Genomic DNA, 115,343 nt, shown 5'->3' with positions numbered 1-115,343 from the left:
CGGACCGGGCGGACCTCCATGCCGGCTGCCCCGTAGAGCTCCAGATGCCGCCGGGCCGAAGGGTCGGTGGCACCGCTGTGCGCCGGACCGGCCTCCTCCTCGACGGCCGCGAGCGAAGGAGTCGGTCGGGGCTGCCGGCGCGTGCGGATGGCGTCCCGGATGAGCCCGCGCACCTGCGCGGCCAGGGTCGTCTTCTGAGCGTCGGTGGGCTGGCCGCCGCCACGGATGTGCACGAGCACCTCGGTCAGTAGGTGGTGCAGCTCCTCGTCGGACAGCTCGTCGCGCACCTCGGCGAGGTCGCCGGAGAGCAGGGGGTCGACATCGGTGCACAGCAGCGCAACCTCGTCGAACAGGGTCCGCAGGTCGGAGATGAGTGTTCCGGACAGGTTTGCCTCCATGGTCAGATCTCCTCTTCGTCGGCGTCGTCGTCTGGCTCGGTGTGGTGATGGTCAGCGAGGTCGGTGTCCTGGCTCCCCGGCAGCAGGTCGGCGATGGCTTCCCAGGACATCCCGTCGGCCTCGATCTGCGCGCGCAGCCGCTCGTAGGCCCTGTCGCGCCACACCCGGCCGGTGCCCTTGGCGCAGCCGAGGTTGGCGTCCAGGTCCCGGGGTGTCAGCTGCATTCCGTTGCCGGCCGCTTCGATGATCAGAAGCAGCGTCCGCCGGTGGTTGTCGACGGGCCAGTTCGCGACGGCCTTGAAGACGTACTCCATGGCCCGCTCGACGGCGGCGTGCCAGGCGTCGTCGTGCTGCCAGGCGCCCGTCTCACGTTCCCGGCGGGCGAAAGCCTCATCGACCTCACGGCCCTCCCCCACCTGCTGCCAGGCCTTGTCGACCAGCCGCCGGCCGATCGTTACGAGCAGGCCGGCCACGTTGGTGATCCGCCCGCCGGCCTGCTGACGCTTGACCACCTCCAGGCAGGCCTCTTGGAGGATTTCGCGGACGACCTCTCGGGGGAGCTGGTCGCGCCGCGCGCGAAGCATGCGAAGGATCTTGTCCATCTCCCCGGTCGCGGTCAGCCGGAGGAACTCGGCCTCGAGCTCTTCTGGTGTCACGGTCGGTCCCTCCGCTCGTCGTCGTCTCCGCGTGCCGTGGTGGGTGTCGGCATCGCCGGGACCCGAGCCGCAGCGCTAGCTGCATCTGGAACATGGGGAGCGCGAACAGCGGCTGGTCACTACGGATCTGCCGTCACCCGCCTCCATCACGTACATATCGGCCGCGAACAGGCGGATCTGAGGGGAGGCGGTCGGCTGGGCAGGTCGGTCAGCTCAGCAGTGCTGACGGCAGGCCTCCGGCCGCGGGGCCTCGAATTCTTCGGCCAGCTGATCAATGCTCTGGGGCATGTTCCCCAGGACCGAGGTCTCGGGCACGGTGCAGTTGCCGGCAGCGGCCACCTACTGGATGCCGAAGCGGTCAGAGATCGATGAAGAGGGCATCGGATTCTTCCGCGACGTCTGGACCATCACGGATGTCCCGTTCGGTGAGGCACGGTCGATGGTCCGCGAGGAGCGCCGTCTCGCGACGGCAGTCGCCGACCTGGCTGAAACGCCGGAGGACTTCGATCGGATCGCACACGTCGTAGAGACCGGCCTGGACGGCGATCGTGAGGATGTCGGACCGGCCGAGCGGGCTGTGCTGGAGCCCGTCGTCTCCGAGGAACCGCCGCTTGATGGCCTTGAACTTGGAATCGCGGGACTGGTCTACGCCCTTGCCGCGGTCGGCATGGTCCCGGCCGCCAGCTGCCGGGGTCACTGCGATGAGAGGGCCTGGTCGGACCACCCGGTGGTCCTGTTCGCTGCCACGCGGTACCGAGCCCAAGCCCTCGCCGGCCTCATCGAACCCACTGGCTGCCGCTTCGATATAGATCCAGCGCGCCCGGACTTGCTGCTTGTCGCTGGCCGGTCGATCGGGGACACCATGTCCTTGGCCGAGGCCATACTCGCTGCGCGGCAGACATTCATCCAGTCACGGCCCGCCCGATCGCGAGGTCGGACGGCGCCGGCGGTCCAGGATCCGCTGTTCTGAAGCCGTCAGGCGCCGGACTGGTTCGCGGCCGAGCGCAGCAACCCGCGGATCAGCGACTCGAGCGCCTCGACGCTGGAGTCGTCGCTGACCGCGTAAGCCATGCAGTCGCCGTCGTACTGGTTCTCGGGCGCATACAGCCCGACCGTCCACCCGTCGTGCTCGTCGCGGGCCCACGCGAGGCTGTCGGCGGCATCGGTCACCAGCAGGCTGAAGCCCCCGTCCAAGCGGATCTCCAGGGCGGCGTTCATGCCACCGGTCTGCGTGAAGGCCGTGGGCCACCCCACGGCTGTGAGCCGGTCAATCACGTCCTGGTACTGCGCCTGACCGAGGGCCATCGTTTCCTCGAAGCTCAGCACGCGCAGTCCTTCCTTCGGATTCCAGCGGGCCGACCTTGATTCCCTAGGAGGATACGGATGCCATCGACGTGCCGAAGTGGTGGCAGCACAGTTCACGGCGGCGAGCACCGTGATCCGCCGACCCTGAAGGGCTGAGGAGAGGCGGGGTTAACGCGTGGGTGTTCCGTCGAGGCGATGCGGCATCACCTTTCCCCAAGGGGGCTTGTCCGTCGCCCTGACCCGAAACTTGACCGAGTGGCCGCAAACAAGGCAAGTGATTGTTTCCGTGACACCCCACTCGTCCCAAGGTTGCGACTGCTTGCGTCCGCTTTGCGGACACCGCGGGACCGCATTAGCAGCTGCCATATCAGCAACCTAGCGATCGGGGGAGCAATACCTCGCGAACCTTTCCACACATGGTCCGGTTATCCACAGGTTTCGACGTTGCCCTTGCTTCCGGCGTTCGACTTGACCTCACCGCTAATCAGATCACCGTTGCGAGCGGTCGCGACCGAAGGCGGATCGGGACAGTGCCGAACCCCGTTCGCGGTCTCGTTCGCCCGCCTACAAGCTCCATCGAACGGGTGCAGCCGGTTTCGCCTGTCCACAAGCGACGTACGGCCGTGGGATGCCAGGATCCCGTCGCCGCAACGCTGCGACACCAACGAAAGAATCAGCCACTGGCCACATCGTCTAACGCGTCGCCCATCGCAACTCGAACGAATCCAAGCCAGTCAACGGCTGGCCACTCGACAAGTCTTCCCTTAGAAAGCATCTAGCCTTTGCGAGAGACGGCACGCATGCTACCAATAGAGGTAGTCCGGGCCCCGCTTCGCGGGGCCCATCGCCGTTTCTAGGGTGACCTGTTGGTCATTGTTGGGTGACATTGAGAATGCGCGGTGGAATGAAGGTGTACGCCGGGTCAGCGGCGGCCGCTCGGGCGTACCTGGAGGCCGACCGCAGCCGGGCCGATGACTACTACCTGACCGAGGGCACCGGCCTGGCCCGCCGCTTCGTGGCTTGCGACGGACGGTTGGCCGAGCGGACACCGCTCACGGGGGAGACCTACGAAACCTGGGTGGCCGGTCGCGACCCGGACACCGGCGACCCACGGGGGCGGCTGCGGACCGACGCCCAGGCGGTGCGGTTCGTCGAGGTGGTGGTCAACGGCCCGAAGTCCTGGTCGCTGGCCGCCGCGATGCACGACGACGTCGCGGACGCCTACGACGCCGCGCAGGACCGCGCCGCCGCCCAGATCATCGGCTGGCTCGCCGACCACGCCACCACCCGGGTCGGCCCGCGCGGCGGCCAGGTCCAGGTGCCGGTGGAGATCCTGGAGGCGGTGACGGTGCGGCACTACACCTCCCGCGCCGGAGACCCGCACCGGCATCTGCACCTGCAGATCGGCGCCCGGGTGTTCGCCGCCGAACAATGGCGCGGGCTGCACACCGTCGGCGTCCGCGACTTCCTCGCCGCCATCAACGGGATCGGGCACGCCGCGGTCGCCTGCGATCCGCAGTTCCGGGCCGCGCTCGCCGCGCACGGCTACACCCTGGATGCGACTGGAGAAATACAGGAGCTCGCCGAGTATGCGGGCCCGTTCAGCGCACGGGCGGCGCAGATCGGGCGCAACCTGGACCGCTACGAACGCGACTGGATGGCGGCGCACCCGGGAGAACAGCCCGGTCCGGCGCTGCGGCGAGCCTGGGATGCCCGCGCCTGGGCCGAGGGGCGACCGGACAAGGTCATCCCCCGCTCCGGCGCCGACCTCGTGGCGAGGTGGCGAGCCGAGCTGGCGTCACTGGGCTATCGCGATCGGACCCATCCCGTCTCGCTGGTGCCGACCCCGGTCGGCGGGCTCGATCGCGAAGCTGCCGCCGGCACCGTGCTGACCCGACTGGCCGCCGGCCGCTCGGCCTGGAACGCCGCCGACGTCCGCGGCGACGTCGAGCGGCTGATCGCCGCCGAGGGCATCATCGCCGACCCCGCGGTGCGCCTCGAGTTGGCCGAGGACCTCACCGCCCGCGCCCTCGACCGCTGCGTTCCCCTGGTGGATCGGGAGGGGGTGCCGGAACACGTCCGGTCATGGACCTCGCGGCCGGTGCTCGACGTGGAGGCCGACCTGCGCACCCGGTTCGCCGCCCGCGCCGGACGGCAACCGCTGGGTAAACCGCCGCTGTCGGCGCTGCCGGCCGGCGCTGTCCGGGGCCTGGACCCCGGCCAGGCCGCCGCGGTCGCCGTCCTGGCAGGCAACCGGAGGCTGGTCGTGGTGGAGGGCGCGGCCGGGGCGGGCAAGACCACCACGCTGGCCACCACGCGCGCCGTGCTCGAAGGGCAGGGACAGCGCCTGGTGGTGGTCACCCCGACGCTGAAGGCCGCCCAAGCGGCCCGCGCGGAAGTCGGCACGACCACCGGATCGGCGGCGTCCCTCGTCTTCGCCCACGGCTGGCGCTGGAACGAGCACGGCGAGTGGACCCGACTCGCTCCCGGCGAGGTCGACCCGGTCACCGGCCGCATCCACACCCGGCCCGCGGAGGACACCCGGCTGCGGCCTGACGATCTGCTGATCGTCGACGAGGCCGGCATGCTCGACCAGGACACCGCCCGCGCGCTGCTCACCGTCGCCGACGAGGCCGGGGCGCGACTGGCACTGCTGGGGGACCGCCACCAGCTCGCCGCGGTCGGCCGCGGCGGAGTGCTGGACCTGGCCGCCGCACACGTCGACCCGGCCGCCTGCCTGACCCTGGAGTCGGTGCACCGCTTCACCCGCACCGACAGCACCGGCCAGTCGGTTCCGGACGGTGAATACGCCGAGCTGACGTTGGCGATGCGGCGGGGTGACACCCCCGGAGCGGTGTTCGACGCCCTCCTCGCCCACGGCCGGATCCACCTGCACCCCGACCACGCAGCGCTGCGCGACGCCCTGGCCGCGATCGCCGCCCACGACCCCCAGGCGGCCGACGTCGCGGTGGTCGCGGACACCCGCGAGCAGGTCACCGAGCTCAACGCCGCCATCCGCAACCGGCTGGTGGCTGACGGCCGCATCGACGACACCCTGGTCGTGACCACGCGGGCGGGTCAGCGGATCAGCGCCGGCGACCGGATCGCCACCCGGCGCAACGACCGAAGCCTGGAGGTGGCCAATCGGGACACGTGGACCGTCACCGCGGTCGGCCGACGCGGTGGGCTGCTGGTCACCGCCGGCACGGCCACCGGGAACGTCCCCCGCGGCGATGTCACCCCGGCCGGCACACGGGTCCGGGTGCTGCCCGCCGACTACGTAACCGAGCACGTGGAACTGGCCTACGCCAGCACCGCGCACGGCGTGCAGGGGAACACCGTTTCCGCCGCGCACGTGGTGATCGGTGACCAGACTGGCGCGGCATCGGCCTACGTCGGCATGACCCGCGGACGGCTGTCCAACACCGCGCACCTCGTCGCTGCCAACGTGGCCGAGGCTCGGGTGCAGTGGATCGCCGTCTTCGGCCGCGGGCGGGCCGACCTCGGCCCCGGCCACGCCGCCGAGCTGGCCGCGCGAGAGGCTGCCCGAGACCGCCAGGACTACTCGCGCGATCGGGCGGCAGCCGCTCCTCCGCGGCCGGTCGCGCCGGTACCGAGCGTCCCCCGGCCCGAGGCGGAGCGGCGGGGACCATCCCTCGTCCGTAGGGGCGCCGCGCCGGGCATCGGTCGATGAGCAGGGCCGTCTCCACCGGCCGGCCGCAGGCCCGGACACCGGCAACAGGAGGAGAACTGGAGAATTTCGGGAGCCATCGATGGTCGGCTGTCACCAATAGCGCCGAAATGGCGCCTTCTCTCGTGACGGAGCACAGCCCACCCGAGTCCACCGGAGCCAGCCATGTCTGACGATCCCGCCCGTCGCGAGCCCGAACTGCTCACCATCACCGAAGCCGCCGAACTCCTCCGCGCCCCGGTGGCCACCCTCCGGTACTGGCGCCACCTGGGCACCGGTCCGCGCAGCTTCCGCCTCGGCCGCCGCGTTCTCTACCGCTCCGACGACCTGCGCAGCTGGATCGACGCCCAGCACGACGACCAGGTCTCCCCCACAGCGGGTGCCCGGCGGTGACCGCTCCGATCCCCGGCGCACACCGCCGTCCACAGATCGTGCTGCAGCCGTCGAGAGAGACGGGGATCGACGGCAAGCTCACCCTCGAGACGAGCGCAGGGCTCGGCCGGGGCTCGAGGAGAGACGGGTGATCGAAGATGGCGTCGATCGCGCGAAGGCCTGATGGAACGTACCGGCCGCGGTACCGCGACGAGCACGGCAAGGAGCACGCCCGCCACTTCAAGCGCAAGGTCGACGCCCAGCGGTGGCTCGACGAGGTCACCGCGGCTGTGCAGACGGGCACCTACGTCGACCCCAAGCGGGCCAGGACGACGGTTGGCGAGCTGGCCGACGTCTGGCTCGCCGGGAAGATCAACCTCAAGCCCACCAGCCGGGCCCGCTACGCCGACGTCCTCAAGACCCACGTTCTGCCGCGCTGGGGCAATGTCGCGCTGATCCGGGTGACTCACGGCGATGTGCAGGCCTGGCTGTCCGAGCTCTCCGACCGGGGCCTAGCCGGGGCCTCGGTCCGCAAGGCGCAGGGCGTCCTGTCCGGCATCCTCGGCCTCGCGGTGCGCGACCGGCGCCTGGCGGTCAACCCCGCGCTCGGCGTCGCCCTGCCCCCGATGCAGGAGAAGCGCCGCCGGTACCTGACCGCCGAGCAGCTCGAGGCGCTCGCCGACGCCGCCGGGCCCGGCCGGGTCGCCGTCCTGGTGCTCGGCTACTGCGGGCTGCGCTGGTCGGAACTGGCGGCGCTGCGGGTGCGGCACTTCGACCTGCTGCGCCGGCGGGTGCTCGTCGAGGAGGCTGTCACCGAGGTCGACGGCTCCCGCCTGGTGTGGGGCACTCCCAAGACCCACGGCCGCCGCTCGGTGCCGCTGCCGCGGTTCCTCGTCGATGAACTCGCTCGGACGGTCGTGACCCGCCCTGCCGACGAGCTGGCCTTCCCCTCGCCGCAGGGCGCGGTGCTGCGCAACCGGAACGCCCGGTCCGCCTGGTTCGACGCCGCGGCACGGGCCATCGGTGAGCCCGGGCTCACGCCGCACGAACTCCGGCACACCGCAGCATCTCTGGCGATCAAGGCGGGGGCCAACGTCAAGGCGGTGCAGCGGATGCTCGGGCACGCCTCGGCGGCCATGACCCTGGACCGCTACACCGACCTGTTCGACGACGACCTGGACGACGTGGCTGACCGGCTGGACGCCCTACGCGCCGCATCCCGCGGACAAGTTGCGGACTTTTTGCGGACTGAGACCCCGTCGGAGGGCCCGACAGAGCCCCCGACGGAGGCGAATCCGCACGTCAGAGGAGTGGAGACGAGGGGAATCGAACCCCTAACCCCCGCCTTGCAAAGGCGGTGCTCTGCCAATTGAGCTACGTCCCCGGGGGCCGGCGCGCGGGGCGCGGGCCGGGAGGGGTCAGCGGACGGTCGGGTTGCTGACCCCCTGCGGCCCGCGGGTGGCCTCGTGCCACAGGTCGGCCTCGGCCTTCTCGGCCGAGCGCTTGCGCACGAGCGTGACCGCGCCGAGGGCGGCGGCCGCGAGGGCCAGCTTCTTGATCACGCCAGGTGCCTCCTCGAGGGGGTCACCGCCTCCGGCCGGAGGCGGCGGGCACCGCCCTCACCGGAGGACGACGCCGGTGACGCCGGGACACGGGTGGGCCTGGGAGGACTTGAACCTCCGGCCTCATCCTTATCAGGGATGCGCTCTAACCGCCTGAGCTACAGGCCCGTGGACCTCGACAAGCGTACCTGCCCGCTCCCGGGCCCTGACGAGGGGGGCCGGGAGCGGGCGTGCCTCAGTCGCGCTCGGAGAGCGTGACCTCCAGGCCGCCGACCAGGTCCGAGCACATGTTGTAGATGAACGCCGCCACGGTGCACAGCGCCGTCATGAGCACGATGTTGATCGCCCCGACCACGGCCGCACCGCCGAACACGATGCCCGGGGTGATGACCTCGCCGTCCCCGCCGGCGCCGGAGGCGGTGCCGAGCTGGCCGAACAGGTCGTTGAGGGTGTCGAAGACGCCCAGGCCCGAGAGCACGCCGTAGAGGATCCCGACCGCGACCATCCAGATGAAGAACAGCGCGATCGAGAGCACCAGGGAGATCTTCAGCGCCGACCAGGTGTCGATGTGCCGCAGCTGCAGGCGGGCCCGGCGGGGCCCGCGGGCGGGCCGGCCGCGACCGGCCGGGCGGGCCGCGGGGGCGGTGGCCTCGGCCGTGCCCGTCGCGGGCGCGCCGGCCGGCGCACCCGCGGAGGGGGGCCCGGCGGCGGCCGGCGTGGCCGTCCCGGCCGCGGAGGCGCCCTTGGCCAGCGGGACGGAGCCGGCCGGCGGCCCGACCGGGGCGGTGCCGTCGGCGACGGCGGGCTCGGCCGCCCGCTGCGCACCCGTGGCCGGAGTGGCCCGCTGGGTGCCGGTGGCCGGGGAGGAGGACGTCGCCGCGGGCGCCCCGTCGGTGGGGGCGACCGAGCCGGTCGCGCCCTTCCCGGCCCCGGGGGGCCCTCCCGTGACCGGGGCGGTCTCCCCGGCCCGGGACCCGGTGCGCACCGAACCCTGCGTCCGGTCGCTCATGCCAGTCTCCCGTTCCCCAGCGGCGTGGGCCGCTCCCTCGCACCCCGCGACCCCGGCGCGCTGCCGGGGACGCCGGGGCGCCGGTCACTTCGGTGCTCGGACGACGGGAGGCGCACCGCCCGGCCCACCGGGCCCGGTGGCTGCGCCTCCCGTGTCATCGGTCTCAGCCTAGGCGGCGGGCTCGTCGTTGTCCGTCGTCCGGGCGATCGCCACGATCGTCACGTCCTCCGGCAAGTTCATGAGCTTGACACCCATGGTGGCCCGGTCCTTGTTGTGGCGCACCCCGTTGACCGGGGTCCGGATCACGCCGCCGCCGGAGGTGATGGCGTACAGCTCGTCGCCGAGCCGCACCGACAGCGCCCCGACCAGCGAGCCCTTCCGGGCCTTGGGGTCGGCGGTGAGGACGCCCTTGCCGCCGCGCCCCTGCGGCGGGTAGTTCTCGATGCCGGTGCGCTTGGCGAAGCCGCGCTCGGTGGCGACGAGGACGTCGACGCCCTCCTCGACCACCATCATCGACAGCAGCGAGTCGTCGGGGACCAGCGAGATGCCGCGCACCCCCTCGGTGGCCCGGCCCATCGGGCGCAGGGTGGCGTCGTCGGCCTTGAACCGGATGCTCATGGCCTTGCGGGTCACCAGCAGCAGGTCCTGCTCGGGACCGATGAGCGCGGCACCGACCAGCTCGTCGCCGTCGCGCAGGTTGATGGCGATGACCCCGCCGCTGCGGGGGGAGTCGAAGTCGCCGAGGCGGGTCTTCTTGACCTGCCCGTTCGCCGTGGCCAGCACCAGGTACGGGGCGACCCCGTAGTCCTTGATCTGCATGACCTGGGCGATCTTCTCGTCCGGCTGGAAGGCCAGGATGTTGGCCACGTGCGCGCCGCGGGCGGTGCGGTTGGCCTCGGGGAGCTCGTAGGCCTTCGCCCGGTAGACCCGGCCCTTGTTGGTGAAGAACAGGATCCAGTCGTGGGTGGACCCCACGAAGAAGTGGTCGACGATGTCGTCCTGCTTGAGCTGGGCCCCCATCACGCCCTTGCCGCCGCGTCGCTGCGACCGGTAGAGGTCGCTCTTGGTGCGCTTGGCGTACCCGGTGCGGGTGATGGTGACGACGACCTCCTCCTCGGCGATGAGGTCCTCCATCGACACGTCACCGTCGTTGGCGACGAACTTGGTGCGCCGGTCGTCGCCGTACTTGTCCACGATCTCGGCGAGCTCGTCGCGGATGATCTGCCGCTGCCGCTCCGGCGAGGCGAGGATCGCCTGCAGGTCGGCGATGCGGGCCTCGATCTCGGCCAGCTCGTCCATGATCCGCTGGCGCTCGAGGGCGGCCAGCCGGCGCAGCTGCAGGTCCAGGATGGCGGTGGCCTGGACCTCGTCGACGTCGAGCAGCTCCATGAGGCCGGTGCGGGCCGCGTCGGCGGACTCGCTGTTGCGGATCAGCGTGATGACGTCGTCGAGGTGGTCGAGCGCCTTGGCGTAGCCGCGCAGGATGTGCGCGCGCTCCTCGGCCTTTCGCAGCCGGTAGCGGGTGCGCCGCTGGATGACGTCGACCTGGTGGGCGACGTAGTTGCGGATCAGCTCGTCGAGCCGGAGCGTCCGCGGGACGCCGTCGACGATCGAGAGCATGTTGCAGCCGAAGGTGGTCTGCAGCTGGGTGTGCTTGTAGAGGTTGTTGAGCACGACCTTGGCGACGGCGTCCCGGCGCAGCGTGATGACCAGCCGCCGGCCCACCCGGTCGGAGGACTCGTCGGCGATCTCGCTGATCCCCTGGAGCCGGCCGTCCTTGACCGCCTCGGCGATCGCCTCGGCCAGGTTGTCCGGGTTGACCTGGTAGGGCAGCTCGGTCACGACCAGCTGCACCCGGCCCCGGGTGTCCTCCTCGACGGTGACCACCGCGCGCATGCGGACCGAGCCGCGACCGGTGCGGTAGGCGTCCTCGATGCCGTCGCGTCCGACGATCAGCCCGTGGGTCGGGAAGTCCGGCCCCGGGATGCGCTGCATGCAGGCGGTGAGCGCCTCCTCGGGCTCGGCGTCCGGGTGCTCGAGCATCCAGAAGATCGCGTCGGCGACCTCGCGGAGGTTGTGCGGGGGCATGTTGGTGGCCATGCCGACCGCGATGCCGGCCGAGCCGTTGATCAGCAGGTTGGGGATCCGCGAGGGCAGCACCAGGGGCTCCTGGTTGCGGCCGTCGTAGTTGGGCTGGAAGTCGACGGTCTCCTCGTCGATGCCGGCCATCATCTCCATGGCCAGCGGGGTCAGCCGGGCCTCGGTGTTGTGGCTGACGAACCCGTTCGTGATGAACGAGTGGTCGGCGGTCTCCACCTTCAGCGAGTAGACCGGCGCCTCGCCGGCGTCCTCGACGGAAGCCACCTCGGCGTAGGCGAACCGCCCGTCGACGAGCGGCGCCACGACCTCGAGCGCCTCGGGGTTCGTGACGTGCGCCTCGATCAGCGGGCGGTCACGCTCCCAGCGCTCGATCCGATCGACGTTGTGCCGCCGCAGCCAGTCGCGCTCGGTCCACCGTGCCGCACCCGTGGCCCGCAGGAAATCGGCGACGAAGGGCACGTGGTCGGCCGACATCGCGGTGCTCTCGGCGGGCACCTGCGCCAGCTCGGCCTGCAGCTTGGCCTGCTTGCGACCCCAGAAGCCGACGTTCGCGGCGAAGAGCCGGGCGTCCCGACGGTTGCTGATGACGACCTTGATCTCGCCGTTGCCGTACCGGCACAGCCGGGAGACCACCCCGAACTCCAGCAGCAGCTGCTGGACGTCACCCGCCAAGCGCTCGCTGCGGGTCGAGTAGCTGATCTGGATGGTGTTGCGGGGCAGCAGGGACGACGACCCGTCGCCCTCGAAGAGCGCCTGCAGGAAGAGGCGGCGCACCCCGGCGGGCGAGCGCCAGATCACGGCGGGCACCCGCTTGGCCGCACTGCGCTGCCCGACCATCTCGGCGAGCTCGGTGTCCCGCAGCCGGTCGAGGTCCTGGACGTCGAGCTCGTGCAGGGTGCTGCCCGAGGCGATGGTGCGCCGCGAGACGTAGCGCGGGCCGCCGACGCAGGCGTCGTAGGCCTGCACCACCGCGGCGAAGAACCCACCGTCGGCGTTGTTGAAGCCGGCGCGGTCCCCGGAGACGAAGCCCTCGCTGACGAAGGCGCCGGCCAGCAGCGCGAAGTCCGCGTCGACGCCGCCCGGCACGTCGAGCTCCGGCCGCGGGGACCGCTGCAGGACGACCCGGTCACCCGGGCGGATCTCGTCGATCAGCTTCCAGAGCAGGGTGGGCACCCCGAGGACGCTGACCAGGCAGAGCAGCGGGTGGTTACCGGTGCCGGTGACCGCGTAGCCACCCGTGGTGGTCACCCGCTTCACCGGATGGGTGCCGGAGTGGAACACCGTGCTGGCGAGCACCGGGTCACCGTTGCGGTCGAGCACCTTGGTGCCGAGCTCGCGTTCGCTGTTCGGGGCCATGCCCCCCGCGAGCTCGTCGAGGGTGACGCTGCCGTCGACCGTGCGCACGATCGCGTCACCGGTGAGGCAGTACCGCATGGCCGCGGCCGGGTCGTTGCCCGGTGAGCCGAAGTTCCCCTGGCCGTCGATGAGCGGGTAGCGCATCGACCACGGCTGGGCCAGCCGCACGAGGGCGTCGTAGATGGCCGAGTCGCCGTGCGGGTGGTAGTTGCCCATGACCTCGCCGACGACGCGGGCGCACTTGACGTACGCGCGGTCGGGGCGGAAGCCCTGGTCGTACATCGCGTAGAGCACGCGGCGGTGCACCGGCTTGAGGCCGTCGCGGACCTCGGGCAGCGCCCGGCCGACGATCACCGACATCGCGTAGTCGATGTAGCTGCGCTGCATCTCCTGCTGGAGGTCGACCGGTTCGATCCGGTCGCGCGCGGGGGTCTCCGTCACAGTTCAGGTCTCTCCGGTTCGTGCTGAGGACGCGGACGTCAGGTGGCCCCCGTGCAGGGGCCCGCCGCGAGCGTGCGAGCGGTGGGGGGCACGGGGGTCCTTCGTCAGACGTCGAGGAAGCGGACGTCCTTGGCGTTGCGGGTGATGAAGCTGCGGCGGGCCTCGACGTCCTCACCCATGAGGACGCTGAACAGCTCGTCGGCGGTGGCGGCGTCCTCGAGGGTCACCTGCAGCAGGATGCGGGTCTCGGGGTTCATGGTGGTCTCCCACAGCTCGGTGGCGTTCATCTCGCCGAGCCCCTTGAACCGCTGGATCATCTCGTCGCGGACCTTGCGGCCCTCCTCCCGGCCGGCCCGGAGCAGCGCGTCGCGCTCCCGGTCGGAGTAGGCGTACTGGTCGCCCCACTTGCCGCCCCACTTGATCTTGTACAGCGGGGGCTGCGCCAGGTAGACGTGGCCGGCCTCGACCAGCGGGCGCATGAAGCGGAACAGCAGGGTCAGCAGCAGGGTGCGGATGTGCTGGCCGTCGACGTCGGCGTCGGCCATCAGCACGATCTTGTGGTAGCGCAGCTTCGACAGGTCGAACTCGTCGTGGATGCCCGTGCCGAACGCGGTGATCATCGACTGGACCTCGGTGTTCTTCAGCACCCGGTCGATGCGCGCCTTCTCGACATTGATGATCTTGCCGCGGATCGGCAGGATCGCCTGGAACATCGAGTCGCGGCCGGACTTCGCCGAACCGCCGGCCGAGTCGCCCTCGACGATGTAGACCTCGGAGTTGCGCGGGTCGGTCGACCGGCAGTCGGCCAGCTTGCCCGGCAGCGAGTTGTTCGACAGCAGGTTCTTGCGGGCCAGCTTGCGCGCGTCCTGCGCGGCGCGGCGGGCGCGGGCGGCCGAGGCGGCCTTGGTGATGATCGTCTTGGCCTCGGTCGGGTTGGCCTCGAACCAGTGCGAGATCTGCTCGTTGCAGACCCGCTGCACGAAGCCCTTCACCTCGGTGTTGCCGAGCTTGGTCTTCGTCTGGCCCTCGAACTGGGGGTCGCCGATCTTCACCGAGACGATCGCGGCGAGGCCCTCGCGGATGTCCTCGCCCTGCAGCTTCTCGTCCTTGCCCTTGAGGAGCTTCTTCTCCTCGGCGTACCGGTTGACGATGGAGGTCAGCGCGGTGCGGAAGCCCTCCTCGTGGGTGCCGCCCTCGTGGGTGTTGATCGTGTTGGCGAACGAGTACACCGACTCCGAGTACGCGTCGGACCACTGCATGGCCACGTCCACGCTCATCCGCATGTCGTTCTTCCCGAGGCCCTCGGCGCCGAAGCTGACGATGGAGCGGTGGATCGCCGTCTTCTTGGCGTTGATGTGCCGGACGTAGTCCTCGAGGCCGCCGTCGTAGCGGTAGGTGATCTCGGTGGCCTCGAAGGCGTCGGCCTCCGTGCCCGGCTCCGGGGCGGCCTCGGCGAGGGTGACCTCCTCGGCCACGCCGGTCTCGGCCTTGCTCTGCCCGGGCCGCTCGTCGCGCAGCACGATGGTCAGCCCCTTGTTGAGGAACGCCATCTCCTGCAGCCGGCGGCTGATGGTGTCGAACGAGTAGTGCGTGGTCTCGAAGATGTCCCCGTCGGCCCAGAAGGTGATCTGGGTGCCGCGCTTCTTCGTCGGCCCCACCTTCTCCAGCGGGCCGGGCTTGGCCATGTCGTAGGCCTGGTGCCACTCGGTGCCGTCGCGCCAGATGCGGACGTCGAGCCGCGTCGACAGGGCGTTGACGACGGTGACGCCGACGCCGTGCAGCCCGCCGGAGACCGCGTAGCTCTTGCCGTCGAACTTCCCGCCCGCGTGCAGGATGGTCATGACCACCTCGACGGTGGGGCGCTTCTCCACCGGGTGCACGTCCACCGGGATGCCGCGGCCGTTGTCCTCCACCCGGACCCCGCCGTCGGCCAGCAGGGTCACCCGGACGGTGTCGCAGTGCCCGGCCAGCGCCTCGTCGACGGAGTTGTCGACGACCTCCCACACCATGTGGTGCAGGCCGCGCTCACCGGTGGAGCCGATGTACATGCCGGGGCGCTTGCGCACCGCCTCGAGGCCCTCGAGGACGGTGATGGAGCTGCCGGAGTAGGCGTTGTCAGCCGGGACGTCGGTCTTCGGTCGAGCGACCACGTGGGGCCCTTCTGTCGCGCACCCGGGGTCGTCGCCCCGACGTGGACAGGGGCGCAGAACGGCTCTCAGCCGGATGCTGGCGGTTTCTGCTCCCGAGTCTACCGGGCGCTACGACAAGAACGTCGCCGTCCGTGCCCTGACGTCGTGTCTGCGCCGCTCGCGGCTCGCCCGCCACCACCGGTGCTGCCCCCGGCGCCGACACGCCGTCCCGGGGCCGCTCAGCCGGTCGCCGGTCCGGCGAGCAACTGGGCGGCGGCGAGCTCGCGGTAGAGGGGGCTTTCCTGGAGCAGCTCCTCGTGGGTGCCGCGGGCGACCACCCGGCCGCCGTCGAGCACCACGATCTGGTCGCTGTCCAGCACGGTGGACAGCCGGTGGGCGACCACGAGCAGCGCGCGGTCGGCGGCCGCCGCGGCCAGCGTGCGGCGCAGCAGCTGCTCGTTGCGCGCGTCGAGGCTGGCGGTGGGCTCGTCGAGGAGCAGCAGCGCCGGCCGGGCCAGCAGCGAGCGCGCGATGGCCAGCCGCTGGCGCTCGCCGCCGGAGAGCAGCACCCCGTCGTCGCCCACCGGCACGTCCAGCCCGCGCGGCGAGCGCTGCACCACGTCGGTGAGGCCGACGTCGGCCAGGACCGCCCACAGCTCGGGGTCGGTGGCCTCCGGGGCGGCCAGCAGCAGGTTGTCCCGCAGCGACCCGGCCAGCACCGGGGCCTCCTGCTCGACGTAGCCCAGCCGAGCGCGCAGCGCCGCCCGCGGCAGGTCCCGCACGTCGGTCCCGGCCCAGCGCAGCGACCCGCCGCTGAGCGGGTAGAAGCCCTCGACCAGCGCCAGCAGCGTCGACTTGCCGGCCCCCGAGGGCCCGACCAGCGCCACGCGGGACCCGGCGGGCACGGTGAGCGACACCCCGCGCAGCACCGCCGTGCCGTCGGGGTAGTCGAAGTCGACGTCCACCAGCTCCAGCAGGGGGACGCCGGGCGGCGGGGCCGCCGGCACACCCGGGACCGGGCCGGTCGCGGACCGCTCCGGCCGGTCGTCCTCCTCGGGGCGCAGGGCCAGCACCTCCTGGATCCGGGCCAGCGCACCCAGCCCGGTCTGCAACTGGGTCCACGCGCCGATCGCCTGGCCCAGGGGCATGACCAGCAGGAACAGGTAGAGGATGAACGCCACCAGGTCGGACACGGCGATCGAGCCGGTCGCCACCCGGTAGCCACCGAGGCCGAGCACGGCCAGGAAGGCGCCCTGGACGGCGATCGACCCGGCCGGCGCGACCAGCGCCTCCAGCCGGGCCACCCGCACCCCGGCGGCGTACGCCCGGGCCGCGCTGTCGCCGACGACCCCGACCTCGCGCGCGGTGGCGCCGCTGGCCCGGATGGTGCGCACCGCCGACAGCGCCCGCTCCACGGCGGCGCTCATGGTGCCGACCGCCTCCTGTGCCTGCCGGGACAGCCGGCGCACCCGGCGCGACACCGACACCACCACGGTCAGCCCCACGAGCACGGCGCCCACGGTGACCAGCAGCAGCCACACGTCGACCAGCGCCATGGCCACCAGCGCGCCCACGCCGACCACCACCGAGCCGGCGATCTCCACCACGCCCGAGGTGACCGTCGCCCGCAGGAGCGTGGTGTCGGCCCCGACCCGCGACATGAGGTCGCCGGTGCGGCGACGGTCGTACTCGGCGACGGGCAGCCGCAGCAGCCGGTCGGCGACGGTGCGGCGGGTGGTGAGGACGACGCCCTCGGCGGTGCGCTGCAGCAGGTACTGCTGCAGCGCACCGAGGGCGGCCGCGGCGACGAGGACAGCGACCAGCAGCAGCACCACCGGCAGCAGCGGCCGGCCGGCGCCGACGGCCTCGATGACCCGGGCCACCAGCGCCGGCTGCGCCAGGGCGGCGGCCGCCGCGACCAGCGAGAGCCCCGCCGCCAGCAGCAGCGGGGTCCGGTGCGGCCGCAGCAGCGGCAGCAGCTCCCGGACCCCCGCGGCCGGTTCGGCCACGACCGGCGGGGCGGGCTCCGGCGGAGCGGTCACGCCGCCGCGGACAGGGCGCCGACGAGGGCGCCGAGCAGGCGGGCGTGGTGCTCGATCAGCTCGGGCCGGTGCCCGTCGGGGCGGATGGCGGCGACCATCCCCCCGCCCCAGCCGCCCTCGCCGGTGCCGGCCGCCGTCCAGAACTCGTCGCCGTCGTCGCTGCCCAGCAGCAGCCCGCGCAGCGCCGGGTCCTGCACCAGCCGCTGCGCGACCGGGCCGTCCTCGGCGGCCAGCAGCACCCACCGCGCGTCGAACTCGGCGTCGCCGCTGGGCACGTGCACCAGCCCGCCGGTGCGGTGCTTCCAGAACCGGGCCGGGGACAGCCGCAGCGGCAGCACGGTGCCCAGCACCGGGGCGGCGGTCACCGCGTACTCCGGGACGGCGTAGCGCCCCGAGGCGTAGAGGACGTCGAAGGCCACCAGCTCCAGGGACCCGTAGCGGCCGCGCATGACCCCGGCCGGCCGGTGGTCCTTGGTGGCGCGGACCGGGGCCGTGCGCACCAGCTCGGCCAGCCGGGCGTCCTCGGGGGCGCTGCCGTCCGACACCGTCCAGCCGTGCTGCACCGCCCAGCCCTGGGCGCCGACCGGGTCCCCCTGGTAGGCGAACACCCGCTCCACCTCGCCGGGCGTGCGCGGCCGGCGGGGGCCGAACAACCCCGGGCGGGTCGCCGGCCGCTCGCCGGTCTCCGGCGGCGGTGCGGGCGCGGCGGGCGGCAGGTCCCAGCCCGGGGGCTGCCAGGCGGCCGGCTCCTCGCGCGGCGGGCGGTCGGCGTCGGGGCGGTCCGCGTCCGGGCGGTCGGCCTGCGGCCCGTCGGCGCCGTCCTTGCCGAGGTGGACCGGTTCCCGCCAGCCGCTGCCGTCGTCCGGCCGGTCCTCGAAGCCGTCGCGGTCGCGCGGACTGCCCATCCCTGCACCGTCCTCCCCGGAGCGGCCGTTCCCGGCCGGCTCCTATCCGTACGTGTCCCGAGGGCCCCGCCCGCGGACCGACCGCGGGCCCTTCTTCCAGCTGGGGGCCGTCGGTCCGACAACGCGCAGGCGGGTCACGACGTCCCCGCCGACCTGGGCCCGCAGCCGGCCCAGGATCGTCGGGGCCAGCAGCCGCAGCTGGGTGGCCCAGGCGGTGGACTCGGCGACGACCAGCAGCTCCCCCTCCGTGAGGGTCTGCGGCGCGCAGTGCGCGGCGATGTCGGGACCGACGAGGGCCGACCAGCGGCCGAAGACCGTGCCCACCCGGGTGTGCTCCGTCCAGTCCTGGTCGGCCACCAGCTTGTCGACCAGCCGGCCGAGGGGCTGCGGGTCGTCGTCCCCCGGGCGGGCGCCGGTCCAGGCGCGCCGCGGCCCGGCGATCCGCCGCCGGGTGGGACGCGGTCGCGCGGCCGAGGCCGCCCGCGCCGCCTCCAGCGCCGCGCGGGCGATGTCGCTGGGCCGCCCGGCCGGGCCGTCGCCGGTCTGCCCGCTCACCGCGCCCGCTCCTCGAGCACCGCACCGTCCACGGGTCCATCCTCGGCCGCCGCGGGCCCGAGCGGCACCGCCTGGCCCCCGGCGACCTGGACCACGGTGCGCCGCAGCTCGGCGGGCACGTCCTCGAGCACGGCCGCGGTGATGAGGGTCTGCTCGGCCCCGCGGGCCACGGCGGCCAGCGCGGTCCGGCGGTCGGTGTCCAGGGTGGCGAAGACGTCGTCGAGCACGAGCACCGGCTCGTCGCCGTCGGCCCGCAGCAGCGCGAAGCACCCCAGCCTCAGCGCCAGGGCCAGCGACCACGACTCACCGTGGCTGGCGTAGCCCTTGGCCGGCACCGCGCCGAGGGAGATGACCAGGTCGTCGCGGTGCGGGCCGACCAGCGTCATGCCGCGGTCGACCTCGTCGGCGCGCCGCTCGGCGATCCGCGCGGCGAGGGCGGCCGTCAGCGCCGCGGGGTCGGGCAGGGCGGCGCCCTCGGGCAGCGGCGTCCCGTCGCCGGCCGCGGGCACCGTGCTGGCGTAGCCCAGCGCCGCCCGGGCGGCGTCCGCGCCGGCGACCTGCGCGTAGGCCCGGGCCACGTGCGGGGACAGGTCGGCGACCAGCCGCAGCCGGGCGGCGAGCAGCTGGCCGCCGAGGTCGGTGAGGTGCCCGTCCCAGACGTCGAGGGTCTCGATCGCCTTCCCGCGGGCGAGGCGGGCGGTCTTGAGCAGGGCGTTGCGCTGCTTGAGCACCCGGTCGTAGTCGCTGCGCACGCCGGCCAGCCGCGGCGTGCGGCTGACCAGCAGGTCGTCGAGGAAGCGGCGGCGCTCGGCGGGGTCACCGCGTACCAGGACGAGGTCCTCCGGCGCGAACAGCACGCTCTTCACCAGGCCGAGCAGCTCGCGCGGGCGTTGCAGCGGGGCCCGGTTGACCCGGACCCGGTTGGCCCGGCCCGGGTTGATCTCGACCTCCACCAGCAGCTCCCGGTCCTCGCGGCGCAGCGCCGCCCGGACGACGGCCTGCGCCGCGCCGTGGCGGACCAGCGGCGCGTCCCCGGAGACCCGGTGGCTGCCCATCGTGGCCAGGTAGCCGACCGCCTCCACGAGGTTGGTCTTGCCCTCGCCGTTGCGGCCGACGACGACCGTCGGCCCCGGCTGCAGCGCGAGGTCGACCCGGTCCCAGTTGCGGAACGAGACCAGCTGGAGGTGGCGGACGTGCACCTCAGCTTCCCCGCGGCGAGGTGCCGGAACGGCCCCCCTGCCCACCGCGAGCCTGCGCGAGGGTGGAGGCAGGGGGGTCCTTCCTCATGCCGGGCGCTCGGCCTCGTGCTTCCGCACCGCCTGCACCGCGTGGCCGCCGAACTGGTTGCGCAGCGCCGCCACCGCCTTCATGGTCGGCGAGTCCTCCTGCCGGGAGGAGAAGCGGGCGAACAGCGACGCGGCGATGGTCGGCATCGGGACGGCGTTCTCGATGGCCTGCTCGACGGTCCAGCGGCCCTCGCCGGAGTCCTCCGCGTACCCGCTGATCTTGTCCAGACCCGGGTCCTCGTCCAGCGCGCGGACCAGGAGGTCCAGCAGCCAGGAGCGGATGACGGTGCCCTGGGTCCAGGACTTGACGACGCCGGGGACGTCCTCGATCAGGTCCACGGCGGCGAGCAGCTCGTAGCCCTCGCCGTAGGCCTGCATCAGGGCGTACTCGATGCCGTTGTGGACCATCTTGCTGAAGTGCCCGGCCCCCACCGGCCCGGCGTGCACGAAGCCGGCCCCGGGGATCTCCTCGCCGGACTCGTCCTTCGGCGCCGGCGGCTTGAGCGCGTCGAAGACCGGCTGGACCTTGGCGACGTCCTCCTTGGTGCCGCCGACCATGAGCGCGTAGCCGTTCTCCAGCCCCCACACCCCGCCCGAGACCCCGGCGTCGACGTAGCCGATGCCCTTCTCGCGGCACATGACGTCGTGGATCTGGTCGTCGGTGTACTTCGAGTTGCCGCCCTCGACGATCACGTCGCCCGGCTCCAGCAGGCCGGCCAGCTCCTCGACCGTCGACCGCGTCGGCGCGCCGGACGGGACCATCACCCACACCACGCGCGGTGCGGACAGCGCCTCGACCAGCGCCGGCAGGCTGTCGACGTCCCGCTTGCCCGGTGAGCGGTCGTAGCCGATGACCTCGTGGCCGGCGCGGCGCACCCGCTCGGCCATGTTGCCGCCCATCTTGCCCAGCCCGATCAGCCCCAGCTGCACGTCGGTGCCCCTCCCTCGTCGGCGATCTCCCGTGGTCATCGTGCTCGCCCCCGCCGGTGGGCGCGCGCCGGGCGCCGGCCGGTTCCCCGCTGCGGCCCTCCTGCAGGGCCCGGCGCGAGCGTGCGAGCGGTGGGGGCAGGAGGGCCCCTCTCAGCCCGGCAGGCGCACCGGCATGATCAGGTAGCGGTAGCTGCCGGGCCGCTCGGCCGGCCTGGCCGCGGCGGCCTCGTCGTCGGCGGCCGGCTCCTCCACACCGGAGAGCACGGCCGGTTTGAGCGGGCTGGTGAAGTCCATCCGCGCCCGGGCGGTGTGCACCGCGGCCAGCCCGTCGAGCAGGAACGTCGGGTTGAAGCCGATGGTCAGCGGGTCACCCTCGAACTCGACGTCGCAGCGCTCCTCGGCCTGCCCCTCGTCATCGGTGCCGCCGGCGCGGAGGGTGACCTGGCCCGGGGTGAACTCGCAGCGCAGCGGGGTGCCCCGCTCGGCGACGAGGGCCACGCGCTTGGCCGCGTCGGTGAACAGCCCCACCGGCAGGACGGCGTGCGCGTTCGACTCGCTCGGCATGATCGCCCGGTACTTCACGAACTCGGCGTCCAGCAGCCGGGTGGTGGTCTGCCGGTCCTTGCCGGACAGGCCCAGGATGCCCTCGCCGGAGCCCCCCGAGGACAGCGACAGCACGATCTCCGGGCCGCTGGTGAGGGTCCGGGCGGCGTCGGCGAGGGTGCGCGCCGGCACCAGCACGGCCGCCGACAGGCCCGGGGTCTCCGGCCGCCAGGCGAACTCGCGCACCGCGAGGCGGTAGCGATCGGTGGCGGCGAGGGTCACCAGGTCGTCCTCGATCTCCAACCGGACGCCCGTGAGCATGGGCAGGGTGTCGTCCCGCCCCGCGGCCACGGCGACCTGGCCGACCGCCTCGGCGAACACGTCGCTGTCGACCACCCCGGCCGACGAGGGCATCGCCGGCAGCGACGGGTAGTCCTCCACCGGCAGCGTGGGCAGGCTGAACCGGGCGTTGCCGCAGGAGATGGCCAGCCGCGGGCCCTCGGCGGTGATGTCGACCGGGTGCGGCGGCAGGGCCCGGGTGATCTCGGCCAGGAGGCGCCCGGGGACGAGCGCCCGGCCGCCCTCGGAGGCCTGGACGTCGACCTCCGCGCGCGCCGAGACCTCGTAGTCGAACCCCGACACGGACAGCTGGCTGCCGTCGACGTCGAGCAGGATCCCGGCCAGGACCGGCACCGACGGCCGCGGCGGCAGGCTGCGGGCCGTCCAGGCGACGGCATCGCTGAGCACCTCACGTGCCACCCGGAACTTCATGACCTGACCCACCCCTGCTCGTGTCGGACCGCTTCCACTGCGGTGTTCATCGTGCCGTGCGGTGGGGACAGGTGGGTAACCGCTGCCTCTTCCAGGTGCCCGGGAGCCCCTCTCGACCCTGCTTCCCCACCCAGAGTGTGGTTCGAGAAATCCTCGATCTCTCTCCCTCATCCTCGTCATCACCGGTGTGGATCCTGGGGATCGGGGCCGTTCGCGCTGGTCAGCCCCGAAGTCGACATGTTGGTGCGCTGTGGGTGGCCGGCGTCCGCCTGTTGTCGACACGTGGACATCTCGATGGTCGTCCACGTCGGCCCCCCGTCGTCCACCCGCCGTCCCCTGGTCGTTCCCCGGTCCGTCCCCAGGTGTTGTGCACGGCGGTGGGGGCGCGTGCGGGGCGCGGAGACCGGTCGGCGGCGAACGTGCAGGTCAGCCGCGTGCGGCGGCCGATCGGGGCGGTGCAGGGGACGATCGGCCGGTCGGTGACGGCGCGTGAGGTCGCACGTACGGGATTCCCCCAGGGTGTGCACATCCCTGGGGACAACTCCTCGACCTGTCGACCCCCGGGGAGACGGTCGGCGCGGTCTGCGCGGCCGGGACGTGGGCGGACGCCGTGCACACGGTTTCCCACAGGTGTGGAGAAGTCGACTGCGCTGCGTCGACCGCTGTGCCGTGGTCGCCGTGTCCACCGTCGGCCTACCGGCCTCCACCCGCGGCCAGGTGCCGTCCCCGGCCGGCGCTGAGCGGTGCGCTCGCTCCGCTCGTCGGGGACCCTGCGGGCCCCGCTCCTCGCGGGCAGCCACCCGCGGCCAGGTGCCGTCCCCGGCCGGCGCTGAGCGGTGCGCTCGCTCCGCTCGTCGGGGACCCTGCGGGCCCCGCTCCTCGCGGGCAGCCACCCGCGGCCACGTGCCGTCGCTGTGTGGCAGCGACCGGCCACTGGTGCGGGGACCGCGTCGTCCGGGCGGGCCGCGACTGCGGGGAACACAGTCGTCGTCCGCCGGCCCCGGCCGCCGTGCGACCCGGACGACGACCGACGGCTACTGCCGGGCGCGGCTCTTGATGCGTGCGGTGAGCTCGGTGACCTGCGTGTAGGTGGCCCGCCGCTCGCTCATGAGGTTGGTGATCTTCTTGACCGCGTGCATGACCGTGGTGTGGTCCTTGCCGCCGAACGAGGCACCGATGCGCGGCAGCGACAGCTCGGTCAGCTCCCGGCACAGGTACATCGCGATCTGCCGGGCGTTGACCAGCGTCCGGCTGCGGTTGGAGCCCTGCAGCTCCTCCATGGTCACGCTGAAGTACTCGGCCGTGGCGGCCATGATGATCGCCGCGGTGATCTGCGGGCCCTGCTCGTCGCTGATCAGGTCCTTGAGCACGAGCTCGGCCAGCGAGAGGTCGACCTGCTGCTTGTTGAGGCTGGCGAAGGCGGTCACCCGGATCAGCGCGCCCTCGAGCTCGCGGATGTTGGTCTGCACCTTGCTGGCGATGAACTCCAGCACCGCGTCGGCCACCTGCAGCCGCTCGCCGTAGGCCTTCTTCCGCAGGATCGCGATGCGGGTCTCGAGGTCCGGCGCCTGGACGTCGGTGATCAGGCCCCACTCGAAGCGGGTCCGCAGCCGGTCCTCGAGCGTGGTGAGCTTCTTCGGCGCCCGGTCAGAGGTGATCACGATCTGCTTGCTGGCGTTGTGCAGCGTGTTGAACGTGTGGAAGAACTCCTCCTGCGTCCGCTCGGCACGCTCCAGGAACTGGATGTCGTCGATGAGCAGGAAGTCGATGTCCCGGTAGCGGCGGCGGAAGTCCTCGGCCCGGCCGGAGTGCACCAGGTTGATGAACTCGTTGGTGAACTCCTCGGTGCTCACGTACCGCACCCGGACGTTGGGGAACATCCGCGCCGCGTAGTGCCCGATCGCGTGCAGCAGGTGCGTCTTGCCCAGCCCCGAGTCGCCGTAGACGAACAGCGGGTTGTAGGCCCGGGCCGGCGCCTCGGCGACGGCAACGGCCGCGGCGTGCGCGAACCGGTTGCTGTTGCCGATGACGAAGCTGTCGAAGACGTACTTCGGGTTCAGCCCCGGGTCGGCGGCGCCCGCCGGGCCGCGGCGGTCACCGAACAGCGGCACGGCGTCGCCGTCGCGGGCCGCGGCCCCGCGGCGCCCCCGTGCCGGGGCCGGCGCGGGCGCGCCGGCCGGGGGCTCGAGGTCGAAGGGGAGGACGGCGGGGCCGTCGTCCTCGGGCGCCCCGCCCCAGTCGCGCTGCGCCGGCCGGGGACCGCGGCCGCCCCGCCGACCGGCGGGGCTCCAGTCGGTCGCCGCCCAGTGCTCCCCGTCGGCGTCGGCCGGGGGCTCGGGCGCCGGGGCCGGGTCCCGCTCCCAGGCCAGCTGCGCGGCGTCGGTGCGCACCCCGAAGGCGCTGCGCCCGTCGTCGGCGCGGTCCTGCGACTCCCGGTCCTCGGCGGCGCGCTGCGCCTCGACCGCGGCCCACGGCCGGCGGGTGGGCAGCTCGGGCTCCGGCTCGGGAGCCCGCTCGGCCGGGGCGTCCTCCAGCTGCACCGCCACGCGGATGTCGCGGCCCAGCTGCTCGGACAGGGCCTCGGCGAGCACCCGGCGCATCCGGGACTCCAGCACCGTCTGGGTGAACTCGTTGGGCGCGGCCAGGACGGCGGTGTCCTCGAACAACCCGATCGGCCGGGTGAGGTTGAGCATCGCGTTCTGCTGCGGGGACAGGCTCGTCGCCAGCCGCGCGCGGATCGAGTCCCAGACCGTCGCCAGCTCCACCGTGGCATCGGCCATGGCCTCGTCCTCCCTGTCCCGTGTGTCGTCGGCCACCGCCGCGGCGCCGTGCCCTCGCGCCCGCCGCCGACTCCCGCTGCGGGAGTCTGGGCACAGGTCGTCCACATCGCTGTCCACAGGCTGTGAACGACCCGCGCACGACGGCCCGACAGCTCCGCGAGCCGCTCCGCACGGGTGCGTCGTCGCAGGTGGGAGGCGGGTTCGGGCGGGATCGTGGCGATGCGGCGGCGGTCGGTCGAGCCGGCGGTTCGGCCCGTCCCGGACCGGGGGTTCCGGGGCCGGGCGACGGCGACGCTAACAGCCTCGTCCACAGCCCGGCAACGACACGGTGAACTCCGGGGGGGCGGGGTGCCTCCCCGGTACCGGCGCGTCCTGACAGCTCCGGTCGGCCCCACCACCGGGGGCGGTGCACCCCGGGGGTGGGTCGGCTGCCCGGGTCGGCTCGGAGCCCGCCGCCGGGCGGCGCGGTTCGGCTATGCTGGTCGGAGTTCCGCGGACGCGACGCGCCGGTCACCCCGAGACAGCGTCGCCACCCGCGGCCCTCGCGTGCCTGCCCGCCGGCCGGTGCGCGCCGTCGACGTCGTGTCAGTGGGAGTACCTCGTGAGCAAGCGCACGTTCCAGCCGAACAACCGCCGCCGGTCCAAGACCCACGGTTTCCGGCTGCGGATGCGCACCCGCGCGGGCCGGGCGATCATCGCCGGCCGTCGGCGCAAGGGCCGCGAGAAGCTCTCCGCCTGAGGTGCTGCCCGCGCAGGCCCGCCTGCGCCGGCGTCCGGAGTTCACCGCGGTCGTCCGGTCCGGTAGGCGCGCCGGACGGCCGACCATGGTCCTCCACTACCTCCCCGAACGGCCCGTGACGCCGCTGCCCGGCCCCGCCGGCGCAGCCGGTGGCCCACGGGCCGGTTTCGTGGTGGGCAAGGCCGTCGGCAACTCGGTGGTCCGCCACCGCGTCACCCGGCGCCTGCGCGCGGCCGTGCGCGAGGAGCTGCACCGGCTCCCCGGGACGGCCGACCTGGTGGTGCGCGCCCGCCCCGAGGCCGCCGGCGCGGACTCCGCCCGGCTGCGCCGCGACCTCGCCTCCGGCCTCGACCGGCTCCTCGCGCCGCGCGCGGGCACACCTGGACCGGCCCCCCGGTGAGCTCGCCCCGAGGGTCGTCCGGCCGCACCCCGGTGCGGCGGTCCCTGCTGGCCGCCGTCCGCTTCTACCAGCGGGCGGTGAGCCCGGCGCTCCCCCCGCGCTGCCGCTTCGCCCCCACCTGCAGCGCCTACGCCGTCGAGGCCCTCGAGGTCCACGGCGCGGCCCGCGGCACATGGCTGGCGCTGCGCCGGCTGCTGAAGTGCGCGCCCTGGCACCCCGGCGGGTTCGACCCCGTCCCGCCGGCGCGCACCGACCGAGACCACGAGCCGGCGCCCCGCCGGCCCGCCCAGCAGGAGGCTGGCCTTGCTTGACTGGCTGTACACCGCCATCTCCTGGGTGATGGCCCGGTGGCACTCGCTGTGGAACACCGTCTTCGGGGACCCCGCCGCGGGCACCGGCCTCTCCGGCCTGGCCTGGGCGCTGTCGATCGTGTTCCTGGTGGTGACGATCCGGGTCCTGCTGTTCCCGCTGTTCGTCAAGCAGATCAAGTCGCAGCGGGCGATGCAGGAGATCCAGCCGGAGATCCAGAAGCTGCGCAAGCAGTACGGCAGCGACAAGCAGGGTTTCAGCCAGGCGATGATGGCGCTGCAGAAGGAGCGCGGCGTCAACCCGCTGGCCGGCTGCCTGCCGATCCTGCCGCAGATCCCGATCTTCCTGTCGCTGTTCCACGTCCTGCGCCGGCTCGCGCCCGGTGCTCCCGGGCTGTACGGCTGGAGCGACGAGCTCACCGACGAGGCGGCGCGGGCGCCGCTGTTCGGTGCGCCGATCTCGTCCTCGTTCTTCATGACCGGCCCGAAGGCCGAGGCGCTGCTCGCCCTCGACGGCGTGAGCTGGCTCAACATCCGCGTCGTCGGCTTCGTGCTCATCGTGATCATGTGCACGACGACGTACGTGACCCAGAAGCAGACCATGAAGCGGGCCGGCCCCGTCGAGGGCCAGGCGGCGATGGTGCAGAAGCTGCTGCTCTACGGCATGCCCATCAGCCTCTTCGTCACGGGCTTCTTCTTCCCGATCGGCGTCCTGCTCTACTGGTTCACCAACAACCTGTGGACGCTGGGCCAGCAGTTCTTCATCCTGCGCAAGATGCCCCCGCCCGGGTCCCCCGCGGCCAAGGCGAAGGCGGCCGCCGACAAGCCGGCCGTCGACCCCCGCACGCTCGCGCCGAAGCCCGGTGCCAAGCCGGTCCGCCCCAAGCCCGGCCGCCCGGCGACCCCGCCGGTCGACCTCGGCAAGGACGACGCCGGGTCCGGCGCAGCCACCGCCGAGGGGGAGGGCACGACGCCGCCCGCGGGCTCCGGCTCCGGCGGGTCCACGGCGGCCTCCAACGGCCAGCCGCCCGCGCCCCGCACCGGCGGGAACCGGCCGCGCAGCGGCGCCGGCCGGGGCGGTCAGGGCCCCGCCAACCGGGGCAAGCGCAAGCGCCGCTGACCAGCACCCCACCGGCACCGGCGCGCGCGCCGGCCCCACCGACCACCGGGAGAACCCGGCCGCCCCTCACCGATCTGGGAGGACCCCCGTGAGTGCTCCGCAGCACCCCACCGACACCGCCGCCACCGCCGAGGCCACCTCGGGCGCCGTGCTCAGCCCCGTGCCGCAGGACGGCCCGGTCGCGCAGCCGGACCTGCCCGACCCCGACGAGGACGGCGCGGCCGCGCTCGTCGACGACGCGGACGAGGCGGGTGGGGCGGACGAGGCCGACGACCTGCTGGTCCGCGAGGGCGACGTCGCCGGTGACTACCTGGAGCGGCTGCTCGACATCCTCGACGTGGACGGCGACATCGACCTCGACGTCGAGGGCGACCGGGCGAGCGTGGCCATCGTCGGTGGCGACCTGGGGGACCTGGTCGGCTCGGACGGCGCCGTCCTGGAGGCGCTGCAGGAGCTGACCCGGCTCGCGGTCGCCCAGTCCACCGGGGTCCGCAGCCGGCTGATGCTCGACGTCGGCGGCTTCCGGGCCCGGCGCCGGTCCGACCTGACCGCCCTGGCCGGCGAGACCGCCCGGCGGGTCGCCACCAGCGGCCAGCCCGAGCGCCTCGCGCCGATGAACCCGTTCGAGCGCAAGGTCGTCCACGACGTCATCGCACGGGTCGCGGGCGTGCGCAGCGAGTCCGAGGGCGAGGAGCCGAACCGCCGCGTCGTGGTCCTGCGGGAGAAGTGACCCCGCCCGTCGCCCCCGAGGTGCCGCCGGCCCCCGAGCAGGCCCGGGCGGTCTTCGGGGCCGCCCTGACCGGCGTGGAGCGGTACGTGGCGCGGCTGGCCACGGACGGCGTCACCCGCGGGCTGATCGGCCCGCGGGAGGTGCCGCGGCTGTGGGAGCGGCACGTCCTCAACAGCGCCGCGGTGGCCGAGGCGGTGCCGCAGGGGGCGCGCGTGGTCGACGTCGGCAGCGGGGCCGGCCTGCCGGGCGTCCCGCTGGGCCTGGCCCGGCCCGATCTCGCCCTCACCCTGGTGGAGCCGATGGCCCGGCGGGTGGAGTTCCTCGAGGAGGTCGTCGAGGAACTCGGCACCCCCTGGCGGGTGGTCCGCGGCCGCGCCGAGGAGCGGGCGACGCGCGCCGCGGTGGGCCCGGTCGACGTCGTGACCGCCCGGGCGGTCGCCGCGCTCCCACGCCTGGTCGGGTGGTGCCGCGGGCTCATGGCCCCGGGCACCCTGCTGGTCGCGCTGGTCGGGTCCCGCGCCGTCGAGGAGCTGCCGGGGATGCTCCCCGAGCTGGAGGCGGCGGGCATGCGTGGGGTGTCCGCGCGGGCTGTCGGCGCGGAGCTCGGGGAGGCTGCCACTACCGTGGTGGTCATGACCCGTGGACGCCGGTGAGCGCGGTTCCACGTGGAACAGCAGCGTCGCTCGACTCCGTTCCACGTGAAACGGATCGGCAGGGAGGGATCCGGATGACCGACCCGGGCCAGCGGCTGCGCAGCAGCCTCGCGGCCGACAGCGCCGCCGGGGAGCGGGTGGCCGGTCCGACACCGGGCGACTTCGACAGCCCCATCGCCATGGAGGCGCTCCGGGCCACCCGCGTCCTGCACGCCGCCGACCAGGAGCCGTTCCCCGCGCCGAGCCGGGTCCGGGTCATCTCCGTCGCCAACCAGAAGGGCGGCGTCGGGAAGACGACGTCCACGGTGAACCTCGGTGTCGCGCTCTCGCTGTACGGCCTGCGGACCCTGGTCATCGACCTCGACCCCCAGGGCAACGCCAGCACCGCGCTGGGCGTGGAGCACAGCGTCGGGACGCCGTCCATCTACGACGCCCTCGTCGGTGACAGCTCGCTGTCGGAGGTGGTCCACCCGACCTCGGCGAGCCCGCTGCTGCGCTGCGTCCCGGCCACCATCGACCTGGCCGGCGCGGAGATCGAGCTGGTCTCCGTGGTCGCCCGCGAGTACCGGCTGCGACGGGCCATCGAGGCCTACCTGCACGCCCTCCCCGAGCAGGACCGGCCGCACTACGTGCTGGTGGACTGCCCGCCGTCCCTCGGCCTGCTCACCCTCAACGCGCTGGTGGCCGGGGACGAGGTGCTCATCCCCATCCAGTGCGAGTACTACGCGCTCGAGGGGCTGGGCCAGCTGCTCAACAACATCGACCTGGTCCGGCAGCACCTCAACCCGGGCATCGCCGTCCGCACCATCCTGCTGACCATGTACGACGGGCGGACCAAGCTGGCCGACCAGGTCGCCGAGGAGGTCCGCAACCACTTCGGCGCGCTGGTGCTCGACGCCGTCATCCCCCGCAACGTCCGCGTCTCGGAGGCGCCCGGCTACGGGCAGTCGGTGCTCACCTACGACCCGGGGTCGCGGGGTGCCACCAGCTACGTCGAGGCGGCCCGCGAGCTCGCCGAGCGCGGCGTCTCGCTCCCCCCGCTGCCGGCACCGTCGGGCCCGGCCGCGGTGACCGCACCCCCGGCCGCGTCCCTGGCCCTCGGTGACGCTGACGCGGCCACCGTCCCGGTTCCCCCGTCCCGCACCACAGAGGAGCGAGCATGACCAAGCGCGGCGGTCTCGGCCGGGGACTGGCGGCCCTGATCCCGACCAGCGCCCCGCCGGCCGAGCAGCCGGCTCCCGGCACCCCGCCGGAGCCGGCCGGCCCGGGCAGCACGGCGGCGGCCGCCGAGCCGACCGCGGCCCCCGTCCACCTGCTCCCCCCGGCCGCGCAGGCCGCGGCGACGGTGGCCCGGCAGGCCGAGGAGGCGGCCGTCGGCGTCCCCGGTGCCCAGCTGCGCGAGGTGGCCGTCGCCGACGTCGTCCCCAACCCGCGGCAGCCGCGCCAGGTCTTCGACGACGAGGCGCTCGAGGAGCTCACCCACTCGGTCCGCGAGTTCGGCCTGCTGCAGCCCATCGTCGTCCGCGAGCGGACCGACGGCGGCTACGAGCTCATCATGGGCGAGCGGCGGCTGCGCGCCGCCCGGGCGGCCGAGCTGGACAGCGTGCCGGCCATCATCCGGGACACCACCGACGACGCGCTGCTGCGGGACGCGCTGCTGGAGAACATCCACCGCGTCCAGCTCAACCCGCTCGAGGAGGCGGCGGCCTACCAGCAGCTGCTCGAGGAGTTCGGCGCCACCCACGAGGAGCTCGCCCAGCGGATCGGGCGCAGCCGCTCGCAGGTCACCAACACCATCCGCCTGCTCAAGCTGCCGGTGAAGGTGCAGACCCGGGTGGCCGCCGGGGTCATCTCGGCCGGGCACGCCCGGGCGCTGCTCGGGCTGCCGGACGCCGAGGCGCAGGACGCGCTCGCCACCCGGATCGTCGCCGAGGGCATGTCGGTGCGGGCCACCGAGGAGGCCGTCGCGCTGGCCGTCGCCGAGCAGCCGGCCGCCAAGCGCCGGCCGCGGCGGTTCAACGCCCCGGGTGTCGAGGACCTCGCCGGCCGCCTCTCCGACGCCTTCGAGACCAAGGTGCGGATCCAGATCGGCCGGGCCAAGGGGCGCATCGTCGTCGAGTTCGGCTCCGTCGACGACCTCCAGCGGATCATCGGCCAGATGGCCCCCGACATCACCGGGCGGCACCCGGAGGGCTGAGCGGCCCGTCCCCGCGACACGAGGCCCGTTTCCGTCACAGCGGAAACGGGCCTCCTCGCCCGTGCGGCCCCGGCACGGCCGGGGTCGGCGCTCAGCGGGCCGTGGCGGCCCGCCGGGTGAGCAGCCGGGCGAGGACGTCGCCCAGCGAGTGGCCGGCCGCCTCGAGGGCCATCGGGTACATCGAGGTCTCCGTCAGCCCCGGGGAGACGTTGACCTCGAGGAAGTGGACCTCGCCGTCCGGGCTGACGATGGCGTCGGTGCGGGACAGGTCGGCCAGCCCGAGCACCCGGTGCACCTCGACGGCGAGCGCCGCGGCCCGGGCCGCGACGTCGTCGGGCACCCGCGCCGGTGCGTGGTACTCGGTCAGGCCCGGGGTGTACCGCGCGGTGTAGTCGAAGACGCCGGACTCGGGCGTGATCTCCACGGCCGGCAGGGCCTGCGGCCCCTCCCCCAGGTCCACCACGCCGAGGGCGAGCTCCACGCCGTCCACGAAGCGCTCCACGAGCACGGTGTCGCCGTAGGCGAAGCAGCTGACCATCGCGGCGGGGAGGTCCTCGACACGGGCGACCTTCTGCGCGCCGAGCGCGGACCCGCCGGAGGCGGGCTTGACCATGAGCGGCAGCCCGAGCCGGGCCACGATGAGGTCGAGGACCGCGCCGGCGCCGAGCTCGCGGAACGTGCTGTGCGGCAGGGCCACCCAGTCGGGGGTGGTCAGGCCGGCGGAGCGGACGACGCCCTTCGCGGCGGGCTTGTCCCACGCCAGCCGGCAGGCCGCGGCCGGGGAGCCCACGTAGGGGACGCCGGCGAGGTCCAGCACCGCCCGCAGCGACCCGTCCTCCCCCGTCGCCCCGTGCAGCGCGATGAACACCGCGTCGGCGCGGGCGGCGGCCAGCCCGGGCAGCAGGTCGGCGTCGGCGTCGCGCAGCTCGGCGTCCAGGCCGACCCGGTTGAGCTCCTCCCAGACCTGGGTGCCCGAGGAGAGGCTGACCTCCCGCTCGAAGGTGAGGCCCCCGGCGAGGACGACCGCCCGCAGCGGGTCCCCGCGGTCCGGCGGCGCGGCGGCGGGTGCCGCGGCAGGTGTGGTGGTGGGCTCGCTCATCCCCGGTCCCCGTAGCGGTCGCTGTTGGCGGGTCCCACGAACGGGTCCACGCCCGGCACCTGGGTCCCCCCGCGGACGGCCCGGAAGGTGCCGGTGTCGACGGCGTCGAAGGTGGCGTGCAGCTCCAGCTCGGCCTCGACGACCCGGGCCAGCCGGCGCACCCCCTCGCGGATCTGGTCGGGCTCGGGGTAGCAGTAGGACAGCCGCATGTGCTCGCGGCCCGAGCCGTCGGCGTAGAACCCGATGCCCGGGACGTAGGCGACGTGCGCGTTGACCGCCCGCGGCTGCATGAGCTTGGCGTCCAGGCCGTGCGGCAGCTTCAGCCAGACGTAGAACCCGCCGTCCGGGTGGGTCCAGGTGGTGCCCGCCGGCATGAGCGCCTCGAGCGACTCCAGCGTGGCGTCGCGCCGCTCGCGGTAGAGCTCGGTGAACAGCTTGATCTGCTCGCGCCACGGCTGGGTGTCCAGGTAGCGCGCCACGGCGTACTGGGTCAGCGACGGCGGGCAGAGCACCTGGGCCTCGGTGGCCAGGACCAGCTTCTCGCGCACCGCGAGGGGGGCGAGCACCCAGCCGACCCGCAGGCCCGGCGAGAAGGTCTTGGAGAACGAGCCCAGGTAGATGACCCGCTGGTCGTCGCGCGCCCGCAGCGCCCGCATCGGCTCCCGGTCGAAGCCGAGCAGGCCGTAGGGGTTGTCCTCGATGACGAGCAGGTCGTACCGGTCGGCGATCTCCATGACCGCCTGGCGCCGCGGTTCGGAGAGGGTGACGCCGGCCGGGTTGTGGAAGTTGGGCACCGTGTAGAGGAACTTGACGCGGTCCCCGGCGGCGCGGCACTCGAGCAGCGCCTGCTCCAGCGCCTCGGGCACCAGGCCGTCGTCGTCCATGGTCACGTGCCGGACCCGGGCCTGGGCGGCCTCGAAGACGCCCAGCGCGCCGACGTAGGAGGGGCCCTCGGCGAGGATGACGTCACCGGGGTCGCAGAACACCCGGGTCACCAGGTCCAGCCCCTGCTGCGAGCCGACGGTGACGACGACCTCGCTCGGCGAGGCGTCCGTGATGCCCTCCAGCGCCATGACGTCGCAGATGCGCTCGCGCAGCCGCGGGTCACCCTGACCCGAGCCGTACTGCAGCGTCTGCGCGCCCATGCCCGTGACCAGTTCCCCGATCATCGAGCCCACGGCGTCCAGCGGGAGGGCGGTGACCGCGGGCATGCCGCCGGCGAGCGAGACGACCTCGGGGCGGCTCACCACCGAGAACAGCGCCCGGATCTCCGAGGTCTTCATCCCGTGGGTGCGTGCGGCGTACCGGTCGGCCAGCGGGTCGAGCCGCGGGTGGCGCGGCGCCGGGTGGGGGTGCGCACCGGGGCCCGGGGAGGTGCCGGGCGGGAGAGAGGCCACCCGTCGAGTGTAGGGAGGCCCTCCGCCGGGCCGGGCGGGGGACACGGGCGGACGGACCGGTCCGCCCCCACCCGTCACTCGCGCCCCGCCCACCCGTCGCACCGGCCGGGCGGGGCCGCTAGACCCGCGCGGGGAGGACGAAGGTGCCCGTCGGCGGGTCGGCCTCGGCGGGCAGGAACAGCCGCTGCACGGCCGCCAGGACGGCGCTGGCCACCGTGCTGCGCAGCCGGGCGTCGAGCAGCAGCAGCCGGTCGACGGGATGGCTGAGGTACCCGCAGTCCAGCCGCACGGCGGGCATCCGCGAGGCCCGCAGCATCTGCCACGTCTTGGGGTGCGAGCCCAGGTCGACCAGCCCGGTGCGGGCCACGACCTCCCGGCGGAGCAGGTTCGCGAACTGCTCGCCCACCGTGGAGGACGCCCCCGACCCGGTGCCGTAGTAGAAGCTCGCCACCCCGCGGGCGTGCTGGGAGGCGTGCCCGTCGACGTGCAGGGAGAGGAAGAGGTCGGCCCGCGCGTCGTTGGCGAAGGCGGTGCGCTCCTCGCCGGTCGGGTTCTGCGAGCGGCCGCGGGTGAGGTACACCGTGGCGCCCGCGGCCGCCAGCCGCCCCTCGATGCGGGAGGCGAGATCGAGCACCAGGTCGGCCTCGGTGGTCTCGCCGACGGTGTGGCCGGGGTCCGGCCCGCCGTGGCCGGGGTCGACGACGATGCGGCGTCCGATCAGGTGCGGGCCGCTCTCGACGAACACCGCGCTCTGCCGCAGCAGCTGCGGCCGGCCGCCGGTGACCTTGCGGCCCAGCTGGCGCAGCGCCCGGAACGTGGCCGGCCCGCACGTGCCGTCGGAGGTCAGCCCGTAGTCGCGCTGGAAGGCGCGCAGGCCGCGCTCGGTGTCGGCGCCGAACACCCCGTCGACGGGGCCGGCGTCGTAGCCGAGCTCGTGCAGGCGCTCCTGCAGCGACGTGACGTCGTCCCCGCGGGTGGGGCGCTCGGGGTCGTGGTGCAGCAGGCGGTCGCCGAGGGACCACCGGGCCTCCGACAGCGCCCGGTAGGTCTCCTCCCCCACCAGGCCGTCCACGGTGAGCCCGCGGACCTGCTGGAAGTGGCGGACGGCGAGCTCGGTGGCCCGGTCGTACTCGGCCTGCTCGAGGTCCCCGGGGTCACCGGGCCCGGCGCCGTTGGCCGCCGGGAGGAGCTCCAGGGCCCGCAGGGCGGCCCGGACGTCGGCGACGGCGGGGCCGCGGTCCCCCGGGCGCAGCGGGTGCATGCGGCTGTCGGTTCCCATCCCGGTCGATTGTGGTCCCCCCGAGGGGGTGTCGGCGCACCGGGGCGGCCCGGGACGCGCCAGGGCCGCCCCGGCGCCGAGCCGGGGCGGCCCTGGAGGCGGCCCCTACAGGTAGTCCGCGAGGTCGGAGAGGATGGCGCCCTTCGGCTTGGCGCCGATGATGCTCTTGACCGGCTTGCCGCCCTGGAAGACCGTCATCGTCGGGATCGACATGACCTGGTAGTCACGGGCGATCTGCGGGTTCTCGTCGATGTTGAGCTTGGCGACGGTGAGCTTGTCGGCGTGCTCGGCGGCGATCTCCTCGAGCACCGGGGCGACCATCTTGCACGGTCCGCACCACTCGGCCCAGAAGTCGACGAGCACGGGCTTCTCGCTGCCCAGCACGTCGTCGGCGAAGCTGGCGTCGGTGACCGTCTTGGTGTTGCCTGCCATGGTCTTCCTCTCGTGGTCGGGGGTCCGCCGGGCACAACCAGCGGCGGCGGCCGGCTATGCCCGATGGCGTGGGTGCCCGCTCCGGGGAGCCCCGAACCGGGCGCGCGGCGCACCCGGCACCGGGTCGGCGCGCGTTCGGGGCCCGGCTGCCGCCGGGGCTCAGCGCTCGCGCCGGGGGCTCAGCGCTCGCCGAAGGCCTCGGCCAGCCAGCGCTCGGCGTCGATCGCCGCCGCGGCACCGGTCCCGGCCGAGGTGATGGCCTGCCGGTAGATGTGGTCGACGACGTCGCCGCAGGCGAAGACGCCCTCGATGTTGGTGCGCGTCGTCGGGTGCTCGACCTGGATGTAGCCCTCGTCGTCCAGCTTCAGCTGGCCGGCGAAGAGCTCGCTGCGGGGGTCGTGGCCGATGGCGACGAACATGCCGGCGACCGGGAGCGTCTCCGTGGCGCCGGAGTCGACGTCGGTCAGCTCGACGCCGGCGACGGTCTCCTCGCCGAGGACGTCGCTGACGGTCCGGTTCAGTGCCCAGCGGATCTTCTCGTTGTCCTGGGCGCGCTTCTGCATGATCTTCGACGCGCGCAGCTCCGGGCGCCGGTGCACGACCGTGACGCTCTTGGCGAAGCGGGTGAGGAAGGTGGCCTCCTCCATCGCCGAGTCGCCGCCGCCGACCACGACGATGTCCTGGTCGCGGAAGAAGAAGCCGTCGCAGGTGGCGCAGGCCGAGACACCGCGGCCGAGCAGGCGCGCCTCGTTGTCCAGGCCGAGGTACCGGTACTTGGACCCGGTCGCGACGATGACGGCGTGCGCCCGGTGCACCTCGTCGCCGACCTTGACGACCTTGGGGGTCGCGGCCAGGTCGACCTCGGTGACGTCGCGGGCGACCAGCTCGGCGCCGAAGCGCTCGGCCTGGGTGCGCATGTCGTCCATGAGCTGCGGGCCCTGGACCCCCTCGGGGAACCCGGGGAAGTTCTCGACCTCGGTCGTGGTCATGAGCGCCCCGCCGAACTGCGAGCCCTCGAACACGAGCGGGTGCAGGTTGGCGCGGGCGGCGTAGACGGCGGCGGTGTAGCCGGCCGGACCCGAGCCGATGATGATCAGATCGCGGACCCCGTCGTGCTCCGCGGGCGGGATCGCGGGCTCGGCGTGCTCGGCGGTCACCGCGGGGCCGGGAGTGGGCTGGTGGTCACTGGTCACAGGCGGCACAACGAGGATGGTAGGGGCGCCATTCCCCGGCGCCGGGCCGCGCCGGCCCACCCCGCGACCCCGTCCTCGGGGCGGGTGCGGTGGAGTGGTGGGGTGCTGCCGTCAGCCGGCCCGGGTGACCGTCACCTCGGCGAGGTCGCCCTCGAAGCCGCCCTCGGCGGGCACGAGCGAGGTGATCCACACCAGCACGTAGCGGGCGTCCACCGGCTCGGGGAAGGCCAGCTCGGTGGTGCCGTCGACGGCGCCGGCGGCGACGGTGGGGTACGCCTCGAGGTCCGTGGTGTCGGCGGTCCCGGCGCGGACCTCCACGGCGATGCCCGGGGTCGTGGTGGTCACCGAGACCCCGGAGACGGGCTGCGCGTCGCCCAGGTCGTAGCGGACGCCGACGCCCGGCTTGAGGTTGCCGAACGCGGCCGAGCCCCGGTAGGTGACCGTCGACCAGGCGGTGCCCGGGTCGCCGTCGTGGGACAGGCCCACCGCGTCGTCGTTCTCCGGCTCCCCGTCGCCGAACGGGTTGAACACCACCGACCCGGCGATGGCGGCCGGCCCGGCCGCCGGCGGGGCCGCCGGCTCGGGCTCCGCGGCCGGGGCGCTGCTGGCCGGCGGGGAGGTGGCCGCGCCGTCGGCCTCCTCGACCGAGCCGGCCACCGACAGCACGTTGCTGCCGACCCACCAGGCCAGCGCGACGACGACGGCGAGGGCCAGCAGCGGCAGGCCGATGACCAGCGCCCGGCGGCGGTTCTCCGGCAGCGACCCGGTCCCCTCCTCGTCGTCCCAGCGGTCGTCGTCCCAGCGGTCGTCGGCCCACCGCTCGTCGGCCTCGGCGCCGAACCCGTCACCGAGGGGCAGCAGGTCCTCCTCGGCGTCCCGGCGCGGGGGGGCCGGCGGTGCCGGGGGTGCGGGGCGCCGCGAGCCGCGCGCGGCCAGCGTCGGGGCCGGGTCGTCGTCCTCGGGGGGGAGGAGGTGGACGCCGGCGTCCCCCGCCTCGTCGTGGTCGTCGGCCCGACCACCGGCGGCGTCGCGCCGCTCCCGCAGCCGCCGGAGCCACCCGCTGTCGCTCTCGTCGGCACCGCGGGCGGTGTCGGCGACGGGCCGGCGGGGGCGCTCGGCGAGCAGGGCGGCCATCGCCGCGACGCTGGACAGGCTGCCCGGCTCGGTCGACCGGGCCCGGCGGACGAGGGCGGCCAGGTCCGGGGAGAGGCCGGCGGCCCGGCCGGGAGCACCCGCGGTGAGGCAGTGCTCGACCAGTTCGCCCAGCGCGGCGATGTCGCCCTGCATGGTGCCGGTGACGGCCGGGACCGCGCGCAGCCCGACCAGCCCGTTGGGCCGCAGGACCACCGCCTCGGGGGTCAGCCCGCCGACGGCCAGGCCGACCCGGTGCGCCTCCGCGACGCCCTCGGCCAGCCGGCGCAGCACGGTGCGCGCCTCGGCCTCGGGCATCGGCCCGTCGGCCAGCCGGTCGGCCAGGGTGCGCCCCTCGATCCACTCGTTGACGACGTAGGCCGCGCCGCCCGGGCCGTCGTGGCCCTCGGCGGCGTCGTAGACCATCGCCAGCGTCGGGGTGGCCAGCCCGCCGGCGGTGAGCGCGCGGGTGATCCACTCCCGGGCGGCGTGGCCGCCGGGGGTGTGCACGCGGATGGCGACGTCGCGGTTGAGGACCCGGTCGCGGGCGCGCCAGGCGTGGATGACGCCGGTCGCCGTGGTCTCGGGGGGACCCAGCTCGTCGAGGGGGCGGTAGCGGTCCGGGAGGCCGGTGATCGTGGACGTCATCGGCTCAGCCGGCCCCCCTGTTCGCTGCCCAACGGGTCCGGGGTGCCCCGGCCCTGGCGCCGCCCGCCGCTCACCGGCGACCCAGCCGGGCCCTGGCCCGAGCCAGGGGTTCCCGGACCTCGGGCACCCGGGCGAGCACGATCCCGACGAGGGAGGCGACACCGACGACCACGGTACCGACGAGGAGGGTCCCGAGCGAGCCTGCGACCGAGGTCCCGAAGGCGTCCTCGGTCACCTCGACGGCGACCCACCCGAGGAGCGCCGCGACGAGTGACACCGCCGCCACGCGCAGCACCTGACCCGCCGCCTCGCCGGTGCGCAGCGCGCCCAGGCGGCGCCGCAGCGCCAGGTTCCCGAGCACCCACCCGGCGACGTAGGTGAGGCTGGTGACCAGCATCAGGCCCGCGACCACACCGTCGGGGGGGACGACCGCCGGGACGGCGAGCAGCAGCGGGACGCGGACGCCGACCATGCCGACCTGGATGAGCGTGGGCGTCCGCGCGTCCTTCATCGCGTAGAAGACCCGCAGCTGCAGGAGGGTGACCGCCATCGGCAGCAGGCCGAAGGCGCCGATGGCCAGCGCGACGCCGATCGCCCGGGCCTCCTCGACGCTGGTGTTGCCGCGGGCGAAGGCGACCACCGCCAGCGCCGGGCCGACGACGGTCAGCGCCGCGGTGACCGGCAGCAGACCGAGTGCCGAGAGCCGGGTGCCGAGCGAGAGGTCCCGGGCCACGCCCGGCACGTCGGCGCGGGCGGCGGCGCGGCTCATCCGCGGCAGCAGGGCGGTGAGCAGCGCGACGCCGATGATCCCGTAGGGCATGTGGAACAGCAGGCTCGCGATGCCGAACGCGCTGGACCCCAGGCCGCCGTCCCGGTTGGCCTGGTTGGCGATCCGGGTGGCCACCACGACACCGATCTGGCTGACCGCGACGTAGCCGATGACCCACAGCCCGAGCGAGCCCGCCTCCTGCAGGCCGGTCTGCCGCAGGTTCCAGCGGGGGCGCAGCGGGACGCCGACCCGGGGGAGCAGCGGCAGCAGGACCAGCGCCTGCAGGGCGATGCCGAGGGTGGTGCCGATGCCGAGCAGCCAGACCTGGGTGGGCGTGATCGTCGCGGGGGAGAGCTCGCCGGGGCCGCTCGCGGCGATGAACAGCGCGCCGGTCGCGATGACCACGACGTTGTTGAGCACCGGCGCCCAGGCCGGCGGGCCGAAGACCCCGCGGGCGTTGAGCACCGCCTGCGCGAGCGCGCCCACCCCGTAGAAGACGATCTCGACCAGGAGGATGCGGGCCAGCCAGTTGGCCAGCCGCACCTGGTCCGGGTCCCCCGAGATGCCGTAGAGCGAGGTCAGCAGCGGGGCGGCGGCGATCGCCAGCCCGGTGACCACCACCAGGCCGCTGAGGGCGACGGTGGCCAGCCGCTGGGCGTAGCGCACGCCGCCGTCGGCGTCGCGTTCCTGCGCGTGCACCAGCAGCGGGACGACGACCGACGTCAGCACGCCGCCGAGCAGCAGCTCGTAGACGATGTTCGGGAGGGTGTTGGCCGTGTTGTAGGCGTCGTTGACCAGGCCGACGCCCAGGGCCGCGGCCAGGACCATGGTGCGCAGCAGCCCGGTGACCCGGGAGACGAGGGTGGCCACGGCCATGGTGCCGGCCGCCCGGAGGATGCCCGTGCTCGCGCCGGGGGTGCCCTCCCGGGCCTCGGCCTCCTCGTCGCTCTCGTCGACCCGCCGGGGCACCGCCGGCAGCACCGGGATGAGCTGGGTGTCGTCGGGGCCCGGGACGAAGCGGGCCGGCCGGCGCGGCGGCGGGGGCGGCGGCAGGGGGCGGGCCCGCGCGACGGGCGGCGGCACCGGCGGCAGCGGCCGCGGCGCGGGTGCGGCGAGCCCGGCGGCGGTGCCCGGACCGGGGGTCGCCGGCGCCTGGGGGTAGGGCGGCGGGGGCAGCGGGGTCCCGCGACCGGAGCGCACGGACCCCGCGCCGGCCCGCTCCGGCCCCCGGGGTGACCAGGATCCGGCGGCGCGACCCGGCTCGGCGGTGCGCTGGGGCCCGGTGGACGGCGGCACGGGGGGCAGCGGCCGGGCGCGCTGCCGGACGGCGTCGGCGTGCCCGGGGCCGCCCTCCTCCGGCCGGTCCGCGGGCGGGCGCTCGCCGGGCGGCCGGTCCTCGAGCCGCCGGTCGCCGGTCGGGCTCACACCGGGCTCCGGGTGGGCGGCAGCGGGAGGGCGTCGTCCGCCTCCGGCGTCCCCCGCCGCCGGCGCACCAGGAAGCGCACCAGGCGGCGCAGGAAGAGCAGCGCGAGCAGCGCCGCGGCGCCGATCGTGATGGCCAGCGAGATCGAGCCGTAGGCGGTGCTCTTCACCTGCAGCTCGACCGGGTCGCCCAGCGGCACGCCGCCCGGCGTGGTGAGGGTCGCGACGACCCCGAAGCGCCCCGACTGGCGCACCTGCGCCGGTACCTGCAGCGTGGTGCGCTGCTCGGGCGCGAGCACCTGCGGGCCGATGTCCTCCACGGTCAGCGCGGCGTTGCCGCGGGCGCGCACCTCCAGGAGCACGCGGACGGCGAAGGGCAGGTCGTTCTGCACGGTGAGCACCAGCGGGGCCTCGCTGGAGGCCAGGCTGTAGCTGCCCTCGGCCGGCGCCAGCAGCGTGACGTCCTCGCGCAGGGCCTCCAGCGTGGCGCGGGTCCCGGCGGCAAGGGCGCGGAAGCCGTCGGGCTCGTCCCGCCAGGCCGCCGAGGCGGCGCGGGCGATCGCCTCGTCGTAGGGGGCCAGCGCGGTGGCGGGGTCCTCGGCCACGGCGCCGGCGAGGTCCTCGCGGACCGCGACGGCCGCGGCGAGGTCGGCCAGGCCGTCGAGGGGCAGGCCGCCCGGCTGCACCGGCACCACCAGCTCGCCGGCCCCGGCCCGGGGCCCGTCGGCGAGCTGGCCCAGGGTCAGGGACCGCAGCCACGGCTGCACCCCGGGGTCGGCGATCAGCGCGGCGGCGGTGGCCGGGTCGACGTCCAGCGCGCGCGGGGGCGCGACGAGGACGGTCTGCCCGGCGGTGCCGCCCGGCGCGGGGGCGAGGGTCAGCAGCGCCAGCTCGGCGAGGAAGCGCTGCCCGCCCTCGGCGAGCCCCCCGCCGTCCCGGGTCGGCAGCGGGCCCAGCCGCGGGTCGGACACCAGCACCGGGACCTCGCCGTCGGCGCCCGGCACCGTGGTGCGGGCGGCGGCCCCCTCTCCGGTGAGGCCGAGTGCCGCCGTCCCGTCGTCCAGCGCGCCGGCCGGGACGACGACACCGCCGACGCCCCCGGCGCGCAGGGTGGCCAGCGTGTCGGGGGCCAGCGCGGCGCCCACCGCCCAGGCGAGGTCGGTCCGCGGCTCGACGTCGAGGGTCTCGCCCAGCACGTCGGAGCCCACCCCGGCGACCGGCGGCTGCTCCGCGTCCGGGGCGCCGCCCGGCTCCGCCGTCCCGCCGGCCGCGCCCTCGCCGGTGGCACCGTCCCCGGCGGCGCCCGGCAGGCTGCGGGTGAGCACCTGCGACAGGCCGGCGGCGGTGAGGGAGTCGGCGTCGACGTCGCCGTAGGGCAGGGCGAGGACGTCGTGCTCGGCGGCGACGGCACGCAACCGGTCCAGGTACTCCCCGGCCTCCTCCGTCCCCTCGCCGGCGTCCTCCCGGCCGGCCACGTCGTAGGGGCCCGCGGCCATGACGCCGAGCTCCTCGACCAGCGCGGGGTCCACCGCCAGCGTCACCCGGGCGACCGGGGCCGGCTCGGCGCCCACGGCGGCGGTCTCCGGGATCCGCTCCACGGCGGCCAGCGCGCGGTCCAGCCGGCCGCCGGGGGACACCGCAGCGGCCAGGCCGTCGTCGACGAACCGGCCGGCGGCGTCGCGGTGGGTGCGCTCGGTCAGCGGCCACAGCCATGCCACGCCGGTGGGGACGGCGGGCTGGGCGGGTGGCTGCACCAGCCAGGTGGTCAGCTCCCCCACCCGCTGCCGCTCGCCGTCCTCGCCCACGCCGTTGAGGTTGACGACCAGGGGGTAGACACCCTCGGCGGCGATGCCGAGCTCCTCGGCGGTGGTGGTCAGGCTGAAGCCCGTCGAGTCCCCCGGTGCCAGCTCGCCGGGCAGGTCCGTGAACGGGGTGGCCGCGGCCGTCGCCGGGTCGTCGTCGGTCTCCGCGGCGACGAGCGCGGCCCGGCTGGTCAACTGCTCGCCGCGCTGCAGCCGGACGTCGAGGTCGGTGACCGCCTCCTCACCGGTGTTGGTGATCGTCCCGGCCACGGTGACGGGGACCCCGGGGGAGACGGTGCGCGGCTCCAGGCGGGTGAGGTCGACCGCCACCGGCCGATCGGGGTCGCCGGCGTCGTCGGGTGCCACCGGGCCCGGCGCGGCGGCCGCGGGCGGGGCGAGCAGGGTCACCGGGAGCGCGAGCACCGCCGCGGCCAGCGCGGCCAGCGGGCGGCGGGCAGGTCGCGGGGCGTCCGCCGCCCGCCGGGCGCCGGCGGTTCCGGGGGAGCGCTCCTGCGGGGACCTGGTGCCCCCGGTCACGCGCTGTCGGCGAGGAGGGCGGGGGCCCGCTCGACCAGTGCCCGCTCGTCGGCGTAGGCCAGCCGGGCGCTGAGCTCCTCGAGGGGGACCCAGGCCACCTCGGTGACCTCGATGTCGGCGTCGGACAGGGCTCCTCCGATGGCGCGCAGCAGGAAGTGGTGCACCGTCTTGTGCACGCGGCGGCCGTCCGCCACGAACCAGAAGTCGATGATGCCCAGGGGGGCGACCACCTCGCCGATGATCCCGGTCTCCTCCGCGACCTCGCGGACGGCGGTGTCCTCGGGGGTCTCCCCCTCCTCGATGTGGCCCTTGGGCAGGGACCACAGGAGCCGGCCGCGGCGGTCGGTCCGGCCGATGAGGGCCGCCCGGGGCCCGGTCACGCCGTCGTCGGCCACCACCAGGCCCCCGGCGGAGGTCTCGTCGACCCGGCGCAACCGGCGGCCGGGGCGCCCTCGCCCGCCCGTCCCAGCCATGCCAGGAGGGTAGCGCGACCGACGCCACTACCCTGGACCGTCGTGTCCGGACAGCCGCAGAGTCCTCGCCCGGTCGCCGCCGGGACGCCGTCCACCGGGACGGCGCCGCCCGGGGGTGCCGTGCCGTCGTCGGCTGCCGCGCCGCCCCCGGCCCCCGCCGGTGCCGCGCCCCCCGCCGAGGCCGTGCCTCCCGCCGAGGCCGTGCCTCCCGCCGAGGCCGTGCCTCCCGCCGAGGCCGTGCCTCCCGCCGAGGCCGTGCCTCCCGCCGAGGCCGTGCCTCCCGCCGAGGCCGTGCCTCCCGCCGAGGCCGTGCCCCCCGCCGAGGCCGTGCCCCCCGCCGAGGCCGTGCCCCCCGCCGAGGCCGTGCCCCCCGCCGTGCAGGAGACGGTGCGGCAGCTCGTCGACCTCTCCCCCGTGCTCACCCGGCTCGGGGAGCGCTTCGCCGAGGCCGGTTTCGAGGCGCACCTGGTCGGCGGGTCGGTGCGCGACGCCCTGCTCGCGGCCGGGTCGGCGGGGCCGGCGGTCCCCGGCGACCTCGACGTCACCACCGACGCCCGGCCGACCGAGGTCCTGCGCCTGCTGCGCGGCCTGGCCAGTTCCACGTGGAACACCGGCATCGCCTTCGGCACCGTGGGTGCCGAGGTGGACGGCGTCCGGCTGGAGATCACCACCTTCCGCGCCGACCGGTACGACCGGGAGTCGCGCAACCCCGAGGTGGCCTGGGGTGACTCGCTGGTCGACGACCTCGCCCGCCGGGACTTCACGGTCAACGCCATGGCGGTGTCCCTGGGACCCGACCGGACCGTGACCGACCCCTACGGCGGCCTCGGTGACCTGCTGGCGCGGCGGCTGCGGACCCCGGGGGCCGCGACCGCCTCCTTCGCCGACGACCCGCTGCGGATGCTGCGCGCCGTCCGGTTCGTCGCCCAGCTCGGGCTGACGCCGTCCGACGCGGTGGTCGGGGCGATGATGTCGATGTCGGGCGAGCTGGCGAGGATCACCCCGGAGCGGGTGCAGACCGAGCTGACCAAGACGCTGCTGCAGGACTCCCCCCGCGCGGCGCTGGAGCTGTTCGTCGCGACCGGCCTGGCCGGCGTCGTCCTCCCCGAGCTGTCGGCGCTGCGGATGGAGATCGACGAGCACCACCAGCACAAGGACGTCTACGCGCACTCGCTGACCGTGCTCGACCAGGCGATCGCCCTGGAACGGGCCGATGCGGGGCACGCGTCCCCCGACCTCGTGCTGCGGCTGGCCGCGCTGCTGCACGACGTGGGCAAGCCGGCCACCCGCCGGCACGAGCCGCGCGGCCGGGTCTCGTTCCACCACCACGAGGTGGTCGGCGCCAAGCTGGTGCGCAGGCGGCTGACCGCGCTGCGCTACCCCAAGGACGTCGTCGAGGCCGTCGCGCGGCTGACGTTCCTGCACCTGCGCTTCCACGGCTACGGCCGGGGCGAGTGGACCGACTCGGCGGTGCGCCGGTACGTCACCGACGCCGGCGACCTGCTGCCGCGGCTGCACAAGCTGGTGCGCTCGGACTGCACGACCCGCAACCGGCGCCGGGCCGCGGCCCTGGCGGCGACCTACGACTCCCTGGAGCGGCGGATCGCGGAGCTCGCCGAGCAGGAGGACCTCGCGCGCGTGCGCCCGGACCTCGACGGCAACCGGATCATGGAGGTCCTCGGCATCCCGCCGGGGCGCGAGGTCGGCGAGGCCTGGCGGTTCCTCAAGGACCTGCGCCTGGAGCGCGGCCCGCTGGACCCCGACGAGGCCGAGGCCGAGCTGCGCGCCTGGTGGTCCCGCCGCAGCTGACGCAAGCGGAGTGCCCCGTGCGAGTTCTTCTCGCACGGGGCACTCCGCTGTGGACGGCGGGCCCGGGGAACCAGCCGGTCCGCCACCCTCTCGCGGGTGCGACTGCCCCCGATCCACCACCTCGGCCACCCGGTCGCCCCGCGGCGGCTCCTGCTGGAGGCGGGCATCAGCCACTACCGGCTGCGGACGGCGGTGGCGTCGGGGCGCTGGCAGGAACCGCTCCCCGGCGTGTTCGTCAGCCACTCGGGGCCGCTGACACGTCGACAGCGCTGGCAGGCCGCGCTCTGCTACGCCGGGGCCGAGGCCGTCCTCTCCCACCGCAGCGCGCTGCTGGCCTGGGGTGCCCGGGTGGACGAGGCCGGTCGGGCGTCCCGGGTGGCCGGCGTGCGAGGTCGGTACGCGGTCCCGACCGAGGGCGGCCTGGTGGAGATCACCGTCCCCCACGGCCGGCACCTGCTCTCGCGGGCCTTCGTCGTCGTCCACCAGAGCCGGCGGCCGGTGCCCCCGGACCGGGTCGTCGACCGGCTCGCCGTGGCGCCGCCGGCGCGTGCGGCGGTGGACGTCGCCGTGACGGCCGGGCGCCGTGCCGACGTCGACCACGTCGTCGCGGACGTCCTGCAGCGGGATCTGTGCACGGTCGGTGACCTGGAGGTCGAGGTGGCCGCGCTGGGGCGGCGGTCGACCTCGTGGCTGCGGCAGGCGGTCGCCGATGCCCGGCGCGGAATGCGGTCGGTGGGCGAGGCGGACCTCCGACGGGCGGTGCTGGCCGCCGGTCTCCCGGAACCGGAGTGGGGCGCCGCGGTCGAGACCCCGCGCGGCACCTTCTTCGTCGACGCGCTGTGGCGGCGTCGCGGGGTCGCAGCCGAGGCCGACGGGGCCGCCTTCCACCTCTCGGCCGCCGACTGGGCCGGCGACCTCCTGCGGCAGAACGCGCTGCAGGCCGTGGGCCTGGTCCTCTTCCGCTTCCCGGTGCGCCGGCTGCGCGCGGAGCCGCTGGCCTGCGGTCTCGAGCTCGCCCCGCACGTCGCAGGGGCGTGAGCGGAGTGCCTCCTGCGAGGTCCTCTCGCACGGGACACTCCATCCACCCCGGCGGATGCGGGCGCTCAGCGGCGGAGGGCGGTCGCGGTGGCCGCGAGGAGGTAGAGCGCGCCGACCGCGAGCAGCACCGGGGGCGAGACCCCCGCCGGCGGCAGCACGGCCGCGCCCAGCCCCAGCGCGGCCACGTAGGCGACGTTGACCAGGGTGTCGTAGACGGAGAACACCCGGCCGCGGACGTCGTCGTCCACCACCTCCTGCAGCGTGGTGTCGACGCAGACCTTCACGCCCTGCCCGAGGAAGCCCAGCACCAGCGCCGCGAGCACCACCCCGGTCAGCTGGGCCGGCAGCCCGAGGACGACGACCAGCACGCCCCCGCCCCCGAGCAGGCCTGCGACCCAGGGCGACCGGCCCCAGCGCCGAACGGCCGCGGGGGTCACCGCCGCCGCGGCCACGGTCCCCACCGCCCCGGCGGCGACGGTCACCCCGAGACCGGTCAGCCCCCCGGGCACCGGGCCGCCCTCACCGCCCGGGGTGGCGCGGAACAGCAGCAGGGTCATCAGGGTCACCAGCCCGAAGCAGAGCCGGTGCACGGTGATGACGCCGAGGGCGGCCCGCACCGGAGGCAGGGACCACGCGTGCCGCGCGCCGGCGACCATCCCGTGCACGACGTCGCGCACCTCGCCGGCCGCCGACCGGGCGCCCTCGTCCGGGCCGAGGTAGGGGCGCGGGAAGCCGGCCGCGGCGGCCGCGGCGGCGAGATAGGGCACCGCCGCCGCCAGCGCGACCAGCGCGTAGCCGGCGTCCCCCGCGCCGAGGAGGGGCAGCGCGGCCACGGCGGCCGCACCGCCGGCGACGGTCGCCACGCCCCCGGCCGTGGTGGACAGCGCGTTGGCCGACACCAGGGACGGCTGCTGCACCGTGTGCGGCAGCGCGGCCGACAGCGCGGCGAGCACGAAGCGGTTGGCCGAGAACACCGCCAGCCCGGCGAGCAGGAACGCCGGCCCCGCCACCCCGGCGGCCACGAGAGCGGCCAGGGCGGCGACGAGCACCGCGCGCACCGGCCCGGCCCACAGCAGCACCTGCCGCCGGCTCCAGCGGTCCAGCCACACGCCGGCGAACGGGCCGACCACCGAGTACGGCAGCAGGAGCACCGCGAAGCCGGCCGCGACGTCCACCGGGTCGGCGGCCCGCTGGGGGTTGAACAGCACCGTCCCGGCGAGCGCCGCCTGCAGGACGCCGTCCCCCGCCTGGGCCAGCAGCCGGGTGGCCAGCAGTCGCCGGAAGTCCGCCCGCGGCAGGAGGTGCCGCGCGGACGTCCCGGCCTGCCGCACGCGCTCACCCTACGGCCGCCGCGACGGCGGCCGTGACGTTCGAGACGGAGGTGTCCGGAGCCTCCCCCGGGCCGCCGGGTGGGGCACACTGGACGGCGATGACTCCCCCGTCCTCGCCCGACCCCGACAGCGGCCCGCCGGCCCGTCCCGCGACCGGCAGGCGGCGCCGTGACGCCGTCCCCGCGGTGTCGATCGGCTCGGTCGCGGACGTGCGACCGGGGTCGCTGCTGGTCGCGATGCCCTCGCTGACCGACCCGACCTTCGCCGGCGCGGTGGTCTACGTGCTCGACCACAACGACAGCGGCACGCTCGGCGTCGTCCTCGGCCGGCCCAGCGGCGTGGAGATCCGCGACGTGCTGCCGGGCTGGTGCGACCTCGCGGTGCCGCCGGGCGTCTTCCACGTCGGCGGCCCCTGCGAGACGGACACCGCCCTGTGCCTCGCCGTCTCCCCCGCCGCCGCCGCGCTCGGCGACCGGGGGCTGCGACGGGTGGCCGGCGACGTCTACCTCGTCGACCTGGACACCGACCCCGAGGAGCTCGACGGCGGGGTGAGCGGGCTGCGGGTCTTCGCCGGCTACGCCGGCTGGTCGCCCGGCCAGTTGGCCGGCGAGGTCGCCGAGGGGGCGTGGGCCTGCGTCCCGGGGACGCCGGAGGACGTCGTCAGCGACCTCTCCGGCCCGCAGCTGTGGCGGCGGGTGCTGGCCCGCCAGAGCGGGCTGCTGGCGGTGCTGTCGACCGCGCCGGCCGACCCGACCCTGAACTGACCCGGCTCACCCGATCCGGCGCGTCGCGCGGCCAGGGGAGGCGCGCGGTGCCGATCTCTGGTAGGAAAGCCCTCGGAGGGGGCGGTCTGGGGAAGAGGCCGCCCCCTCCACCCGTGCCCGGCCCCGGTCAGAGGCCGACGGTCGCCGCCACCTCCGGGTGCGCCGGGCCGTCCACCGTCTCCTCGTCCCGTGGCAGCGCGATCGTGCGCGGGCCGTGCTCGGAGAGGGTCACCGTCGCGTCGGTGCCGCCCACCGGGGCCGCGAACTGCACGAGCAGCTCGCTGCTGCGGTCGACCGCCACGGTCCACCCCGACTCGGCGCCGTAGACGCTGGTCAGCTCCCCGTCGATGGAGCGGTCGCCCTGCCAGCGGTAGCCGCCGCCGAGGAAGGCCGCGGGGTCGTCGGCCTCCTCGGCGGCGAGACCCAGCACCACCTGCACCAGGACGTCGGTCAGCGGTGGGGCGTCCCCCTCGGCGAGCGGGCGGCGCACGTAGGAGGCGGCGGGCAGGCCCGCGGCGCTCAGGACGTCGGCCAGCCCGGGGACGTCGCCCAGCCAGACGTCGTCCGCCGTGAAGAAGACCGTGCGGGTCAGCTCGGGGCCGCCGTTCCCGGGGTCGGCGACGGCCTGCGCCCGCCCGGCCCGGCCGTCGAGGTCGACCTCCCCGGTGAGGGTCAGCACGCCGTCGGCGCCGTAGGGCGCGCTGGCGACGAACGCCGCCCCGCCCTGCTCCGCGTTGCGGCTGAGCAGGCCGCCGAGGACGCCGGCCTCCTCGGCGGTGACCCGGTCCCCCACCGGGCGCTGCTCGTCGCCGCCGCAGCCGGCGAGCAGCGCCGGGCCCGCCAGGCCGAGGGCCAGCACGCCGGCGGCGAGGGGACGGCGGCGCGAGGCGGGCATGGCGGCCAGGGTAGGCAGCCGCGTGACCGGGCGCGGGGGCCCGACACGCGACCGGGCCCGCCCTCCGTGCGGAGGGCGGGCCCGGACGGCCTCGCTGCCGGGCCCCGCCGCGAGCCTGCGAGCGGTGGGGGGCAGGGTGGCCCCGTCCCGAGGCTCACCCCGAGCTTGCGAGGGGTGAGGAGGACGGGGTCCTCTCAGCGCTCGACGTCCCCGCGGATGAAGGCCTCGACCGCGTCGCGGGCCTCGGAGTCCGAGTACTGCACCGGCGGGCTCTTCATGAAGTAGGACGACGCGGACAGGATCGGGCCGCCGACCCCGCGGTCCTTGGCGATCTTCGCCGCGCGGATGGCGTCGATGATGATCCCCGCGGAGTTCGGGGAGTCCCACACCTCGAGCTTGTACTCCAGGTTCAGCGGGACGTCGCCGAACGCGCGGCCCTCGAGCCGGACGTAGGCCCACTTGCGGTCCGACAGCCACGGCACGTGGTCCGACGGGCCGATGTGCACGTTGCCCTGGCCCATGTCGCGGTTGACCTGGCTGGTGACGGCCTGGGTCTTGGAGATCTTCTTCGACTCCAGGCGCTCGCGCTCGAGCATGTTCTTGAAGTCCATGTTGCCGCCGACGTTGAGCTGCATCGTGCGGTCGAGCTGCACGCCGCGGTCCTCGAAGAGCTTGGCCAGCACCCGGTGGGTGATGGTCGCGCCGACCTGGGACTTGATGTCGTCACCGACGATCGGGACGCCCGCGGCGGTGAACCGGTCGGCCCACTCCGGGGTGCCGGCGATGAAGACCGGCAGCGCGTTGACGAAGCCGACCCCGGCGTCGAGGGCGGCCTGGGCGTAGAACTCCGCGGCCTGCTGCGAGCCGACGGGCAGGTAGCAGACCAGGACGTCGGCGCCGGACTCGCGCAGCGCGGCGACCACGTCGACCGGCTGCTCGTCGGACTCCTCGATGGTCTCCCGGTAGTACCGGCCGAGCCCGTCGAGGGTGGTGCCGCGCTGGACGGGCACGCCGAGCGGGGGCACGTCGCAGATCTTGATCGTGTTGTTCTCGCTGGCCACGATCGCCTCGGAGAGGTCGCGGCCGACCTTCTTGGCGTCGACGTCGAAGGCGGCGACGAACTCGACGTCCGAGACGTGGTACTCGCCGAAGCGCACGTGCATGAGGCCCGGCACCGACGTCGTCTCGTCGGCGTCCCGGTAGTAGTGCACCCCCTGCACCAGCGAGGCGGCGCAGTTGCCGACTCCGACGATGGCGACCTTGACGGTTCCCATGCAGATCTCCTTGGTTCGGACCGGTTCGCGGTCGGTGGACGGTCGGACCGCGAACGGTCCGGGCGGTGGACGGGGGCGGCGCTGCCCCCCGGGGGGTCAGGTGGGACGGGGTCTGCCGGTCCCCTCGCCGGGGCCGGTCCCGGCCGGTCCGGCGCCGTCGTCCCGGGGCCGGTCGGGGTCGGGGTGGTCGGTGGGGGTGCGCTCGGTGTCGACCAGCTCGCGGTCGATCAGCTCGGCCAGCCAGCGGACCTCGCGGTCCACCGAGTCCAGGCCGTGCCGCTGGAGCTCCAGGGTGTAGCGGTCGAACCGCTCCCGGGTGCGGGCCAGGGAGGCCCGCAGCCCCTCCCGCTGCCGCTCGACGGTGCGGCGGCGGCCTTCGAGGATGCGCAGCCGCACGTCGGCCGCGGTGTGCCGGAAGAAGGCCAGGCGGACGCCGAACAGGCCGCCGTCGTCGTAGGCCTCCGGACCGGACCGGCCGGCCAGCTCGTGGAAGTGCTCCTTGCCCTCCGCGGTGATCCGGTACACGACCTTGCCGCGCCGGCCGGTCAGCGGCGGGGCGTCGGCCGGGAGCAGGGCGCCCGGTGCCGGCTCGTCGGTGGTGACGTACCCGGCGGCGTGCAGACGCTTGAGCGCGGGGTAGAGCGACCCGTAGGAGATGCTCCGCAGCCCCCCGAGGACCTGGGCGAGCTGCTTGCGCAGCTCGTACCCGTGCATCGGCGACTGCTGGAGCAGCCCGAGGATGGCGAACTCGAGCACGTCGCCCCCTCCCGTCCCGTGCACCTCGATGTATCGAGACGATACATCGACATCGGTCGGGCACCACAACAGGAGGTGACCGGCCGGTGTCCGGCGGCGACCGCCGGGGCGGCGCCCACGACCGGCGAGGGGTCCCGGGAGGGGGACCCGGTGCGTAGATTGAGCGCGTGCCCGGACGTCGATCCGTCGTGGACTACTCGCTGCAGCGGCGAGCGGTCCTGGCCGGCGTGTACGCCGGCCGCACCGGGGTCTCCGAGGTCTGCGACGCCAGCCCGTACCTGTCGCGGGCCGCCCGGTACCACGGTGAGCAGACCGACGTCGCCTGCCCGGTGTGCCGCCGGGAGCGGCTGACCCGGGTGAACTACGTCTACGGTGACGCACTGGGGCCGGCGGCCGGTCAGGCCAAGACCCAGGCCGAGCTCGCGCGGATGGACGCCGCCCAGGAGGAGTTCACCGTCTACGCCGTCGAGGTGTGCCGCGGGTGCGGCTGGAACCACCTCGACTGCTCGTACGTCCTGGGTGCGGAGCCGGACCCGGGCCGCCAGCGTCGGCGCAGCCGCCGGCGGGCCGCGACGGAGTAGCCGCCGGCCGCCACGACGGAGTGGTCGCCCCCCGGGAGCACGTGCCGGGTGCACGTGTTCCGCGTCACGGCGGGGAACAGGCGCTGCCGTGTTCACTGGTTGGGGCTGGTGGGGCGTCGCCCTGCGGCCGCTGCGCGGGTCTCCCGCCGCGCCACACCTGAAGACGCCACCCTGGGACGACCGACGTCCGTCGGCGTGTCCCCCGTGTATCGAACCAGAGAGGGGCCCCTCGTGCCTCCCCACGACGAGACCTCACCGGTCGGCCCGCGCGGCGGCTCGGTCCGCCGGCCGTCCCCCGGGCGCACGGCCGGGAACGCCGGCGGCGGCAGCGCCCGCCGCCCGCCGTCCGGGCGCGGTGGACGGACCTCGGCGTCCCGGACCGGCGGGTCCCGCCCCACCGGCAGCCGCCCGACGGGCAAGCGCCCCGCGCGGAAGGGCGGGCCGAGGCGGCGCCGCGTGCTCAAGGCCTCACTGGCCGCGCTCGTCGGCCTCTTCGTGCTGCTCGGGGTCTTCGTCGGCGTCGTGTACGCCACCACCGAGGTCCCCGACCCCGGCTCGGTGCAGAACGCGCAGACCACGGTTGTCTACTACGCCGACGGCACGACCGAGATGGCCCGGCTGGGTGCGGAGAACCGCACCAACGTCAGCCTGGAGGAGGTCTCGGAGCCGGCGCGGCAGGCGATCCTGGCCGCGGAGAACCGGAACTTCTACAACGACCCCGGCATCTCGGCCACCGGCATCGTCCGGGCCGCGTGGAACAACCTCACCGGCGGCTCGACGCAGGGCGGCTCGACGATCACCCAGCAGTACGTCAAGAACGCCTTCCTGACCGCCGACCAGACGTTCAGCCGCAAGTTCCAGGAGCTCTTCCTGGCCATCAAGCTGGACAACCAGTACTCGAAGGACGAGATCCTCGAGAACTACCTCAACACCATCTACTTCGGCCGCGGCGCCTACGGCATCGAGGCCGCCGCCAACACCTTCTTCGGCGTCCCGGCCAGCGAGCTGACCGCCGAGCAGGGTGCGGTGCTGGCCGTCCTGGTGCGCAGCCCGTCGACCTACGACCCGGAGGCCAACCCGGAGGGCGCGCAGGACCGCTGGGAGCTGGTCCTCGACGCGATGGTCGAGGAGGGCTGGATGGAGCCCGCCGCCCGCGAGTCGGCCGCCTACCCGCCCGTGCTGCCCAAGACCGGCTCGTCGCTGGGCATCCCCGCCGGCCCGGAGGGCCTGGTCGTGCAGCGGGCGATCGGCGAGCTCGAGGCCAAGGGGTACACCGAGCAGCAGATCCGCGCCGGTGGCCTGCGGATCACCACCACGGTCGACAAGGCCGCGCAGGACGCCGCCATCGCCGCGGTCACCGACGTGACCGCCGGCGAGCCGGAGAACCTGCGGGAGGCCCTCGTCGCCATCGACCCGACGACCGGCGCCGTCCGCGCGTACTACGGCGGGCCGAGCGGCACCGGCAACGACTACGCGCAGGCGCAGCGCCAACCGGGGTCGTCGATGAAGCCCTACGTCCTGGCCACCGCGCTGGAGCAGGGCATCAGCGTCACCTCGCGCCGGGACGGTTCCTCGCCGCAGGAGTTCCCCGACCGGGAGGCGCCGGTGCGCAACTCCGGCGGCGTCTCCTGCGGGGCGTGCACCCTCGTCGAGGCCATGACCCGGTCGCTGAACACCACCTTCTACGGCCTGGCCTACGAGGTGGGCCCGCAGAACGTGCGGGAGACCGCCCTGGCGGCCACCGACCTGCCCGAGACCTGGGCCGGCGGACCGCTGGAGGGCAACACCACGCTGGCCAACGCCGACGGGGACACCGGCTCGGCGATCGGCATCGGCGAGTACGAGATGCGCCCGATCGACCAGGCCCACGGCTTCGCCACCTTCGCCGCCGGCGGGGTCGAGCGGGACCCGTACTTCGTGGCCCGGGTGACCGACACCGAGGGCGCGGTGCTGCTCGAGTACGGCGGCGACCCCGGTGAGCAGGTGATGAGCGCCGACATCGCCAACGACGTCACCTACGCCCTGGAGGGCGTCGCCGGGTACTCGAAGCGCTCCCTCAGCGGGGGGCGCGAGGTCGCCAGCAAGACCGGTACCCAGGGCCTCAACAGCGAGGACAACTCCGACGCCTGGATGGTCGGCTACACCCCGTCGCTGTCGACGGCGGTGTGGATGGGCACCGACGGCCGGGAGCCGATCGTGAACTCCGACGGGGCCATCGTGTACGGCTCGGGGCTGCCCGGCGCCATCTGGCAGCGGTTCATGGACACCGCGCTCGAGGGGACGCCGGAGGAGGACCTGCCCAACCGCCCCGTCATCCGCGGTGACAAGGGCGACCGCGGGGTGCCGGCCCCGGCGCCGGTGACCACCCAGGCGCCTGCGCCGACCACCACCGAGGCCCCGGAGCCGGTCGAGACCGAGGCCCCGGAGCCGGTCGAGACGGAGGCCCCGGCACCCACGACGACCCAGCCGCCGGCACCGTCCTCGTCGCCGCCGGTGTCGCCGCCGACGGTCGAGCCCGAAGGCCCTGACGCCGACGAGCAGCCGGGCAGCCCGGGTCCGGAGCCCCCCGCCAACGGGGCGCCTCCCGTCGACCCGCAGCAGCAGGGCGGCTGACCGCTCCTCGGGCAGACTGGCGCGGGTGAGCGAGCAGCACCCGGACGACCCCCTCCCGGACCCCCCGGCCGCACCGTCGGCCGGGGGGGCCGTGCCGTCCGGGGCCGTGCCGTCCGGGGCCGTGCCGTCCGGGTCCGTGCCGTCCGGGGCCGTGCCGTCCGGGGTCAGGCCGCCGGGGGACGACGGCACGCGGCCCGACCGCGTCGTCCCCACCTGGACCGACCCGGTGGCCGCCCAGGCCAGCGAGGCGGTCGGCGGGCCGTGGGGCCGGCACGCGGTGACCGGCCGCGCCCCGTTCTGGACCCCGCTGCGGGTCTGCCTGCTGTTCACGACCGCGGTCCTCGCCCTGGCGTGGACCAAGCAGGCACCCTGCGCGGACGGGAACTGGGCGGGGTCGGTGCAGTACACCCACTTCTGCTACTCCGACACCGTCCCGCTGTTCGGCCTGCACGGCCTCGACCGCGGCGAGCTGCCCTACCTCGGGTCGGCCGTCGAGTACCCCGTGCTCACCGGGGCGTTCATGGTCGTGGCCGCCGCGCTGGGCCGGGTCTACGGGTCGCTGGCCGACACGACCGCGCTGCTGCCCGTCGTCCCCCCGGTGCAGGCCTACTACGTGGCGACCTGCCTGCTGCTGTCGGTGTGCGCGCTGCTCACCACCCGGGCGGTGCTGGGCACCGCCGGCCGCCGGCCGTGGGACGCCGCGCTGGCCGGCCTCTCGCCGGTGCTCTTCGTGCACGCCTTCACCAACTGGGACCTCTGGGCGGTCGCGCTGGCGTCGCTCGGGCTGTGGGCGTGGGCGCGCGAGCGGCCGGTCCTCGCCGGCGTCCTCCTGGGCCTGGGGGTGGCCGCCAAGCTCTACCCGGTGCTGCTGCTCGGCGCGCTGTTCCTGCTGTGCCTGCGCGCCGGCCGGCTGGCCGTGTGGGCGCGGACGGCGGCCGCGGCGGCGCTGGCCTGGCTGGCCGTCAACGTGCCGGTGGCCGCGCTGGCACCGGAGAACTGGTCACGCTTCTTCCGGCTGAACAGCACCCGGCCCGCCGACCCCGACTCGCTGTGGAACATCGCCATCACCACCAGCGGCGGCCGGCTGTTCGACGGGCCGCTGGCCGAGGGCCAGGCGCCGACGGTGCTCAACGCCGTCGTGGCGGTGAGCACACTGGCCATGGTGGCCGCGGTCGCCTGGCTGGTGCTGACGGCGCCGGTACGGCCGCGGGTGGCCCAGGTGGCCTTCCTGCTCGTCGCCGGCTTCCTGCTGCTCAACAAGGTGTGGAGCCCGCAGTACTCGCTGTGGCTGCTGCCGCTGGCCGTGCTGGCCCGGCCGCGCTGGCGGTCGCTGCTGCTGTGGCAGGCCACCGAGGCGCTGCTGTGGGTGCCGCGCATGCTCTGGTACCTGGGCACGGACGACCGCGGGGTGGACGTCGAGTGGTTCTTCCTCGCGGTCACCCTGCGCGACGCCGCGGTCATCGGGCTCGTGGCGCTGGTCGTGCGGGACGTGCTGCACCCCGACCGGGACGTCGTCCGCACCAGCTGGCCCGGCGTCGACGACCCCGGCGGGGGCGTCCTCGACCACGCCCCGGACCGGGTGTCCCGACGCCGCCGGTCGCCCGCGCCCGCGGGATAGGAAGCTGTTCCTGCGTCAGGCGCCGCCGGACACGGGCGTAGCTTCCTCTTCCGCGCGCCGGCGCCCGCACGTCGGCCGCCCGCCGGGTCGGCGCCCGCACGTCGGCCGCCCGCCGGGTCGGCGCCCGCGCGTCGGCCGCCCGCCGGGTCAGGCGGACAGGGCGGCGCGGAGGGCGGCCACCTCCTCGGCGTGGGCGGCGGCGTCCCCCGGCGTCTCCAGCACCACCGGGCCGCCGGCGGCCCGCGCCACCTCGACGAGCAGCTCGGTCGGGATCTCCCCGCCGGCCAGCGGGGCGTGCCGGTCGCGGCTGGAGCCGGCCGGGTCGCGGCTGTTGTTGAGGTGCACCAGGTCGATCCGCCCGGTGATGGCACGGACGTCGTCCACCGCCGTGGCGAGGTCCCAGCCGGCCGCCCAGGCGTGGCAGGTGTCGAGCACGAACCCGGCGCCGAACTCCCCCACGGCCTCCCACAACCGGGCGATCGCGTCGAGGTCGCGGGCCATCGCGTTGCCGCCGCCGGCGGTGTTCTCGATCCAGAGCGGGACGGCGAACCCCCCGGTCTCCGCCTGCCGGGCGAAGGTCTTGCGCCAGTTGTCCACCCCGGCCGCCGGGTCGTCCTTCGCGAGGACGTGCCCGCCGTGCACCACCAGGCCCAGCGCGCCGACCGCCGCGGCGGCCTCCGCGTGCGTGGCCAGCAGCTTGCGGCTGGGGATGCGGATCCGGTTGTTCGTCGTCGCCACGTTGAGCACGTACGGCGCGTGGACGACGACCGCGACGTCGCCCTCGCGCAGGGCGTCGGCGTCCGGCCGCGGCTTCGGCGCCGTCCAGCCCTGCGGGTCGGCCAGGAAGACCTGGACACCGTCGGCGTCCATCTCGGCGGCCCGGGCCAGCGGGCCGCCGTCGTCGAGCTCGTTCTCGTCGGTCAGGCCTGGGCCGACGTGGACGCCGATGCTGGGCCGGGCGGCGGGTGCGGGAGCCACGGCGGCGACCTTAGTTCGCGGGGCGGACGGTCCCGCCGGTCGCGGACGCCGGCCGTCGCCCCCCGGGCGCGCGTGTACGCTGGACCGAGCGCGTTCCCCCGGTCCGCCCGGGTGGGGCGCGCGACGCGTGTACGACCCTCCTGCTGCAGACCGACTGCAGCCGCCCAGACCAGAGGAGGTGGGGTTCTCCGTGCGTCACTACGAACTGATGGTCATCCTCGACCCCGACCTGGAGGAGCGCACGATCGCGCCCTCCCTCGACCGGTTCCTCACCGTGGTCACCAACTCCGGTGGCACCGTGAAGACCGAGATCTGGGGCCGTCGCCGGCTGGCCTACGAGATCAACAAGCAGATCGAGGGCATCTACGCCGTCGTCGACATCCAGGCGACCCCGGCCGCGGTGGCCGAGCTCGACCGCCAGCTCAACCTCAACGAGTCGGTCCTGCGCACCAAGCTGATCCGGCCCGAGGTCCACTGAGCATGGCCGGCGAGACCGTCATCACCGTCATCGGCAACCTGACGTCGGACCCGGAGCTGCGCTTCACGCCGTCGGGTGCCGCGGTCGCCAACTTCACCGTCGCCTCGACGCCGCGGACCTTCGACCGGCAGTCGCAGGAGTGGAAGGACGGCGAGGCGCTCTTCCTGCGCTGCAACGTGTGGCGGCAGGCGGCGGAGAACGTCGCCGAGTCGCTGACCCGCGGTTCGCGGGTGATCGTCTCCGGCCGGCTCAAGCAGCGGTCGTTCGAGACGAAGGAGGGCGAGAAGCGCACCGTCGTCGAGCTCGAGGTCGACGAGATCGGCCCCTCGCTCCGCTACGCCACCGCGAAGGTCACCAAGGCCTCCCGCGGTGACGGCGGTGGCGGTGGTGGCTTCGGCGGCGGCGGTGGCGGCGGCTTCGGGGGCGGCGGGTCCAGCGACCCGTGGTCGACCCCCGCGTCGTCGTCCGACGAGCCGCCCTTCTAGAAGGACCCCGCTGCCCCCCACGCCTCGCTCCGCTCGGCGCGGGACCCTGCAGCGGGGCCGCCCGTCCTCCTCACCCCTCGCACGCTCGGGGTGAGCCTCTGGACGGGGCCGCCCGTCCTCCTCACCCCTCGCACGCTCGGGGTGAGCCTCTGGACGGGGCCGCCCTTGCCCCCGCAGCCCGCTCCGCGGGAACCCTGCAGAGGGGCCACTCCGTTCGTACTGAACCTCTTCTCCCTGGAGGACCCCGGTGGCCAAGCCCCCGATCCGCAAGCCCAAGAAGAAGGTCTGCCAGTTCTGCAAGGACAAGGCGACCTACGTCGACTACAAGGACACGACCCTGCTGCGGAAGTTCATCTCCGACCGCGGCAAGATCCGTGCCCGCCGCGTGAGCGGCAACTGCAGCCAGCACCAGCGGGACGTCGCCACGGCCGTGAAGAACAGCCGTGAGATGGCCCTGCTGCCCTACACCTCGACGGCGCGCTGACCATGAGCACCCAGAAGCTGATCCTGACGCAGGAGGTCACCGGCCTCGGGTCCTCCGGTGACACGGTGGAGGTCAAGGGCGGTTACGCCCGCAACTACCTCCTGCCCCGCGGCCTGGCCATCGTCGCCACCCGCGGTGCCGAGAAGCAGGTCGAGTCGCTGCGCCGGGCGCGCGCGGCGCGCGACGTGCGCTCGCTCGACGAGGCGCAGTCCGTGGCCGGCCGCCTCTCCGGGCTGACCGTGCGGGTGCCGGCGCGGGCCGGCCAGGGTGGCCGGCTGTTCGGCCGGGTGACCACCGCCGACGTCGCCAACGCCGTGACCGCGGCCGGCGGCCCGGAGCTGGACCGCCGCCGCATCGAGCTGCCGAGCAGCATCAAGACCACCGGCCAGCACACCGTCACCGTGCGGGTGCACCCGGAGGTCACCGCCCAGCTGGCGATCGAGGTCGTCGCAGGCTGAGCGGACCCGTCCTCCTCACCCCTCGCACGCGACGGGGTGAGCCCGGGACGGGGCGCACTCCCACCCCGCCGCACAGGCCCGCGGCGGGGTGGGAGAGGAGCACAGCGCTCGCGAGGGGCGTCGGACTGCGGTCCGGCGCCCCTCGCGGCGTTCCGGGGTCGCAGCGCCCCTTGGCCGTGATCATGGGGTTCTTGCCGGGGACACGCACCGACACGCCGCGGTGGCCGGCCACATCCCCATGATCACGGAGGAGGGGGCCGGGGACCGCGGGCCGACCCGGCGACCAGGGGCGGGGACCTCGGTGCGCCTGTGGACGTGGGACGGCTGGGACGGGTGCGGCGACCCCGCGACACGCCGGGAGCGCGACACCGGCATTTCTCCGGTATTTCTCCCGTCCACACCCGGTGGGCAGCCTCCGCGCAGGTCAGGCGGGGGACGGCCCGGATCTCCCCGCTGGTTCCCCCGCTGTCTCCACATGTCGACATGCGTGTGTCCACCGACTTGTCCACAAGTTGTGCAGAACCGGGTGCACACCGGTGTTGGACTGGTCCGTCCGCCGTTCCTAACGTCCTCCCTGCTCCCCTGGCCGGCACGTTCCGTCGGTGCCCCGGGGTAGCAATGACCCGAACGCACGTTCGAGTCAGGTGTGCAGCGTTCTGGTGCTTCCCCCACCAGGCCCCGGTCCCTCGACCGGGGCCTCGCGCGGGTGCGCCGTGAGTGGATGGAGGAACCACCGTGGCGGTGGCCGACGAGTTCAGCCGACCGTCCCCGACGGCGCCGGAGTACGACCGGCAGCCGCCGCAGGACGTCGCGGCGGAGCAGTCGGTGCTCGGCGGCATGCTGCTGAGCAAGGACGCGATCGCCGACGTCGTCGAGGTCCTGCAGGGCGCGGACTTCTACCGTCCGGCCCACCAGGTGATCTACGACTGCGTCCTGGACCTGTACGGCCGCGGCGAACCCGCCGACGCCATCACCGTGGCCGCCGAGCTCAACCGCACCGACCAGCTGTCCAAGATGGGCGGCGCGGTCTACCTGCACACGCTCATCCAGTCGACGCCCACGGCCGCCAACGCCGGCTACTACGCCGCCATCGTGGCCGAGCAGGCCGTGCTGCGGCGGCTGGTGGAGGCCGGCACCCGCGTCGTCCAGCTCGGGTACGGGGCCGCCGGCGGGCGGGGGGACGTCGACGACATCGTCGACCGCGCCCAGCAGGAGATCTACGACGTCACCGAGAAGCGGATGAGCGAGGACTACTCGCGCCTCGAGGACGTCCTGCAGCCGACGATGGACGAGCTGGACGCGATCGCCTCCCGCGGTGGCACGGCCCGCGGCGTCCCCACCGGCATCCGCGACCTCGACGAGCTCACCAACGGCCTGCAGGCCGGGCAGATGGTCGTCATCGCGGCCCGCCCCGGTGTGGGCAAGGCCCTGGCCCTCGACACCCCGATCGCCACGCCGACCGGTTGGACGACGATGGGCGAGGTCCGCGTCGGCGACCGGGTGATGGGCTCCGACGGCCGTCCGACGACGGTCGTGGCCGCCACCGAGGCGTTGACCGGCCGCCCCTGCTACGAGGTGCACTTCTCCGACGGCTCGGTGATCGTGGCCGACGCCCAGCACCAGTGGCTGACCGAGACCCGTGCCGGCCGCCGCTCCGCCCAGCAGGCGGCCGCGGGCCGCAACCGCAACCAGCGCACCTCCGCCTGCGTCCGTACGACGGAGGAGATCGCCCGCACCGTCCGCTGCGCCACCGAGGACCCCCGGCTCAACCACTCGGTGACCAACGCCGCGCCGCTGGACCTGCCGGAGGCCGACCTCCCGCTCCCGCCGTACGCGCTGGGTGTGTGGCTGGGCGGCGGGACGTCCCGGGCCGCCCACTTCACGGGGGATGAGCCCGAGATCGCCGTGCACATCGAGGCTGACGGTCTCGTCGTCGAGCCGACCGGTGCCGACCGCCGGTACTCGCTGCGGCTCCTGGCGCGGCCGTCCGTCACCGCGCGCCCGTGCCCGATGTGCGGCGAGTCGTTCGTGCCGAGGACGTCGCAGGTGCAGACCTGCGGCAGGACGTGCGGTGGTCGGCTGCGTGCCAGCGGTGGGGTCGGCCGCCCCGCCACGTGCCCGGACTGCGGCGGCCCCTCGGCCGGCCTGGTGCAGTGCCAGGCCTGCCGCGACCACCACGACACCGTCCCGGGCATCCTCCGCACGCTGGGGGTCCTCGGGGACGAGCACATCCCGGCCGCCTACCTGCGGTCCTCAGCGGCCCAGCGACGGGCCCTGCTGGCAGGCCTCCTGGACACCGACGGCACGGTGGCGCCCAGCGGCGTCGTGCAATTGGCGGTGACCAACCGGCGGCTGGCCGAGGACGCCCGTGAGCTCATCGCCGGCCTCGGTCACCGGGTCCGGATGACCCGCAGGCCCGTCCGGGGCCGCAGCGAGGAGTCGTCCACCTGCTACACCCTGACCTTCAGCACCGACGACGAGGTGTTCCGGCTCGAGCGCAAGAAGCTCCTGCACAAGGAGCGGGGGGCGCGGACCTACACCGCCCGCGGGGTCCGTTTCATCACGGATGTCCGGCCGATCGGGAGCGTCCCCGTGCGGTGCATCCAGGTGGACGCCGCGGACCACCTCTTCCTCGCCGGTCGGAGCTTCATCCCGACGCACAACTCGACCCTCGGGTTGGACATCGCCCGGTCGGCCACGGTCAAGCACCAGCTGCCGGCGGTGATCTTCTCGCTCGAGATGAGCAAGCACGAGATCACCATGCGGTTGCTGTCGGCCGAGGCGAAGGTGCCGCTGCACCACATGCGCGCGGGCACGCTCTCGGACGAGGACTGGTCCCGGCTGGCCCGCCGGATGGGCGAGATCGCCGACGCCCCGCTCTACATCGACGACTCGCCGAACATGACGATGATGGAGATCCGGGCCAAGGCGCGGCGGCTCAAGCAGCGCAACGACCTCAAGCTCGTGGTCATCGACTACCTCCAGCTCATGACGTCCGGCAAGCGGGTCGAGAGCCGCCAGCAGGAGGTCTCCGAGTTCTCCCGGGCGCTCAAGCTGCTCGCCAAGGAGCTCGAGGTCCCGGTCATCGCCATGTCGCAGCTCAACCGCGGATCCGAGCAGCGCCAGGACAAGAAGCCGATGCTGTCGGACCTTCGCGAGTCGGGATGCCTGCCGGCGGAGACCCGCATCCTGCGCGCCGACACGGGCGCCGAGACGACGATGGGCGAGCTGTTCGAGTCGGGCGCCACCGACGTTCCCGTCTGGGCGCTCGACGACAATCTCCGCTACGTCCGCCGGCACCTGACCCACGTCTTCTCGACGGGCCGCAAGCAGGTCCTCCAGCTCACGACGTCCTCGGGCAAGAGGGTTCGCGCGACCGCCAACCACCCGTTCCTCACCTACGACGGCTTCCGTCCGCTGGGGGAGCTGTCACCCGGCGACCGCATCGCCGTGCCGCGGCACGTGCCCGGGCCTGACCGCATGACGGTGTGGGAGGACGAAAAGGTCGTCCTCCTGGCGCACCTCATCGGTGATGGCAGCTTCGTGAAGCGGCAGCCGTTGCGGTACGCGTCCGTCGACGAGGCCAACCTGCGTGCGGTCACGACCGCGGCCCTGCACTTCGGCATCGTGGCGGTGCGCGACGAGCACGCCGCGGCGCGGTGCACCTCGCTGCGGCTCCGCGCTCCGTTCCCCTTGACGCACGGCCGGCGCAATCCGGTCACCGCGTGGCTGGACGAGCTCGGACTCTTCGGGCTGCGCAGCCACGAGAAGTTCGTCCCCGAGCAGGTGTTCTCCCTCCCGAAGAAGCAGATCGCGCTGTTCCTGCGCCATCTGTGGGCCACCGACGGTTCCGTCACGGTGAACAAGAACGGCCGGAGCGGCCGGGTGTACTACGCCTCCACCAGCCGGCAGCTCGTCGATGACACCTCCCGGCTCCTGCTGCGCTTCGGCATCTCCTGCCGGATCCGACGGACCCGGAAGGCCGGCTACCGCGACGGCTGGACGCTGGACATCAGCGGTTGCGACGACCAGCGCAGGTTTCTCGGTGAGATCGGTGTCCACGGTGCCCGCGGTGAGGCTGCCGAGCGCCTGCTGGAGATCGTGCGTGCCCAGACCTCCAACACCAACGTCGACACGATCCCGGTGCAGGTCTGGGAGCGGGTCCGGGACGTCCTCGCGGAGAAGGGCATGAGCCACCGGGCCTTCGCCGCGGCCATGGGGTCGGCGTTCTGCGGCAGCGCCATGTGGAGGCGTGCGCCGAGCCGGGAGCGGCTGGGACGCGTCGCCGTCATCCTCGGGGACGCCGACCTGGAGATGCAGGCCGTCAACGACCTGCTGTGGGACGAGATCGTCTCGATCGAGCCCGGGACCGTCGAGGAGGTCTACGACGCGACCGTGCTCGGTGGGCACAACTTCGTGGCCGAGGGCATCGTCGTCCACAACAGCATCGAGCAGGACGCCGACATGGTGATGATGATCCACCGCGAGGACATGTACGAGAAGGAGTCCCCACGGGCCGGCGAGGCCGACATCATGCTGGTGAAGCACCGCAACGGCCCCACCGCGAACGTCACCGTCGCCTTCCAGGGCCACTACAGCCGCTTCGTCGACATGGCGAACTGAGCAGCGGCGCCCCGACGCGGCAGTGGTGCGGAGGCGCCGCGCGGGTCGCCGGACGTCGAACCCGAGCGGCCCGGGACCATGCGCTCCCGGGCCGCTCCGGTTCCACGTGGGACGCAGGGGGCCTCGTGGAGGCGGCACGGCCCCGCAGGCGCCGGCGCTGGACGCGCGTCCCGGTCAGTTCCGCAGGTTGAGCTGGTCGTGCCGCGCGGCCAGCTCGTCGACCTCCTCGGTCGTCGGCGTCCGGCCTCCCGCGTGCAGGGCCGCCATCCCCTCGAAGTAGCCCTCCCGCGGCGCGCCGGGGGTGAACAGGATCAGGAAGCGGCAGCCCTCGTCCTCCAGCGCGGCGAAGCCGTGCACCCCCGACCGGGGCACGTACACGAAGTCCCCCGGTCCGGCGGTGTTCCACGTGGATCCGTCGAGCACCCGCAGCCGGCCCTCGAGCACGTGGAAGGACTCGCTGAACGTCCGGTGCAGGTGCGGGCCCGGCCCGCCGCCGCCCGGCGGCAGGGTCACCTCGAACACCCCCAGGTCGCCGCGGGTCTGCGCGCCGGTGGCGACGAAGCGCGTCCGGCCCACGACCCGCTGGTCGGCCCGGCGTGAGTACGCCGCGCCGTCGAGCAGGTGGCTCATGACCGACACCCTGCCCGGGCGCTGCCGGTGCGTCGAGGCCGGTCCTCGAGGCCGCGGGGGGCCGGGCGTTCCCCCGGACGGGGGGTGGGTTGTGTGGCACCGATCACCATCAGCTAGGAAGAGGGCTCCCTAGAGCGAGGAGCTCACGTGCAGCAACGACGCTGGCGCCGGGTGACCCTGTCGGTCACCGGTTCACTGGCCCTGGCGACCGCCCTCTCGGTCACCGCCACCCCGGCCGCGGCCGGACCGCCGAAAGCGCAGCCGGTCTCGGTCTTCCCGACCGACACCCTCACCGTCCCCGACCCGGCCCAGCTGACCGGCCGGCGGGTGGACCTGCCCGTCGACCCGGCCGCCGCGCCGATCGTCCAGGGCCTGGTGCGGCAGCTGAACCAGCTCGACGGCTTCGACCTCGACCCGCGGATCGCCGTGCAGTTCAGCGGCCCGGTCGACCCGGCGGAGACGGCCGCGCGGATCACCCTGCAGGAGGCCCGCGGCCCGTGGCGCACCGGCGTCGACCGGGTGGTCTGGGACCCGGACACCAACACGCTGTACGCGCACCCGGCCGAGCAGCTGGCCCCCGGCACCACGTACCGGCTCCGGGTGCAGGGCGGCCCGGCGAACAGGGCCACCCAGGAGACGTTCACGACGATGAGCGCCACCGACGGGCTGCTGGACATCCAGCGGCAGGTCGACGGCGGCGAGGCCTTCGCCGCCGTCGGGATCGACGACCCGGCCCTGCAGGTGCAGGGGGCCTTCCCGGCACGGGGGACGACGGTCGCCTGGGCCACCGACCGCGGTGTCACCGACCCCGCGCCGACGTCGACCCCCGTCCCCACGGCCGCCCTCGGCGGCACCATCGCCTTCGGCTCGTTCCAGGCGCCCTCCTGGCTCACGCCCGACGTCACCATCCCCCAGACGCCGACCGGGGAATCCGGTCCTCGCCCGGTCGAGGCCGAGCAGCTGCCCTTCGTCGCCGTGCTGCCCCCGGGAACGCCGCCCGCAGGCGGCTGGCCGGTGGCCGTGTTCGGCCACGGGTTCACGAGCTCGACCAACGCCGTCTTCCTCGCGGCGGTCGAGAACGCGAAGAACGGCATCGCCACCATCGCCACCAACGTGGTCGGCCACGGGTACGGGCCCGAGAGCGGCTGGGTCGTCACCAGCGGGGGCACGACGACGACCATCCCCGCCTACGGGCGCGGGATCGACCAGGACCGGGACGGCGACATCGAGTCCACCGAGGGATCCTCGGCCACCGGCGCGGCCGCGGCCCAGTCCTCCCGGGACGCGCTGCGGCAGACTGCCGCGGACATCATGACCCTGGTGCGCTCCCTCGGCGGCACGGACGTCGACGGCGACGGGACGCCGGACCTCTCCGGCGAGGACGTGACCTACTTCGGGCAGAGCTTCGGTGGCATCTACGGCACGATGCTGACCGGTGCCGACCCGGCGGTCACCCGCTCGGTGCTCAACGTGCCCGGCGGGCCGATCAGCGAGATCGCGCGCCTGTCGCCGGCGTTCCGCCCGCTGACCACCGCGTCGCTGCAGGCGGCCGGGCTGCTCAACAGCACCGACCCGACCCGCAACTACTTCCAGGAGCAGCTGCCACTGCGCGGTGAGGGCCCGGTGACGGTGACCGTGCCCGGTGCGGTGGAGATCCAGGAGTACCTGGCCCGGTCGACCTGGCTGTCCCGCCCGGGCAGCCCGGAGACGTTCGCCCCGCTCATCGAGCCGGAGCGGGTGCTGGTGCAGGTGGCCTTCGGTGACCAGACGGTGCCCAACCCGACGTCGTACACGATCGTCGACGCCGGGAACCTGTGGTCGCGGACCAGCCTCTACCGCAACGACCGGGCGACGCCGCCGCTTCCCAACCCGCACTCGTTCCTGCTGGTGCTGACCCACCCCTCGGCGCTGCAGGGGCAGGCGCAGGTGGCCGCCTTCCTCGGCCGCGGTGAGGTCGTCGACCCCGACGGAGGTGGCGAGGTGTGGGAGGTGCCGGTCCAGGACCCGTCGGTGCTGCTGTCGCTCAACTTCCCGCAGCCGGCACTGCGGCCCTGACCGGCCGCTGAGGCGACAGAGGGGCCCGGGACGGCGGATCGCCGTCCCGGGCCCCGCTGCGTGCGCGGTGGATCAGGCGGCGGCCATGGCGGCCTGCTCGCGGAGGAGCCGGCGGCGGACCCGGGGCTTCCCGGTGGTCATCTTCCACAGGTTGACCAGCTGGGTGGGCAGGTTCCGGGCCGTCGTGTTCTCCAGCCAGCCGTTGGGCAGCGACAGCCGGATGATCTTGTGCCAGGCGGACGCGACCTGCTGCGGCAGCGGGGCGGTGTGGTAGGTGAGCCCGTAGCGCTCGAACAGGTCCCGGATCCTCGGCGCGATCTCGGCGTAGCGGTTGCTGGGCAGGTCGGGGAACAGGTGGTGCTCGATCTGGTGCGAGAGGTTCCCGGTCATGACGTGCATGGCCTTCGAGCCGGAGATGTTGGCCGAGCCGAGCATCTGGCGCAGGTACCACTCGCCGCGGGTCTCGCCGTCGATCGATCGCTTCTCGAAGGTCTCCACGCCCTCGGGGAAGTGCCCGCAGAGGATGACGGAGTTCGACCACAGGTTGCGGGCCAGGTTGGCCACGAAGTTGGCGGCGAGGGTCGGGAGGAAGTTGGGGCCCGACAGCAGCGGGTGCACCAGGTAGTCCTTGCGGGCCTGCTTGCCGATCTTGCGCAGCACGGCCCGGGCGCGCTCGCGGAACTCCGGGTCACCGGTCTGCTTCTTGGCGATGACCGCGCCGAGCTCCAGGTCGTAGGCGGCGATCCCGTACTCGAAGAAGCAGGCGTTGACGAAGCTCCAGAGCGGCTGGCCGAGGTGGAACGGCTGCCACGGCTGGTCCTCGTCGACCCGCATGATGCCGTAGCCGAGGTCGTTGTCCTTGCCGACGACGTTCGTGTACGTGTGGTGCAGCTCGTTGTGCGAGTGCTTCCACTGCTCGGCCGGGCTGGCCATGTCCCACTCCCACGTCGTGGAGTGGATCTTCGGGTCGCGCATCCAGTCCCACTGCCCGTGCAGGATGTTGTGCCCGATCTCCATGTTCTCGAGGATCTTGGCCACCGACAGGCCGATGGTCCCGAGCACCCACGCGGGGGCGAACCCCGACGCCAGCAGGACGGCGCGGCTGCCGAGCTCGACCTTCCGGTGGACGTCGATGACGCGGCGGATGTAGCGCGCGTCGGCCTCGCCGCGGGACTCCACGACCCCCTGGCGGATCTCGTCGAGCTCCTTGCCGATGAGCTCGATGTCGTCGGCGGTGAGGTGGGCGATCGGGTTGACGGGCTTCTTCTGCAGGACGGTCACGGGCAGGCCTCTCGGGGGTCGGGGGAGCAGGTCAGTGGTCGAGGGAGCAGGCGCCGGCGGCGGCGCTGACGCAGGTCTGGACGATCACGCCGTCGCCCGGCGCCGCCGTGGTGACCTCGCCGGTGCGCAGGTCGCGGACGGCGCCCTCGCGCAGCGGGAGCACGCAGCCGTAGCAGATGCCCATGCGGCACCCGCTGGGCATGAGGACGCCGGCCTCCTCGGCGGCGTCGAGGATCGGGGTGGCGCCGTCGGCCTCGACGGTCGCGCCGGTGCGGGTGAACGACACCGTGCCGCCCTCGCCGGTCGCGGCGACCGCCGGGCGGAACCGCTCGGTGACCAGGCGCTCCCCGAGCCCGGCGGCGTCCCAGTGCTCCTGCAGCGCGTCGAGCATCGCCACCGGGCCGCAGGCCCAGGTGGCCCGCTCGGCGAGGTCGGGCACGAGCGCGGCCACCCCGGCCGGGTCGAGCAGGCCGGCGGTGTCGGTGTGCTGCTCGACCAGGCGGATCCGGCCGGTGGCGGCCAGGGCCCGGAGCTCGGCGCCGAAGACGACGTCGTCGGGGGTGGGCGCGGAGTGCACGAGGACGACGTCGTCGAGCTCGGGGTGGTTGCGCAGCATCCCCATGACCGGGGTGATGCCGGACCCCGCCGTCACGAACAGCACCTTCTCCGGCCGCGCGTCGGGCAGCACGAACTCGCCGGTCGCCTGGTCCAGGTGCACCAGCGTGCCGGGCCGCACCCGGCGGACGAGGTGGTTGCTGACCTTGCCCCCGGGGATGGCCTTGACGGTGATGCTGATGCAGCCGTCGGCGCGGGTGAGGTCGGAGGTCAGCGAGTAGGCCCGCCACATCCGGACCCCGTCGACGTCCACGCCGATCCGGATCCACTGCCCGGGCACGTGCGGCTGCCAGTCGGCACCGGGGCGGATGACCAGCGTCGCGGCGTCCCGGGTCTCGTGCTGCACGGCCTCGACGCGACCGCGCAGGTCGGTGCCGGCCCGCAGGGGGTTCACCATGTCGAGGTAGTCGGCGGGCAGGACGGGCGTGGTGACGAGCTCGGCGAGGCGCAGCGCCCGGTCGCGCAGCGCGCTCAGGGCCGGCCGGGCCGGGGAAGGGCGCGGGACGGTCGCGGTCATGCTTCTGATCGTTCCCAGCAGGGGGTGCAATTACCTGTGCCCTGGACGTGAACGTCGGGACGGATATTGTTCCCGGCGAACAGCGGGAGGTGGCATGGCGCCGGAACGGACCTTCCCGCCGGAGGTCGCGGAGGCGATGCGGGCCGACCTCCCGGCGGTGGCCGGGGAGACGGTGGCGGCGATCGTCGTGGAGGTCCCGAGCTACACGGAGGCCTTCCGCGGCGACATGGGCCGGGCCATCGAGAAGGCGGTCGCCCTCGCCCTCGGCGGCTTCCTGGAGCTGGCCACGGCCACCGGCGGCGCCGACGCGAGCCGGCCCATCGGCCCGGCGCTGGAGGGTGCCTACGCCCTGGGGCGCGGCGAGGCCCGCAACGGCCGCTCGATGGACGCCCTGCTGGCCGCCTACCGGGTGGGCGCGCGGGTGGCCTGGCGGCACATGGCCGAGACGGCGGTGGCCGCCGGCATGCCCGTCGAGGGGCTGGCCCGGTTCGCCGAGCTGGTCTTCGCCTACATCGACCAGCTGTCGGCCTCCAGCGTGGCCGGTCACGCCGACCAGCTGGCCAGCAGCGGCTGGGCGCGGCGGCGGCACCTGGAGCGGCTGGCCGGGCTGGTCCTCACCGGTGGCCCCGCCTACGACCTGGTGGTCGCCGCCGAGCGGGCGGACTGGACCCCGCCGCGCACCCTCACCGCCGTGCTGCTGCCCGAGGAGCGGGCCCGCGGCGCGCTGGCCCAGCTCGACGCCCGCACCCTCCAGGCCGGCGACGACGCGCCGGGCGCCGAGCCGGGCACCGACCGGGCGGTGCTGCTGGTCCCCGACGCCGAGGGCCGGGCGCGGGCCGGGCTGCTGCGGGCGCTGCGGGGCCGCCAGGCGGTGGTGGGTCCGGCGCGGCCGTGGCAGGAGGCCCGGACGTCGTACTCCCGGGCGCTGCGGGCCCGCCAGCTCGGGCTGCGCCCGGACGGCGACGACCCGGTCGACACCGAGCGCCGGCTGGCCGAGCTGGTGCTGCGGGCCGACGGCGAGGCGCTGAGCGACCTGCGCGGCCAGGTGCTGGCGCCGCTGGAGGGCCTGGCGCCCGGGCCCCAGGAGAAGCTGGCCGAGACGCTGCGCTCCTGGCTGCTGCACCAGGGCCGCCGGGAGCGGGTCGCGGCGGAGCTGTTCGTGCACCCGCAGACCGTCCGCTACCGGATGGGCCAGCTGCGGGAGCTGTTCGGCGCCCGGCTGGAGGACCCCCGCAGCGTCCTGGAGCTCACCCTCGCGCTCGGGGTGCGCGAGCCGTGACCGGCGTCCCGGCGGGCAGCGGCCTGCTCGGCGAGGTCTGGCCCCTCCTGGGGCTGGAGGGCGTGCCACCTCCGCTGCGGGTCCGCGGCGCGACCGGTCTCGCCGGCGTGCTGCCGGTGCCCGACCTCGCGCTGGGCGCGGTGGCCGCGCAGCTGGCGGCCGCGCGGCTCCTCGGTGGTGGCGCGGGCGCCGGCACGGACGGCGGCGCGGACGGCGGGGCGGACGGCGGCGCGCCGCTGGACCTCGACGCCGCCGCCGTGGGGCTGGCCTTCCGCAGCGAGCGGTACGCCGCGGTCGCCGGCCGGCCGGTGGCCCCCGGGTTCCACCCGCTGTCCCGCTTCTGGCCGACCGCGGACGGCTGGCTGCGCCTGCACGCCAACTACCCGCACCACCGGGCGGCCGCCCTGGCCGTCCTCGGGCCGGACGTCGCGCGGGCCGCGGCGCGGGCGCCCGCCGCCGAGCTGGAGTCGGCGGTGGTGGCCGCCGGGGGTGCCGCGGCCGCCGTCCGGGAGCCCGGGGTGTGGGCCGCCTCCCCGCCGGGTCGGGCGGTGGCCGGCCGGCCGCTGGTGGCGCTGCGCCGCGCCGTCCCCGGCCCGCCCCGCGGCCCCGCGGCCGGGGGGCCGCGGGTGCTGGACCTCACCCGGGTGATCGCGGGGCCGGTCGCCACCCGCACGCTGGCCTCCCACGGTGCCGACGTGCTCCGGCTCGACGGCCCGCGGCTGCCCGAGGACCCCGGGCAGCTGGTCGACACCGGCCCCGGCAAGCGGCACGCGGTGCTCGACCTGGCCTCCGCTGCGGGCCGGCGCACCGCCGACGAGCTGCTCGCGGCGGCGGACGTGGTCGTGCAGGGCTACCGGCCCGGCGCGCTGGACCGGCTCGGCCTCGCCCCGGAGGCGGTGCTCGAGCGGCACCCGCACCTGGTCGTGGTCCGGCTGTCGGCCTGGGGCGCGGAGGGGCCGTGGGGCGGGCGCCGGGGTTTCGACTCGCTGGTGCAGGCGGCCACCGGGATCGCCGCGGTCTGCGGGGACGGGGCCACCCCGGGCGTGCTGCCGGCGCAGGCCCTCGACCACGCCACCGGGCACCTGGCGGCGGCCGCCGTGCTGGCGGCGCTGCACCGGCGGCGGACCGAGGGCGGTGGCTGGTTCGGGGAGCTCTCCCTGGCCCGCACCGCCGCCGCGCTGCTGGCCGCCCCGCGCACCGGCCCGGAGGACGGCGTCCCCCCGGACGACCCGGGGCCCTGGCTGGTGCGGCTGCCGTCGCCCGACGGCGAGGTCGCGCTCGTCGGCCCGCCGGGGTCCCCGCCGTGGACCGCCCCGGCGCGGCTGCTCGGCGACGCACCGCCGGCGTGGCGGGCGCCGGGCTGATCAGGCGGGCCGCAGCAGGGCGACCAGGAAGTCCGAGCGGTCGGTGAACGGCCGCAGGTCCCAGGTGGACAGCAGCAGGTCCGGCGCCCACCCGACGGCGCGGGCGTCGTCCAGGAACTCGTCGAAGGGGTAGCCGCGGCCGGCCCCGAAGCCGATCGCCGCCCGGCCGCCGTCGGCGACGTGCGCGCGCAGCCGGGCCAGCACCGTGCCGCGGGTGGAGGCGGCCAGGAAGGTCATCACGTTGCCCGCGCAGACGATCGCGTCGAAGGACTCCCCCAGGTCCAGCTCGGCCAGGTCGCCGACCAGCCAGCGCGGCCCGGGGTGGTCGGCCTCCGCCGCAGCGACGAGCACCGGGTCCACGTCGACGCCGACCACCCGGTGCCCGGCGGCGTGCAGCACGGCACCGACCCGGCCCGGGCCGCAGCCGGCGTCGAGCACGCGGGCGCCGCGCGGCAGCAGGGCGTCGACGAGGCGCGCCTCGCCCCCGAGGTCGAACCCCTCGGCGGCCAGCCGGCGGAAGCGCTCGACGTAGGCGGTGGAGTGGCCGGGGTCCTGCTCGGTCATGCGCACCCACGCGCTGCGTTCGGTCACGGCCCGATCCTGCGGCATCGCTGCACGGCCGGGGCGGGCGGGCGGATCCCCGGGTATCTGCCACGTGATCCCCAGCAAGGTCACAGGTTCACCACCCAGGCTCTGTCCCGGCGGCCCAGCGGGGGCCGTCCTCGAGGACGGGAGGCCGTCATGGGCACCAGCACCACCGCGCGCAGGATCCGTCGGCGGGTGCGGATGCGGTCGGCCTCGCTGCCGCCGTTCGACTCCGACCTGCCCGGGGACCCCGCGGCGGAGGTGGCCGTGCGCGTGGTGACCGCCGCGCTGGCCGAGCACCCGGGGTCGGCGGTCGACCGCGTCGAGGTGGACGACGACGGTCTCTACACCGTGCACCTGCTCACCGCGTTCGGTCAGCAGGTCGTCGTCCCGGTGGACCGCGACCTCACGGTCCGGGGCTGGGTCGCCCTGGCCCGCTGACCGGCCCGGGACCGCCGTCCCCGCCCGCAGGCGGACCCCGCCAGTCCGGGGGGTCGGCCGGGTGCAGCGCCGGGTCGTCGGCGGCCAGCGTCCGCACCGGACCGGGTGCGGTCAGCGGGCCCTCGAACCGCACGGTCACCCGGCCCAGCCCCCGGCCCCACACCCAGCCCGGGCCCAGCTCGTCGTGGCGGACGTCCTGGCCCGGCCACCAGCGCCGGTCCGCCGGGGACGGCGGGTCCTCCGCGGCCTCGACGCCGGGGGCGACCTCGCCGTCGGGGGCGCCGGTCCCCGGGGTGCCGTTCGCGGGCTCGGCCGGGACCTCGTCGGACCCGCCGAACAGCTCGCCCTGGGCGTAGGGGGACAACCCCGAGACGCCGACGCCCAGCAGCCGCAACCCGCCACCGGTCCCCGCCTCGGCGAGCAGCCGGCGGGCGATCCCGGCCACCACGCGGGGGTCGTCGGTCGGCTGGGGCAGGGTCTGCGACCGGGTCAGCGTGGTGAAGTCGTAGCGGCGCAGCTTGAGCGTGACGGTGCGCCCCGACAGGGCGGCGGTGCGCAGCCGCCCGGCGACCCGGGCGGCCATCGAGTCGATCTCCCGGCCGAGGACGCCGAGGTCGGTGAGGTCGCGCTCGAAGGTCTCCTCCTGCGAGATCGACTTGGCCTCCCGCTCCGCGACCACCGGGCGGTCGTCCTCGGCCCGCGCCAGGGCGTGCAGGCCGGCGCCGTGGGCCCGCCCGGCGAGCGCCACCAGGTCGGCCAGCGACTTCGCGGCCAGGTCGGCCACCGTGCGCACCCCCACCTGGCGCAGCCGCTCGGCGGTCGCCGGGCCGACCCCGCCCAGCCGGGTGACCGGCAGCGGGTGCAGCACCGCCAGCTCCCCGCCCGGGGGGACGACGACCAGCCCGTCGGGCTTCTGCAGGTCCGAGCCGATCTTGGCCATCAGCTTCGACGACCCGATGCCGACCGACCCGGTCACCCCGCCGGTGGCCTCGGCGATGCGGGCCTTGAGCTCCCGGCCGAGCGCCGTCACCCCCGCGACGGAGAGGTCGTGGCCCGGCTGGCCGGGGCCGGTCGCGGCCAGGTCGACGTAGGCCTCGTCGAGCGAGACCGGCTCCACCAGCGGGGACACCTGGCGCAGCAGGGCCATGACGACGTCCGACGTCCGCCGGTAGGCACCGAACCGGCCGCCGAGGAACGCCGTCCCCGGCGGGCAGCGGCGCCGCGCCTCGGCGGTGGACATCGCCGAGCGGGCCCCGTACGCCCGCGCCTCGTAGGACGCCGTGGCCACCACCCCGCGCCCCCCGGTCCCGCCGACCACGACGGGACGGCCGCGCAGCGAGGGCTTGTCCCGCTGCTCGACCGCGGCGAAGAACGCGTCGAGGTCCAGGTGCAGGACGCTCGCCTCCCGCCGCACGGCCGCCTCCTCGATCCCCGGTGCCGGCCCCATCCTCCCCGCCCGCCCGCGACGGCCTCCCCCGCCGTCGTGTCCTCCGTGCGGGTGAAGCGGACCGGCCGGTCCGGCGGGGCGGTGGCGACCGGCGGCCGCGGCTGCCAGGGTCCCCGACGGGGGACCGACGGCGGGAAGGGGCAGCGTGGCGGTCGTCCTCCTCGTCGTGGGCGCCCTCGGCCTCGCCGTCCTGCTGCTGTCCCTCGTCATCGGTGAGGTCGGTGACCTCGCCGGGGAAGCCGACGGGCCGTTCTCCGTCCCGGCGCTCGCCGCGCTCCTCGGGGGGGTCGGCTTCGGCGGCGCCGCGGCGGCCTCGCTGCTGCCGCCGGACGTCCCCGGCGCCGCAGCGGTGCTGCTGCCCCTGGCGGCCGGCCTGGCCGTCGCCGTCCCGCTGGCCTAGGGGGCGGTGCGGCTCTCCCGCGCGCTGCGGACCATGCCCACCACCGCCACGCCCACCCGGCACCACCTGGTCGGCGCGCAGGGCGTGGTGGTCTCGGCCGTGCCCGGCGCCGGTTACGGCGAGGTCCGGCTCACCGTCACCGGGCAGCAGGTCAAGCTCGCCGCCCGCTGCGACCGCCCGCTGGTCGCCGGCACCCCCGTGTACGTCGTCGAGGCGCTCAGCGAGACCGCCGTCCAGGTCGTCTCCACCGCACCCGATCCCCTGCCCGAGCCCGGAGGCGAGACCGCATGACCCTGACCCTGGCCCTGGCGATCGGCGGCATCGCGCTGCTGGTGCTGCTGCTCGTGCTGTTCGTGCTCTCCCGGATCAAGGTCGCCGGGCCCAACCAGGCGTTCATCGTCACCGGCCGGCAGGGGCGGGAGGTGACCAGCGCCGCCGGGGTCACGTCGCGGGACGCCTCCGGGCAGAAGGTCGTGCTCGGGGCGAGCGTGTTCGTGCTGCCCGTGGTGCAGAAGCTGCACACGATGGACCTCTCCAGCCGGCGCATCCCGGTGGGCATCCGCGGTGCGGTCTCCAAGCAGGGGGTGAAGTGCGACCTCGAGGGCGTGGCCATCGTCAAGGTCGGCGGCACCGAGGACTCCATCCGGGCCGCCGCGCAGCGCTTCCTCGACCAGCAGGAGGGCATCGACACCTTCACCTCGGAGGTGCTCGCCGGTGCCCTGCGCTCGATCGTGGGCCGGCTGACGATCGAGGAGATCATCCGCGACCGCGCCGCGTTCGCCTCGGCGGTCGCCGAGGAGGCGGAGTCCTCGCTCACCGGGCAGGGCCTGGTGCTCGACACCTTCCAGCTCCAGGACATCCAGGCCGAGGGCAGCTACCTGGCCGACCTCGGCCGCCCCGAGGCCGCCCGGGTGCTCAAGGAGGCCAGCATCGCCGAGGCCCGCGCCCGGCAGGCCTCCCAGCAGGAGCAGTTCCTCGCCGACGAGGCGATCGCCGTCGCCCGGCGTCAGCTGGCCCTCAAGCAGGCGGAGATCGACGCGGAGATCGACGCCGCCAAGGCCCGGGCGGCCGCGGCCGGTCCGCTGGCCCAGGCGGCGCAGGACCAGGCCGTCCTCACCGAGCAGGAGAAGGTCGCCGTCCGGACGGCGGCGCTGACCGAGCGGCAGCTCGACACCCAGGTCCGCCGCCCGGCGGACGCCCAGCGGTACAAGGTCGAGCAGGAGGCCGAGGGGCGCAAGAACGCGGCCATCCTCGCCGCCGAGGCCGACCGGCAGGCCACCATCGCCGCCGCCCAGGCCGCCGCCGAGCGGGCGAAGCTGTCCGGTGAGGGCGAGCGGGCGCACCGCTCGGCCCTGGCCGACGCCGAGGCGATCGAGGGTGCCAAGCGCGGTGAGGCCGAGCGGCTGCGCCGCCAGGCGATCGCCGACGCCGTGGAGCGGGAAGGCGCCGCCGAGGCAGCCGCGATCCTCGCCCGCGGCCAGGCCGAGGCCGAGGCGCTCGACGCCCGCTCGGAGGCCTTCGCCAAGTACGGCGAGGCCGCCGTCCTGGAGATGCTGGTGACGGTGCTGCCCCAGGTGGTGCAGGCCGCCGCCGAGCCGCTGTCGGCGGTGGACAAGATCACCGTCATCTCGGCCGACGGCGCCGGGGCCCTCGGCCGCTCCGTGGCCGCCAACGTGGCCCAGGGGCTGCAGCTCTCCGGTGACCTCACCGGCGTCGACGTCGCCGCGCTGCTGCGCCGCCTGGCCGGCGGGCCGGGCGACGGCTCGGTCACCCGTGTGCCGGTCGTCCCCGCCGACGGGGACGGCGGCCCGGGCGGTGCCGCGCCCGGTCGCTGACGCCGCGCCCGCGCCGACGGCACCGCGCCCGCGCCGACGGCACCGCGCCCGCGCCGACGGCACCGCGCCCGCGCCCGCGCCGAGCGTGGGGGTCGTGCACGGCGGCACGCCGCCGACGGCGTGTCCCGCGACCGCTCCCCCATGATCGACACCGGAGGGTGCGGGGCGGGAGGATCCGGACCGTGACCGCGCGCCGGGGTCTCGCGGACGTCGGCTCGGGAGCGGACGTCGGCTCGGGAGAGGTGGGACCTGCGGTGATGACCTGGGGAAGGCGGTCGTGAGATGAGCGGCAGGGTCGTCGTGAACCGGTGCATGTCGCTCGACGGCTGCATCGCCGGTCCCGGCCATTCCATGGACTGGGGAGGCGATCGGGCTCTCGCCGACTTCGTGGCACCGGACGATCTCGCGGAGGTCGCAGCGGCCACCGGTGCCATGCTCGTCGGCCGGCGGACGTGGGAGGTGGGCCAGCGGATGGCGGCCGAGAACCCGGGCGGTGGCGACTACCCGTTCTCCGGGCCCCTGTTCCTCCTCACCCACCGGCCGCTGGTGCCGCCGAACCCGGACGTCACGGTCCTCACCGGCGACATCGGCGAAGCGGTCGCCACGGCACTGGACGCCGCCGGCGGCAAGGACCTCGAGGTCCTCGGCGCGGACGTGGCCGGCCAGTGCCTGCAGCGGGGGCTCGTCGACGAGATCCTGGTGTACGTGCTGCCGGTGCTGCTCGGCGACGGCATCCGCTTCTCGTCCCCGGGCGTCGCGAGGACGGACCTGGAACCGATCAGCAGTTCGCGGTCGGGCGACGCCACCATCCTCCGCTTCCGCGTCCGCGAGCGGTCCGACCGGACCGTCCGGTAGCGAGCTCGGCGCGCCGGCCGGGGGCCTGCCCCGCAGAGGACGAGATCCCGGCACCGCTCCCGTCGGCCGCGCTCAGGCGTCGGTGAGCGCGGCCTGCGGCAGCCAGTCGGCGTCGAGCAGCTCGGCGATCTCCCGCAGGGAGGACGTGTCCGCGCCCGCCGTCGACCCGCTGACCGCCAGCCGCTCGACCATCACGCGGGCGACCTGCTCCTCCACGGTGTCCTCGGCGAAGGCGACCCGCCACGGTGAGACCCGCCCGTCGCGGTGGGTGCGGCCGCTGACCTGCCGGGCCTGGATGCCGGAGAACCGCGGCTGGTGGAACAGCCCGACGCGCGGTGCGCCGGACGCCGACGAGCCGTCGGGCAGCAGCTCGCCGGCGTGCAGGCTGATCGACGCCGTCACGGTGAACACGCACACCGGGGCCTGCCCGCGCTGGAACCGCAGCCGCTCGGCCTCGACATCGAACCGGTCGCGGCCGTAGATGCAGGCGACGGCGATGCCGGCGTCCTCCAGCGCCGCGCGGATCGGGTCGGCGGCGGTCTCGACGAACTCCACCGACACCGCGACCTGCCGGCCGGCCTCGACCTGCGCCCGGACCCAGTCGACGGTGGCCTGCACGCGGATCAACCCGGCCTTCTGCCGGAACCGCAGCAGCGCCGCGCGGCCGCGGGCGCTCTGCCGGGCGCGGCGGGCCAGCCGCATCTCCGCCCGGAACTCCTGCCACCCCGACTCGTAGGCCGCCCGCTCGGCCGGGGTGAGCGCGACCGGGGTGCCGGTCACCGACACCGGGCCCCAGGGGGCGGGGCGGTGCAGCGCCGCGGGCGGGTCGCCGCCGGCGAGCCACTGCTGCAGGCGGGTCAGGTCGGCGCGCCGCTCGTCCGGGTCCTCGGTCCAGGCCCAGCCGTAGCGGCCGCGTTCCACGTGGAACCCGTGCGCCGCCAGCCGGGTGGGCAGGTCGGCCCAGGCGCGCAGCGGCTCGCCCGCCCGCCGGGCCAGCTGCGGTGCCAGGTAGGGCAGCTCCAGCGGGCTGTGCGCGGGGGTGGCGGTCGCGGCGACGACGAACGGGGCGCCCGTCGCCCGGCCGCCGCCGGAGACGGCCTTCCAGTGCTTCCACCGCTGGGTCGTGGTGTGCCGGACCATGTGCGCCTCGTCGGCGACGACGACGTCGAAGCGGGAGGCGCGGACCTTGGCCAGCCGGTCCCAGGTGGTCACGCACCAGCGCAGCCCGCCGTCGCCGAAACCGGCGATCGACCGCGTCCAGTGCGGGACGGTGATGGCGGCGGGCCGGTCGGCCACCACCAGCACCCGCGACCCGCCGCGGGCCGCGCACACCGCCCGGGCGGCGAGCACCGCGGTGCCCGTCTTGCCCACCCCGGGGTCGTCGCCGAGCAGGAAGACGCGGTCGCCCGCCGCGGCCGAGGCGGCGATGGCCGCGGCCCCCTCGACCTGCTGCGGCCGCGGGGTCAGGGGCCGGGCGGGGGGCAGCGGACGGGGGACCGCGTTGAGCTCGTCCTCGAGGTACCGCTCGGCGCTGTACGGCGGCGGGTCGTAGCCGGCCAGCTCCGGGGGCAGCTCCCGGCCGACCCACACGTGCGCCTGCAGGTCGGCCCGCCACTGCGCCCCCGGGGCCGGGGCGCGGAACGGGACGGCGAGCACCCACACCCGCTCCCCCGGCCCGGCGACCGGCCGCTCCGGGGCGGCCTTCGCCGCCGGGCGCCCGGCCGCTGCCCGGCGGCGGGTGGGGGTCATCGCGCTGCGGGTGCTGCTGCGGGCCGTCCGCCGGCGCCGTCCGGGCATGGTCCTCCCTCGGGTCCGGCGGGACGGTAGACGCCGGGTGCGACGGCCCCGGGCAGGCGCACCGTTCACCGGATCGACACGTGCACCGGCCGCCGGCCGGGAGATACGGTCACCGGGCCCGGAGCCGGGGGAACTCCGCCGGCCACGACGTCGATCGACGCGCACGCGCGCCGCCTCCGGCGCCCGTGCCGCGAGGAGCCGCATGCCCCGCACCGCCCGCCTGGCGCTCGTGCCCGCCGTCCTCCTGCTCCTCCTGGTCGCCGGGCTGCTCGCGGGCGCGCCGGCGTCGTCCGCCGAGCGGACGATCACCTACACCGTCTCCAGCCGGGGTGCGGTGCAGGGCGACCTGGGCCGGTTCGCCGCCGTGGCCCGGGAGACGCTGGCGGACGCCCGGGGCTGGGCTCTCGGGGGCACGCTGGCGTTCCAGGAGGTGGCCGGGGGCGGCGACTTCGACCTCGTGCTGGCCTCCCCCGCGGTCGTCGCCGCCGCTTCCCCCGGCTGCAGCGCCACCTGGAGCTGCCGGGTGGGCCGCACGGTGTACGTCAACGACGAGCGGTGGCGGCTGGGCACCGCCTCCTGGCCGCACGGCCTGGCGGAGTACCAGCGGTACGTGCTCCTCCACGAGGTCGGGCACTGGCTCGGCCTCGGGCACACCGACTGCCCGACGCCGGGCCGGACCGCCTGGGTGATGCAGCAGCAGTCCATCTCGCTGCAGGGCTGCCGGGCCAACGTCTGGCCGACGATCGCCGAGCGCGAGGAGGTGGGGCGCCGCTGGGGGGTCCCGGTGGCCTGGTCGGGCATCGAGGCCCGCTACCGCGCGCTGGGCGCGGAGGGCGGCGTGCTCGGCCCCCCGGTGACGTGGGAGCAGCCGACCGGGATCGGCGTCGGCGCCTTCCAGGGCTTCTGGAACGGTGACATCGTCTCCTCCCCGACCACCGGTACGCACGAGGTGTACGGGGCCATCGGCGCGCGGTACCGGGCGCTCGGCGGCGCGGCCGGGCCGCTGGGTCACCCGCTGACCGGCGAGCTCTCGACCCCCGACGGTCGGGGGCGCTACAACGAGTTCGCCGGGTCCGGCGGGGGCACGGTGCACTGGACGCCGCAGACCGGGGCGCACGAGGTCTACGGCGGCATCCACGACCGGTGGACGGCGCTGGCCCGCGAGCAGGGGGTGCTCGGCTACCCCTGGACCGGGGAGCTGCCGACACCGGACGGTCGCGGGCGGTACCAGGAGTTCACCGGCACCGGCGGGGGCGGCGTCTACTGGCGGCCGGACCTCGGCGCGCACGAGGTGTACGGGGCGATCCACGACCGGTGGACGGCGCTGGCCCGGGAGCAGGGGGTGCTCGGCTACCCGGTGAGCGGGGAGTACGAGGTGCCCGGCGGCCGGCGCAGCGACTTCGAGGGCGGTGCCATCCGGTGGGACCGCGCCACGGGCACGACCACGGTGCTCACCGGCGGCTGAGTCCCCCCGGTCGGGGTCCCCCGATCGGTGTCCTCCTGCCGGACATCCCCGAGCGCCGGATGTCGGTTGGGGGGACACCGTGCACCGCGGCGCGCCCACCGGCGGCTGACCGACCCACTCGCCCGCCGGTCACCGGCCGCGGCGGGCTGCTTCGATGGGCCGGTGAGCGAGGACGAACGGCTGGCGGCGCGGACGCTCGGGGACTCCGGACCGCGGGTGGTGTTCGTCCACGGCCTGTTCGGCCAGGGCCGCAACTGGACGACGATCGCCAAGGGGCTGGCCGGCGACCACCGGGTGACCTTGCTCGACCTGCCCAACCACGGCCACTCCCCCTGGACCGAGCGGGTCGACTACGTCGACATGGCCGGGATGGTCGCCGTCGAGCTGGCGTCGTACGGGGAACCGGTCACCCTGGTCGGGCACTCGATGGGCGGCAAGGTCGCCCTCCAGCTGGCGCTGCGCTCCCCCGACCTGCTGCGCGCGCTCGTCGTCGTGGACGTTGCGCCGACCGAGTACCCGGTCTCCGGCGGCCGCACCGACGACCCGGACGAGGAGGGCGCGCCGTTCGCCGCCTTCATCGCCGCGATGCGCGCCCTCGACCTCGACGCACTGGAGAGCCGGGAGGACGCCGATGCGGCGCTGCGCACCGCCGTCCCGAGCCGGATGGTGCGCTCGTTCCTCCTGCAGTCGCTGGTGCGGGACGGGGTCGGGGCGGACGGCGGCTGGCGCTGGCGGCTGAACCTGGAGGTGCTCGAGCGGGACCTGGAGGCGCTGCGGGGGTTCCCCGAGCCGCCGCCCGGGGCGCGCTACGACGGCCCGGTGCTGTGGATCGCCGGCGCGAACTCGCACTACGTGCTGCCCGAGGACCGCGACCGGATGGACCGGCTGTGCCCCGGCACCCGGCTCGTGCGGGTCAAGAACGCCGGTCACTGGGTGCACTCGGAGCAGCCCGAGGTCTTCCTCGAGACGCTGCGGCGGTTCCTGGAGCACGTCGAGCGCTGACCGCCCCGGCGGGCGGACGCCTGGAACGGCGCCTCCCGGGGTGCCATCCTCGGGCGGTGACCAGCGAGTTCGTCGTGCACCGGCCGCACCCGGCCCTGCGCGGGCTGGTCGCCGAGGCGGTGGGCTACCGGCAGGAGGGGTTGCCGCCCGCCGTCCACCGCGGGCTGCCCTCGCCGTCCCTCACCCTGGTCCTGCCGCTCGACGCGCCGCTGGAGGTGGTCGCGCACGCCGACCCGGGCCAGCCCCCGGGCCGCTTCGACACGGTCGTCGGCGGGCTGCACACCCGGCCGGCCCTCATCGCCCACCCCGGCCGGCAGGAGGGCGTGCAGCTCGGCCTGACCCCGCTCGGTGCGCGGGCCCTGCTCGGTACCCCGGCGGCGGAGCTGGCCTCCGTGGACGTGGGGCTCGACGACGTCCTCGGCCCCGGGCCCGCGGCGGAGGTCCTGGACCGGGTCCGGGCCGCGCGCGGGTGGCCGGCCCGCTTCGCCGTCCTGGAGGAGCTGCTGCTGCGGGCGGCCCGGCCGGTGGCGGGCCCGGCCCCCGAGGTCGCCGAGGCCTGGCGGCTCACCCTGGCCTCGGGGGGCCGGCTGCGGGTGGCCGAGCTGGCCGCCCGGGTCGGGTGGTCCGAACGCCACCTCGCGCACCGGTTCCGCGCGGAGACCGGGCTGGGGCCCAAGGAGGTCGCCCGGGTGGTCCGCTTCGACCGGGCCCGCCGGGCGCTGGCCGGCCGGGTGGCCCGGGGCGGCGCCCCGGACCTCGCCGCGCTCTCCGTTGCGGCCGGGTACGCCGACCAGTCGCACCTGACCCGGGACTGGCGGGCCTTCAGCGGGCTCTCCCCCACCCGCTGGCTGGCCGCCGAGCTCGGATTCGTCCAAGACGCGGCCCCCGCCCGCCCGGCAGGGTCGGCGGCATGACAGCGACCCCACCCCCCACCGTGTGGCCCGCCTTCCGCGCGGCCGACGCCCCCGCCCTGATCCGCTGGCTGGTCGACGTCCTCGGGTTCGAGGAGACCCTCGTGGTCCGGGACGGCGACCTGGTCGCCCACGCCGAGCTGGCCTGGCCGCCGGGCGGTGGCGTGATGCTCGGCTCGGTCCGCGAGGACGGCGGCTGGCCGGTGCGGCCGGGGACCACCGGCGCGTACCTCGTCACCGACGACGTCGCCGCCGTGTGGGACCGCGTGGTCGCCGCCGGTGCGGCGGTCACCCGCCCGCTGGCCGACGTCCCCTACGGCGGCGAGGAGTTCTCGGTCCGCGACCCGGAGGGCAACGCCTGGAGCGTCGGCGACTACCGCGGCCACCCCCGCGGCTGACCCCCGCCGGCCCGGGGCGGGGTCAGCGGGTGGCGTCCGCCGTCCCGGCCAGGACGACACCGCCCCGGCCGGCCCGCTTGGCGGCGTACATCGCCTCGTCGGCCCGGTGCACGAGCGCCTCCGGCGCGGTGCCGCGCTCGGCCACCGCGACGCCGATGCTGGCCCGCACGCTCACCGGGCCGTGCGCCAGCACGGCGGGGCGGGCGAGCTCCTCGCGCACCCGCCGCCCCAGCGCGGCGGCCGCAGCGGCCGACTCCAGCCCCGGGGCGACCAGCAGGAACTCGTCACCGCCCATCCGGCCGACCACGTCCCCCCGCCGCAGCACGCCGGCCAGCCGCTCGGCGGTCAGCCGCAGGACGGCGTCCCCGGCCGCGTGCCCGTAGCGGTCGTTGACCGGCTTGAAGTCGTCGAGGTCGACGAAGACCACGGCGGTCAGCGCGGTGCCCTCCACCGCGGTGCCCTCCAGCGCGGTGGCGAGCGCGGCCAGGGTCGCCGCCCGGTTGTGGCACCCGGTGAGCGCGTCCCGGGTGGCGCGCTCGGTGAGCTCGCCGCGCATGCGCGAGCTCTCGGTCACGTCGGCCAGGCACAGCAGCGCACCCGGCGTGCCCTCCTCGTCGCTGAGCGGCGCCAGGGTCACCGCCACCACCCGGTCGGCGCCGCTGCCCGGCAGGCGCAGCGCGAGCTCCAGCTCGCCGGCCTCGCGGTCCTCGAGGGTCGAGCGCAGCGCCGCGGCCAGCACCGCCCGCGACGGCTCGGGAAGCGCCCCCTCGAGGTCGGCCAGGCCGGTGACCTCGGGGACACCGAGCAGGCCGGCCAGCCGGGCGTTGGCGAAGACGACCCCGCCGGCGGTGGTCAGCTGCAGCACGCCCAGCGGCACGGACTCGGCCAGCCGGCGCAGCAGCCGCTCCGACCGGTGCAGCGCCTCCTGCGCGGCCATCTCGTCGGAGATGTCGGTCATCTCGGTGAGCACCGAGGCGTCGGCGGAGTCGTCCGCCGCGACGTAGCGGTTCTCCAGCTCCAGCCAGGCCCAGCTGCCGTCGCTGCGGCGGTGCCGCAGCCGGATCCGCTGGGTGTCCCGGGAGGCCAGCAGCTCCATCCAGCCGGCGACCGCGCGGTCGACGTCGTCCGGGTGGAGGAACTCGGTGGTGCGCCGGCCGACCAGCTCGTCCTCGGTCCAGCCCAGCATGCCGGTGGTCCGGGCGTCGCAGCCGGTCGCGACGGCGGTGAGGTTCTTGCGGACGGTCGCCGTCCGCGGCCGCCGGGACACCGTGACGACCTCCGCGGGCCGCTCCACCTCGTGGTCCAGCGCCCCGGGGTCGACCGGGTCGAAGACGCCGACGAGGACGCCGTGGTCGTCGCGGACGTCGAGGAAGGTCAGCGTCAGCTGCTGATCAGGGTCCTCGACGGTGTGCACGGTGGTCATGCCCATGCCGCGCCGGGCGGTGCGCTCCCAGGCCTCGGCCACCGCGAGCCGGTCGGCGGGGACGATGGCGTCGAGCAGGGTGGCCCGCTCCGCCGGTGCGGCGAGGACCCGCTCGGCGGGCACGCCGAGCGAGTCGGGGACGGGCAGCACGACGCCGTCGGGTGCGAGGGCGGTCAGGACGGAGCGCGGCCGGCGGGTCAGCTCGGCCAGCACCGCCGCGCGGTCCTCGGGCTCGGGGCTCTCGGTCACGGGAGGAGGATCGGGAACCGGGTGGTCCGCGCTGAGCCCCCGGTCGGGTGCTCTCCCCCCGAGGGAGGAGCCGCACCCTCCGCAGCTCGCGTGCACCCGGCCGCCCGGTCAGACCGCCGCGAGGACCGCCGCTGCACCGGTGGCGGCACGGGGCTCCGCCGCCGCGGGGAGTAGGACCACCGGACCCGGAACCCCGGCCGCGCGGGCCGACCAGGACGCCGCGGCCTCGTGCAGCACCGCGCGCAGCGCGCGCCGGGTCGACGTCCCGTGCAGGGGCTCGGGCCGGTGGGGCACCCAGCGCCGTCCGGAAGGACCGCGCCGCCCACCGGCCCTCCTGTGCCGAGAACTCGGGGTGGAACTGCACCCCGACGACCCGCTCGCCCAGCGCGAAGCCCTGCACGGTGGTGACCGGGTTGCTCCACAGGTGCCGCACGCCGGGCCGGGTGAGGAGGGCGGCCGGCACCTCGGCCACGTGGGCGGTGGCCACCACCAGGTCCGGCGTCCCGGGGGTGTGCCCTCGCAGCGCGGTGAGGCCGGCCTCGCCGCCGCCACCGACCGGCTGCGGGGCGAGGCCCGCGGCAACCGTGGCGATCATCTGCGCACCCAGGCAGATCCCGACCACCGAGCAGCGGTCACGTGCGGCGGCCTCCAGCGCGGCCGCGACGGTGGCCAGCCGGGCGGCCATGGCCGGTGACCCGGACGAGACCGGCTCCAGCCCGCCGCTGAACACGTGGAGGACGTCCGGCCGGCCCCGGTGCCCGCCGCCCTCGTCGTCCCAGGGGACGAGCGTGACCCGCCAGCCCAGCTGGGCCAGCCGCCGCTCGATCGGCAGTCCCCACGGAACCCCGGGCCACGCCTCACCGCTGCCCTGCCAGACCACTGCCTCCACGGCCCCCCCGTCCCCGGCGCCCGAGGGGCGCAGCGCAGCGCACAGGATGGCGGTCGGTCCCGCCGGCCAGGGGTCGACGCGGTTACCGGGTGGTCACGAGTCGGCATCCCCCTCCCGCGGCCGGCGCGCGCCGGGTGCCCGACCGGCCTACCGTCGGGCGAGACCCGGTGCTCCACCGGTCGGGGAGGGGCTGTCGGGGTGTGCGGGATCGCGGGAGGGTGGGGCGCGGTACCGCCCGGGGACGTCGCGGCCATGACGGTGGCGCTCGCCCACCGGGGGCCCGACGACGCGGGGCTGCACGAGGCCGGGCGGTCGGTGCTCGGCCACCGGCGCTTGTCGATCGTGGACCCGGAGCGCGGGGCGCAACCGATCGTCGACCGCTCCGGTCACTTCGAGGTCGTCGTCGTGGTGAACGGCGAGATCTACAACGCCCCCGACCTTCGCCGGGAGCTGGCCGGCCGGCCCTGGCGGACCGGCTCGGACAGCGAGGTGGTGCTGCACCTGCTCGGCGGGCGGGACCCCGGCGGTCCGGCCGACCTCGCCGCCGACCTCGCCGCCGACCTCGCCGCCGACACTGCCGCGGCTGCCCGGTTGCGCGGCATGTTCGCCTTCGCGGTGCAGCGGGACGGCGAGCTGCTTCTCGGCCGGGACCCCGTGGGCATCAAGCCCCTCTACCTGGGCCGGCGCGGCGCGGACACCGTGTTCGCCTCCGAGGTCAAGGCATTCCCGCCGGGCACCCGCGAGGTCCGGCCCCTGGCGCCCGGGACGCTGTGGTCCTCGCGCAGCGGCGTCTCCCGCTTCGGCGCGATCCCCGACCCGCAGCCGCAGGCACGGCCGGCGGCTGCGCACGTCCGGTCGGTGCGGACCGCCCTGGAGCGCTCGGTGGACCGCCACCTGATGGCTGACGTGCCCGTGGGCGCATTCCTCTCCGGCGGGCTGGACTCCAGTGCCATCTGCGCCCTCCTCGCCCGGCGCGTGCCGCGGCTGGACACCTTCGCCGTGGGGCTCCCGGGCAGCCCGGACCTGGCCGCCGCCCGCCAGGTGGCGGAGCACCTCGGGACCGTCCACCACGAGCGGGTGGTCGACCCGGCGGAGATCGCGGAGGCGCTGCCCCGCATCGTCTGGTCGCTGGAGTCCACCGATCCCGACCTGGTCCGCAGCGCCGTACCGACCTGGTTCGTCGCCGAGCTCGCGGCCCGGCACGTCAAGGTGGTGCTCACCGGGGAGGGCGCCGACGAGCTGTTCGCGGGTTACCGCTACCACACCGAGGTCCCCAGGGAGCTGCTGCACGCCGAGCTGCGGCGTTCCCTCGGTGCGATGCACGCCATCAACCTGCAACGGGTCGACCGGATGACGATGGCGCACAGCCTCGAGGCCCGGGTCCCCTTCTTGGACCTGGACTTCGTCGACACGGCCCTGCAGGTCCCGGTCGACCTCGCGCTGCCGCCCGGCGGCCCGGAGAAGTGGGTCCTGCGCGAGGCGGTCGCCGACCTGCTGCCGCCGGAGATCGTCTGGCGGACCAAGGCGCAGTTCGACGAGGGCACCGGCATCGGGGACCTCGTCGACCGGGCGCTGGCCGAGCACTGGCCCTCCGCCGGCGACCGGCCGCTGGAGGCCGTCCTGGCCGGCGTGGCCGAGCCGGAGATGGTCGCCCACGTCGCGGCGGTGGCCGGCACGTGGGCCGCCGGGCGGCTCGGTCAGGTCGCCTGAGCCGCCCGCGACCTCCGGGTGCGGGCGGAGCCGAGGGACGACACCCCGGGCCCCGCCCGCACCGCGGGCACGCCCCCTCAGTCGATGAAGCCGTTCTCCCGGAGGAACTCCTGGGCCACCTCGGAGATCTCCTGGCCCTCGTTGTCCACCTGGGAGTTGAGCTCGGTGATCACGTCGTCGGTGAGCTGCTCGCTGATCGGCGCCATGATCTCGGCGATCTCGGGGTTCTCGTCGAGCACCTCTTGGCGGACGGTCAGCGCGCCGTTGTAGGGGACGAAGAAGTTCTGGTCGTCCTCGAGCACGACGAGGTCGTTGGAGAGGATCCGCGCATCGGTGGAGAAGACCTCACCGAAGTTGCAGCTCTCTCCGACCTGCGTGTAGATCAGCCCCAGGTCGAGCTCCACGACCTCGCTGAACTCGAACCCGTACGCCTGCTGCAGGCCGGGCAGGCCGTCGTCCCGGTTGAGGAACTCGCTGGCCGCGCACAGGGTCCCCTGGTCGGGGTTGGCCTGCACGAACTCGGCGACGTCGCTCGTCGTCTCCAGACCGTTCTCCTCGGCGAACTGGGCCGTGGTGGCGATGCGGTAGGTGTCCTCGAACGGGGCCGGCTCGAGCCAGGCCACGCCGTTGGCGGCATCGGCCTCGGCCACCGCCGAGTAGAGGTCCTCCGGGAGGTCCTCGGTGGTGTTGCCGAGGATGTTGACCCAGCCGGTCCCCGTGTACTCCCAGTACATGTCGATGTCACCGCTCTCCAGGGCGGCCCGCACCGTGTCGGTGCCGGTCAGCCCGGTCTGGTCGGCGACGTCGGCCCCGGCGGCCTGCAGCGCGGCGATGGTGATCTGGCCGAGGAGCTGGGACTCGGTGAACTCCTTCGAGCCGACGGTGAACGAGGCGCCGGAGAGGTCGAACTCCTCGCCGATGGACCCGCCACCCGCGCTCCCGCCACCGCCGCCGGCCCCGCCGGCGTCACTGAGGTCGGGATCACCGCCGCAGGCCGTGGCCACCAGCGCCGTCAGGCCCAGCATCGCTGCCGTGGACCAGGTCCTCGTCGTCATGGGGATCCCTTTCTCTCGGGGTCGATCCGGGGGTCGTCGGGCGGGGTACGGACGGCGGTCACAGGCCCTTCGGTCGCAGGACGTCCTCCGCGACGCCCGCCAGGTGGTCGACGAGCAGGGCGAGGACGGCGGTGAGCACCGCACCGGTGAGCGAGACCAGGAAGCGGTTGGTGGAGAAGCCGGCCACGATCAGCGTGCCGAGGCCGCCGCCGTTGATGTAGGCCGCGAGGGTCGCCGTGCCGACGTTGATGACCAGGGCCGTCCGGACCCCGGCGAGGATCACCGGGACGGCCAGCGGCAGCTCCAGCCGGCGCAGCACCTGGCCGGTGGACAGGCCCATCCCGCGGCCGGCCTCGAGCACGGCCGGGTCCACCTGCTCCAGGCCGACCATCGTGTTGCGCAGCACCGGCAGCACGGCGTAGAGCACGAGCCCGACGACGGCCGCCCAGAAGCCCAGGAAGAGGAAGGCCACGGCCAGCAGGGCCAGCACCCCGATGGTCGGCACCGCCTGCCCGATGTTGGCGACGGTGAGCAGGCCGCCGCGGACGTGCCGGGTGAACGGCCGGGTGAGCAGGATGCCGAGGGGGACCGCGATGAGCACCACCAGCACCGTCGACACCGCGGTCAGCCGCAGGTGCTGGACGAACGCCTCGGTGATCGTGGCGGCATTGAGGCTGCGGGCCTCGATGCTGTCCAGGGACCGGCTGCTGACGTAGAGCCACAGCCCGACGCAGACGAGCAGGAGCAGCGCCGGCAGCGTCAGCCAGCCGAGCCACTGCCGCCGGCGCCGGCCGGCCGCCGCGGCGGCGAGCGGGTCGGCGCCGGCCCCGGCCGACGCCGTCACGGCTGCTCCGCGGTGCCGTCGTCGGGCTCGCTGCCGTCGAACGCCGCGGCCTCACCCCGGGCGTGCCGGGCTCCCCGATCGGGGTCCTCGCGCATCGACCGGATGGCCTCGCCGATCCGGTCGATGTCCACGACCCCCTGGTACACGCCGTGACCGTCGACCACCGTGGCGACGGTGTAGTGCGCCGCGACGAGCTCGTTCAGCGCGTCACTGAGCGTCATGTGCGGCTCCACCAGCCCCTCGGGCCGCACCCCGATCCGGTGCACGGGCTGCCCGTCGGCCCGCTGCAGGTCCGCCGCCCCGACCCATCGGCACGGCCGGCCCTGCGCGTCCAGCACGAGCAGGGCGCTGTGCCCGGACCCGCGCAGCACCGTCAGCGCCCGCTCCGCCGAGGTCCCCTCGGGCACGGTCGGCCACTCGCGGAGCCGGATGTCGCGCACCCGGCTGAGCCCGAGCCGCTTGAGCGAGGCCCCACGGCCGATGAAGTCGGCCACGAAGTCGTCGGCGGGCCGGGTGAGGATGGCCTCCGGGGTGTCGTACTGGACGACCTGCGAGCCCTCCCGGAGGATCGCGATCCGGTCGCCCATCTTGATCGCCTCGTCGATGTCGTGGGTGACGAAGACGATGGTCTTGCGCACCTCGGCCTGCAGCCGTAGGAACTCGTTCTGCAGGCGGTCCCGGGTGATCGGGTCGATCGCACCGAACGGCTCGTCCATGAGCATCACGTCGGGATCCGCCGACAGCGCCCGGGCCACCCCGACGCGCTGCCGCTGACCACCGGAGAGTTCCTTGGGGTAGCGGCCGCGGAAGGACGTGGGGTCCATCCCCACGGTCTCCAGCAGCTCGTCGACGCGGTCGCCGATGCGTCGCTTGTCCCAGCCGAGCAGCTTCGGGACGGTGGCGATGTTCTCCGCGATCGTCATGTGCGGGAAGAGCCCGATCTGCTGGATCACGTAGCCGATCCGCCGGCGCAGCTGGTCGGGGTCGGCGTGGGTGACGTCCTCGCCGCCGAGCAGGATCCGGCCGGACGTCGGCTCGATGATGCGGTTGATCATCTTCATCGTCGTCGTCTTCCCGCAGCCCGACGGGCCGACGAGGATGACGATCTCCCCCTCGGGGACGTCCAGGGTCAGGTCGTCGACGGCCGGCTTCGCCTGGCCGGGGAAGGTCTTCGTCAGGTTCTCGAGGCGGATCATGGCTCGGCCGGCCGGGGCGCCGTCGTGCGCGCGTGCGGTCATCGGAGGCCCTTCGAGGTGGTCACCTTGCCCAGCAGGGTGAAGACGGCGTCGAAGAGGACGGCCACGACGACCACCCCGACGATCCCGGTCAGCACGAGGTCCACGGCCACGGGTGCGCCGACCCGCGCCAGGCCGGTGAAGATGAAGTTGCCGTAGCCGGGCCCGTTGATGATCGCCCCGATGGCGGCGATGCCGCAGAGGATCACCGTGCTGACGCGGATGCCGGTCATCACGATCGGCCAGGCGAGGGGCAGCTCGATGCGCAGCAGTCGCTGCCGCCGGGACAGGCCCATGCCCTGCGCGGACTCCACGATCGCCGGATCGACCGACAGCAGACCGGTCACCGTGTTGCGCACCACGGGGAGCAGCCCGTACATGGTCAGGGCGATGACCACCGGGGTCGTCCCGAGGCCGACGATGCCGAGCAGCAGGACGAACAGCGCGAACGACGGGATCGTGAGAAATGCCCCGGTCACCGAGATGGCGGCGGTGCGGGCCGTGGCACTGCGGTAGGACAGCACCCCGATCAGGACACCGAGCGCGGCGGAGAGCACGACCGACACCGCGACGACACCGATGTGCTCGATGCCGCGCTGCAGGACGTCGTCCCGCCGATCCCACACGAAGCCGAAGAAGTCCAGGGTCGTGGCTCCCCTCGTCGGCGCCTCCGACCCAACCGGAGGGGACCGTCCTCGCTGGTCGGGCCCGACGATCCCGGAGGACGATCCGCGCTCGCAACCCGGGGACGGCCCGCCCGCGGTCATCGGAATCGGATCGTTGCCTCTCCTCGGCGCGCGGCGACCGGCCAGGGGGGTCCAGGATCGCCCCATGACCGACCCGCGTGCCGGACAGCCCGCCGAGCCCCGCGACCTGATCGACGTCGCCGCGCTGGTGACCGCGTACTACACCCGGCAGCCCGATCCGGAGGACCCCGCCCAGCAGGTCGCCTTCGGGACCAGCGGGCACCGCGGGTCGGCGTTCGACGGGGCATTCAACGAGGCGCACATCCTCGCCACCACCCAGGCCATCTGCGAGTACCGGGCGGCGCAGGGCCACGACGGCCCGCTGTTCCTCGGCCGGGACACCCACGCCCTCTCCGAGCCGGCCTGGACCTCGGCCCTCGAGGTGCTCGCCGCCAACGACGTGACCGTCCTGGTCGACGCCGCCGACCGCTACACCCCCACCCCGGCGGTCTCGCACGCGATCCTGCGCGCCAACCGGGGCAGGTCCGGCGGCCTCGCCGACGGCATCGTCGTCACCCCGTCGCACAACCCGCCCCGCGACGGCGGCTTCAAGTACAACCCGCCCTCCGGCGGGCCGGCCGACACCGACGCCACGAAGGCCATCGCCGACCGGGCCAACGAGCTGCTGCGGGCGGGCCTGGACGGCGTCCGCCGGGTGCCCTTCGCCCGGGCGCGCGCCGCGGCCACCGCCCACGACTTCCTCGGCGACTACGTCGACGACCTGCCCGCCGTCCTCGACCTCGACGCGGTCCGGGACGCCGGCGTCCGGATCGGCGCGGACCCCCTCGGCGGGGCCAGCGTCGACTACTGGGCGGCCATCGCCGAGCGGCACCGCCTCGACCTCACCGTGGTCAACCCCCTGGTCGACCCGACGTGGCGGTTCATGACCCTCGACTGGGACGGCAAGATCCGGATGGACTGCTCCTCACCGTCGGCGATGGCCTCGCTCATCGGCGAGCGCGAGCGCTTCCAGGTCGCCACCGGCAACGACGCCGACGCCGACCGGCACGGCATCGTCACCCCGGACCACGGGCTGATGAACCCCAACCACTACCTCGCCGTCGCCATCTCCTACCTGTTCGCCCACCGACCGGAGTGGGGCGCCGACGTCGCCGTCGGCAAGACGCTGGTCTCCTCCTCCCTCGTCGACCGCGTGGTCGAGGGCCTGGGCCGGCGCCTGCTCGAGGTGCCGGTCGGCTTCAAGTGGTTCGTCCCCGGCCTGCTCGACGGGTCGGTCGGCTTCGGCGGTGAGGAGTCCGCCGGGGCGTCCTTCCTCCGCCGCGACGGCAGCGTGTGGACGACGGACAAGGACGGCATCCTGCTGGCCCTGCTGGCCTCGGAGATCCTGGCGGTCACCGGCCGCTCGCCGTCCCAGCTGCACGCGGAGCTGGTCGAGCGGTACGGGGAGTCGGCCTACGCCCGCGTCGACGCCCCCGCGACCCGCGAGGAGAAGGCGGCGCTCGGGAAGCTGTCGCCGGAGGCGGTCACCGCCACCGAGCTCGCCGGCGAGCCGATCGTGGCCAAGCTGACGCGCGCACCGGGCAACGACGCGGGGATCGGCGGGCTCAAGGTGGTCACCGAGAACGCCTGGTTCGCCGCCCGCCCGTCCGGGACCGAGGACGTCTACAAGGTCTACGCGGAGTCCTTCCGCGGGCCCGAGCACCTGGCGCGGGTCCAGGAGGAGGCCCGGGCCGTGGTGGGCGCCGCGCTCGGCTGAGCACACTGTCGCCCTACCGGGCTCCAACCGCGGCCAGGTGCCGTCCCCGGCCCGCGTCGAGCCGCTGCGGTCGCACCCCTCCTCGGGGACCCTCCGGGCCCCGCTCGTCGGTCGCCCCACCGCGGCCAGGTGCCGTCCCCGGCCCGCGTCGAGCCGCTGCGGTCGCACCCCTCCTCGGGGACCCTCCGGGCCCCGCTCGTCGCGGGCACCCGCGGCCAGGTGCCGTCCCGGTCTGCGCTGAGCCGCCGACCCGTCGCGCCGGCGGCCGGCGCCCGACCGGGCGAGGCGTACGCCACAGGTCGATACACCGGTGCATCGGATACATTCGTGCATCGTGACGGCACCCGAGCTCGAGCGTCCCAAGCGGCGCCGTGAGGTGACCGTCGAGCGGTTGCTCGACGCCGCGCTGGAGACCTTCGCCGACGTCGGTTTCGCGGCCGCCAGCGTGGAGGACGTCTGCCGGCGCGGTGGCTTCACCCGCGGCGCCTTCTACTCCAGCTTCCGCACCAAGGACGAGCTGTTCGCCGCCCTGTACGCCCGCGAGACCCACCGGCAGCTCACCCGGGTCGAGGAGCGGCTGGCCGGCGTCGAGACCGAGCCGGACCCGGTCGCGGCCGCCGTCGCGCGGTGCATGGACGCGATCGGCGGGGACCGGACGTGGACCCTCGTCCAGGCCGAGTTCGCGCTGCACGCCGCCCGGCACCCGGAGGCGGCGGCCGCGCTGCGCGAGCACACCGCGGCGCTGCGGTCCCGCATCGCCGCGATGATCGACACCGCCGCCGCCCGGACCGGACTGCGTCTCGCGGTACCGACCACCCAGGTCGCCCGGACCCTCATGGCCCTGCACGACGGCCTCGCCGTCAGCCGGGCCGTGGACGGCGACGCCGACGACGACGTCGAGCGCGCCGCGCTGCTCCTCCTGCTGCGCGCGACCCTGTCCGACACCCCACCCGGAGACCCCGCATGAGCACCTTTCTGGCCCGCCTGGGCCGGGCCTCGTTCCGCGCCCGGCGGCTGGTCGCCGCCGTGTGGGTCGTCGTCCTCGCCGCCGTCGTGGCCGTCATGGTCACCGTCGGCGGGCAGTTCGACGACCGCTTCACCATCCCCGGCTCCGAGTCGCAGGCCGCCCTCGACCGGCTCGCCGAGCTCCAGCCGGCCGCGGCGGGCGCCTCGGCGCAGATCGTGTTCGTGGCCCCGGAGGGGCAGACGGTCGCCGACCCGGCGGTGCAGGCCGCCATCGGCGAGGTCGTCGCCGAGGCCACCCGGGCGCCGGAGGTCGCCGCGGTGGCCGACCCCTTCACCAGCCGGGCGATCACCCCGGACGGCCGGGCGGCCCTGGCGACCGTGCAGTACACGGTGCAGCGCGAGGAGCTCGGCGAGGGCAGCCTCGAGGCCCTCGAGTCGACGACCGAGGCGGCCGAGGAGGCGGGCCTGGAGGTCGCCGTCGGCGGCAACGCCTTCGGCACCACCGGCGTGGAGATCGGCCCGACCGAGTTCGTGGGCGTCGCGGTCGCCGTCCTCGTGCTGGTGCTGACCTTCGGGTCGCTGCTGGCCGCGGGGATGAACCTGCTCACCGCGCTGGTGGGGGTCGGCGTGGGGCTCGGCGGGCTGCTCGCCGTCTCGGGCGCCCTCACGCTGTCCTCGACCGCGCCGACGCTCGCGCTGATGATCGGCCTGGCCGTCGGCATCGACTACACGCTGTTCATCCTGTCGCGGCACCGCACCCAGCTGGCCGCCGGGACGGACCCGGAGGAGTCCGCGGCGCGCGCCTCCGGGACGGCCGGCTCGGCGGTCGTGTTCGCCGGGCTCACGGTGGTCATCGCGCTGTCCGGTCTCGCGGTCGTGGGTCTGCCCTTCCTCACCGTCATGGGGGTCGCGGCCGCCGCCACCGTCCTGGTCGCCGTCCTCGTGGCGCTGACCCTCCTGCCGGCGCTCATGGGCTTCGCCGGTGCGCGGCTGGCCCCGAAGCCGGGGTCCCGGGCCGCCCGCCGGGAGGCCGCGGAGGCCGACGGGTCCGGCAGCCGGCCCGCCGGCGAGCGCTGGGCCGCGCTGATCACCCGGCGGCCGCTGGTCACCGTGCTGCTGACCGTCGTCGGGCTCGGCGTGCTCGCCGTCCCGGCCGCGCAGCTCGAGCTGGCGCTGCCCGACAACAGCGTCGCCGCCGAGGACACCCCCCAGCGGCAGGCGTACGACCTCATCGCCGAGACGTTCGGGCCCGGCCTCAACGGCCCGCTCGTCGTGCTCTTCGACGGGCTCGACCCGGCCACCGCCCAGCAGGCGGCGGGGGCCGCGGCGGTGGCGATCGGCGGCACGCCGACCGGGCTGCCGGGCGAGTTCACCGGCGGTCTGGACGACGTCGCCTACGCCGCCCCGTCGCTCCTCGCCGACGGCACGGCCGCGCTGGTCACCGTCGTCCCCGAGAGCGGCCCGCAGGAGCCGGCGACCAGCGATCTGGTCGCCGAGCTGCGCGATCTCGCCCCTGCGCTCGAGGAGCAGACCGGCGCCGAGGTCTCGGTCACCGGTCAGACCGCCGTCGCCATCGACGTCTCCGACCGGCTCGACGCGGCGCTGGTCCCCTTCGCCCTGGTGGTCGTGGGGCTGGCCGTCCTGCTCCTCCTGCTGGTGTTCCGCTCGGTGCTCGTGCCGCTCAAGGCGGCGCTGGGCTTCCTGCTGTCGGTCGCGGCGTCCTTCGGTGCCGTGGTCGCCGTCTTCCAGTGGGGGTGGCTGGCCGACCTCTTCGGCGTCCCGACGACGGGGCCGGTGATCAGCTTCATGCCGGTCATCCTCATCGCGGTGCTGTTCGGCCTGGCCATGGACTACGAGGTCTTCCTCGTCTCCCGCATGCGCGAGGAGTACGTGCACGGCGCCGAGCCGCGCGCGGCGGTGCTGGCGGGGGCCCGGCACGCGTCGCGGGTGGTGGTGGCGGCCGCGCTCATCATGTTCTCGGTGTTCGCCAGCTTCGTCACCATCGACGACGTCGTGGTGAAGGCGATCGCGTTCGGCCTGGCGGTCGGCATCCTGCTCGACGCCTTCGTGGTCCGGATGACGCTGGTCCCCGCGGTGCTGGCGCTGCTCGGCCGGTCGGCGTGGTGGCTGCCGCGGTGGCTGGACCGGGTGCTGCCCGACCTGGACGTCGAGGGCGCCCGGCTGGGCGCCGCGCCGCAGCCGGCGTCCCGGCGGGAGGCGGTCGGCGCCGCCCGCTGAGCGGGACCGGGCCCGGTGGGGTGGCGCCCGCCGGGCCGGGGTCAGCGGCGGCGGGCGGCCTTGTCGGCGTACATGGCGTCGTCCGCGGCGCGGACCAGCGAGTCGTAGGCCTCCTCCGGGTCGGCACCCCCGGGCACCGAGCCGATGCCGATGCTCATGCCCAGGGTGACCGTGGTGTCGCCGAGCGTCAGCCGTTCCGGGACGCTGCGGCGCAACCGGTCGGCGAGCACCTCGGCGTCCTGCCGCTCGGTGTTCTCGCAGACGATGCTGAACTCGTCCCCGCCCAGCCGCGCCGCCGTGTCGCTCGCCCGGAGCACGGAGGTCAGCTTCTCGGCGAAGGCGACGAGCACGAGGTCGCCCATCGGGTGACCGTGCTCGTCGTTGATGGCCTTGAAGCCGTCGAGGTCGATGACCACCACGCAGGTCGGGGTGCGCTCGCGGTGCCCCCGCTCGAGGGCGTGCCGCAGCCGGTCCCGGAACAGGATCCGGTTGGGCAGCCCGGTGAGCGGGTCGTGCAGCGACTGGTGGACCAGCTGGGCCTCGAGGGCCTTCCGGTCGGTGATGTCCTCGATGATCATCACCAGGTGGCCGACCTCGCCCCCGGGCGTCCCCTCGACCGCCGCCGCGGTGACCTGCACCGGCAGGGCGCTGCCGTCGCGGTGCAGCAGCCGGGTCTCGTGCCGCATCGGCTTCCCGCGCAGGGCGAGCAGCTGGCCGTGGGCCTCCTGGGCGGCCGGGACGTCGTCGGGGTCCACCAGGTCCAGCACGGAGACGCCGCTGAGCTGGGCGGGGTCCCTGCCGAGCATCTGGCCGAGGGTGGGGTTGACGTCGACGAGGACGCCGCCGGGGGTCAGGAGCGCGATGCCCATCGGCGCGTTGTCGAAGACGCTCCGGCGGTCAGCCGGGGGCAGCGTGCCGGTCGTGCTCGTCACCTCCTCACCTCCTCGCTGGACATCTTGCGTGATCCGGGCCGGGTACCAGCAGCTCTTCGACCTATTCGTGTGCCCCGGTAGTTCCACGTGGAACCACCCGAACAGGGAGGATGGACCCAGCTGCCGACGAGGAGGTCTGCCGTGAACGACTTCGACCTGGTCCTGCCACCGTCCGTGGACGTCCGCGAGGTGGGGATGCGCGACGGGCTCCAGCTGGAGGCCCCGGTGCCCCTGCCGGCGAAGCTGGCGATGCTGGAGGCGCTGGTCGCCACCGGTGTCCGGCGGATCGAGGCGACGTCCTTCGTCTCCCCGCGAGCGGTCCCGGCGCTGGCCGACGCCGACCAGGTGGCCGCCGAGCTGTCCCGCTGGGACGAGGTCCACTGGTCGGCCCTGGTGGCCAACCCGCGGGGGGCGACGCGCGCGGTCGACGCCGGGGTGCCGCACCTGGAGTACGTCGTCTCGGCCTCCGACGGGCACAGCCGGGCGAATGCGGGGCGCTCGACCGCCGAGGCCGTCGCGGCGGTCGGGGAGATCGCGGCCATGGCGCACGGCGCGGGCGGCTCCCTGGAGGTCATCATCGCCACCGCCTGGGACTGCCCCTTCGACGGTCGCACGCCCGTGACCCGCACCGTGGACGTCGCCCGGGCCGCGGTCACCGCCGGCGCCGACCGGCTCTGCCTCGGCGACACGATCGGGACCACCACGCCGATGCGGGTGGTGCAGCTGCTCGACGCGGTCCGCCGCACCTGCCCGGGGGTCGAGGTCGGGGTGCACTTCCACGACACCCGCGGGACGGGGCAGGCCAACGCGCTGGCGGCGGTGCAGGCCGGGGTCACCCAGCTCGACGCCTCCGTCGGGGGCCTGGGCGGGTGCCCGTTCGCCCCGGGTGCGAGCGGCAACATCGCCACCGAGGAGCTCGTCTACATGCTGGAGGAGTCCGGCGTGCGGACCGGCATCGACCTCGACGCCCTCCTCCTCGCCGCCCGCGTCACCGAGGACGCGGTCGGCCACGCCCTGCCCAGCTCGCTCTACCGCGCGGGAGGGCGCTCGGTGCCGCGGGCGGCGGCGGCGACCGGCTGAGCCCGGCTCGGCGCTCCCCGGCGGGGTCCCGGCGGCCTGGCGCTCGCGCAGGGCGGGCGGGAGCGCCCCGCCACGGGGCCTGGGGTCAGCGGCCCCGGGGGTGGTCCAGGAGGCCGTAGGCACCCCGGTGGAACAGCAGCGGACGGCGGCCGGGGTCGGCGCCGAGGTCGAGGACGGAGGCGGCCACCAGGGTGTGGTCGCCCCCGTCGTACTCGGCCCAGAGCCGGCAGTCGATCCACGCGACGACGTCGTCCAGGACCGGGGACCCGTGCCGGCTGGGCCGCCAGTGCACACCGGCGAACTTGTCGGCGCCCGACCGGGCGAACGTGGTCGACAGGTCGGTCTGGTCCTCGGCGAGCACGTTGACGCAGAACCGGCCGATGTCGCGCAGCCGCGGCCAGGTCGACGAGGTGCGTGCGGGTGCGAAGACCACCAGCGGCGGGTCCAGCGAGAGGGAGCTGAACGACTGGCAGGTGAAGCCGATGGGCCCGTCATCGGTCATCGCCGTGACCACGGTGACCCCCGAGGCGAAGTGGCCGAGCACGTCGCGCATCGTGCGCGGTTCGACGACCGGGACCGGGACCGGCTCCCCCGACTCGGGCTGGGCCTCGCTCATGACGCCAGCCAACCACGCGCCTTCCCGCCGTCGCACGCCACGCAGGCCTCGACAGCGGCACCCCGCGCCCGGGCATGCCGAGTGCCCGGCGCACGGGTGGGTGCGCCGGGTCGGCGGGTCTGTGGTTCTCGCTCTGGCCGCCCGGTTCAGGCGGCGACGAGTGGGGCCGGGATGTGGATCTCGGTGCCGTCGGGGCGCCAGGTGCGCCAGGTGCCGTCGGGTCGGCGTTCGACGCGGAAGCCGTGGTGGACCTTGGTGTGGTGCCGCTCGCACAACAGGGCGCTGTTGGCCAGCGACGTCTCCCCGCCCAGGGCCCACTCCAGCAGGTGGTGCACGTCGCACCAGTGGGTGGGAGCCCCGCAGCCGGTGAACACGCAGCCCCGGTCGCGGCGCTCCACCGCCCGGCGCAGGTGCGGGGGCACCACCCGGTGGGTGCGCCCGACGTCCAGCGGGGCGCCGTCGGGGCCCATGACGATGCGGGTGACCGCCCCGTCGCAGGCCAGCCAGCGGGCCCGGGCGGCGGAGATCGTGGCGCCGAAGCCGAGCTCCGCGGCGCCGGGGCCGACCGCGGGGTCGACGAGGTCTTCGGCGTCGAGGACGACGGCCACGTGCGGCTTGACGGTGCGCAGGGTGGGCAACTGTCCGCCGGCGAGCTGGAGATCACACAGCTGGACGAGGGCGTCGGCCTGCGCCTGGGGCCGGGTGCGCTCGTCGCCGGCGCACCGCCCGGCCTGCAGGAGGCTCTCCAGGGCGGCCTGCAGCCTCTCCCCGCCGGCGGCGTCCAGCTCCAGCCGGCCGGTGAGCGAGCCGTCGGCGTGCCGGACGAGGGAGAGCCGGCGGCCCTCGGTGGGGTCGGGCTCGGGCCCGTCGGGGTCCAGGCCGGTGAGGTAGTGCCGCACCACCTGCACCAGGTCGGCGTGCGGGCGCGCGGCGGCCAGGTCGGTGAGCAGCCGGTCGACCTCCGCCAGGTCCACCCCGCAGGCTTCGGCGGCGGCCAGGTGCTCCTCCCGGGTGATCGGCGCGATCACCGCGACGGCCTCGGCCGACACCGCCCCGGCGGCGTGCGCCTCCGCCAGGGCGGGCAGGTGCTCCAGCGCGCGCCCGGCGCGGACCAGCCCGGCCGCGGCGGAGTGGCTCATCCGCGCGTGCCCGCGCAGCCACGCGGCCATGGTCTTCAGCCCGTCGACCTCCGCCGCGCCGGCCAGCTCGCAGGCGCGCACGGTGCGGGCCACCTCGGCGGCGATCCGGTGCCGGGCGACCAGCAACCCACCCAGGCGTTCCAGCAGCTCCGGGCCGAACGCCGAGGCCAGCCCGGCCCCGGCCAGCCCGTCGATCGCGCTCGACAGCTGTTGCACCGCCGGGTCACCTCCCGCTCCACCGTCTCGAACGTGTGTACGAAGAATACCGCCGGAGAGGAGCCTGTGCCTGCTGAACCCCCAGCTCAGCAAGCTGTCCACAGTTCGCTGCCGGGCGTTGACAGGGCGGCGCACCCACGCTGGGGCGGTAGTCCCAGGCAGCGGTAGCAACCGGTGACGGCCGGCGGGGGAGCCAGGGCCGCGCGGTCGAGCCGTGCGCGGGGCGGCCGGACCGAGGCGCAGGGCGATCAGCCGAAACGCGGGGCGGTCAGCCGAAACGCAGGGCGATCAGCCGAAACGCAGGGCGATCAGCCGAAACGCAGGGCGATCAGCGCGACGTCGTCCCGGCCGTCGATCGAGCCGGCGACCGCCGCGTCGCACAGGTGCCGGGGGGAGGCGTCGGCCGGGGCCTGGCCCAAGCGGGTGGTGAGCTCGTCGATCCCGGCGTCCAGGTCGACCCCGGGGCGCTCGATCAACCCGTCGGTGTAGGCCAGCAGCGTCGATCCCGGCAGCACGTCGAGGACGACGGTCTCCCGCCGGGCGGCGCCGTCCACCCCGACCAGCAGCCCGGTGACCTCGCTGAGCACCCGGACGGTGCCCTCCGGGTCGCGCAGCAGCAGCGGGGGGTGCCCGGCGTTGGCCACGTGCACCCGCCACGGCCGCCCCTCCCCTTCTGGCGGCACGGCGCGGGCGTAGACCATCGTGGCCATGGAGGCCACCTGCAGGCCCTGCACCAGGCGGTCCACCCGGGCGAGGACCACCCCCGGGTCCGGGTCGGCGGCCTCCCAGGCGCAGGCGCGGATCAGCCCGCGCAGGTGCCCCATGGCGGCGGCCGCGGCGACGTCGTGGCCCACCACGTCGCCGATGACCATCCCCACCGAGCCGTCGGGCAGGTGCAGGAGGTCGTAGAAGTCACCGCCCACGTCGGCCGCGGTCGAGGCGCTCACGTAGTGTGCGGCCGCCTCCACGCCGGGGATCGAGGGCAGCTCCGGCAGGAGCGAGCGCTGCAGCGTGTCGGCGACCGTGTGCTCCTGCTGGTACAGCCGCACGTTGTCCATGGCGAGGGCGGCCCGGCGGGCGAGGTCCTCGACGAGGTCGACGTCCTCCTGCGTGAAGGGCCGGTCCTCGTCGGTGCGGGCCAGCAGGATCGCGCCGCGGGTGCGCCGGCGCGCCACCATCGGGACGGCGAGCACCGATGCCGCGCCCACCCGCTCGAACGCCTCGCGGGCCGCGTCGCTGGTGAAGATACCCGGCAGCCGTTCCCCGGCCCGGTCGACCAGGACCGGCCGGGACGTGGTCATGCTGCGCAGCGTCGGCGACCCCTCGGGCAGGTGCTGGGCGTGCTGGGAGTCCAGCACCCGCAGCTCGTTCTCGAGGCCGTCGCGGTGCAGGGACGCCGTCTGCGCGACCGACCCGGAGTCGTCGATCAGCGTGATGAACACCCAGTCGGCGACCAGCGGCACCGACAGCCGGGCCAGCCGGTCGAGCAGGTCGGCGAGGTCGAGCGTCGCGATCAGCGTGCTGGTCGCCTCGGCCATCAGGGCCAGCCGGCTCTGCGCCCGCTCGGCCTCCGCCCGGGCGTGCTCGGCGTCGGCCCGGGACTGCTCGGCGGTGGCCCGGGCGAGCTCGGCCTCCTCGCGGGCGGTGCGCTCGGCGGCGAACGCGGCCTCGCGCTCGTGCTCGACGCGCACCCGCTCGGTGACGTCGGTCTGGACGCCGACGAAGCTGACGAGGTCCCCCGCGCCGTCGAACACCGGGCTGATGGAGAGCTGGTTCCAGAAGGCCGTGCCGTCCTTGCGGTAGTTCAGCAGGGTCACGGTGACCGCCTCCTGCGCCGCGAGCGCGTCGCGGATGACCTCGATGGCCTCCGGCGCCGTGGCCGGGCCCTGCAGGAAGCGGCAGTTGCTCCCGACCGCCTCCTCGTACGAGTAGCCGGTGATCCGGGAGAACGACGGGTTGACCCAGATCAGCGGGTTGTCGGGGAGCCGCGGGTCGGTGATCGTGAAGGTGATGTCGGTGGCGATGACCGCCCGCTCGCGCAGCGACTGCAGGTACTGGTCGGGGTCGGCCGGCCCGCCGTCACCGGCGGTCAGCTCCATGAAGACGACCAGGGAGAGCTGCTCGTGGCTGTCCGGCCGGGACAGCGGGAACCCGGTGACCCACAGCAACTGGTCCCGGTGCCCGCCGTTCGAGGCCGCGTGCGTGCTCCGGGAGCCGCGGCCGGGCCTCAGGCGCACCGCCTCGCCGGCGACCGGCTGGCCCTGCGCCACGAGGGAGAGCGGCCCGCTGGTGCTGGCCAGCGGTTCGCCGCCCAGGTCGGTCAGCCCGGCGGAGGCGCCCCAGGTGTCGATGTCGACCGGGAGGTGCACGTTGCCGGCGAGCTCCACCGCCGCCCTGTTGGCGTAGGTGACCATGCCGGTGCCGCGGTCGATGACGAGGACGCTGACCGGCACGTCGGAGAGGACGCCCGGCAGGGCCGCGGAGGCGGTGCCGCTCGACTCGTGCTCGGAGACGACCGCGGTCGCGGCCGTGACGATGCCCACCGGCCCCGCGTCGATCGGCTCGTCGCGGGGTGCTGGCGGGGACGTCCCCCGCGGTCGGTCCCGCTCGCCCGGCACGACAGGAACAGTAACCGCGGCGGTCCGGGCGAGGCCACCACGGGGGCTGGGGTGACCAGCCGGTCCGTCCGATCGGGTGTGACCCGGCCGGGGGCGGGGCACCGCGGGGGGCGGGTGGTGCCCCGCCGCCCGGAGGAGGTGCCGGTCATGGGACTGCTCGACAGGCTCTTCGGCGGACGGCGACGCGAGCCGGTCCGCCCGGCCCCGCCCGCTGCCCGGCCGGTGCACGGCGGCGCCCCCACCGGCCGGCCGGTGGACGCCGCCCCCGGCGACCAGCAGGCCATCGAGCGCTACCGCTACCTGCTGCGCACCGCTCCCCCGGACGCGATCGAGCAGGCGCACGCGGAGGCGTTCGCCCAGCTCACCCCGCAGCAGCGGCAGGAGGTGCTGACCCAGCTGGCCGCGGCGGTCCCCGAGGCCGAGCGCCCGCGCGCCGACGACCCGGGCGCGCTGGCCCGCGCGGCCACCCGCGCCGAGCTGCGCCGGCCGGGCACCCTCGAGCGGGCCTTCGGCGGCACCGGGCCCGGCGGGCGCCCCGGCTTCGGCAGCACGGTCGGCGCCGGCCTGCTGGGCACCGTAGGCGGCCTCGTCATCGGCACCGCCGTCGCCGACGCCCTGTTCGACACCGGTGCCGGCGACGGCGGGCTCGTCGGCGGCGGGGACGAGGAGGCCTACGCCGGCGGTGAGGAGGGCTACGCCGACGGCGGGGGCTCCGGGGGCGGTGACTTCGGGGGCGGTGACTTCGGCGGTGGCGACTTCGGGGGCGGGTTCTGACCCGGCGGCTCTGCCCCGGCGGCTCTCGGGCCCGGCGGCCTCGACCCGGCCGCTCCTGAGCCCGGCGGCCTCGACCCGGCCGCTCCCGTGCCCGGCGCGGTCGCGTGGGCCCGGCGGTCAGGCCGTGCGCGCCTCCCGGCTGCGCCGCCGCAGCCACAGCAGGCCCAGCACCGGAAGCACCAGCGGGATGTACAGGTAGCCCCGGCCGAAGTCCGACCACACCGTCTCGTCCGGGAACGCCGCCGGGTCGACCACCGACAGCGTGCCGACGACGAGGACGCCGGCGAGCTCGACCGAGCACGCCACCCAGGCGGTCCGCCGCCCGCCCCGGCCGTCCCGGGCCAGCGCCACCGCCGCCACCACGTACACCGCCGCGGCCAGCGCCGACAGCACGTAGGCCAGCGGGGCCTCCGCGAACCGGGTGGCGAGCTGCACGGTGGCGCGCGCGCCGGCGGCGAGGGCGAACACGGCGTAGACGGCGACGAGCACCCGGCCCGGCCCGCCCTCGACCGGGCCGGCCGATGCCGGCCTCCCCCGCACCGACCGCCTCCCCCGGCCCGGTCCCCCCTGCGTGGGTTCAGCCACCGGTCGCCTCCCAGAGCTGCAGCAGCCGCCAGATCATGACCGCGACCGCGGCGGCGGCCACCGCGAGCACGGTGCCGGCCCAGCGGCTGGTCTCGGTGCGCGCCCACAGCGCACCGGCGACCGGCAGGAGCACGATCCCGCCCAGGTAACCCAGGAACGTCGCGGTCTCCGCGGGCCGCTCGCCGCGCACCAGCAGGACGACCGCCAGCACGGCCTGGACCAGCAGCAGGAGCTCCAGCAGCGCCGTCCCCCAGAGGTGCAGCAGGCCGATCCGCCGGCGCGCCAGGGTCGAGGCCAGGCCGGCGAGGGCCACCAGCACCGCCACGACGGTCGTCGTCCCGACCAGGACCGGGCTCACCGGCGGTACCCGGTGTCGGCGGTGGACGGCACGGCTGCCATCCTCCCGCTCCGGGGGGACGTCCCGGGCACCGACCCGCGATCCGGGGCGCCGACCGCTGCGGCTGCGCCGCGGGCGCCGTCCGGGGAGGCTGCGATGACCGTCCGCGAACTCGTCGTGGACCTCTTCGCCGAGCACGTCGACGTGGTGGCCGACGGGCCGGTCCGCCTCCGCACGCTGGTCTCCCTGCTGGCCGACTTCGGCGTGGCCGAGCCGACGACGCGCATGACGACCGCGGCGCTGCGCCGGTCGGGGTTGCTCACCGCCTCCCGGCACGGCCGGGAGACCCGCTACGCCGCCACCGACGAGTTGCGCGCCGGCGTCCGCAGGCGCTGGGCGCGGCTCGAGGAGCGGCTGGGTCCGTGGGACGGCCAGTGGCGGGTGGTCATCTACGCCGTGCCGGAGACCGATCGCGCGGCGCGCGAGCGGGTCCGCCGGGCGCTGACCCGGCACGGGTTCGGCCCGCTCGCCCCGGCGACCTGGCTCTCGCCGCACCGGGCCGCGCTCCAGGAGGTGCGGGCCGAGCTGGCCCAGGAGCCGCTGAGCCGCCTCGACCTGCTCACCGCCCGGGTGGCCGGGGAGCTCGGCGCCTCCGATCGAGCGCTGGCCACCCGCTGCTGGGACCTCGAGGGGGTGGCAGCCGCCTACACCGCCCTCGCCGACCGGCTCGTACGCCTGGTGGAAGGGCCGCCGCCGGTCGGGCCGGAGGCGCTCACCACGCACCTGCGCACGCTGGCCGACGCCCGCCGCATCGGGCAGTCCGACCCGATGCTCCCCTCCGCCCTGCGGCCCGAGGGCTGGCCCGGCCCGGCCGTGCGGGAGCTGTGGGACGCCTTCGCCCGCTGGGTCGTCCCCGGTGCCCGCGCGCACGTCACCGCGGTGCTGGCCGCACCGCCGCAGGCGGTCGCTCCCCCATCGCCGTGTGAACCAGGCCGCGTCACGAAACGGTGACTGCCGCTGTTCCCGCGGTGCCCGACGTGCAAGGGGAGGCTCACCCAAGTAAGCCAAGCCTCACCGATCGGAGTTCCATGCGCACCGCCGCCCGGCCGCTACGGCGACCAGGCGGTGGTCGACGACGTCTCGATCGCCTTCGGCGGGGAGGGCGTCACCGCGCTCATCGGCCCGAACGGCGCGGGCAAGTCGACGCTGTTCGGCCTCGTGGGCCGCCTCGTCCGGCCCGACGCCGGTCGCGTCACGGTGGACGGCACGGACGTCGCGGCCGCCTCGTCGAAGCGGCTCGCCACGGTCCTCGCCGTCCTCCGCCAGGACAACCACGTCGCGGCGCGCCTGACCGTCCACGACCTCGTGGAGTTCGGCCGCTTCCCGCACTCCCGGGGGCGGCTCACGGTGGCCGACCGCGGGCACATCGACCGCGCGATCGCCTACCTCGACCTCGACGCCTACCGGCACCGGTTCCTCGACGAGCTCTCCGGCGGTCAGCGCCAGCGCGCCTTCATCGCGATGGTGCTCGCCCAGGACACCCGGTACGTCCTGCTCGACGAGCCGCTCAACAACCTCGACCTGCGGCACATGACGGAGATCATGCGGCTGGTCCGGCGGATGGCCGACGAGCTCGGCAAGCGCATCGTGGTCGTGCTGCACGACATCAACGTCGCGGCGACCTGGTCCGACCGGATCGTCGCGATGCGCGACGGGCGCGTCGTGGCGGACGCCCCGTCCCGCGAGGTCATGCGTCCCGAGGTGCTGGAGGCCGTGTACGGCACACCCGTCGACGTCCGCGAGATCGACGGCCGGCCCGTCGCCCTCTACTACGGCTGATCGACCGGCTCGTTCCACGTGGAACGCCGGTGGCCGGACCGCATGACCCGCGCCACGACCGGCCCGCACACCCCTCCCCCGCATCGCGGCGCCGGGCCGGCAGGGGTTAGATCATGATGCATGTGCGGCCTCTCCGGTGAGATCCGGTTCGACGGCTCCATGGCCGACACCACCGCGGTGGCGCGGATGGTCGACGCCCTCGTCCCCCGCGGGCCGGACGGCCAGGGGTCCTGGAGCAACGGGCGGGTGGCGTTCGGCCACCGGCGCCTGTCGGTCATCGACCTCTCGCAGACCGGCAGCCAGCCGATGGTGGACAACGAGCTCGGGCTGACCGCCGTCTTCAACGGCTGCATCTACGACTACAAGGAACTGCGCGCCGAGCTCGAGGGCCACGGCTACCGGTTCTTCTCCACCAGCGACACCGAGGTGATCCTCAAGGGCTACCACCACTGGGGCACCGACGTCGTCAGCCACCTGCACGGGATGTTCGCCTTCGTGATCCACGAGCGCGACACCGGCCGGGTGGTGCTGGCGCGGGACCGGCTGGGCATCAAGCCGCTGTACCTGGCCGAGACCCGCGGCCGGCTGCGGTTCGCCTCCTCCCTGCCGGCGCTGCTGCGGGCCGGGGACGTCGACACCTCCGTCGACGCGGTCGCGCTGCACCACTACCTGAGCTGGCACGCCGTCGTCCCCGCGCCCCGGACGATCGTCAACGGCGTCCGCAAGCTGCCCCCGGCGACCGTGCGGGTCGTCGAGCCCGACGGCACCACCCGCGAGCACCGCTACTGGCAGGCCACCTACGAGCGGCGGCCCGAGCACGCCTCCTGGACGGCCCGCGACTGGGAGGACGCCATCGAGGAGGCGCTGCGGGTCGCCGTCCGCCGGCGCCTGGTCGCCGACATCCCGGTCGGCGTGCTCCTCTCCGGCGGGCTGGACTCCAGCCTGATCGTCGGGCTGCTGGCCGAGGAGGGGCAGACCGGGCTGGCCACCTACTCCATCGGCTTCGACGCCGTGGCGGGCCGGGAGGGTGACGAGTTCCGCTACTCCGACGTGATCGCCGAGCGCTTCGCGACCGACCACCACCGGATCCGGGTCGCCTCCGACGAGCTCGCCGCCGCGCTCGGGCACGCCATCGGCGCGATGGCCGAGCCGATGGTCAGCCACGACGTGGTCGCCTTCGACCTGCTCTCCGAGCGGGTCAGCCAGAGCATCCGGGTCGTGCAGTCCGGGCAGGGCGCCGACGAGGTCTTCGCCGGCTACCACTGGTACCCGCCGCTGGCCGAGGTGGGCCGCGAGGAGGCGGTGGCGCGCTACGCCCAGGCGTTCTTCGACCGCGACCACGCGCAGATGCGCCAGGTGGTCGGCGACCGCTACGCCCTCGCCGCGGACCCCAGCCTGGCGTTCGTCCACGAGCACATGTCCGCGCCCGGCGCCCAGACCGCGGTGGACGCCGCCCTGCGCGTGGACAGCGAGGTCATGCTGGTCGACGACCCGGTCAAGCGGGTCGACAACATGTCCATGGCCTGGGGCCTGGAGGCGCGCGTGCCGTTCCTCGACCACGACCTGGTCGAGCTGGCCGCCCTCTGCCCGCCGGAGCTCAAGCTGGCCGACGGCGGGAAGGGCGTGCTCAAGGCCATCGGCCGGCGGGTCATCCCGCCGGAGGTGATCGACCGACCGAAGGGCTACTTCCCGGTGCCGGCGATCACACACCTGGAGGGCAAGGTCCTCGACCTGGTCCGCGACGCCCTCTCCAGCGACGCCGCCCGCGCGCGCGGCCTGTTCCGGCCGGAGTACGTGCAGGACCTGCTGGCCGACCCCAACGGCGAGCTCACCCCCCTGCGCGGCAACAAGCTCTGGCAACTGGGCCTGCTGGAGCTCTGGCTGCAGAACCACGGGGTCTGAGGGGGCCGGCGCGATGACGCCCCGGCTCGCCGGGCACCGCCGCCGCACCGCGGCGACCGATCCCCCTTCGCTCACCAACCGTTCCTGGCAGGAACCCTCCGACCACCAGCGCCGGGGCATGGACGCCGACGTCGTCCTCGACCTGGGCTGGGGCCGGCTGGTGTTCGGCCAGACGTTCTCCGACCTGCGCGGGATCGTGCTGGCCCTGCGCGCCGAGGAGACCGGCCGGCGCGACATCTGCATCTACCCGCGCGACCCGCACGTGCTGGTGGGCCTGGCGCCGGACGAGCTGTTCATCGACCCGAGCTACACCTACCGGCTCGACCTGTACCGCTACCGACCGCGGCACGACCTGATCCGCGGGGTGTTCGTCCGGACCGTCACCTCGCTGGCGGAGATGGAGCAGATCAACGAGATCTACGCGCGCAACAACATGGTGGTCGGCGACCCGGAGACCATGTGGGCCAACCACCGCACGCGGACGTTCACCTACCTGGTCGCCGTGGACCGGCGCACCGGCCGGGTGGTCGGCACGGTCACCGGCGTCGACCACGTGCTCGCCTTCGACGACCCCGAGGGCGGCGCCAGCCTGTGGTGCCTGGCGGTGCACGCGCAGGACGCCCCGCCGGGCACCGGCGAGGCACTGGTCCGGGTCCTCGCCGAGCGCTACGTGGGCCGCGGCCGGTCCTACCTCGACCTCTCGGTCATGCACGACAACACCGGGGCGATCGCGCTCTACCGCAAGCTCGGGTTCCACCGCACCCCCGCGGTCTGCGTCAAGCGCAAGAACCCGATCAACACCCCGCTGTTCAGCCGCCGCCCGCCCGGGCTCGAGGACGTCAACCCCTACGCCCGGATCATCGCCGAGGAGGCGCTGCGGCGGGGGGTGCGGGTGGAGGTCACCGACCCGGAGTGGGGCGAGCTGCGGCTCTCCCTCGGCGGGCGGACGGTGCTCACCCGGGAGTCGCTGTCGGAGTTCACCACCGCCGTCGCGATGAGCCGCTGCGACGACAAGCGGGTGACCCGGCGGATCATGGAGCAGGCCGGCGTCCGGGTGCCGCGGGGGGTCCGCGCCGGGGACGGCGACCTGGCCGACGCCCTCCACCTGCTGGCCGACTGCGGCGAGGTGGTCGTCAAGCCCGCCCGGGGCGAGCAGGGCCGCGGCATCACCGTCGGCGTCCACGAGGAGCCGGCACTGGAGCGGGCGGTGACCTTCGCCCAGCAGTTCTGCCCCGACGTCCTGGTCGAGGAGCTGGTCGAGGGCGACGACCTCCGGGTGGTCGTCATCGACCACGAGGTGGTGGCGGCCGCGGTCCGCCGCCCGGCCGAGGTGGTCGGCGACGGGCGCAGCCCCGTCACCGACCTGGTCCGGGCCACCAGCCGGCGGCGGGAGCGGGCGACCGGTGGGGAGTCCCGGATCCCGCTGGACGACACCACCGCCGAGGTGGTGTCGGAGTCCGGGTACGGGATGGACGACGTCCCGCCGTCCGGCGAGCGCATCCGCGTGCGGCGGACGGCGAACCTGCACACCGGCGGCACCATCGAGGACGTCACCGACCGGCTGCACCCCGACATCGCCGCAGCGGCGGTCCGGGCCAGCCGGGCGATCGGCATCCCGGTGACCGGGCTGGACTTCCTGGTGCCCGACGTCGAGGGCCCCGAGCACGTGTTCATCGAGGCCAACGAGCGGCCGGGGCTGGCCAACCACGAGCCGCAGCCGACCGTCGAGCGCTTCGTCGACCTGCTCTTCCCGGAGACCCGTCAGCGCTGACGGGCTCGCTCGGCGGAGTCCCGGGTGCGAGGTTTCCTCGCACCGGGCACTCCGCTGGCGCGGACTAGCGAAGTCTGCTTCACTGGTTCGCGAGGAGGGGAGTATCCCCCGTCGCCTGCGTCGTCAGGACGGTCCCGCGGTCGGGACCCGGCGCCGGCGGGCCCGCGACGGGCCGGGAGAGACCTCCGGTTGGTGGTTGCCGACTGGAGGACCCCGTGGACGTGCCGTTCTGGCTCTGGCTCGCCGTGCTCGCCGTGATCCTGGGCATGCTGGCCCTCGACCTGTTCGCCCACCGCCGCGCGCACGTCATCGGCGTGCGCGAGGCGGCCGCCTGGTCGGCGGTCTGGGTCGCCATCGGCGTCGGCTTCGGCGCGTGGGTCTGGTGGGCCCACGGGGCCGAGTTCGGCCAGCAGTACTACGCCGGCTACCTGATCGAGAAGTCCCTGGCCGTCGACAACGTCTTCGTCTGGGCGATCATCTTCACGTACTTCGCGGTACCCCGGGAGTACCAGCACCGGGTCCTCTTCTACGGCGTGCTGGGCGCGCTGGTGCTGCGGGGCCTGTTCATCGCCGGCGGCGCGGCGCTGATCGCGAACTTCGGCTGGGTCCTCTACCTGTTCGCCGCGTTCCTGCTGTGGACCGGGTACCGGATGCTCCGCCAGCGCGACGAGCACATCGACCCGGCCCGGTCGCGCGCGCTGCGGCTGTTCCGCCGGTACGTGCCGATGACCGACGCCTACCACGGGCAGCGCTTCCTCGTCCGCCGCGCCGGCGTCCTGGTGGCCACCCCCCTGCTGGCGGTGCTGGTCCTGGTCGAGGTCACCGACGTCATCTTCGCCGTCGACTCGATCCCGGCGATCTTCGCCGTGACCGACGAGCCGTTCCTCGTGTTCACCGCCAACGCGTTCGCCATCCTGGGGCTGCGGGCCATGTACTTCCTGCTCGCCGACCTCGTCCACCGCTTCGTCTACCTCAAGACCGGCCTCGCCCTGGTGCTGATCTGGGTCGGCGTCAAGATGGTGCTCAAGGTCGACCTCTTCTACATCCCCACCACGGTCAGCCTGGCGGTCATCGCGGCGATCATCGGGACGTCGGTGTGGCTGAGCCTGCGGGCCACCCGCGGGCAGGGCCGCCGGGCCGTCGAGGCGCCGGCCGCTCCCCCGTTCCGCCGGGCGAGCGAGGAGGAGCTGGCCGAGGTCGAGCCGTTCCTGCGCCGCCGCGGCAACCGGACCCCGGCCTCCGGGTCCTGACCCCCGCACGGCACCCGCACCCCGGCGGCGTAGGAAGCTTTCCCCCCGTCCCGCGCTCCTGGACGTGGGAAGAGCTTCCTATGCCTGGAGGGTGCACCGGTGGCATACCTGCTGGCCGCGCTGGGCGGCGCGCTGGGCTCGCTGGGCCGGTGGTGGGTGGGGACGGCGCTGCCCCCCTCCCCCACCGGCTGGCCGTGGGCCACGCTCCTGGTGAACACCACCGGCTGCCTCCTGCTCGGGGCGCTGCTGGCCGCGCTGGCCGGCCTCGAGCGGGAGCCGGCGTGGGCGCGCCCGCTGCTCGCGGTCGGCGTGCTCGGGGGCTGGACCACCTACTCGGCCTTCGCCGGAGAGGTGGTCGGCCGCGCCGGGGCCGGCGCCTGGGGGGTCGTGGCCGGCTACGTGCTGGTCTCCGTCGCCGGCGGCGTGCTGGCCGTGGTCGCCGGGGCGCGCGCGGTGCGACGGGTGCAGGCCCGGTGACCGCCCTCCTCGTGGCGGCCGGCGCGCTGGTCGGGGCGCCCCTGCGGCTGCTGGTCACCCGGTGGGCGGGGCGCGGGGGCGGTGACCCCGCCCGGGGGACGCTGGCGGTCAACGTGGCCGGCAGCGGGGCCCTCGGGGTCCTGCTGGGGACGGCGGCGGCCCCGGCCTGGGTGCTGGCCCTCGTCGGCACCGGCCTGTGCGGCGCGCTGACCACCTTCTCCACCTTCGGCGCCGACGTCGTCCGGCTGGCCGAGGCCCGGGCGCTCGCGCGGGCGCTCGCGTACGCGGTCGCCACGGTCGTCCTGGGCCTCGGAGCGGCCGCGGTGGGGTACCTGCTGGCCCCGGGCTGAGGGCTCCCGGTGGCGGACGCCGCCGCCCTCAGTAGGGTCGGGGACGGTATGGCTGGGGAATCGGCACGAGACGAGCACGCGGACAGCCCCGTCGTCGTGGTCGCCAACCGGCTGCCCGTCGACGCGGTGACCGAGCCGGACGGCACCGTCCGGTGGCAGCGCAGCCCGGGTGGGCTGGTCACGGCGCTGGAGCCGTTCGTCGCCGGCCGCGGCGGCGCGTGGGTGGGCTGGTCGGGATCGGCCGGCGAGGCCCCGGAGCCGTTCGAGTCCGGTGGCATGTCGCTCATCCCGGTGCCGCTCTCCGAGGACGAGGTCGACCGCTACTACGAGGGCATGTCCAACGCCTCGCTGTGGCCGCTCTACCACGACGTCGTGGAGAAGCCGGAGTACCACCGCACGTGGTGGGACACCTACGTCCAGGTCAACAAGCGCTTCGCCGACAAGGTCGTCGAGGTCGCCGCCGAGGGTGCCATCGTCTGGGTGCACGACTACCAGCTGCAGCTGGTCCCGGCCCTCCTGCGCCAGCGCCGGCCGGACCTGACGATCGGCTTCTTCCTCCACATCCCGTTCCCGCCCTACGAGCTGTTCACCCAGCTGCCCTGGCGCTCGGCGGTGGTCGAGGGGCTGCTCGGCGCCGACCTGGTCGGGTTCCAGCGGCCCAGCGCGGCGGCGAACTTCGTCCAGCTGGCCCGCCGGCTGCACGACCTGCCGGCTCGCGGCTCCACGATCGAGTACGACGGCCGGACGGTGACCGCCCGGGCGTTCCCGATCTCCATCGACGTCGCCGCCTTCGACCAGCTGGCCGCCTCCCGCGAGGTGGTCAAGCGTGCCGAGGAGATCCGCGCGGAGCTCGGCAACCCGGAGAAGATCATCCTGGGCGTCGACCGGCTCGACTACACCAAGGGCATCGCCGTCCGGCTCAGCGCCCTGCAGGAACTCCTCGAGGACGGCGTGCTGTCCGCGCCCGAGACGGTGATGGTGCAGGTGGCCACGCCGAGCCGGGAGCGGGTCGAGCACTACGTCACCATGCGCGAGACCATCGAGCAGCAGGTCGGGCACATCAACGGGGTCTTCGGCACGCTGGGCGGGCCCGCGGTCCACTACATCAACCAGTCCGTGCCCCGCGAGGAGCTGGCCGCGCTCTACCGGGCCGCCGACGTCATGCTCGTGACCCCCTACCGGGACGGCATGAACCTGGTCGCCAAGGAGTACGTCGCGGCCCGCGGCGACCTCGGCGGGGCCCTGGTGCTCTCCGAGTTCGCCGGCGCGGCCGCCGAGCTCAAGCAGGCCTTCCTGGTCAACCCGCACGACATCGCCGGGGTCAAGAACCAGCTGGTGCGGGCGCTGCGGCTCGACCCCGCCGAGGGTGCCAAGCGGATGCGGGCCATGCGCCGGCACCTGGTCCGCAACGACCTCGACCACTGGGCCAGCTCCTTCTTCGAGGCGCTGAAGGCCCAGGCGTGAGCGCCGTCCCCCCAGGCCTGGCCACCGCCCTCGAGGAGCTCGCGGGCCGCCGCCCGCTGCTGGTCGCCAGCGACTACGACGGGGTGCTCGCCCCCCTGGTCGGGGACCCTGGCGCGGCCGTCCCCTCCCCCGGCGTCGCGGAGGTGCTCGCCCGGGTCGCCGCCGCCGACGGCGTCACGGTCGCGCTGGTCAGCGGCCGCGGGGTCGACGACCTCCGGGCCGTCAGCGGCTTCAGCGGCCCCTACCGCTGGGTCGGCAGCCACGGCGCGGAGTACGACGGCCCGCTCACCGGCGAGCTGGCCGATCGCCGGGACGCCCTCGCCGACCGGCTGGCCCCGCTGGTCGACGCCGTGCCCGGCGCCCGGCTGGAGGTGAAGCCGGCGAGCGTCGCGGTGCACGTCCGGGAGGTCCCGGACCGCACCGCGGCCGCGGAGCTCCTCCTGGAGGCCGAGCGCGTCGCCGATCCGTCACTGACGAAGAAGCCGGGCAAGGAGGTGCTCGAGCTCGCGGTCACCGACGCCGACAAGGGCCGTGCGCTCCTCCGCCTCCGGGACGAGCTCGGTGCCGCCGTGGCGATGTACCTCGGCGACGACCGCACCGACGAGGACGCGTTCCGCGTCCTGCCCGCCGGGGACCTCACCGTCAAGGTCGGCGAGGGCGAGACGGTCGCGGCGCACCGGGTCGCGGGCACCGAGGACGTCGTGGTCCTGCTGGGAGAACTGGCCGACCGGCTGACCTGAGAATGGTCCTCCGCTGTCGACATGGGAACGGCGGGAATGCACTGACGACCATTTTTCAGAACGATCCGGGAACGGCGCGCCGTGGCGCGTGTGCCGATCGTGGAATGGCTCCACCCTGGGTGCTGCGTCACACCCCTCCCCCGCACCCCAGGAGTTCCCGTGCCCTCCCCTGCCGCTCTTCCTCCCCCTCCCCCGGCGTCGCGCGCCGGCTGGTTCGCCGACCGGCCGCTCGCGGTCAAGTTCGGGATCCTCGTCGCCGTCGTCGTGCTCGCCCTCGGCGGCCTGCTCGGCTCGGTCCTCGTCGGCAACTCCACCGTCCGGGAGGTCGACGCCGAGCTGGAGGTCCTCGTCGACGCGCAGGAACTGGTGCTGCAGATCGACACCCGGGCCAGCGAGCTGAAGGTCGACGGCTACAAGGCGGCCGTGCGCGAGGTGCCGGCCGACCAGCTCGCGGAGCTCGCCGAGGACATCGAGACCCCGGAGCTGCTGCTGGCCGAGCTCGGCGCGCTGGACCTGACCGGTGAGCCGGCCGCGGCGGTGGCGGCGCTGCAGACGAGCTTCGGCGACTACACGGCGGCCATCACGGCCTACGTCGACGGGGCGGTCGCCGACCAGGCCGGCGCGCGGCTGCGCTGGGAGGACATCCAGCTGGCCAACGACCTCACCGACGGGGCGGTGGGGGAGGCCAAGGACGCCGTCGCGGCCGCGACCGAGGACGCCGAGGCTCGGCTGTCCGCGGCGATCGACCGGTCGGAGACGGTGAGCGTCCTGATCGCCGCGACGGCGCTGGTGGTCGTCCTGGGGGTCAGCTGGCTCGTCGCGCGGTCGATCACCCGGCCGGTCCGGCGGGTGACGACCGCCCTGGAGGCCCTGGCCACCGGCGACCTGACCGTCGCCACCCGGGTCCGGTCCCGTGACGAGGTCGGCCGGATGGCCGCGTCCCTGGACACCGCCCAGGCCGCGCTGCGCGAGGTGCTGTCGGGCGTGGTCGCCTCGGCGGACGCGGTGGCGGCGTCGTCGGAGGAGCTGTCGGCGTCCTCTGCGCAGATCTCGGCGTCGGCGGAGGAGACCAGCGCGCAGTCCGGTGTGGTGGCCGGGGCCGCGGAGGAGGTCTCCCGCAACGTGCAGACGGTGGCCGCGGGGGCCGAGCAGATGGGCGCCTCGATCCGCGAGATCGCCTCGAACGCGGCCGAGGCCAGCGAGGTGGCGGCGCGGGCGGTGTCGGCGGCGGAGACGACGACGGCGACGGTGGCCAAGCTGGGGGAGTCCAGCGCGGAGATCGGCAACGTCGTCAAGGTCATCACGAGCATCGCCGAGCAGACCAACCTGCTGGCCCTCAACGCCACCATCGAGGCCGCCCGCGCCGGCGAGGCGGGCAAGGGCTTCGCGGTGGTGGCCAACGAGGTCAAGGAGCTGGCCCAGGAGACGGCGAAGGCCACCGAGGACATCGCCCGGCGGGTGCAGGCGATCCAGGGTGACACCGGGGCGGCGGTGGCCGCGATCGGGGAGATCAGCCAGATCGTGGCGCAGATCAGCGACCGGCAGACGACGATCGCCTCCGCGGTGGAGGAGCAGACGGCCACGACCAACGAGATGTCGCGGTCGGTCACCGAGGCGGCGTCGGGGTCGGGGCAGATCGCCGACAACATCACCGGGGTCTCCACCGCCGCGGAGTCGACCACCCAGGCGCTGACCCAGACCCGCACCGCCGTCGACGAGCTGTCCCGGATGGCCGCCGACCTGCGCACCTCGGTGGCCCGGTTCACCTACTGAGCACCTGCACCCGCCGGAGGGGGAGTGCGCGGCACAGCGGCCGCGCACTGAGCCTTTCCCAGTAGCGGGTCCGCCGGCCGGTTGATCACGTAGTGCGGTCGTGCATGTGGTGGAGCAGGACGAGGGCGGCGGCGGTGATGGCGCCGATGCGCCAGGGGCACAAGCTGACCCGGCGCAGCGCCTTGA

94 protein-coding genes, 2 tRNA genes and 4 pseudogenes (1 of these 100 running past the window's edge) are annotated in these 115,343 nt (G+C 75.0%); 51 read left to right on the top strand and 49 right to left on the bottom strand.

From position 1 onward, the window contains the following. Both D0Z06_RS13230 and D0Z06_RS13225 read right to left on the bottom strand, forming a co-directional pair. Nucleotides 1–398 carry the beginning of a hypothetical protein gene (locus tag D0Z06_RS13230; protein WP_117377896.1) on the bottom strand. The gene continues 1,180 nt to the left of window position 1, outside the view, so 398 of the gene's 1,578 nt are visible here — the first part of the coding sequence; the start codon lies at nucleotides 396–398; its stop codon lies beyond the left edge, outside the window. Between the two features lie 2 nt (nucleotides 399–400). Beyond that, nucleotides 401–1,054: a hypothetical protein gene (locus D0Z06_RS13225; RefSeq protein WP_117377895.1), complete on the bottom strand. Its 654-nt coding sequence runs from the start codon at nucleotides 1,052–1,054 to the stop codon at nucleotides 401–403. Between the two features lie 286 nt (nucleotides 1,055–1,340). On the opposite strand from D0Z06_RS13225, the gene D0Z06_RS13220 reads away from it, so the two are divergent. Then, complete coding sequence (locus tag D0Z06_RS13220) at nucleotides 1,341–2,024, top strand: hypothetical protein (protein ID WP_147332047.1); 684 nt, start codon at nucleotides 1,341–1,343, stop codon at nucleotides 2,022–2,024. A 5-nt stretch (nucleotides 2,025–2,029) separates the two neighbouring features. Here D0Z06_RS13220 and D0Z06_RS13215 read toward each other — a convergent pair whose 3' ends face one another. Beyond that, a complete protein-coding gene (locus D0Z06_RS13215; protein WP_117377893.1) occupies nucleotides 2,030–2,380 on the bottom strand; it encodes a hypothetical protein in 351 nt (116 codons plus the stop codon). 883 nt (nucleotides 2,381–3,263) lie between these two features. Here D0Z06_RS13215 and mobF point away from each other — a divergent pair. The 3 genes and pseudogenes from mobF to D0Z06_RS13200 form a co-directional block, all read left to right on the top strand. Beyond that, nucleotides 3,264–5,936: pseudogene (gene mobF, locus D0Z06_RS13210) on the top strand (MobF family relaxase); the annotation flags it as partial. Between the two features lie 279 nt (nucleotides 5,937–6,215). After that, a complete protein-coding gene (locus D0Z06_RS13205) occupies nucleotides 6,216–6,443 on the top strand; it encodes a helix-turn-helix transcriptional regulator (RefSeq protein ID WP_117377891.1) in 228 nt (75 codons plus the stop codon). Nucleotides 6,444–6,580: 137 nt separating this feature from the next. Beyond that, nucleotides 6,581–7,528 (top strand): annotated as a pseudogene (locus D0Z06_RS13200) (tyrosine-type recombinase/integrase); the annotation flags it as partial. 205 nt (nucleotides 7,529–7,733) lie between these two features. Here D0Z06_RS13200 and D0Z06_RS13195 read toward each other — a convergent pair. The 13 genes from D0Z06_RS13195 to dnaA form a co-directional block, all read right to left on the bottom strand. After that, nucleotides 7,734–7,806: transfer RNA gene (locus D0Z06_RS13195), tRNA-Ala, on the bottom strand. A 34-nt stretch (nucleotides 7,807–7,840) separates the two neighbouring features. Further along, nucleotides 7,841–7,984, bottom strand: a complete 144-nt coding sequence (locus D0Z06_RS25835; RefSeq protein WP_199522299.1) for a DLW-39 family protein — start codon at nucleotides 7,982–7,984, stop codon at nucleotides 7,841–7,843. Nucleotides 7,985–8,078: 94 nt separating this feature from the next. Continuing rightward, nucleotides 8,079–8,152: transfer RNA gene (locus D0Z06_RS13190), tRNA-Ile, on the bottom strand. 67 nt (nucleotides 8,153–8,219) lie between these two features. Beyond that, entirely contained in the window at nucleotides 8,220–8,993 is a 774-nt protein-coding gene (locus D0Z06_RS13185) for a DUF3566 domain-containing protein (protein ID WP_117377890.1), read from the bottom strand. Nucleotides 8,994–9,161: 168 nt separating this feature from the next. Continuing rightward, a complete protein-coding gene (gene gyrA, locus D0Z06_RS13180; protein WP_199522298.1) occupies nucleotides 9,162–12,890 on the bottom strand; it encodes an intein-containing DNA gyrase subunit A in 3,729 nt (1,242 codons plus the stop codon). Between the two features lie 104 nt (nucleotides 12,891–12,994). Next, nucleotides 12,995–15,040, bottom strand: a complete 2,046-nt coding sequence (gene gyrB, locus D0Z06_RS13175; protein ID WP_117377889.1) for a DNA topoisomerase (ATP-hydrolyzing) subunit B — start codon at nucleotides 15,038–15,040, stop codon at nucleotides 12,995–12,997. A 218-nt stretch (nucleotides 15,041–15,258) separates the two neighbouring features. After that, a complete protein-coding gene (locus tag D0Z06_RS13170) occupies nucleotides 15,259–17,061 on the bottom strand; it encodes an ABC transporter ATP-binding protein (protein WP_233517658.1) in 1,803 nt (600 codons plus the stop codon). After that, complete coding sequence (locus D0Z06_RS13165) at nucleotides 17,058–17,966, bottom strand: hypothetical protein (protein WP_117377888.1); 909 nt, start codon at nucleotides 17,964–17,966, stop codon at nucleotides 17,058–17,060. The genes D0Z06_RS13170 and D0Z06_RS13165 overlap by 4 nt, the downstream gene beginning before the upstream one ends. A 42-nt stretch (nucleotides 17,967–18,008) precedes the next feature. Continuing rightward, nucleotides 18,009–18,521, bottom strand: coding sequence for a DUF721 domain-containing protein (locus tag D0Z06_RS26945; protein WP_117377887.1), 513 nt, complete (start codon nucleotides 18,519–18,521; stop codon nucleotides 18,009–18,011). Further along, nucleotides 18,518–19,720: a DNA replication/repair protein RecF gene (recF, locus tag D0Z06_RS13155; protein WP_117377886.1), complete on the bottom strand. Its 1,203-nt coding sequence runs from the start codon at nucleotides 19,718–19,720 to the stop codon at nucleotides 18,518–18,520. Before recF ends, D0Z06_RS26945 begins: the two co-directional genes overlap by 4 nt. Before the next feature lie 84 nt (nucleotides 19,721–19,804). Further along, nucleotides 19,805–20,737, bottom strand: a complete 933-nt coding sequence (gene gnd / locus D0Z06_RS13150; RefSeq protein ID WP_117377885.1) for a phosphogluconate dehydrogenase (NAD(+)-dependent, decarboxylating) — start codon at nucleotides 20,735–20,737, stop codon at nucleotides 19,805–19,807. Nucleotides 20,738–20,887: 150 nt separating this feature from the next. Further along, a complete protein-coding gene (gene dnaN, locus D0Z06_RS13145) occupies nucleotides 20,888–22,051 on the bottom strand; it encodes a DNA polymerase III subunit beta (protein ID WP_117377950.1) in 1,164 nt (387 codons plus the stop codon). A gap of 1,034 nt (nucleotides 22,052–23,085) precedes the next feature. Then, a complete protein-coding gene (gene dnaA, locus D0Z06_RS13140; protein WP_117377884.1) occupies nucleotides 23,086–24,831 on the bottom strand; it encodes a chromosomal replication initiator protein DnaA in 1,746 nt (581 codons plus the stop codon). A 601-nt stretch (nucleotides 24,832–25,432) separates the two neighbouring features. Here dnaA and rpmH point away from each other — a divergent pair. The 8 genes from rpmH (at nucleotide 25,433) to D0Z06_RS13100 (ending at nucleotide 30,978) form a co-directional block, all read left to right on the top strand. Then, nucleotides 25,433–25,570, top strand: a complete 138-nt coding sequence (gene rpmH / locus D0Z06_RS13135; protein WP_089305879.1) for a 50S ribosomal protein L34 — start codon at nucleotides 25,433–25,435, stop codon at nucleotides 25,568–25,570. Nucleotide 25,571: 1 nt separating this feature from the next. After that, nucleotides 25,572–25,970, top strand: a complete 399-nt coding sequence (gene rnpA / locus D0Z06_RS13130; RefSeq protein WP_117377883.1) for a ribonuclease P protein component — start codon at nucleotides 25,572–25,574, stop codon at nucleotides 25,968–25,970. Continuing rightward, nucleotides 25,967–26,281 carry a membrane protein insertion efficiency factor YidD gene (gene yidD / locus D0Z06_RS13125; RefSeq protein ID WP_117377882.1) on the top strand — a complete coding sequence of 105 codons (315 nt, stop codon included), beginning with the start codon at nucleotides 25,967–25,969 and terminating at the stop codon, nucleotides 26,279–26,281. The genes rnpA and yidD overlap by 4 nt, the downstream gene beginning before the upstream one ends. After that, nucleotides 26,274–27,398 carry a membrane protein insertase YidC gene (yidC, locus tag D0Z06_RS13120; protein WP_199522297.1) on the top strand — a complete coding sequence of 375 codons (1,125 nt, stop codon included), beginning with the start codon at nucleotides 26,274–26,276 and terminating at the stop codon, nucleotides 27,396–27,398. Before yidD ends, yidC begins: the two co-directional genes overlap by 8 nt. An 88-nt stretch (nucleotides 27,399–27,486) precedes the next feature. After that, nucleotides 27,487–28,128 carry a Jag family protein gene (locus D0Z06_RS13115; RefSeq protein ID WP_117377880.1) on the top strand — a complete coding sequence of 214 codons (642 nt, stop codon included), beginning with the start codon at nucleotides 27,487–27,489 and terminating at the stop codon, nucleotides 28,126–28,128. Then, the gene (gene rsmG, locus D0Z06_RS13110) at nucleotides 28,125–28,781 is read left to right on the top strand and encodes a 16S rRNA (guanine(527)-N(7))-methyltransferase RsmG (protein ID WP_117377879.1); all 657 of its coding nucleotides are present in this window, start codon (nucleotides 28,125–28,127) and stop codon (nucleotides 28,779–28,781) included. The genes D0Z06_RS13115 and rsmG overlap by 4 nt, the downstream gene beginning before the upstream one ends. 74 nt (nucleotides 28,782–28,855) lie before the next feature. Further along, nucleotides 28,856–29,944 (top strand): ParA family protein, encoded by a 1,089-nt coding sequence (locus D0Z06_RS13105; protein ID WP_117377878.1) that lies wholly within the window; start codon nucleotides 28,856–28,858, stop codon nucleotides 29,942–29,944. Further along, nucleotides 29,941–30,978 carry a ParB/RepB/Spo0J family partition protein gene (locus tag D0Z06_RS13100; RefSeq protein WP_117377877.1) on the top strand — a complete coding sequence of 346 codons (1,038 nt, stop codon included), beginning with the start codon at nucleotides 29,941–29,943 and terminating at the stop codon, nucleotides 30,976–30,978. The genes D0Z06_RS13105 and D0Z06_RS13100 overlap by 4 nt, the downstream gene beginning before the upstream one ends. A 91-nt stretch (nucleotides 30,979–31,069) precedes the next feature. On the opposite strand, the gene D0Z06_RS13095 is transcribed toward D0Z06_RS13100, so the two are convergent. From D0Z06_RS13095 to D0Z06_RS13055, 9 genes are all read right to left on the bottom strand, one after another. Then, on the bottom strand, nucleotides 31,070–32,077 hold the full coding sequence (locus D0Z06_RS13095) for a D-alanine--D-alanine ligase family protein (RefSeq protein WP_117377876.1): 1,008 nt from the start codon (nucleotides 32,075–32,077) through the stop codon (nucleotides 31,070–31,072). Beyond that, complete coding sequence (locus D0Z06_RS13090; RefSeq protein ID WP_233517657.1) at nucleotides 32,074–33,474, bottom strand: aminotransferase-like domain-containing protein; 1,401 nt, start codon at nucleotides 33,472–33,474, stop codon at nucleotides 32,074–32,076. Before D0Z06_RS13090 ends, D0Z06_RS13095 begins: the two co-directional genes overlap by 4 nt. A 118-nt stretch (nucleotides 33,475–33,592) precedes the next feature. Next, nucleotides 33,593–34,753 carry an N-acetylmuramoyl-L-alanine amidase gene (locus tag D0Z06_RS13085; protein ID WP_233517656.1) on the bottom strand — a complete coding sequence of 387 codons (1,161 nt, stop codon included), beginning with the start codon at nucleotides 34,751–34,753 and terminating at the stop codon, nucleotides 33,593–33,595. A gap of 105 nt (nucleotides 34,754–34,858) precedes the next feature. Further along, complete coding sequence (gene trxA, locus D0Z06_RS13080) at nucleotides 34,859–35,185, bottom strand: thioredoxin (protein WP_117377874.1); 327 nt, start codon at nucleotides 35,183–35,185, stop codon at nucleotides 34,859–34,861. A 179-nt stretch (nucleotides 35,186–35,364) separates the two neighbouring features. Beyond that, a complete protein-coding gene (trxB, locus tag D0Z06_RS13075; RefSeq protein ID WP_233517655.1) occupies nucleotides 35,365–36,378 on the bottom strand; it encodes a thioredoxin-disulfide reductase in 1,014 nt (337 codons plus the stop codon). Nucleotides 36,379–36,489: 111 nt separating this feature from the next. Beyond that, complete coding sequence (locus tag D0Z06_RS13070; RefSeq protein ID WP_117377872.1) at nucleotides 36,490–38,157, bottom strand: hypothetical protein; 1,668 nt, start codon at nucleotides 38,155–38,157, stop codon at nucleotides 36,490–36,492. A 70-nt stretch (nucleotides 38,158–38,227) separates the two neighbouring features. Beyond that, on the bottom strand, nucleotides 38,228–40,351 hold the full coding sequence (gene murJ / locus D0Z06_RS13065) for a murein biosynthesis integral membrane protein MurJ (RefSeq protein ID WP_233517654.1): 2,124 nt from the start codon (nucleotides 40,349–40,351) through the stop codon (nucleotides 38,228–38,230). Next, nucleotides 40,348–42,687, bottom strand: coding sequence for a DUF6049 family protein (locus D0Z06_RS13060; RefSeq protein ID WP_117377871.1), 2,340 nt, complete (start codon nucleotides 42,685–42,687; stop codon nucleotides 40,348–40,350). Before D0Z06_RS13060 ends, murJ begins: the two co-directional genes overlap by 4 nt. Beyond that, on the bottom strand, nucleotides 42,684–43,160 hold the full coding sequence (locus tag D0Z06_RS13055) for an NUDIX hydrolase (RefSeq protein WP_117377870.1): 477 nt from the start codon (nucleotides 43,158–43,160) through the stop codon (nucleotides 42,684–42,686). Before D0Z06_RS13055 ends, D0Z06_RS13060 begins: the two co-directional genes overlap by 4 nt. Nucleotides 43,161–43,469: 309 nt before the next feature. Here D0Z06_RS13055 and D0Z06_RS13045 point away from each other — a divergent pair, with 309 nt between their 5' ends. Together D0Z06_RS13045 and D0Z06_RS13040 are read left to right on the top strand one after the other, a co-directional pair. Further along, complete coding sequence (locus D0Z06_RS13045) at nucleotides 43,470–44,969, top strand: CCA tRNA nucleotidyltransferase (RefSeq protein ID WP_233517653.1); 1,500 nt, start codon at nucleotides 43,470–43,472, stop codon at nucleotides 44,967–44,969. Nucleotides 44,970–45,065: 96 nt separating this feature from the next. Continuing rightward, on the top strand, nucleotides 45,066–46,007 hold the full coding sequence (locus tag D0Z06_RS13040; protein ID WP_117377869.1) for a hypothetical protein: 942 nt from the start codon (nucleotides 45,066–45,068) through the stop codon (nucleotides 46,005–46,007). Between the two features lie 65 nt (nucleotides 46,008–46,072). Here D0Z06_RS13040 and D0Z06_RS13035 read toward each other — a convergent pair whose 3' ends face one another. Then, the gene (locus D0Z06_RS13035; RefSeq protein ID WP_117377868.1) at nucleotides 46,073–47,338 is read right to left on the bottom strand and encodes an MFS transporter; all 1,266 of its coding nucleotides are present in this window, start codon (nucleotides 47,336–47,338) and stop codon (nucleotides 46,073–46,075) included. A gap of 98 nt (nucleotides 47,339–47,436) precedes the next feature. Here D0Z06_RS13035 and D0Z06_RS13030 point away from each other — a divergent pair, with 98 nt between their 5' ends. Then, nucleotides 47,437–48,102 carry a YqgE/AlgH family protein gene (locus D0Z06_RS13030; protein ID WP_117377867.1) on the top strand — a complete coding sequence of 222 codons (666 nt, stop codon included), beginning with the start codon at nucleotides 47,437–47,439 and terminating at the stop codon, nucleotides 48,100–48,102. A gap of 127 nt (nucleotides 48,103–48,229) precedes the next feature. Here the strand turns inward: D0Z06_RS13030 and D0Z06_RS13025 are convergent, their stop codons facing one another. The 3 genes from D0Z06_RS13025 to D0Z06_RS13015 all read right to left on the bottom strand — a co-directional run bounded on the left by D0Z06_RS13025 (nucleotide 48,230) and on the right by D0Z06_RS13015 (nucleotide 51,027). Beyond that, nucleotides 48,230–48,997 (bottom strand): hypothetical protein, encoded by a 768-nt coding sequence (locus tag D0Z06_RS13025; protein ID WP_117377866.1) that lies wholly within the window; start codon nucleotides 48,995–48,997, stop codon nucleotides 48,230–48,232. 194 nt (nucleotides 48,998–49,191) lie between these two features. Then, nucleotides 49,192–50,271, bottom strand: a complete 1,080-nt coding sequence (locus D0Z06_RS13020; protein ID WP_117377865.1) for an inositol-3-phosphate synthase — start codon at nucleotides 50,269–50,271, stop codon at nucleotides 49,192–49,194. A 96-nt stretch (nucleotides 50,272–50,367) separates the two neighbouring features. Then, the gene (locus D0Z06_RS13015) at nucleotides 50,368–51,027 is read right to left on the bottom strand and encodes a PadR family transcriptional regulator (protein WP_233517652.1); all 660 of its coding nucleotides are present in this window, start codon (nucleotides 51,025–51,027) and stop codon (nucleotides 50,368–50,370) included. A 167-nt stretch (nucleotides 51,028–51,194) separates the two neighbouring features. Between D0Z06_RS13015 and D0Z06_RS13010 the strand changes: the two genes are divergently transcribed. The 3 genes from D0Z06_RS13010 (at nucleotide 51,195) to D0Z06_RS13000 (ending at nucleotide 55,839) form a co-directional block, all read left to right on the top strand. Next, complete coding sequence (locus D0Z06_RS13010; RefSeq protein ID WP_199522296.1) at nucleotides 51,195–51,608, top strand: DUF5318 family protein; 414 nt, start codon at nucleotides 51,195–51,197, stop codon at nucleotides 51,606–51,608. 456 nt (nucleotides 51,609–52,064) lie between these two features. Then, on the top strand, nucleotides 52,065–54,221 hold the full coding sequence (locus D0Z06_RS13005; RefSeq protein ID WP_233517651.1) for a transglycosylase domain-containing protein: 2,157 nt from the start codon (nucleotides 52,065–52,067) through the stop codon (nucleotides 54,219–54,221). A gap of 151 nt (nucleotides 54,222–54,372) precedes the next feature. Next, on the top strand, nucleotides 54,373–55,839 hold the full coding sequence (locus tag D0Z06_RS13000; RefSeq protein ID WP_117377945.1) for a glycosyltransferase family 87 protein: 1,467 nt from the start codon (nucleotides 54,373–54,375) through the stop codon (nucleotides 55,837–55,839). A 147-nt stretch (nucleotides 55,840–55,986) separates the two neighbouring features. Here the strand turns inward: D0Z06_RS13000 and D0Z06_RS12995 are convergent, their stop codons facing one another. Further along, nucleotides 55,987–56,817: a deoxyribonuclease IV gene (locus tag D0Z06_RS12995; protein WP_233517650.1), complete on the bottom strand. Its 831-nt coding sequence runs from the start codon at nucleotides 56,815–56,817 to the stop codon at nucleotides 55,987–55,989. Between the two features lie 190 nt (nucleotides 56,818–57,007). Here D0Z06_RS12995 and rpsF point away from each other — a divergent pair, with 190 nt between their 5' ends. The 5 genes from rpsF (at nucleotide 57,008) to D0Z06_RS12970 (ending at nucleotide 63,345) form a co-directional block, all read left to right on the top strand. Further along, the gene (rpsF, locus tag D0Z06_RS12990; protein WP_117377943.1) at nucleotides 57,008–57,295 is read left to right on the top strand and encodes a 30S ribosomal protein S6; all 288 of its coding nucleotides are present in this window, start codon (nucleotides 57,008–57,010) and stop codon (nucleotides 57,293–57,295) included. 2 nt (nucleotides 57,296–57,297) lie between these two features. Beyond that, nucleotides 57,298–57,780 carry a single-stranded DNA-binding protein gene (locus tag D0Z06_RS12985; protein WP_117377862.1) on the top strand — a complete coding sequence of 161 codons (483 nt, stop codon included), beginning with the start codon at nucleotides 57,298–57,300 and terminating at the stop codon, nucleotides 57,778–57,780. Between the two features lie 247 nt (nucleotides 57,781–58,027). Beyond that, complete coding sequence (gene rpsR / locus D0Z06_RS12980; protein ID WP_117377861.1) at nucleotides 58,028–58,264, top strand: 30S ribosomal protein S18; 237 nt, start codon at nucleotides 58,028–58,030, stop codon at nucleotides 58,262–58,264. Nucleotides 58,265–58,266: 2 nt separating this feature from the next. After that, nucleotides 58,267–58,722: a 50S ribosomal protein L9 gene (rplI, locus tag D0Z06_RS12975; RefSeq protein ID WP_117377860.1), complete on the top strand. Its 456-nt coding sequence runs from the start codon at nucleotides 58,267–58,269 to the stop codon at nucleotides 58,720–58,722. Nucleotides 58,723–59,457: 735 nt separating this feature from the next. Beyond that, a complete protein-coding gene (locus D0Z06_RS12970; RefSeq protein ID WP_117377859.1) occupies nucleotides 59,458–63,345 on the top strand; it encodes a replicative DNA helicase in 3,888 nt (1,295 codons plus the stop codon). A gap of 174 nt (nucleotides 63,346–63,519) precedes the next feature. Here the strand turns inward: D0Z06_RS12970 and D0Z06_RS12965 are convergent, their stop codons facing one another. Beyond that, the gene (locus tag D0Z06_RS12965; RefSeq protein ID WP_147332046.1) at nucleotides 63,520–63,975 is read right to left on the bottom strand and encodes a cupin domain-containing protein; all 456 of its coding nucleotides are present in this window, start codon (nucleotides 63,973–63,975) and stop codon (nucleotides 63,520–63,522) included. 147 nt (nucleotides 63,976–64,122) lie between these two features. Between D0Z06_RS12965 and D0Z06_RS12960 the strand changes: the two genes are divergently transcribed. After that, nucleotides 64,123–66,030: an Ig-like domain-containing protein gene (locus D0Z06_RS12960; protein ID WP_147332045.1), complete on the top strand. Its 1,908-nt coding sequence runs from the start codon at nucleotides 64,123–64,125 to the stop codon at nucleotides 66,028–66,030. Between the two features lie 72 nt (nucleotides 66,031–66,102). Here D0Z06_RS12960 and D0Z06_RS12955 read toward each other — a convergent pair whose 3' ends face one another. Both D0Z06_RS12955 and D0Z06_RS12950 read right to left on the bottom strand, forming a co-directional pair. After that, nucleotides 66,103–67,311 (bottom strand): fatty acid desaturase family protein, encoded by a 1,209-nt coding sequence (locus D0Z06_RS12955; protein ID WP_117377856.1) that lies wholly within the window; start codon nucleotides 67,309–67,311, stop codon nucleotides 66,103–66,105. Between the two features lie 31 nt (nucleotides 67,312–67,342). Beyond that, nucleotides 67,343–68,443: a ferredoxin reductase gene (locus D0Z06_RS12950; protein ID WP_117377855.1), complete on the bottom strand. Its 1,101-nt coding sequence runs from the start codon at nucleotides 68,441–68,443 to the stop codon at nucleotides 67,343–67,345. 94 nt (nucleotides 68,444–68,537) lie between these two features. Between D0Z06_RS12950 and D0Z06_RS12945 the strand changes: the two genes are divergently transcribed. Then, nucleotides 68,538–69,722: a PucR family transcriptional regulator gene (locus D0Z06_RS12945; RefSeq protein WP_117377854.1), complete on the top strand. Its 1,185-nt coding sequence runs from the start codon at nucleotides 68,538–68,540 to the stop codon at nucleotides 69,720–69,722. Then, nucleotides 69,719–71,086, top strand: a complete 1,368-nt coding sequence (locus D0Z06_RS12940; protein ID WP_199522295.1) for a CoA transferase — start codon at nucleotides 69,719–69,721, stop codon at nucleotides 71,084–71,086. The genes D0Z06_RS12945 and D0Z06_RS12940 overlap by 4 nt, the downstream gene beginning before the upstream one ends. Here D0Z06_RS12940 and D0Z06_RS12935 read toward each other — a convergent pair whose 3' ends face one another. Next, nucleotides 71,087–71,677, bottom strand: coding sequence for a class I SAM-dependent methyltransferase (locus D0Z06_RS12935; RefSeq protein WP_199522294.1), 591 nt, complete (start codon nucleotides 71,675–71,677; stop codon nucleotides 71,087–71,089). A gap of 150 nt (nucleotides 71,678–71,827) precedes the next feature. Here D0Z06_RS12935 and D0Z06_RS12930 point away from each other — a divergent pair, with 150 nt between their 5' ends. Continuing rightward, on the top strand, nucleotides 71,828–72,112 hold the full coding sequence (locus tag D0Z06_RS12930; RefSeq protein WP_117377853.1) for a hypothetical protein: 285 nt from the start codon (nucleotides 71,828–71,830) through the stop codon (nucleotides 72,110–72,112). On the opposite strand, the gene D0Z06_RS12925 is transcribed toward D0Z06_RS12930, so the two are convergent. Further along, the gene (locus D0Z06_RS12925) at nucleotides 72,078–73,526 is read right to left on the bottom strand and encodes a DNA polymerase IV (RefSeq protein ID WP_117377940.1); all 1,449 of its coding nucleotides are present in this window, start codon (nucleotides 73,524–73,526) and stop codon (nucleotides 72,078–72,080) included. The genes D0Z06_RS12930 and D0Z06_RS12925 overlap by 35 nt on opposite strands. 178 nt (nucleotides 73,527–73,704) lie before the next feature. Here D0Z06_RS12925 and D0Z06_RS25830 point away from each other — a divergent pair, with 178 nt between their 5' ends. The 4 genes from D0Z06_RS25830 to D0Z06_RS12910 all read left to right on the top strand — a co-directional run bounded on the left by D0Z06_RS25830 (nucleotide 73,705) and on the right by D0Z06_RS12910 (nucleotide 76,649). Next, complete coding sequence (locus tag D0Z06_RS25830; RefSeq protein WP_199522293.1) at nucleotides 73,705–73,959, top strand: hypothetical protein; 255 nt, start codon at nucleotides 73,705–73,707, stop codon at nucleotides 73,957–73,959. Nucleotides 73,960–73,992: 33 nt separating this feature from the next. Beyond that, nucleotides 73,993–74,250 carry a hypothetical protein gene (locus tag D0Z06_RS25825; RefSeq protein ID WP_199522292.1) on the top strand — a complete coding sequence of 86 codons (258 nt, stop codon included), beginning with the start codon at nucleotides 73,993–73,995 and terminating at the stop codon, nucleotides 74,248–74,250. Next, complete coding sequence (locus tag D0Z06_RS12915; RefSeq protein WP_233517649.1) at nucleotides 74,247–75,794, top strand: flotillin family protein; 1,548 nt, start codon at nucleotides 74,247–74,249, stop codon at nucleotides 75,792–75,794. Before D0Z06_RS25825 ends, D0Z06_RS12915 begins: the two co-directional genes overlap by 4 nt. 282 nt (nucleotides 75,795–76,076) lie before the next feature. Further along, nucleotides 76,077–76,649, top strand: coding sequence for a dihydrofolate reductase family protein (locus D0Z06_RS12910; RefSeq protein ID WP_117377852.1), 573 nt, complete (start codon nucleotides 76,077–76,079; stop codon nucleotides 76,647–76,649). Between the two features lie 72 nt (nucleotides 76,650–76,721). On the opposite strand, the gene D0Z06_RS12905 is transcribed toward D0Z06_RS12910, so the two are convergent. After that, nucleotides 76,722–78,446, bottom strand: a complete 1,725-nt coding sequence (locus D0Z06_RS12905) for a DEAD/DEAH box helicase (protein WP_117377851.1) — start codon at nucleotides 78,444–78,446, stop codon at nucleotides 76,722–76,724. 202 nt (nucleotides 78,447–78,648) lie between these two features. On the opposite strand from D0Z06_RS12905, the gene D0Z06_RS12900 reads away from it, so the two are divergent. From D0Z06_RS12900 to D0Z06_RS12885, 4 genes are all read left to right on the top strand, one after another. Next, entirely contained in the window at nucleotides 78,649–79,911 is a 1,263-nt protein-coding gene (locus D0Z06_RS12900; RefSeq protein ID WP_158579978.1) for a DUF3152 domain-containing protein, read from the top strand. A 162-nt stretch (nucleotides 79,912–80,073) separates the two neighbouring features. Beyond that, entirely contained in the window at nucleotides 80,074–80,913 is an 840-nt protein-coding gene (locus D0Z06_RS12895; protein ID WP_117377849.1) for an alpha/beta fold hydrolase, read from the top strand. 56 nt (nucleotides 80,914–80,969) lie between these two features. After that, on the top strand, nucleotides 80,970–81,827 hold the full coding sequence (locus tag D0Z06_RS26940) for a helix-turn-helix domain-containing protein (protein WP_117377848.1): 858 nt from the start codon (nucleotides 80,970–80,972) through the stop codon (nucleotides 81,825–81,827). After that, nucleotides 81,824–82,222: a VOC family protein gene (locus D0Z06_RS12885; protein WP_117377847.1), complete on the top strand. Its 399-nt coding sequence runs from the start codon at nucleotides 81,824–81,826 to the stop codon at nucleotides 82,220–82,222. Before D0Z06_RS26940 ends, D0Z06_RS12885 begins: the two co-directional genes overlap by 4 nt. Nucleotides 82,223–82,244: 22 nt before the next feature. Here D0Z06_RS12885 and D0Z06_RS12880 read toward each other — a convergent pair whose 3' ends face one another. Together D0Z06_RS12880 and D0Z06_RS27140 are read right to left on the bottom strand one after the other, a co-directional pair. Further along, nucleotides 82,245–83,894: a GGDEF domain-containing protein gene (locus D0Z06_RS12880; RefSeq protein ID WP_147332044.1), complete on the bottom strand. Its 1,650-nt coding sequence runs from the start codon at nucleotides 83,892–83,894 to the stop codon at nucleotides 82,245–82,247. Nucleotides 83,895–84,282: 388 nt separating this feature from the next. Then, nucleotides 84,283–84,774: pseudogene (locus D0Z06_RS27140) on the bottom strand (glutamine amidotransferase-related protein); the annotation flags it as partial. Nucleotides 84,775–84,981: 207 nt separating this feature from the next. On the opposite strand from D0Z06_RS27140, the gene asnB reads away from it, so the two are divergent. Next, the gene (gene asnB, locus D0Z06_RS12870) at nucleotides 84,982–86,493 is read left to right on the top strand and encodes an asparagine synthase (glutamine-hydrolyzing) (RefSeq protein ID WP_199522291.1); all 1,512 of its coding nucleotides are present in this window, start codon (nucleotides 84,982–84,984) and stop codon (nucleotides 86,491–86,493) included. A gap of 77 nt (nucleotides 86,494–86,570) precedes the next feature. Here asnB and D0Z06_RS12865 read toward each other — a convergent pair whose 3' ends face one another. From D0Z06_RS12865 to D0Z06_RS12850, 4 genes are read right to left on the bottom strand one after another with little or no spacing between them, the layout of a single operon-like run. After that, entirely contained in the window at nucleotides 86,571–87,548 is a 978-nt protein-coding gene (locus D0Z06_RS12865; protein ID WP_117377844.1) for a glycine betaine ABC transporter substrate-binding protein, read from the bottom strand. A 58-nt stretch (nucleotides 87,549–87,606) separates the two neighbouring features. Continuing rightward, nucleotides 87,607–88,392: an ABC transporter permease gene (locus tag D0Z06_RS12860; RefSeq protein ID WP_117377843.1), complete on the bottom strand. Its 786-nt coding sequence runs from the start codon at nucleotides 88,390–88,392 to the stop codon at nucleotides 87,607–87,609. Further along, complete coding sequence (locus tag D0Z06_RS12855; RefSeq protein ID WP_117377842.1) at nucleotides 88,389–89,630, bottom strand: betaine/proline/choline family ABC transporter ATP-binding protein; 1,242 nt, start codon at nucleotides 89,628–89,630, stop codon at nucleotides 88,389–88,391. Before D0Z06_RS12855 ends, D0Z06_RS12860 begins: the two co-directional genes overlap by 4 nt. After that, nucleotides 89,627–90,253 carry an ABC transporter permease gene (locus tag D0Z06_RS12850; RefSeq protein WP_199522290.1) on the bottom strand — a complete coding sequence of 209 codons (627 nt, stop codon included), beginning with the start codon at nucleotides 90,251–90,253 and terminating at the stop codon, nucleotides 89,627–89,629. Before D0Z06_RS12850 ends, D0Z06_RS12855 begins: the two co-directional genes overlap by 4 nt. Before the next feature lie 205 nt (nucleotides 90,254–90,458). On the opposite strand from D0Z06_RS12850, the gene pgm reads away from it, so the two are divergent. The 3 genes from pgm to D0Z06_RS12835 all read left to right on the top strand — a co-directional run bounded on the left by pgm (nucleotide 90,459) and on the right by D0Z06_RS12835 (nucleotide 95,294). Continuing rightward, nucleotides 90,459–92,090 (top strand): phosphoglucomutase (alpha-D-glucose-1,6-bisphosphate-dependent), encoded by a 1,632-nt coding sequence (gene pgm / locus D0Z06_RS12845; RefSeq protein ID WP_117377841.1) that lies wholly within the window; start codon nucleotides 90,459–90,461, stop codon nucleotides 92,088–92,090. Between the two features lie 334 nt (nucleotides 92,091–92,424). Beyond that, complete coding sequence (locus D0Z06_RS12840) at nucleotides 92,425–93,057, top strand: TetR/AcrR family transcriptional regulator (RefSeq protein WP_158579976.1); 633 nt, start codon at nucleotides 92,425–92,427, stop codon at nucleotides 93,055–93,057. Then, nucleotides 93,054–95,294, top strand: a complete 2,241-nt coding sequence (locus D0Z06_RS12835) for an MMPL family transporter (RefSeq protein WP_117377839.1) — start codon at nucleotides 93,054–93,056, stop codon at nucleotides 95,292–95,294. Before D0Z06_RS12840 ends, D0Z06_RS12835 begins: the two co-directional genes overlap by 4 nt. Nucleotides 95,295–95,335: 41 nt before the next feature. On the opposite strand, the gene D0Z06_RS12830 is transcribed toward D0Z06_RS12835, so the two are convergent. Continuing rightward, nucleotides 95,336–96,226 (bottom strand): GGDEF domain-containing protein, encoded by an 891-nt coding sequence (locus D0Z06_RS12830; RefSeq protein WP_233517647.1) that lies wholly within the window; start codon nucleotides 96,224–96,226, stop codon nucleotides 95,336–95,338. A 141-nt stretch (nucleotides 96,227–96,367) separates the two neighbouring features. Here D0Z06_RS12830 and D0Z06_RS12825 point away from each other — a divergent pair, with 141 nt between their 5' ends. Beyond that, nucleotides 96,368–97,306, top strand: coding sequence for a hydroxymethylglutaryl-CoA lyase (locus tag D0Z06_RS12825; protein ID WP_117377838.1), 939 nt, complete (start codon nucleotides 96,368–96,370; stop codon nucleotides 97,304–97,306). An 85-nt stretch (nucleotides 97,307–97,391) separates the two neighbouring features. Here D0Z06_RS12825 and D0Z06_RS12820 read toward each other — a convergent pair whose 3' ends face one another. The 3 genes from D0Z06_RS12820 to D0Z06_RS12810 form a co-directional block, all read right to left on the bottom strand. Next, nucleotides 97,392–97,922 carry a flavin reductase family protein gene (locus D0Z06_RS12820; RefSeq protein ID WP_199522289.1) on the bottom strand — a complete coding sequence of 177 codons (531 nt, stop codon included), beginning with the start codon at nucleotides 97,920–97,922 and terminating at the stop codon, nucleotides 97,392–97,394. A gap of 146 nt (nucleotides 97,923–98,068) precedes the next feature. Further along, a complete protein-coding gene (locus D0Z06_RS12815) occupies nucleotides 98,069–99,277 on the bottom strand; it encodes an HNH endonuclease (protein ID WP_117377837.1) in 1,209 nt (402 codons plus the stop codon). Between the two features lie 308 nt (nucleotides 99,278–99,585). Beyond that, nucleotides 99,586–101,820 (bottom strand): SpoIIE family protein phosphatase, encoded by a 2,235-nt coding sequence (locus D0Z06_RS12810; RefSeq protein WP_233517646.1) that lies wholly within the window; start codon nucleotides 101,818–101,820, stop codon nucleotides 99,586–99,588. A 222-nt stretch (nucleotides 101,821–102,042) separates the two neighbouring features. On the opposite strand from D0Z06_RS12810, the gene D0Z06_RS12805 reads away from it, so the two are divergent. Continuing rightward, entirely contained in the window at nucleotides 102,043–102,669 is a 627-nt protein-coding gene (locus D0Z06_RS12805) for a hypothetical protein (RefSeq protein ID WP_117377934.1), read from the top strand. A 117-nt stretch (nucleotides 102,670–102,786) separates the two neighbouring features. Here the strand turns inward: D0Z06_RS12805 and D0Z06_RS12800 are convergent, their stop codons facing one another. Continuing rightward, nucleotides 102,787–103,209: a hypothetical protein gene (locus tag D0Z06_RS12800; protein ID WP_117377835.1), complete on the bottom strand. Its 423-nt coding sequence runs from the start codon at nucleotides 103,207–103,209 to the stop codon at nucleotides 102,787–102,789. Nucleotides 103,210–103,246: 37 nt separating this feature from the next. Next, the gene (locus D0Z06_RS12795; protein ID WP_117377834.1) at nucleotides 103,247–103,612 is read right to left on the bottom strand and encodes a hypothetical protein; all 366 of its coding nucleotides are present in this window, start codon (nucleotides 103,610–103,612) and stop codon (nucleotides 103,247–103,249) included. A 135-nt stretch (nucleotides 103,613–103,747) separates the two neighbouring features. Here D0Z06_RS12795 and D0Z06_RS12790 point away from each other — a divergent pair, with 135 nt between their 5' ends. The 10 genes from D0Z06_RS12790 (at nucleotide 103,748) to D0Z06_RS12745 (ending at nucleotide 115,157) form a co-directional block, all read left to right on the top strand. Continuing rightward, nucleotides 103,748–104,602, top strand: coding sequence for a PaaX family transcriptional regulator C-terminal domain-containing protein (locus D0Z06_RS12790; RefSeq protein ID WP_117377833.1), 855 nt, complete (start codon nucleotides 103,748–103,750; stop codon nucleotides 104,600–104,602). Between the two features lie 114 nt (nucleotides 104,603–104,716). Continuing rightward, nucleotides 104,717–105,430, top strand: a complete 714-nt coding sequence (locus D0Z06_RS12785) for an iron ABC transporter ATP-binding protein (RefSeq protein ID WP_199522288.1) — start codon at nucleotides 104,717–104,719, stop codon at nucleotides 105,428–105,430. 120 nt (nucleotides 105,431–105,550) lie between these two features. Then, on the top strand, nucleotides 105,551–107,332 hold the full coding sequence (locus tag D0Z06_RS12780) for an N-acetylglutaminylglutamine amidotransferase (protein WP_117377831.1): 1,782 nt from the start codon (nucleotides 105,551–105,553) through the stop codon (nucleotides 107,330–107,332). Between the two features lie 13 nt (nucleotides 107,333–107,345). Then, complete coding sequence (gene ngg, locus D0Z06_RS12775; RefSeq protein ID WP_117377830.1) at nucleotides 107,346–109,103, top strand: N-acetylglutaminylglutamine synthetase; 1,758 nt, start codon at nucleotides 107,346–107,348, stop codon at nucleotides 109,101–109,103. Nucleotides 109,104–109,324: 221 nt separating this feature from the next. After that, on the top strand, nucleotides 109,325–110,353 hold the full coding sequence (locus D0Z06_RS12770; protein ID WP_233517645.1) for a TerC family protein: 1,029 nt from the start codon (nucleotides 109,325–109,327) through the stop codon (nucleotides 110,351–110,353). A 99-nt stretch (nucleotides 110,354–110,452) separates the two neighbouring features. Continuing rightward, a complete protein-coding gene (locus D0Z06_RS12765) occupies nucleotides 110,453–110,830 on the top strand; it encodes a fluoride efflux transporter FluC (protein ID WP_117377828.1) in 378 nt (125 codons plus the stop codon). Further along, nucleotides 110,827–111,180: a fluoride efflux transporter FluC gene (locus D0Z06_RS12760; protein WP_117377827.1), complete on the top strand. Its 354-nt coding sequence runs from the start codon at nucleotides 110,827–110,829 to the stop codon at nucleotides 111,178–111,180. The genes D0Z06_RS12765 and D0Z06_RS12760 overlap by 4 nt, the downstream gene beginning before the upstream one ends. Nucleotides 111,181–111,228: 48 nt before the next feature. After that, complete coding sequence (locus D0Z06_RS12755) at nucleotides 111,229–112,644, top strand: alpha,alpha-trehalose-phosphate synthase (UDP-forming) (RefSeq protein WP_117377826.1); 1,416 nt, start codon at nucleotides 111,229–111,231, stop codon at nucleotides 112,642–112,644. Further along, on the top strand, nucleotides 112,641–113,384 hold the full coding sequence (otsB, locus tag D0Z06_RS12750; protein WP_117377825.1) for a trehalose-phosphatase: 744 nt from the start codon (nucleotides 112,641–112,643) through the stop codon (nucleotides 113,382–113,384). The genes D0Z06_RS12755 and otsB overlap by 4 nt, the downstream gene beginning before the upstream one ends. A 159-nt stretch (nucleotides 113,385–113,543) precedes the next feature. Further along, nucleotides 113,544–115,157: a methyl-accepting chemotaxis protein gene (locus D0Z06_RS12745; RefSeq protein ID WP_117377824.1), complete on the top strand. Its 1,614-nt coding sequence runs from the start codon at nucleotides 113,544–113,546 to the stop codon at nucleotides 115,155–115,157. 85 nt (nucleotides 115,158–115,242) lie between these two features. Here D0Z06_RS12745 and D0Z06_RS12740 read toward each other — a convergent pair. Beyond that, nucleotides 115,243–115,343 (bottom strand): annotated as a pseudogene (locus D0Z06_RS12740) (IS5/IS1182 family transposase); the annotation flags it as partial.

Source organism: Geodermatophilus marinus (genome assembly GCF_003428645.1).
GTDB lineage: Bacteria > Actinomycetota > Actinomycetes > Mycobacteriales > Geodermatophilaceae > Geodermatophilus.
This window is presented reverse-complemented; position numbering and strand designations above follow the sequence as displayed.

Coding starts and splice junctions, on each gene's coding strand:
- D0Z06_RS13220 (WP_147332047.1), top strand. CDS start 1,341: ATGTTCCCCAGGACCGAGGTCTCGGGCACGGTGCAGTTGCCGGCAGCG.
- D0Z06_RS13205 (WP_117377891.1), top strand. CDS start 6,216: ATGTCTGACGATCCCGCCCGTCGCGAGCCCGAACTGCTCACCATCACC.
- D0Z06_RS13185 (WP_117377890.1), bottom strand. CDS start 8,993: ATGAGCGACCGGACGCAGGGTTCGGTGCGCACCGGGTCCCGGGCCGGG.
- D0Z06_RS13165 (WP_117377888.1), bottom strand. CDS start 17,966: ATGGGCAGTCCGCGCGACCGCGACGGCTTCGAGGACCGGCCGGACGAC.
- dnaN (WP_117377950.1), bottom strand. CDS start 22,051: ATGAAGTTCCGGGTGGCACGTGAGGTGCTCAGCGATGCCGTCGCCTGG.
- dnaA (WP_117377884.1), bottom strand. CDS start 24,831: ATGGCCGATGCCACGGTGGAGCTGGCGACGGTCTGGGACTCGATCCGC.
- D0Z06_RS13105 (WP_117377878.1), top strand. CDS start 28,856: ATGACCGACCCGGGCCAGCGGCTGCGCAGCAGCCTCGCGGCCGACAGC.
- D0Z06_RS13100 (WP_117377877.1), top strand. CDS start 29,941: ATGACCAAGCGCGGCGGTCTCGGCCGGGGACTGGCGGCCCTGATCCCG.
- D0Z06_RS13095 (WP_117377876.1), bottom strand. CDS start 32,077: ATGAGCGAGCCCACCACCACACCTGCCGCGGCACCCGCCGCCGCGCCG.
- D0Z06_RS13085 (WP_233517656.1), bottom strand. CDS start 34,753: ATGGGAACCGACAGCCGCATGCACCCGCTGCGCCCGGGGGACCGCGGC.
- trxA (WP_117377874.1), bottom strand. CDS start 35,185: ATGGCAGGCAACACCAAGACGGTCACCGACGCCAGCTTCGCCGACGAC.
- D0Z06_RS13070 (WP_117377872.1), bottom strand. CDS start 38,157: ATGACGTCCACGATCACCGGCCTCCCGGACCGCTACCGCCCCCTCGAC.
- D0Z06_RS13055 (WP_117377870.1), bottom strand. CDS start 43,160: ATGGCTGGGACGGGCGGGCGAGGGCGCCCCGGCCGCCGGTTGCGCCGG.
- D0Z06_RS13030 (WP_117377867.1), top strand. CDS start 47,437: ATGACTCCCCCGTCCTCGCCCGACCCCGACAGCGGCCCGCCGGCCCGT.
- D0Z06_RS13025 (WP_117377866.1), bottom strand. CDS start 48,997: ATGCCCGCCTCGCGCCGCCGTCCCCTCGCCGCCGGCGTGCTGGCCCTC.
- D0Z06_RS13020 (WP_117377865.1), bottom strand. CDS start 50,271: ATGGGAACCGTCAAGGTCGCCATCGTCGGAGTCGGCAACTGCGCCGCC.
- D0Z06_RS12985 (WP_117377862.1), top strand. CDS start 57,298: ATGGCCGGCGAGACCGTCATCACCGTCATCGGCAACCTGACGTCGGAC.
- rplI (WP_117377860.1), top strand. CDS start 58,267: ATGAGCACCCAGAAGCTGATCCTGACGCAGGAGGTCACCGGCCTCGGG.
- D0Z06_RS12965 (WP_147332046.1), bottom strand. CDS start 63,975: ATGAGCCACCTGCTCGACGGCGCGGCGTACTCACGCCGGGCCGACCAG.
- D0Z06_RS12950 (WP_117377855.1), bottom strand. CDS start 68,443: ATGACCGCGACCGTCCCGCGCCCTTCCCCGGCCCGGCCGGCCCTGAGC.
- D0Z06_RS12945 (WP_117377854.1), top strand. CDS start 68,538: ATGGCGCCGGAACGGACCTTCCCGCCGGAGGTCGCGGAGGCGATGCGG.
- D0Z06_RS12930 (WP_117377853.1), top strand. CDS start 71,828: ATGGGCACCAGCACCACCGCGCGCAGGATCCGTCGGCGGGTGCGGATG.
- D0Z06_RS25825 (WP_199522292.1), top strand. CDS start 73,993: ATGCCCACCACCGCCACGCCCACCCGGCACCACCTGGTCGGCGCGCAG.
- D0Z06_RS12915 (WP_233517649.1), top strand. CDS start 74,247: ATGACCCTGACCCTGGCCCTGGCGATCGGCGGCATCGCGCTGCTGGTG.
- D0Z06_RS12910 (WP_117377852.1), top strand. CDS start 76,077: ATGAGCGGCAGGGTCGTCGTGAACCGGTGCATGTCGCTCGACGGCTGC.
- D0Z06_RS12905 (WP_117377851.1), bottom strand. CDS start 78,446: ATGCCCGGACGGCGCCGGCGGACGGCCCGCAGCAGCACCCGCAGCGCG.
- D0Z06_RS12900 (WP_158579978.1), top strand. CDS start 78,649: ATGCCCCGCACCGCCCGCCTGGCGCTCGTGCCCGCCGTCCTCCTGCTC.
- D0Z06_RS12885 (WP_117377847.1), top strand. CDS start 81,824: ATGACAGCGACCCCACCCCCCACCGTGTGGCCCGCCTTCCGCGCGGCC.
- D0Z06_RS12865 (WP_117377844.1), bottom strand. CDS start 87,548: ATGACGACGAGGACCTGGTCCACGGCAGCGATGCTGGGCCTGACGGCG.
- D0Z06_RS12855 (WP_117377842.1), bottom strand. CDS start 89,630: ATGACCGCACGCGCGCACGACGGCGCCCCGGCCGGCCGAGCCATGATC.
- pgm (WP_117377841.1), top strand. CDS start 90,459: ATGACCGACCCGCGTGCCGGACAGCCCGCCGAGCCCCGCGACCTGATC.
- D0Z06_RS12835 (WP_117377839.1), top strand. CDS start 93,054: ATGAGCACCTTTCTGGCCCGCCTGGGCCGGGCCTCGTTCCGCGCCCGG.
- D0Z06_RS12820 (WP_199522289.1), bottom strand. CDS start 97,922: ATGAGCGAGGCCCAGCCCGAGTCGGGGGAGCCGGTCCCGGTCCCGGTC.
- D0Z06_RS12805 (WP_117377934.1), top strand. CDS start 102,043: ATGGGACTGCTCGACAGGCTCTTCGGCGGACGGCGACGCGAGCCGGTC.
- D0Z06_RS12790 (WP_117377833.1), top strand. CDS start 103,748: ATGACCGTCCGCGAACTCGTCGTGGACCTCTTCGCCGAGCACGTCGAC.
- D0Z06_RS12780 (WP_117377831.1), top strand. CDS start 105,551: ATGTGCGGCCTCTCCGGTGAGATCCGGTTCGACGGCTCCATGGCCGAC.
- ngg (WP_117377830.1), top strand. CDS start 107,346: ATGACGCCCCGGCTCGCCGGGCACCGCCGCCGCACCGCGGCGACCGAT.
- D0Z06_RS12755 (WP_117377826.1), top strand. CDS start 111,229: ATGGCTGGGGAATCGGCACGAGACGAGCACGCGGACAGCCCCGTCGTC.